This is a genomic window from Neoluteolibacter marinus (genome assembly GCF_014904755.1).
GTDB lineage: Bacteria > Verrucomicrobiota > Verrucomicrobiia > Verrucomicrobiales > Akkermansiaceae > Haloferula > Haloferula marina.
Map to the genome: position 1 here is coordinate 1 of NZ_JACZFQ010000025.1, position 115,343 is coordinate 115,343.

General features: G+C 65.5%; 98 protein-coding genes and 2 pseudogenes (1 of these 100 running past the window's edge). 56 read left to right on the forward strand and 44 right to left on the reverse strand.

The features are described from left to right. A partial coding sequence (locus IG178_RS07035; protein ID WP_193211826.1) for a hypothetical protein occupies positions 1-485 on the reverse strand: 485 nt, incomplete at its 3' end. Between the two features lie 89 nt (positions 486-574). On the opposite strand from IG178_RS07035, the gene IG178_RS07040 reads away from it, so the two are divergent. Then, positions 575-1,255 carry an esterase/lipase family protein gene (locus IG178_RS07040; RefSeq protein WP_193211827.1) on the forward strand — a complete coding sequence of 227 codons (681 nt, stop codon included), beginning with the start codon at positions 575-577 and terminating at the stop codon, positions 1,253-1,255. On the opposite strand, the gene IG178_RS07045 is transcribed toward IG178_RS07040, so the two are convergent. Continuing rightward, positions 1,240-1,848 carry a sulfotransferase family 2 domain-containing protein gene (locus tag IG178_RS07045; RefSeq protein WP_193211828.1) on the reverse strand — a complete coding sequence of 203 codons (609 nt, stop codon included), beginning with the start codon at positions 1,846-1,848 and terminating at the stop codon, positions 1,240-1,242. The genes IG178_RS07040 and IG178_RS07045 overlap by 16 nt on opposite strands. 139 nt (positions 1,849-1,987) lie before the next feature. Between IG178_RS07045 and IG178_RS07050 the strand changes: the two genes are divergently transcribed. Then, the gene (locus IG178_RS07050) at positions 1,988-3,211 is read left to right on the forward strand and encodes a hypothetical protein (RefSeq protein ID WP_226895066.1); all 1,224 of its coding nucleotides are present in this window, start codon (positions 1,988-1,990) and stop codon (positions 3,209-3,211) included. Here the strand turns inward: IG178_RS07050 and IG178_RS07055 are convergent. After that, complete coding sequence (locus IG178_RS07055; protein WP_193211830.1) at positions 3,202-4,176, reverse strand: sulfotransferase; 975 nt, start codon at positions 4,174-4,176, stop codon at positions 3,202-3,204. The genes IG178_RS07050 and IG178_RS07055 overlap by 10 nt on opposite strands. A gap of 358 nt (positions 4,177-4,534) precedes the next feature. On the opposite strand from IG178_RS07055, the gene IG178_RS07060 reads away from it, so the two are divergent. The 4 genes from IG178_RS07060 (at position 4,535) to IG178_RS07075 (ending at position 10,180) form a co-directional block, all read left to right on the forward strand. Continuing rightward, a complete protein-coding gene (locus tag IG178_RS07060) occupies positions 4,535-5,728 on the forward strand; it encodes a hypothetical protein (protein ID WP_193211831.1) in 1,194 nt (397 codons plus the stop codon). 81 nt (positions 5,729-5,809) lie between these two features. Beyond that, complete coding sequence (locus IG178_RS07065) at positions 5,810-7,327, forward strand: MBOAT family O-acyltransferase (protein WP_193211832.1); 1,518 nt, start codon at positions 5,810-5,812, stop codon at positions 7,325-7,327. A 27-nt stretch (positions 7,328-7,354) separates the two neighbouring features. Next, positions 7,355-8,911, forward strand: a complete 1,557-nt coding sequence (locus tag IG178_RS07070; protein WP_193211833.1) for an MBOAT family O-acyltransferase — start codon at positions 7,355-7,357, stop codon at positions 8,909-8,911. A gap of 3 nt (positions 8,912-8,914) precedes the next feature. Beyond that, the gene (locus tag IG178_RS07075; protein ID WP_193211834.1) at positions 8,915-10,180 is read left to right on the forward strand and encodes a hypothetical protein; all 1,266 of its coding nucleotides are present in this window, start codon (positions 8,915-8,917) and stop codon (positions 10,178-10,180) included. Between the two features lie 387 nt (positions 10,181-10,567). On the opposite strand, the gene IG178_RS07080 is transcribed toward IG178_RS07075, so the two are convergent. The 6 genes from IG178_RS07080 to IG178_RS07105 all read right to left on the reverse strand — a co-directional run bounded on the left by IG178_RS07080 (position 10,568) and on the right by IG178_RS07105 (position 17,770). Then, a complete protein-coding gene (locus IG178_RS07080; RefSeq protein WP_193211835.1) occupies positions 10,568-10,888 on the reverse strand; it encodes a cupin domain-containing protein in 321 nt (106 codons plus the stop codon). Between the two features lie 47 nt (positions 10,889-10,935). Further along, positions 10,936-12,600, reverse strand: a complete 1,665-nt coding sequence (gene ggt / locus IG178_RS07085; protein ID WP_193211836.1) for a gamma-glutamyltransferase — start codon at positions 12,598-12,600, stop codon at positions 10,936-10,938. Positions 12,601-12,630: 30 nt separating this feature from the next. After that, positions 12,631-13,230, reverse strand: coding sequence for an HD domain-containing protein (locus tag IG178_RS07090; protein WP_193211837.1), 600 nt, complete (start codon positions 13,228-13,230; stop codon positions 12,631-12,633). Continuing rightward, positions 13,227-14,261 (reverse strand): ROK family protein, encoded by a 1,035-nt coding sequence (locus IG178_RS07095; protein ID WP_193211838.1) that lies wholly within the window; start codon positions 14,259-14,261, stop codon positions 13,227-13,229. The genes IG178_RS07090 and IG178_RS07095 overlap by 4 nt, the downstream gene beginning before the upstream one ends. 89 nt (positions 14,262-14,350) lie before the next feature. After that, positions 14,351-15,799 carry a C39 family peptidase gene (locus IG178_RS07100; RefSeq protein ID WP_226895069.1) on the reverse strand — a complete coding sequence of 483 codons (1,449 nt, stop codon included), beginning with the start codon at positions 15,797-15,799 and terminating at the stop codon, positions 14,351-14,353. Positions 15,800-15,871: 72 nt separating this feature from the next. Next, the gene (locus IG178_RS07105) at positions 15,872-17,770 is read right to left on the reverse strand and encodes an ABC transporter ATP-binding protein (protein ID WP_226895070.1); all 1,899 of its coding nucleotides are present in this window, start codon (positions 17,768-17,770) and stop codon (positions 15,872-15,874) included. 126 nt (positions 17,771-17,896) lie between these two features. On the opposite strand from IG178_RS07105, the gene IG178_RS25415 reads away from it, so the two are divergent. The 4 genes from IG178_RS25415 (at position 17,897) to sucD (ending at position 22,134) form a co-directional block, all read left to right on the forward strand. Beyond that, positions 17,897-18,292, forward strand: a complete 396-nt coding sequence (locus IG178_RS25415; RefSeq protein WP_343225941.1) for a DUF2721 domain-containing protein — start codon at positions 17,897-17,899, stop codon at positions 18,290-18,292. A 175-nt stretch (positions 18,293-18,467) separates the two neighbouring features. After that, the gene (gene xseA / locus IG178_RS07115) at positions 18,468-19,823 is read left to right on the forward strand and encodes an exodeoxyribonuclease VII large subunit (RefSeq protein WP_193211842.1); all 1,356 of its coding nucleotides are present in this window, start codon (positions 18,468-18,470) and stop codon (positions 19,821-19,823) included. Between the two features lie 181 nt (positions 19,824-20,004). After that, a complete protein-coding gene (sucC, locus tag IG178_RS07120; protein WP_193211843.1) occupies positions 20,005-21,186 on the forward strand; it encodes an ADP-forming succinate--CoA ligase subunit beta in 1,182 nt (393 codons plus the stop codon). Positions 21,187-21,237: 51 nt separating this feature from the next. After that, a complete protein-coding gene (gene sucD, locus IG178_RS07125) occupies positions 21,238-22,134 on the forward strand; it encodes a succinate--CoA ligase subunit alpha (RefSeq protein WP_193211844.1) in 897 nt (298 codons plus the stop codon). A 62-nt stretch (positions 22,135-22,196) separates the two neighbouring features. Here sucD and IG178_RS07130 read toward each other — a convergent pair whose 3' ends face one another. Beyond that, on the reverse strand, positions 22,197-22,958 hold the full coding sequence (locus tag IG178_RS07130) for an MBL fold metallo-hydrolase (RefSeq protein WP_193211845.1): 762 nt from the start codon (positions 22,956-22,958) through the stop codon (positions 22,197-22,199). Positions 22,959-23,121: 163 nt separating this feature from the next. On the opposite strand from IG178_RS07130, the gene IG178_RS07135 reads away from it, so the two are divergent. The 7 genes from IG178_RS07135 to IG178_RS07165 all read left to right on the forward strand — a co-directional run bounded on the left by IG178_RS07135 (position 23,122) and on the right by IG178_RS07165 (position 30,621). Beyond that, the gene (locus IG178_RS07135) at positions 23,122-25,626 is read left to right on the forward strand and encodes an AsmA-like C-terminal region-containing protein (RefSeq protein WP_193211846.1); all 2,505 of its coding nucleotides are present in this window, start codon (positions 23,122-23,124) and stop codon (positions 25,624-25,626) included. Positions 25,627-25,744: 118 nt separating this feature from the next. Beyond that, positions 25,745-26,188 carry a DUF883 family protein gene (locus IG178_RS07140; protein ID WP_193211847.1) on the forward strand — a complete coding sequence of 148 codons (444 nt, stop codon included), beginning with the start codon at positions 25,745-25,747 and terminating at the stop codon, positions 26,186-26,188. A 54-nt stretch (positions 26,189-26,242) separates the two neighbouring features. Next, on the forward strand, positions 26,243-26,656 hold the full coding sequence (locus tag IG178_RS07145; protein ID WP_193211848.1) for a phage holin family protein: 414 nt from the start codon (positions 26,243-26,245) through the stop codon (positions 26,654-26,656). A gap of 29 nt (positions 26,657-26,685) precedes the next feature. After that, a complete protein-coding gene (locus IG178_RS07150) occupies positions 26,686-26,979 on the forward strand; it encodes a hypothetical protein (protein ID WP_193211849.1) in 294 nt (97 codons plus the stop codon). Between the two features lie 59 nt (positions 26,980-27,038). Next, positions 27,039-28,121 (forward strand): type IV pilus twitching motility protein PilT, encoded by a 1,083-nt coding sequence (locus IG178_RS07155; RefSeq protein ID WP_193211850.1) that lies wholly within the window; start codon positions 27,039-27,041, stop codon positions 28,119-28,121. A gap of 18 nt (positions 28,122-28,139) precedes the next feature. Then, positions 28,140-29,249, forward strand: a complete 1,110-nt coding sequence (locus IG178_RS07160) for a type IV pilus twitching motility protein PilT (RefSeq protein WP_193211851.1) — start codon at positions 28,140-28,142, stop codon at positions 29,247-29,249. 88 nt (positions 29,250-29,337) lie between these two features. Then, positions 29,338-30,621: a hypothetical protein gene (locus IG178_RS07165; RefSeq protein WP_193211852.1), complete on the forward strand. Its 1,284-nt coding sequence runs from the start codon at positions 29,338-29,340 to the stop codon at positions 30,619-30,621. Here IG178_RS07165 and IG178_RS07170 read toward each other — a convergent pair. The 7 genes from IG178_RS07170 to IG178_RS07200 form a co-directional block, all read right to left on the reverse strand. Continuing rightward, a complete protein-coding gene (locus tag IG178_RS07170; protein ID WP_193211853.1) occupies positions 30,596-31,066 on the reverse strand; it encodes a rhodanese-like domain-containing protein in 471 nt (156 codons plus the stop codon). The two genes, IG178_RS07165 and IG178_RS07170, sit on opposite strands and share 26 nt — an antisense overlap. After that, the gene (locus IG178_RS07175) at positions 31,063-31,764 is read right to left on the reverse strand and encodes a DUF1573 domain-containing protein (protein ID WP_193211854.1); all 702 of its coding nucleotides are present in this window, start codon (positions 31,762-31,764) and stop codon (positions 31,063-31,065) included. Before IG178_RS07175 ends, IG178_RS07170 begins: the two co-directional genes overlap by 4 nt. A gap of 7 nt (positions 31,765-31,771) precedes the next feature. Then, entirely contained in the window at positions 31,772-32,275 is a 504-nt protein-coding gene (locus tag IG178_RS07180; protein ID WP_193211855.1) for a hypothetical protein, read from the reverse strand. Further along, positions 32,272-32,859 (reverse strand): hypothetical protein, encoded by a 588-nt coding sequence (locus tag IG178_RS07185; protein WP_226895081.1) that lies wholly within the window; start codon positions 32,857-32,859, stop codon positions 32,272-32,274. The genes IG178_RS07180 and IG178_RS07185 overlap by 4 nt, the downstream gene beginning before the upstream one ends. Beyond that, a complete protein-coding gene (locus IG178_RS07190; RefSeq protein ID WP_193211857.1) occupies positions 32,840-33,511 on the reverse strand; it encodes a sigma-70 family RNA polymerase sigma factor in 672 nt (223 codons plus the stop codon). The genes IG178_RS07185 and IG178_RS07190 overlap by 20 nt, the downstream gene beginning before the upstream one ends. A gap of 109 nt (positions 33,512-33,620) precedes the next feature. Continuing rightward, on the reverse strand, positions 33,621-34,865 hold the full coding sequence (locus IG178_RS07195; protein WP_193211858.1) for an FAD-dependent oxidoreductase: 1,245 nt from the start codon (positions 34,863-34,865) through the stop codon (positions 33,621-33,623). Further along, the gene (locus IG178_RS07200) at positions 34,862-35,074 is read right to left on the reverse strand and encodes a phosphopantetheine-binding protein (RefSeq protein WP_193211859.1); all 213 of its coding nucleotides are present in this window, start codon (positions 35,072-35,074) and stop codon (positions 34,862-34,864) included. The genes IG178_RS07195 and IG178_RS07200 overlap by 4 nt, the downstream gene beginning before the upstream one ends. Before the next feature lie 240 nt (positions 35,075-35,314). Between IG178_RS07200 and IG178_RS07205 the strand changes: the two genes are divergently transcribed. Beyond that, positions 35,315-35,668 carry a YtxH domain-containing protein gene (locus IG178_RS07205; RefSeq protein ID WP_193211860.1) on the forward strand — a complete coding sequence of 118 codons (354 nt, stop codon included), beginning with the start codon at positions 35,315-35,317 and terminating at the stop codon, positions 35,666-35,668. 57 nt (positions 35,669-35,725) lie between these two features. Here the strand turns inward: IG178_RS07205 and IG178_RS07210 are convergent, their stop codons facing one another. Together IG178_RS07210 and IG178_RS07215 are read right to left on the reverse strand one after the other, a co-directional pair. Next, positions 35,726-36,751, reverse strand: coding sequence for a beta-ketoacyl synthase N-terminal-like domain-containing protein (locus IG178_RS07210; protein ID WP_193211861.1), 1,026 nt, complete (start codon positions 36,749-36,751; stop codon positions 35,726-35,728). Next, complete coding sequence (locus IG178_RS07215; RefSeq protein ID WP_343225942.1) at positions 36,748-37,989, reverse strand: beta-ketoacyl-[acyl-carrier-protein] synthase family protein; 1,242 nt, start codon at positions 37,987-37,989, stop codon at positions 36,748-36,750. The genes IG178_RS07210 and IG178_RS07215 overlap by 4 nt, the downstream gene beginning before the upstream one ends. Positions 37,990-38,065: 76 nt before the next feature. Here IG178_RS07215 and IG178_RS07220 point away from each other — a divergent pair, with 76 nt between their 5' ends. Then, positions 38,066-39,301 (forward strand): AMP-binding protein, encoded by a 1,236-nt coding sequence (locus IG178_RS07220; RefSeq protein WP_193211862.1) that lies wholly within the window; start codon positions 38,066-38,068, stop codon positions 39,299-39,301. After that, a complete protein-coding gene (locus IG178_RS07225) occupies positions 39,298-40,209 on the forward strand; it encodes a hypothetical protein (RefSeq protein ID WP_193211863.1) in 912 nt (303 codons plus the stop codon). Before IG178_RS07220 ends, IG178_RS07225 begins: the two co-directional genes overlap by 4 nt. A gap of 6 nt (positions 40,210-40,215) precedes the next feature. Here the strand turns inward: IG178_RS07225 and IG178_RS07230 are convergent, their stop codons facing one another. Then, on the reverse strand, positions 40,216-40,644 hold the full coding sequence (locus IG178_RS07230) for a 3-hydroxyacyl-ACP dehydratase FabZ family protein (protein WP_193211864.1): 429 nt from the start codon (positions 40,642-40,644) through the stop codon (positions 40,216-40,218). A gap of 141 nt (positions 40,645-40,785) precedes the next feature. Here IG178_RS07230 and IG178_RS07235 point away from each other — a divergent pair, with 141 nt between their 5' ends. The 3 genes from IG178_RS07235 (at position 40,786) to IG178_RS07245 (ending at position 44,141) form a co-directional block, all read left to right on the forward strand. Then, positions 40,786-41,598 (forward strand): lysophospholipid acyltransferase family protein, encoded by an 813-nt coding sequence (locus tag IG178_RS07235; RefSeq protein WP_193211865.1) that lies wholly within the window; start codon positions 40,786-40,788, stop codon positions 41,596-41,598. 103 nt (positions 41,599-41,701) lie between these two features. Then, the gene (carA, locus tag IG178_RS07240; RefSeq protein ID WP_193211866.1) at positions 41,702-42,841 is read left to right on the forward strand and encodes a glutamine-hydrolyzing carbamoyl-phosphate synthase small subunit; all 1,140 of its coding nucleotides are present in this window, start codon (positions 41,702-41,704) and stop codon (positions 42,839-42,841) included. A gap of 31 nt (positions 42,842-42,872) precedes the next feature. Beyond that, positions 42,873-44,141 carry an adenylosuccinate synthase gene (locus IG178_RS07245; protein ID WP_193211867.1) on the forward strand — a complete coding sequence of 423 codons (1,269 nt, stop codon included), beginning with the start codon at positions 42,873-42,875 and terminating at the stop codon, positions 44,139-44,141. Here IG178_RS07245 and IG178_RS07250 read toward each other — a convergent pair. Beyond that, a complete protein-coding gene (locus IG178_RS07250; protein WP_193211868.1) occupies positions 44,138-44,896 on the reverse strand; it encodes an RNA polymerase sigma factor in 759 nt (252 codons plus the stop codon). The genes IG178_RS07245 and IG178_RS07250 overlap by 4 nt on opposite strands. 160 nt (positions 44,897-45,056) lie before the next feature. Between IG178_RS07250 and IG178_RS07255 the strand changes: the two genes are divergently transcribed. The 9 genes and pseudogenes from IG178_RS07255 (at position 45,057) to IG178_RS07290 (ending at position 57,235) form a co-directional block, all read left to right on the forward strand. Next, entirely contained in the window at positions 45,057-48,296 is a 3,240-nt protein-coding gene (locus IG178_RS07255; RefSeq protein WP_193211869.1) for a protein kinase domain-containing protein, read from the forward strand. Positions 48,297-48,382: 86 nt separating this feature from the next. Beyond that, complete coding sequence (locus tag IG178_RS07260) at positions 48,383-48,742, forward strand: hypothetical protein (RefSeq protein WP_193211870.1); 360 nt, start codon at positions 48,383-48,385, stop codon at positions 48,740-48,742. Then, entirely contained in the window at positions 48,739-49,416 is a 678-nt protein-coding gene (locus tag IG178_RS07265; RefSeq protein ID WP_193211871.1) for a CDP-alcohol phosphatidyltransferase family protein, read from the forward strand. Before IG178_RS07260 ends, IG178_RS07265 begins: the two co-directional genes overlap by 4 nt. Further along, positions 49,413-50,333 (forward strand): phosphatidate cytidylyltransferase, encoded by a 921-nt coding sequence (locus tag IG178_RS07270; protein WP_193211872.1) that lies wholly within the window; start codon positions 49,413-49,415, stop codon positions 50,331-50,333. The genes IG178_RS07265 and IG178_RS07270 overlap by 4 nt, the downstream gene beginning before the upstream one ends. Continuing rightward, a pseudogene (locus IG178_RS26360) lies at positions 50,330-50,881 on the forward strand (lysophospholipid acyltransferase family protein); the annotation flags it as partial. The gene IG178_RS07270 and the pseudogene IG178_RS26360, both read left to right, overlap by 4 nt. 314 nt (positions 50,882-51,195) lie before the next feature. Further along, positions 51,196-51,906 carry an undecaprenyl pyrophosphate synthase gene (gene uppS, locus IG178_RS07275; RefSeq protein ID WP_193211873.1) on the forward strand — a complete coding sequence of 237 codons (711 nt, stop codon included), beginning with the start codon at positions 51,196-51,198 and terminating at the stop codon, positions 51,904-51,906. A 284-nt stretch (positions 51,907-52,190) separates the two neighbouring features. Beyond that, positions 52,191-53,084 carry a hypothetical protein gene (locus IG178_RS07280; protein ID WP_193211874.1) on the forward strand — a complete coding sequence of 298 codons (894 nt, stop codon included), beginning with the start codon at positions 52,191-52,193 and terminating at the stop codon, positions 53,082-53,084. A 123-nt stretch (positions 53,085-53,207) separates the two neighbouring features. Beyond that, positions 53,208-54,623: a sigma-54-dependent transcriptional regulator gene (locus tag IG178_RS26005; protein WP_193211875.1), complete on the forward strand. Its 1,416-nt coding sequence runs from the start codon at positions 53,208-53,210 to the stop codon at positions 54,621-54,623. Between the two features lie 41 nt (positions 54,624-54,664). Beyond that, positions 54,665-57,235, forward strand: a complete 2,571-nt coding sequence (locus IG178_RS07290) for a tetratricopeptide repeat protein (protein ID WP_193211876.1) — start codon at positions 54,665-54,667, stop codon at positions 57,233-57,235. On the opposite strand, the gene IG178_RS07295 is transcribed toward IG178_RS07290, so the two are convergent. After that, a complete protein-coding gene (locus tag IG178_RS07295; RefSeq protein WP_193211877.1) occupies positions 57,204-57,638 on the reverse strand; it encodes a TM2 domain-containing protein in 435 nt (144 codons plus the stop codon). The genes IG178_RS07290 and IG178_RS07295 overlap by 32 nt on opposite strands. A gap of 136 nt (positions 57,639-57,774) precedes the next feature. On the opposite strand from IG178_RS07295, the gene IG178_RS07300 reads away from it, so the two are divergent. Beyond that, entirely contained in the window at positions 57,775-58,146 is a 372-nt protein-coding gene (locus tag IG178_RS07300; RefSeq protein ID WP_193211878.1) for a Dabb family protein, read from the forward strand. Between the two features lie 72 nt (positions 58,147-58,218). Further along, on the forward strand, positions 58,219-59,208 hold the full coding sequence (locus tag IG178_RS07305; RefSeq protein WP_193211879.1) for an MBL fold metallo-hydrolase: 990 nt from the start codon (positions 58,219-58,221) through the stop codon (positions 59,206-59,208). Between the two features lie 7 nt (positions 59,209-59,215). On the opposite strand, the gene IG178_RS07310 is transcribed toward IG178_RS07305, so the two are convergent. Beyond that, positions 59,216-61,009 (reverse strand): NPCBM/NEW2 domain-containing protein, encoded by a 1,794-nt coding sequence (locus tag IG178_RS07310; protein ID WP_343225943.1) that lies wholly within the window; start codon positions 61,007-61,009, stop codon positions 59,216-59,218. A gap of 294 nt (positions 61,010-61,303) precedes the next feature. On the opposite strand from IG178_RS07310, the gene rpsB reads away from it, so the two are divergent. The 6 genes from rpsB (at position 61,304) to IG178_RS07340 (ending at position 68,319) form a co-directional block, all read left to right on the forward strand. After that, positions 61,304-61,987 carry a 30S ribosomal protein S2 gene (rpsB, locus tag IG178_RS07315; protein WP_193211881.1) on the forward strand — a complete coding sequence of 228 codons (684 nt, stop codon included), beginning with the start codon at positions 61,304-61,306 and terminating at the stop codon, positions 61,985-61,987. Between the two features lie 80 nt (positions 61,988-62,067). Next, a complete protein-coding gene (gene tsf, locus IG178_RS07320; RefSeq protein WP_193211882.1) occupies positions 62,068-62,934 on the forward strand; it encodes a translation elongation factor Ts in 867 nt (288 codons plus the stop codon). A 150-nt stretch (positions 62,935-63,084) separates the two neighbouring features. Continuing rightward, the gene (locus IG178_RS07325) at positions 63,085-64,590 is read left to right on the forward strand and encodes a hypothetical protein (protein WP_193211883.1); all 1,506 of its coding nucleotides are present in this window, start codon (positions 63,085-63,087) and stop codon (positions 64,588-64,590) included. After that, on the forward strand, positions 64,587-65,903 hold the full coding sequence (locus tag IG178_RS07330; RefSeq protein ID WP_193211884.1) for a hypothetical protein: 1,317 nt from the start codon (positions 64,587-64,589) through the stop codon (positions 65,901-65,903). Before IG178_RS07325 ends, IG178_RS07330 begins: the two co-directional genes overlap by 4 nt. 56 nt (positions 65,904-65,959) lie before the next feature. Next, the gene (locus IG178_RS07335) at positions 65,960-67,141 is read left to right on the forward strand and encodes a TolB-like translocation protein (RefSeq protein ID WP_193211885.1); all 1,182 of its coding nucleotides are present in this window, start codon (positions 65,960-65,962) and stop codon (positions 67,139-67,141) included. A gap of 41 nt (positions 67,142-67,182) precedes the next feature. Then, the gene (locus IG178_RS07340) at positions 67,183-68,319 is read left to right on the forward strand and encodes a serine hydrolase domain-containing protein (RefSeq protein ID WP_193211886.1); all 1,137 of its coding nucleotides are present in this window, start codon (positions 67,183-67,185) and stop codon (positions 68,317-68,319) included. On the opposite strand, the gene IG178_RS07345 is transcribed toward IG178_RS07340, so the two are convergent. Further along, positions 68,320-69,429: an acyltransferase family protein gene (locus IG178_RS07345; protein ID WP_193211887.1), complete on the reverse strand. Its 1,110-nt coding sequence runs from the start codon at positions 69,427-69,429 to the stop codon at positions 68,320-68,322. A gap of 103 nt (positions 69,430-69,532) precedes the next feature. On the opposite strand from IG178_RS07345, the gene IG178_RS07350 reads away from it, so the two are divergent. From IG178_RS07350 to IG178_RS07360, 3 genes are all read left to right on the forward strand, one after another. Continuing rightward, positions 69,533-70,192: a spermidine synthase family protein gene (locus IG178_RS07350; RefSeq protein ID WP_226895087.1), complete on the forward strand. Its 660-nt coding sequence runs from the start codon at positions 69,533-69,535 to the stop codon at positions 70,190-70,192. Positions 70,193-70,261: 69 nt separating this feature from the next. Next, positions 70,262-70,924 carry a zf-TFIIB domain-containing protein gene (locus IG178_RS07355; protein ID WP_193211888.1) on the forward strand — a complete coding sequence of 221 codons (663 nt, stop codon included), beginning with the start codon at positions 70,262-70,264 and terminating at the stop codon, positions 70,922-70,924. Between the two features lie 137 nt (positions 70,925-71,061). Then, positions 71,062-71,832, forward strand: a complete 771-nt coding sequence (locus IG178_RS07360; protein ID WP_193211889.1) for a hypothetical protein — start codon at positions 71,062-71,064, stop codon at positions 71,830-71,832. Between the two features lie 8 nt (positions 71,833-71,840). Here the strand turns inward: IG178_RS07360 and IG178_RS07365 are convergent, their stop codons facing one another. After that, complete coding sequence (locus IG178_RS07365; protein ID WP_193211890.1) at positions 71,841-73,046, reverse strand: hypothetical protein; 1,206 nt, start codon at positions 73,044-73,046, stop codon at positions 71,841-71,843. A 109-nt stretch (positions 73,047-73,155) separates the two neighbouring features. Between IG178_RS07365 and IG178_RS07370 the strand changes: the two genes are divergently transcribed. The 3 genes from IG178_RS07370 (at position 73,156) to IG178_RS07380 (ending at position 76,964) form a co-directional block, all read left to right on the forward strand. After that, on the forward strand, positions 73,156-75,690 hold the full coding sequence (locus tag IG178_RS07370) for a DEAD/DEAH box helicase (protein ID WP_226895089.1): 2,535 nt from the start codon (positions 73,156-73,158) through the stop codon (positions 75,688-75,690). A 223-nt stretch (positions 75,691-75,913) separates the two neighbouring features. Next, complete coding sequence (locus tag IG178_RS07375) at positions 75,914-76,366, forward strand: hypothetical protein (RefSeq protein WP_193211892.1); 453 nt, start codon at positions 75,914-75,916, stop codon at positions 76,364-76,366. A 10-nt stretch (positions 76,367-76,376) separates the two neighbouring features. Then, positions 76,377-76,964, forward strand: coding sequence for a hypothetical protein (locus IG178_RS07380; RefSeq protein WP_193211893.1), 588 nt, complete (start codon positions 76,377-76,379; stop codon positions 76,962-76,964). A gap of 63 nt (positions 76,965-77,027) precedes the next feature. Here IG178_RS07380 and IG178_RS07385 read toward each other — a convergent pair whose 3' ends face one another. After that, complete coding sequence (locus IG178_RS07385) at positions 77,028-84,197, reverse strand: DUF11 domain-containing protein (RefSeq protein ID WP_193211894.1); 7,170 nt, start codon at positions 84,195-84,197, stop codon at positions 77,028-77,030. A gap of 223 nt (positions 84,198-84,420) precedes the next feature. Here IG178_RS07385 and IG178_RS07390 point away from each other — a divergent pair, with 223 nt between their 5' ends. Both IG178_RS07390 and IG178_RS07395 read left to right on the forward strand, forming a co-directional pair. Further along, positions 84,421-86,955, forward strand: a complete 2,535-nt coding sequence (locus tag IG178_RS07390; RefSeq protein ID WP_193211895.1) for a circularly permuted type 2 ATP-grasp protein — start codon at positions 84,421-84,423, stop codon at positions 86,953-86,955. A gap of 19 nt (positions 86,956-86,974) precedes the next feature. Beyond that, positions 86,975-87,847 (forward strand): transglutaminase family protein, encoded by an 873-nt coding sequence (locus IG178_RS07395; RefSeq protein WP_193211896.1) that lies wholly within the window; start codon positions 86,975-86,977, stop codon positions 87,845-87,847. On the opposite strand, the gene IG178_RS07400 is transcribed toward IG178_RS07395, so the two are convergent. Genes IG178_RS07400 through IG178_RS07420 form a run of 5 tightly spaced genes read right to left on the reverse strand, consistent with a single transcriptional unit; the run spans position 87,808 to position 93,465 of the window. Next, complete coding sequence (locus tag IG178_RS07400) at positions 87,808-88,896, reverse strand: right-handed parallel beta-helix repeat-containing protein (protein WP_193211897.1); 1,089 nt, start codon at positions 88,894-88,896, stop codon at positions 87,808-87,810. The two genes, IG178_RS07395 and IG178_RS07400, sit on opposite strands and share 40 nt — an antisense overlap. A 50-nt stretch (positions 88,897-88,946) precedes the next feature. Then, on the reverse strand, positions 88,947-89,756 hold the full coding sequence (gene mazG / locus IG178_RS07405) for a nucleoside triphosphate pyrophosphohydrolase (protein WP_193211898.1): 810 nt from the start codon (positions 89,754-89,756) through the stop codon (positions 88,947-88,949). After that, positions 89,753-90,649 carry a rhomboid family intramembrane serine protease gene (locus IG178_RS07410; RefSeq protein WP_193211899.1) on the reverse strand — a complete coding sequence of 299 codons (897 nt, stop codon included), beginning with the start codon at positions 90,647-90,649 and terminating at the stop codon, positions 89,753-89,755. The genes mazG and IG178_RS07410 overlap by 4 nt, the downstream gene beginning before the upstream one ends. Before the next feature lie 51 nt (positions 90,650-90,700). Further along, complete coding sequence (locus IG178_RS07415) at positions 90,701-92,146, reverse strand: GTPase/DUF3482 domain-containing protein (protein WP_193211900.1); 1,446 nt, start codon at positions 92,144-92,146, stop codon at positions 90,701-90,703. Beyond that, positions 92,131-93,465: a DUF2868 domain-containing protein gene (locus IG178_RS07420; RefSeq protein WP_193211901.1), complete on the reverse strand. Its 1,335-nt coding sequence runs from the start codon at positions 93,463-93,465 to the stop codon at positions 92,131-92,133. The genes IG178_RS07415 and IG178_RS07420 overlap by 16 nt, the downstream gene beginning before the upstream one ends. 131 nt (positions 93,466-93,596) lie before the next feature. Here IG178_RS07420 and IG178_RS07425 point away from each other — a divergent pair, with 131 nt between their 5' ends. The 3 genes and pseudogenes from IG178_RS07425 to metH all read left to right on the forward strand — a co-directional run bounded on the left by IG178_RS07425 (position 93,597) and on the right by metH (position 100,278). Then, positions 93,597-94,640 carry a c-type cytochrome gene (locus tag IG178_RS07425; protein ID WP_193211902.1) on the forward strand — a complete coding sequence of 348 codons (1,044 nt, stop codon included), beginning with the start codon at positions 93,597-93,599 and terminating at the stop codon, positions 94,638-94,640. Positions 94,641-94,654: 14 nt separating this feature from the next. Further along, complete coding sequence (locus IG178_RS07430) at positions 94,655-96,127, forward strand: PQQ-dependent sugar dehydrogenase family protein (protein ID WP_193211903.1); 1,473 nt, start codon at positions 94,655-94,657, stop codon at positions 96,125-96,127. An 80-nt stretch (positions 96,128-96,207) separates the two neighbouring features. Next, positions 96,208-100,278: pseudogene (metH, locus tag IG178_RS07440) on the forward strand (methionine synthase). A 10-nt stretch (positions 100,279-100,288) separates the two neighbouring features. Here metH and IG178_RS07445 read toward each other — a convergent pair. Beyond that, a complete protein-coding gene (locus tag IG178_RS07445) occupies positions 100,289-101,350 on the reverse strand; it encodes a response regulator transcription factor (RefSeq protein ID WP_226895107.1) in 1,062 nt (353 codons plus the stop codon). 217 nt (positions 101,351-101,567) lie between these two features. Between IG178_RS07445 and IG178_RS07450 the strand changes: the two genes are divergently transcribed. After that, positions 101,568-102,131 (forward strand): pseudouridine synthase, encoded by a 564-nt coding sequence (locus IG178_RS07450; protein ID WP_193211906.1) that lies wholly within the window; start codon positions 101,568-101,570, stop codon positions 102,129-102,131. Between the two features lie 6 nt (positions 102,132-102,137). On the opposite strand, the gene IG178_RS07455 is transcribed toward IG178_RS07450, so the two are convergent. From IG178_RS07455 to IG178_RS07465, 3 genes are all read right to left on the reverse strand, one after another. Further along, positions 102,138-102,641 (reverse strand): hypothetical protein, encoded by a 504-nt coding sequence (locus tag IG178_RS07455; protein WP_193211907.1) that lies wholly within the window; start codon positions 102,639-102,641, stop codon positions 102,138-102,140. Between the two features lie 65 nt (positions 102,642-102,706). Then, positions 102,707-103,633, reverse strand: coding sequence for a thioredoxin-disulfide reductase (gene trxB, locus IG178_RS07460; RefSeq protein ID WP_193211908.1), 927 nt, complete (start codon positions 103,631-103,633; stop codon positions 102,707-102,709). Positions 103,634-103,726: 93 nt separating this feature from the next. After that, positions 103,727-104,632 carry a thioredoxin family protein gene (locus IG178_RS07465; RefSeq protein WP_193211909.1) on the reverse strand — a complete coding sequence of 302 codons (906 nt, stop codon included), beginning with the start codon at positions 104,630-104,632 and terminating at the stop codon, positions 103,727-103,729. A 99-nt stretch (positions 104,633-104,731) separates the two neighbouring features. Here IG178_RS07465 and IG178_RS07470 point away from each other — a divergent pair, with 99 nt between their 5' ends. Beyond that, entirely contained in the window at positions 104,732-106,351 is a 1,620-nt protein-coding gene (locus tag IG178_RS07470; protein WP_193211910.1) for a putative Na+/H+ antiporter, read from the forward strand. Positions 106,352-106,357: 6 nt separating this feature from the next. Beyond that, on the forward strand, positions 106,358-106,963 hold the full coding sequence (locus IG178_RS07475; RefSeq protein WP_193211911.1) for a riboflavin synthase: 606 nt from the start codon (positions 106,358-106,360) through the stop codon (positions 106,961-106,963). Here IG178_RS07475 and IG178_RS07480 read toward each other — a convergent pair. The 7 genes from IG178_RS07480 to IG178_RS07510 form a co-directional block, all read right to left on the reverse strand. Continuing rightward, positions 106,941-107,339, reverse strand: a complete 399-nt coding sequence (locus tag IG178_RS07480; RefSeq protein WP_193211912.1) for a DUF2752 domain-containing protein — start codon at positions 107,337-107,339, stop codon at positions 106,941-106,943. The genes IG178_RS07475 and IG178_RS07480 overlap by 23 nt on opposite strands. Beyond that, positions 107,340-107,975 carry a GYF domain-containing protein gene (locus tag IG178_RS07485; RefSeq protein WP_193211913.1) on the reverse strand — a complete coding sequence of 212 codons (636 nt, stop codon included), beginning with the start codon at positions 107,973-107,975 and terminating at the stop codon, positions 107,340-107,342. Positions 107,976-107,985: 10 nt separating this feature from the next. Continuing rightward, positions 107,986-108,480, reverse strand: a complete 495-nt coding sequence (locus tag IG178_RS07490; protein ID WP_193211914.1) for a GYF domain-containing protein — start codon at positions 108,478-108,480, stop codon at positions 107,986-107,988. A gap of 16 nt (positions 108,481-108,496) precedes the next feature. Next, complete coding sequence (gene fabV / locus IG178_RS07495; protein ID WP_193211915.1) at positions 108,497-109,684, reverse strand: enoyl-ACP reductase FabV; 1,188 nt, start codon at positions 109,682-109,684, stop codon at positions 108,497-108,499. A gap of 143 nt (positions 109,685-109,827) precedes the next feature. Then, positions 109,828-110,394, reverse strand: a complete 567-nt coding sequence (locus IG178_RS07500; RefSeq protein ID WP_193211916.1) for a hypothetical protein — start codon at positions 110,392-110,394, stop codon at positions 109,828-109,830. A 108-nt stretch (positions 110,395-110,502) separates the two neighbouring features. Further along, a complete protein-coding gene (locus IG178_RS07505) occupies positions 110,503-111,306 on the reverse strand; it encodes a M90 family metallopeptidase (RefSeq protein WP_226895091.1) in 804 nt (267 codons plus the stop codon). After that, positions 111,303-112,049, reverse strand: coding sequence for a CorA family divalent cation transporter (locus IG178_RS07510; RefSeq protein ID WP_193211918.1), 747 nt, complete (start codon positions 112,047-112,049; stop codon positions 111,303-111,305). Before IG178_RS07510 ends, IG178_RS07505 begins: the two co-directional genes overlap by 4 nt. Positions 112,050-112,186: 137 nt before the next feature. Here IG178_RS07510 and IG178_RS07515 point away from each other — a divergent pair, with 137 nt between their 5' ends. Further along, the gene (locus IG178_RS07515; protein WP_193211919.1) at positions 112,187-112,621 is read left to right on the forward strand and encodes an SRPBCC domain-containing protein; all 435 of its coding nucleotides are present in this window, start codon (positions 112,187-112,189) and stop codon (positions 112,619-112,621) included. An 8-nt stretch (positions 112,622-112,629) separates the two neighbouring features. Here the strand turns inward: IG178_RS07515 and hisA are convergent, their stop codons facing one another. Further along, entirely contained in the window at positions 112,630-113,391 is a 762-nt protein-coding gene (gene hisA / locus IG178_RS07520) for a phosphoribosylformimino-5-aminoimidazole carboxamide ribotide isomerase (RefSeq protein ID WP_193211920.1), read from the reverse strand. Between the two features lie 57 nt (positions 113,392-113,448). Next, positions 113,449-114,792 (reverse strand): MFS transporter, encoded by a 1,344-nt coding sequence (locus IG178_RS07525; RefSeq protein WP_193211921.1) that lies wholly within the window; start codon positions 114,790-114,792, stop codon positions 113,449-113,451. 138 nt (positions 114,793-114,930) lie between these two features. On the opposite strand from IG178_RS07525, the gene IG178_RS07530 reads away from it, so the two are divergent. Then, positions 114,931-115,343 carry the 5' portion of a formylglycine-generating enzyme family protein gene (locus IG178_RS07530; protein WP_226895093.1) on the forward strand. It continues 673 nt past the right edge of the window, so only the first 413 of its 1,086 coding nucleotides appear in the window; its start codon is at positions 114,931-114,933; its stop codon lies off the right edge, out of view.

A 115,343-nucleotide genomic window follows, 5' to 3' on the forward strand; every position in this document is an offset into this window, starting at 1 on the left:
ATCGACACCTGGATCTGCGGGTTGGTCTGGGTGACGTGGACCCCCGTCGCATTGGCGGGCATCGCGCCGAACTGCAGGTCGAGCTTGCGGATCGACTCGGGGAGGTCGGTGTGGATTTCGCCGGTCAGCAAGTCCTGGGTGATCTTCACCGCGAAGCCCTTGCCGTGCAGCACCTTGTAAAACGCCCCTTCATCCGGCTTGCCGCCGGTGGCGCGGGGTGCCGGGGCCTTCGCGGGACGCGCCCCGTTGCTGCGGCCCTGATCCGCCTCCCCCGTCGCCGGGCAGCTGCCGTAGGACGAGAGATACTTGCCGGAAATCCACAGCGGCGATTCGCCGGCCCGCCGGTAGCGCGGGGTATCCGCGAGAGTCCACTTGCACTTCGACTTCTCGATGTCGGCATAGACGGCGGTTTCCGTCGCCTCCAGACCGTTGCGCTGGCGCAGTTCAAGGACCTTGGCGAGTGTTTCCGGCGGGATCGTTTCCATAAAGTGGCGAGACCGTGGACGCGCCCGGTGGAGCCGGCAAGAGAGATCTCATCCTTGCAAGATCGGACCTTCTGGCGTTTCCTCCGGCCATGTTCAAACGACTGCTTGTATCCTTCTTTGCCACCGTCGCCATGGCCAGCGGCTCGCAGGCGCCGAAGATCCCGGCCAAGCGGGTGGTTCTGGTTCACGGCTTGTTCCAGAACAAGTGGCGTTGCTTCGGTTTCTTGAACAAGGACCTCGAGAAGCGCGGCGTCGAATGCCTCATTCCCTCCCTGAAGCCCGCCGACGGCCGCGACGGATTGCCCGGCATGGCGCAACAACTGAAGAAGGCGATCGATGACCGCTTCGGCCCGGACGAGCACGTCGTCCTGATCTCCTTCAGCATGGGCGGCTTGATCAGCCGCCACTACCTTCAGGAGCTGGGCGGGGCGCAGCGCTGCGACGGTTTCTTCACCATCTCGACCCCCCACCACGGCACCCGTGCCGCCCACCTCCTTTACGGCAAAGGCGGCCGCCAGATGGAACCGGAAAGCCCGTGGCTCGGGAAACTGGCGGCATCCGAGGACAAGCTCGGCGACATGCCCATCGTCTCCTACCGCACCCCGGCCGACCTGATCATCCTGCCGTCGGAGAGCTCGATCTGGGACCGCGCCGAAAACATCAGCGTGCCGTCGCCGCTGCACCCGCTGATGACCTTTTCCCCGACCGTCCGCCGCGACATCCTCCGCCGGCTGGAAACACCGGTGGCGATGGCTCAGGGGGCCTTGTAACCGAAGTAGTCGATCTCGTCGGCGAAGGTCCGCGCGATGAAGTCGCTGAGGTCCTTGTCGTAGTATTCCGCCACGTCGCCACGGCTCGAGCGGTTGCGCACCGGCAGCTCGACGGGCGGGATGCCGACGCGTTGGCAGACCGTGTTGAAATCCTCGCCGAGATGCTCGTAGCGGATAATGAAGTCGACGTTCGCGAAGGGCGACTTGTCGCCTTTATTCCCGAGCAGGAAGTAGTCGCGCAGCGGCCGGACTTCCTTTTCGACGAAACTGCGGAATTTCTTCGGCTTCCATTCGGTCTCCCGCCGGTGCGGCGAGAAATAGAACGAAATCGCGCGCTCCCACGGGCTCCTCACGCAGGCGAACTTGAACAAGCCGTCGGCCTGCTCCGCCCCCAGCTCGCGGTAGTAGTCCGCCAGCGTCGAATGCTTCACCAGATCCCGTCCCTCCGAGCGCACCTCGAAGCGCTCCACCCCGTCCTGGCCGCCGCTGGCTACGATGTGATCCTCGGAATAATCGCGCAGGATGTTCTGGATCGAGTTTCCCGCGGTCTTGGGAATGTGGACGAAAAGGAAACCGTGTTTGAGGGAAATCATCGTCGGATCGGACCGGCAGTCTTCTGAATCACCCTCCCCCGGTCAAGGCGCTTCCCGGCGCGCCGGGGGCCGACCGGATTCGCATCTGCCGACATCGGCACTGGATTCGCACCGCCGGGTGCATCATGAAGGCGGCGCGATGAATGGCGGCTCCTCCACCCGGCGATACGTGACGATCCTTTTCCTCGGGATCGCCGCGGCCACCTTGATCGCCGCCGCGGTGAACACCCGCGTCGACCCGTGGCGCGTCACCCGGTCGCCGTGGGCGGACCCGGCGCTCGAGCCCTTCCGCGACATCTCCGGCAGCACCCGCACCGGCAAGGCCGGCCTGGTCCGGGCCCGCGACGACTGGCAGATCGGGATCTTCGGCTCATCGCGAGTGATCAGTTCGATCGATCCGCAGGCCGCCGGCTGGGACGGCAGGAAGGTCGTCAATCTCGGGATGCCCGGCGCTTTCCTCTACGAAAGCATCGCCATGGCCGAGTATTTCATCGCCCACCAGCCGGCCGAGACCGTGCTGTTCGGCATCGACCCCGGCGACCTGACCTCGCCGATCGATACCCGGCCGATGAGCGATTTCATGTCGTCGCCCCTCAACCCGAACGGGGCGCTCGACCGCGAGCTCCGCTACGTGGTCGGCCTGTCGACCTTCGAGGAGTCGATGGAAACGCTCGGTCTCCGGGCAAAGAACCGGCCCGGCGAATACAACCCGCTCGGATTCCGCGACCGGCCGGGCCACGCGACCATGGACCGCGAGCGCCAGCTGAAATTCATCAAGGGCCGCTTCGTCGACGACGCGCGGCTCGCCTCCGACGTCGGCAAGACGGACCGGGTCAATCCGGACAAGGCGGCGCGACTCGAAGACCTGATGTCACTCTGCCGCCGGAAAGGCATCCGCCTGGTCCTCTTCCTCCACCCGAACCACGTGCTCCTCCAGGCCAAGTCCGCGGACGCCGGCCATCCGGAGCCCCCCTTCGGGACCGACCTTCGTGCCCTGGCCGGCATGGTAGCCGCCGCCAACGCCCTGCCATCGGACGGTCCGCCGGTGGCCCTCTGGGACTTCTATTCCTACCACCCGATCAACAGCGAGCGGGTCCGTCCCCTGACCGGCGAGCCCAGCGACCTGATCCACTGGCGCGACCTCGAGCATTTCACCAAGGACGTGGGCGACGGCATGCTGTCGCTGATGATGTCATGGCCGGTGGCCAACCCGGACCTCCGCCACTACGGCGAACAAGTGACCCCGGAAAACGTCGAGGCCCGGATCGAGGCCCTGCGCGTGGGCTACCGCGACTACCTCGCCCGCGAAATGGACGGCGACATCGCCTGGAAGGAGCAGCTGATCCGCGACGCTCAGCGGTAGGCCACGTGGTAGCCGCGCTTCTCCGCATCCCGCCGCAAGCGCCGCTTGCCGCCGAGCGGCCGCAACAGGCGGCGATGGATGATCCGCTGGCCATAAAGCCAATCGCGCAGGCCCTCGACCAGGCCCAGCGGCACCGTTCCATCCTTCATCCGCTGCGGCAGATCGTAGCCCAGCGAGCGGAAGAATTCTGCCCGCTCGCCACTGAAATACTCCTTCACCCAGCGCTCGCGGCACCAGTTTCGCACCGCGCCCTCCCATTCCGAGATGCTGTCGGGAGAGACTTTCTTGTATTTCTTCACCCCGGTCGGATCGCCCAGCTGCCCGTGGTTGCCGGCCTCCAGATCACGGTCCGCCACCTCGGCCAGCCCCTCGATGCCGAGATAGTCGCCCAGGGCGGCGAGTTCCTTGCCCGGATCCGCGGCGAGGTCCTCGTAGCGCACCTGGTGGACCCGCGGCCCGTGCGCCTCGCACAGCGTGCGCAGACGGTCCATGCCGTAGCGCAGGTCGAGATCGAAAGCCTGCGGTGCCCAGCGGCCGTGCCGGTAGGTGGTGTTCATCGAATTCACCACCGCCAGCGGATGACGCCACAACACGATGAATTTCGCGTCGGGAAAGGTCTCGATCAGCTCACGGGCGATCACGCTGTAGCGCGGGGTCTTGTCGATGAAGTACGGCGCCCCGTCCGCCAGCCCGCGGTAGATGGCATTTGCCAGGTCGCGGACCCCGCTGCGGTAACAATCGTCGAATCCCGCCCACGCCTTCCTGAGATCGCGCACCGCGGTCTCGACCAGCTCCTCGTTGTAGCTCGCCGCCCGCAGGATCGGATCCCCTTCCCCGAGCAGCCGGAGCAGGAAGCTCGGCTCGCCGACCGTCTTGCAGACGCCGCTGCCCATCAGCAAGCGCTGGAGCAGCGTCGACCCCGCACGCGGCATCGACAGGAGAAAGATGACTTGGGTCTCCGGCACGACGCCCCGGGGTATGCGCGGAGCCCCCGGTCCACGCAAGGTCAAAGCGTGCCGCCGGGGACCGATGCCGCAGGCTTTGGAGTGCGCCGGCAGAGGGAGCCTGCGACTGGCGACGGCGCTTTCGGGGCGGGTGGATCTGCAGGGTTGATTTAGCCCTTCCCCCCCTATGAATTCCATGCGGGCCGCATGGCGGACGCTTGTCAGCAGCGGACACACCCGGGTGCTACGAAAGCGGTGTCGCCGGTCGCAGGCTCCCTCTGCCACCGCACTCCAAGGATCCCCCGGCACGCGGATGCCCACGTCTCACCCCACCGGATCGGCGTTGACTTGCCGACCCGCCTCCCTAGACCCTCCGCGCATGCGATCCGGCCGCCGCTTCAATCTCCTGGTGCTCGGCGGGGTCGCGCTTGCCTGCCTGGTGACCGCGGCGGTCAACACCACGGTCGACCCCTACCGCGTCACCCCGGCACCGTGGCACAGCCAGGGCCTCGACCCCTACCGCGACCTGTCCGACCAGATCCGCACCGGCAAGGCCGGCTTGATCCGTTCCGGCGACTGGGATGTCGGCCTCTGCGGGTCATCGCGCGTCGACAATGCCTGGAACCCCGAGGCCAAGGGCTGGGGCGACCGCAAGGCGGTCAACCTCGGCGCCAGCGGCGGCTTCATCTTCGAAACCATCGGCATCGCCCGCTATTTCATCGAGCATCAGAATCCGGAACTGGTGGTGATCGGCATCGACCCGGGCGACCTGACCAGCCCCCTCGACACCCGGCCGCTGTCGGACTACTACAGCTCGCCCTTTGGCAAGCAGGACCGCCTGAACCGGGAGATCCGCTACCTGGTCGGCATCTCGACCTTCGAGGCCTCGCTCCAGGTGCTGGCCCGCGAGAAGAAAAACCAGCTGGCCGAATACACTCCCCGGGGCCTGCGCCTGCGCCCGGAGGTCGCACGCTCGCGGTCGCAGATGAAATTCATCCGCGAGCAGCTGACCCGCGAGGCCAAGGACCCGGAAAGCCGGTTGAACCCCGCCAAGACCGCCGCGCTCAAGGATTTCCTCAAGGACTGCGCCGCCCGTTCCTGCCCCGTGGTGATCATTTTCCACCCGGTCCACGCGCTGCTGCACGCGCGCAGCCGGGACCTCGCCGCAACCCCGGTCCAGTTCGAGTCGACCCGCCGTTTCCTGCTCGAGGCAGTGGACGAGGCCAACGCGCTCCATCCATCCCGCGAGTTGTTCCAATACTGGGACTTCTGCAATTTCCACCCGAGCCACTGCGAGCTGCTGCCCGCCGACAAGGAGGGCACGAAGCGGATGAGACACTGGAACGACCTCGGCCATTATGACGTCGAAATGGGCGAGTCGGTGCTCGGCATCGCCCTCGGCTGGCCGCCCGGTCACCCGGAGTGGCAGGACCAGGGAATCCGCATCACCGCCGGCAACCTCGACCGCTACCTCGAGGAAGTCCGCGCAGGCTATCACCGCTACCTCTCCGGCCCCGGTGCCGCCGACGTCGCCTGGAAGGAAACGCTCCGCCTTCCCGGCCCCGCCGATTGACCGCCGCGACCGCCGCGGCGGCCCCTTTCACTCTCGACAAAGCTCTCGCCGACCCGGAAAAACGCCGCCCCGGCCACTGGCATGCTGTTCAATTCGTACACTTACCTGCTGATCTTCCTGCCGCTGGTGGCGCTGGGTTTCCAATGGCTCCGCGGAGCCCGGCTGAGAGTGTCCTTCGGCTGGCTGGTGGTGGCCTCGCTGGTCTACTTCGGAGTCTGGAACCCCGACCCGACCAAGCCGTGGTCGCCGCTCTACCTCGGGCTGATCCTCGGCTCCTGCGGCTTCAACTACCTCGTCGGCTGCCGGCTGTCGGTGCTCAAGCACACCAAGCCGGGCAAGCTGCTGCTCGGCGTCTCGGTCGCGCTGAACCTGGCCTTGCTCGGCTACTTCAAGTACACCGGTTTCTTCGCCGCCACACTCAACAGCCTCACCGGCTGGCCGGCCAGCATCCCCCACATCATCCTGCCGCTGGCGATCTCGTTCTTCACCTTCCAGCAGATCGCCTACCTCGTCGATGCCTTCCGCGGCGAGACCGAGGAGTATCACTTCACCGACTACCTGCTGTTCGTCACCTTCTTCCCGCAGCTCATCGCCGGCCCCATCGTCCACCACAAGGAGATGCTGCCGCAGTTCCAGCGGAAGCATCTCCGCGGCCTGCGCTCGGTCGACCTCTCCGTCGGCCTGACCTGCCTGGCGCTCGGCCTGTTCAAGAAGGTCGTGCTCGCCGACTCGCTCGCCCGCACCGCCAGCCCGATCTTCGACATGGCGGCCGCCGACGGACGCGACCCGACCTCCGTGGAAGCCTGGGCCGCGGCGATCTCCTACACGCTGCAGCTCTACTTCGACTTCTCCGGTTACTCCGACATGGCCGTCGGCTCGGCGCGGATCTTCGGCATCCGCCTGCCGATGAACTTCCACTCGCCCTACAAGTCGGTCTCGATCGTCGACTTCTGGCGCCGCTGGCACATCACGCTTTCGCGCTTCCTGCGCGACTACCTCTACATCCCGCTCGGCGGCAACCGCAAGGGCCCCGCCCGCCGTTACCTCAACCTGATGGTCACCATGCTCCTCGGCGGCCTCTGGCACGGCGCCGGCTGGACCTTCGTCGCCTGGGGCGCGCTGCACGGTGCGCTGCTGTCGTTCAACCACGCCTGGGCGGGCTTCCGCAAAAAGCTCGGCATCCCGGCGCTGCCCAAGCCGCTGGCGATCGGCCTGACCTTCTTCGCCGCGGTGATCGGTTGGGTGCTGTTCCGCGCCGCCGACTTCGCGGCCGCCGGCCGCATCTTCGCCGCGATGTTCGGGCTCGACGGCTGGAGCAGCTGGCCGCCGGCCTCGATGCAGGTGGTCAAGGACACCCGCGCCTTCAAGCCGATCGTCTCCGGCCTGATCGTCGTCTGGCTCCTGCCCAACACCCACCAGTTCCTCAAGCGCTACCTGCCGGTGCTCGGCACCAAGGGATTCGACGACATGGCGCCCGGCCGCCGCCGCTGGTGGCACTGGCGGCCGACCGTGCCGTGGGCGCTCTTCACCCTGGCCCTGCTCTACGGCGTCGGCCGCGAATTCGACAAGATCAGCGAGTTCATCTACTTCCAGTTCTAACGGCCGCGCCGCCGTCACCGCGATCCCATGCTTTTCAACAGCTACACGTTCCTCCTGGTCTTCCTGCCGGTGACCCTGCTGGTGTTCCAGTGGTTGCGCAGCTCGAACCTGCGCCACGCGATGGGCTGGCTGGTGTTCGCCAGTTTCGTCTACTACGGCTGGTGGAACCCGAACCCGGAGAAGCCGTGGACCCCGCTCTACGTCGGCATCATCGCCGGATCCTGCCTGGCCAACTTCTTCTTCGGCCAGTTCCTCGCCCGCCACCGCGGCAAGGCCTCCGGCAAGCTGATGCTGGGCATCGGCGTCGCCGCCAACCTGACGCTGCTCTGCTACTTCAAGTACATCGGCCTGTTCGCGAAAACCTTCGCCGCCCTCACCGGCGGCGACGTCACGATCGCGGCGGTCATCCTGCCGCTCGGCATCTCGTTCTTCACCTTCCAGCAGGTCGCCTATCTGGTCGATGCCTTCCGCGGCGAGACCGAGGAATACCACCTGATGGACTACCTGCTGTTCGTCACCTTCTTCCCGCAGCTCATCGCCGGCCCGATCGTCCACCACAAGGAGATCATGCCCCAGCTGCAGCGCCAGCTGTCCTCGTCGCGGCGCTCGATCGACCTCTCTGCCGGCCTCACCATCCTGATCATGGGCCTGTTCAAGAAGGTCGTGCTCGCGGACAACTTCGCCCCGATCGCGACCCGCCTGTTCGCGCTCGCCTCGCGCGGTGAACGTGACCTCACCATGGCCGAGGCCTGGGTCGCGGCGATCGCCTACGCGCTGCAGATCTACTTCGACTTCTCCGGTTACTCCGACATGGCGGTCGGCGGCGCCCGCCTGTTCGGCATCCGCCTGCCGGTGAACTTCCATTCGCCCTACAAGTCCGCCTCGATCGTCGACTTCTGGCGCCGCTGGCACATCACGCTGTCCCGCTTCCTGCGCGACTACCTCTACATCCCGCTCGGCGGCAACCGCAAGGGCACCGGCCGCCGCTACGCCAACCTTTTCATCACCATGCTGCTCGGCGGCCTGTGGCACGGCGCCGGCTGGACCTTCGTCCTGTGGGGCGCACTCCACGGCTTCTACCTCTCGGTCAACCACGGCTGGCACTGGCTGCGCAAGAAGTTCACCCTGCCCGCCATCCCCCGCCCGGTCGGGGTGGCCCTCACCTTCCTGGTCGTGCTCATCGCCTGGGTCCCCTTCCGCGCCGGCAGCTTCGAGCTCGGCCCCAACGGCTCCACCGGCGCGGCGCTCGATGCCACCCGCTCGATCCTCGGTTCGATGTTCGGGATGAGCGGCACCTACGGTTGGCCCGACCGCAGCGCCATGGAGGTCAAGGACAGCCACGCCATCCGCGTCGTCTGCTGCCTGTTGCTGGTCTGGATCCTGCCGAACACGCAGCAGTTCATGCGCCGCTACCAGCCCGTCCTCGGCCTGCGCGAGGTGTCGCGCCGCTTTTCGTCGCCCGGCCGCCGCCGCTGGTGGCAGTGGCGGCCGATGCCGCTGTGGATGGCCTTCATCATCTTGCTCCTGCTGGGCACCCTCTACCAGTTCGACAAGCTCAGCGAGTTCATCTACTTCCAGTTCTGAGCCATGCCCGCCTTGAATCCCAAGCCCTACCGCCGCTTCAACCGCGTGCTGCTCGGCACCGCCGGCGGGATCGTGCTGCTCTTCATCGCGTTCAACACCTGGGTCAACCCGCTGTGGGTCACCCCGGCCCCTTGGACCAACAAGGATCTCGCCGAGTACCGGCCGATCTACCGCCAGCAGCGCACCGGCAAGGCCGGGCTGGTCCGATCGGTGCCGTGGCAGGTCGGCTTCTTCGGATCGTCGCGCGTCGACATCGCCTACGACCCGATGCTCCCCGGCTGGGGCGACAAGAAGGTCGTCAACCTCGCGGTCAGCGCCGGCACCTTGCCCGAAACCGCCGCCATCGTCCGCTACACCCTCGACCGCTGCCCGCTTGAAACCGCCATCGTCGGGATCGACCTCGGCGACCTCACCGGGGCCAACTCCGGCTACCGCACCACCGGTTTCATGGAGTCACCCTTCAACCCCAAGGGCGACGCCATCGAACGCGAGCTCCGCTACCTCGGTGGCATCTCGACCTTCGAGGCCGCGGTGAACACGCTCCGCAACAAGAGCAAGGGCAAGCTGCCGGAATACACCCCTCAAGGCCACCGCCTGCGCCACCAGGACAAGCCGGACGTCCGCAAGATCATCTACGACGACGCCATTCCGCATGCACTGCGGGCGACCCGCCGCCGCAAGCACGCCGCGCAGGTCCACCAGTACGCCGGCAATGAATGGAAGATGTCGCTGCTCCGGCAAATCCTCGACGACACCAAGAAGCACGGCGTCCGCCTCGTGCTGACGATCCCGCCGAGCCACGCGACCTACATCAGCGTCTACGAGTTCGCCGGCGACCCCGATCCCTTCTTTTCCCTCGACCGCGAGATCATGACCCGTCTGGTCGCCGACTCGAACGCCGCTCACCCGGACGCGCCGCCGGCCGAGATCTGGGACTTCAACGACTACCACCCGCTCAACTGCGAACAGATCCCCCCGCACGGGATCCGCATGCACTGGTGGCTCGACGGCACCCACGCCCGCAAGGCGCTCGGCGATGTCATGCTCGCCCGCATCATGGGCTGGCCCGTCCCGGAAGGCGGCGAAGGCTACGGTTTTCAACTCACCGCCGCCAACGCAGCGCAACGCATCGAGTCGCTGAAGGCGAACTATGTCCAGTTCGGGAAGGAGCACCGCGACATGTACGACTGGATGGTCGAGGGCATCGAGTCCTACCAGTCCACCGGTGATCCCGGCGCCGCCGAGCCCGAAGGCGCCCAGGCGTTCTAACCTTGGAGTGCGGTGGCAAAGCGAGTCTTCGAGCGGCGACACCGCTTTCGAAGCACCTCGATGTCCACCGCTCACCCATCCCTACAGGGTCGCGCCCTCCCACCCAGGGAACCTCATCGCCCCGAAGATGGTCGAGGCCATCGCGGCCTACCAGTCTACCGGCGATCCCGGTGCCGCCGAGCCCGAAGGTGCCCAAGCGCTCTAACCTTGGAGTGCGGTGGCAAAGCGAGTCTTCGAGCGGCGACACCGCTTTCGAAGCACCTCGATGTTCACCGCTCACCCATCCCTACAGGGTCGCGCCCTCCCACCCAGGGAACCTCATCGCCCCGAAAGCGCCGTCGCCGCTCGAAGACTCGCTCTGCCGGCGCACTCCAAAGCCTGCGGCCGTCAGCCGTCGTGATGCAAGGCCAGCCAGACCGCATCATCGCTGACCGACGCAACCCGGTTGCGGCACCCGGCGGGGATTAGCAGGAAATCGCCGGCTGTTAGAGCGAGCATCTCCCCGCCGTCGAACTCCAGCTCGGCGTCCCCCTGCAGCAGCGCGACCCACTCCGGCCGCTCCTGGTCGTACCAGTGACCCCGCGGACTCGCCTGTCCCCGCGAGACGATGCGCTCGAGGTCGAAACCACCACCGCCCAGCAGCGTCTCGAAGGTCTCGCCCGCGCCCCCGGCGTCAGCGAACAGATTGGTCACGGCAGGCAGTTTCATGACCCTATCGTCCCGATCCACACGACCCGGCGCAACGGGGAAAAATCTCACCACGCGGTCGCCTCGCCCCGGATCCGCGGGTCGTGGGCACCGTGAAAGCTTCCGCCGGGTCCCTGCCCGATTGCTTGGCAGGCACCGAAGGCATCCATCACCCGCACGGTGTGACCGCGGCGGCGCAACTCCTTGATCACCTCGTCGCCGAAACCTCTCTCGATCCTGATCTCGTCCGGACGCCACTGGTGATGGAAACGCGGACGCTTGAGCGCCGCTGCCGGTGCGTCGCCGAAATCAATGTGGTCGATTACCGCCAGCAGCGTCTGCGAGATGATCGTCGGCCCGCCCGCGGCACCTGCCGAGAACACCGGCTTGCCTTCCTTCAGCACCAGGGTCGGGCTCATGCTGGAAAGCGGCCGCTTGCCCGGGGCGACGGCGTTCGCCTCGTTGCCGACCAGGCCGAAGAAGTTCGGCACGCCGGGCTGCGCGGAGAAATCATCCATTTCGTTGTTCAGCACTATTCCTGTCCCGGGAACGATGACCTTCGAACCGAAGGTGGTGTTGATCGTGGCGGTGACCGCGATCCAGTTCCCCTCGCCGTCGGCGGCGGTGAAATGAGTCGTGTGCTTGAACACATCGGTCGCCGCGGCGGGAGGCGTGCCGTGCTCCGGCACCTCGATGGCACGATCCATCGGGATCCTCTCCGCCAGCTGCTTCGCATAGCCCCGATCGAGCAAGCCGCGTGGCACCGGGGCGAACTCCGGGTCGCCGAGCCACCAGGCGCGGTCGGCGAACGCCAGCTTCATCGCCCCGCTCACGACGTGGACGAAGTCGGCGGAATCCGCGCCCATCGACCCGACCTCGAAGTTCTCCAGGATGTTGAGGATCTGCGCGACGTGCACGCCGCCCGAGCTCGGCGGCGGGAAGCCCACGATCTCGTGGCCCCGGTACTGCGACCTCACCGGCTCGCGATCCTTCGGCCGGTAGGCGGCAAAATCTTCTCCGGTGAGCAGTCCGCCGTTCTCCTTCATCCATGCAGCCGTCGCGCGGGCAAAGGGACCGCGGTAGAACCAGCCGGTCCCCTCCGCGGCGATCGCACGATAGCTGGCCGCCAGATCCCGCTGCACCAGCCGGTGCCCGACCGGCCACGGCTTGCCCTCCGGATCGAGCAGCACCGCGCGGGACGCCGGCACCTTCGCCAGTTCCCCGCACACGGATTTCAGGCGCTCCACATAGGCCCGGTCGAGTTCGAAGCCCTCCTCCGCGATCTTCGCCGCCGGCTCTAACAAATCCGCCAGATCCAGCTTCCCGAAGCGCCTCAGCGCATCGTCATACGCAGCCAGCGCCCCCGGCACGCCGACCGCCAGCGCACCGGTCTGGCTCAGCGCGGGCACCGCCTTGCCGTCGCGCAGGAACATGTCGCGGCTCGCCGCGGCCGGAGCGGTTTCGCGGCCGTCGATGGCAACGATCTCCCCGCCCGCCGTGCGGATCAGGATGAAGCACCCGCCGCCAATCCCGGAGTTGAAGCCATCGACGACCCCGAGCGTCAGACCGGCGGCCACGGCAGCATCGACGGCATTGCCACCCCGGTCCATCGCCGACTTCGCCGCCGCGGTGGCCAGCGGATGCACGGTCGCGACCACCCCGTGCGTCGCCGCGCCCAACCACTGGATGCAACACCACCCCACAAGACACCGGACCACGGATATAAGACGCATGGCTCCAGCCTAGCCTGCTCTCCGCCGGGTTCAATCCCGCGCCAGCCACCCTTGGGCTTCCGCCTCGGCCAAGAGTCGGCTGAGGATCTTCCCGAGCTCCGGCGAAACCTCGCCAACGATCCCGTTGCGACTTTCAACCTGGTCCAGGGTGACCCCGTATTCGATCCAGCTGCCGCCGCCATTCGCATGGTTCTGGAGAAGCGGCAGCAGGCGGTCCATCGCGTTCGCGAACTTCGCCTCCTGCGTCTGCTTCGCCTCGAACTCTTCCCAGAGCTCGCGGAACTCCCGGCCACGCTCGGCATCCGGCAGACCGAAGATCCGCGTCGCCGCGGCCTCTTCCAAGCCCGCCTTCGCGCTCTGGTCGCCGTAACAGAAAGTGTCCCCGGCATCAATCTCCACGATGTCGTGGAGGATCAGCATTTTCAGCACCCGCAACAGGTCCAGCGCCGGATCCACGGCCGGCACCAGGGTCATCGCCATCAAGGCGAGGCTCCAGCTGTGCTCGGCCGAGTTCTCGCGGCGCGGCAGTCCGACGACCTTGGTCCGCCGCTCGATCCCCTTGAGCTTCTCACACTCGAGGATGAAGCGGAGGGCGGTTTCCAGTCCGGCCGGCGAGGGCGGAGGCTTCATGCCATCTCGGCGACGTGCCGGGCCACCAGCGCGGCGCCGACGGCCTGGGAAAGCTCGCCGAGCGTCGCGGGGACGATGCGCAGCTTTTCCTGCTGGGGCTTCCAGAGATACTTGAGGGCGGTCTCCTTGATGCGGCCGAGGTAGCGCTCGCGGAACTCGAGGGTGGTGGCGTCCGGATCGATCAGGCCGCCGCCGATGACGAAGCATCCCGGATCGACCGCCATCGCCAGTTCGGCCACCAGCAGGCCCATCGCCCGGGCCTGGAGGTCGAAGATTTCCAGGGCGAGCGCGTCGCCTTCCTGGGCGAGCCCGCGCAATTTCATCGCGCGCTGTTTCTTGCCCAGCGACGGGTCTTCCAGCACGTGGCCGGGGTAGCGCGGCAAGGCACGCTCGATCAGGCCGGGAAGACCGGCCAGCGCGGTGTACATTTCGTAACAACCCCAGTCGCGGCCGCAGCCGCAGGTCATGGCATCGACGCCCAACAGGTGCAGCGGTGCGGCGAGGTGACCGACTTCCATGCCGGCCAGGGTGTCGCCGTCCATCGGCAGACCCGCGGCGTCGACATAGGCACCGCCGAGACCGGAACCGGGAGCCAGCATCACCACCCCGCAGGCCTCGCTGCCGCGCGCGCGGTGGGCCTCGGCGACACCGCCGAAATTGCCGTCGTTGCCCAGCGCCAGCGGCAGGCCGCGGCCGCTTTCGTGCTCAAGGGCGACGCGCAGGTCGCGTTCGACGTTCCAGCCGTCGAACTCCGCGGAAAGGTTGGGCGAGGAATCGAGCACGCCGTAGCTGCGGCGCGGCCCGGGAACCGCCAGGCCGACCCCGTCGACCTGATCCCACTTCAAATCATGCAGCGCGAGGAACTCGTTGATCGCACCGACCCAGGCCTTGATGACCGCGCCGGTGCCCCCTTCGGAACTGGTCGGGCGCTGGAGCAGCTCGCTGGGGAAAATCGATCCGTCCGCGCGGACGGCCGCGATCTTCGAGGTGGTGGCTCCGCTATCAATTCCGATGAAGATTTTATCACTCATGAGCTGTGCGGCGGGACGCTAGCGGCCGGCCCGGCGATGAACAAGCCCGCCCGCCGACGAAGTGTGACAACGCCGGCGGAATCCGGGCTTCACGGCATGATCATGAAAAGCCCGCCACCGTGGACCCAGTTGGCCACCTCGAAGGGCACCCAGCGGAGTTCGTAGCGGGAACCCCAGGAGTCGCTCACCGCCAGCTCGTTGGTCTCGGAGTTGTAACCGATGATCATGCAGATGTGGTAGTTGCCGGGACGCGGCTCGCGCTTGGCATAAATCTCCGATTGGGAGGCAATCTTTTCCTTCCACTGGTCCCAGGAGGTCACCTGGGCGCGTTCGGCCGTGTTGGTGTTGGCGATCTCGTTGTAGTCGGGCAAGGAGTACATCGTCCACATCACCGGGGTGCCCTTGTCGATGTAGCGCGCCAGCTTGCCGATGGCCAGCTTGTCGGTCTGGTCCTCGCGCGTCCGCCGTGCCTTCCGGTAAACCTGCGACTTGACCTCCTCGATCAGCAGCGTCGGTGAGGTCCCGCCGCCGGCCGACGATTGGCCGACCATCGCGAGCAGGTACATGTCGGCGTCGATGCCCATGAAGCGCATCGCCCGCTCGAAGGTCGCGGGCACGCAGTAGCCCTTCGGCCCCTGATCGACCATCGGGATGCCGGTGATCAGCACGTCGCCGTTCGCCTCCCGCTTCACGCTGGTTTCCAACCGCGCCTTCAGCGAGGTGTCGTCGACACGGACCGTCTTGCCACCGCTGTCGGCGAGTTCCGCGGGAACAATCGACAAGGTGACGAATTCCTCGTCTTCCATTGCCAGCAGGATGGCGACTTCGTTCCAGTCCCAGCGCTGCACGGTGCGTCGCGACTTCCCTTCGCCGAAACGCTGCTTGGTCGCATCGCCGAGCGCCTCGGTCAGGTTCTTCGAGATGGTGTCGAAGTCGCGCTCCATCGCCTCGGAGAGATCGGCCGGAGCGCCGCCTTCGGACTCGGTGAAGTGCTGCTCGCCGAAGCCTGCGGTCGACCCGAAGTCGCCCTTGTTGGCATAGACCGCCGAAAGCTGGTGGGCCTTGCCGTCGGGGCCGGCATAGAGGGCGATGGAAAACGGCATCGCGCCGAACAAGCGGTAGCTCCCCGGCTTGCCACCGCGGAGGGCGGCGTAGAGACGCCACGAAAGCAAGCCGTCGGCCCGCGACTCGGCAGGCATCTTCAAGGCGGCCGCGACCTCGCCCGCCGGACGTTCGAGGAATGATTTTTCGCTGAACAACTCGTGGCCCGCGACCTCGTTGAGCGCCTTGTAGCGCTGCAGGTCGGCGAAGTACAGCTCGAGCAGGAAGCCACGGTCATTGTCCGAAAGCCGGTCGAGCGGCAGGTCGAAGGTCTTGCCGTCGGAGCGCTTCATCTTCACCGCGTCCGCGGAGACGGACACGATGTCCGCAACGATCTCCCGGCCCTCCTTGTCGACGAGGTTGCGGGGCTTGGCCTGGGCGGCCAGCGTCAACGCGGTCAGTGCAAGCAGGATCCTGCTCATCTTGGGTTGCAACATGTCGGAGACTTATCCGTTCCCCGGGGAAGGTCAAGGGGCCGGAGTTGGGCCGATGTCACCCTTTCTTCACCTTCAGTGCCGCTGTTTCGCCAGCAGGTTGCGGAACAAGTCGTGGCTGGCTTCCAGCTCCTGGAAGGTGCCGTCGCCGACGATCTTGCCGTTCTCGAAGACCAGGATGCGGTCGGCGATGCGGATGGTGCTGAAGCGGTGGGCGACGATGAAGGTGGTGCGCCCCTTCGCCAGGTCCGCGAGCTCTTCCTGGATCCGCGATTCGCTCTCGGAATCGAGCGCCGCCGTCGCCTCGTCGAGGATCAGCACCGGCGCATCCTTGAGGAAGGCGCGGGCGATCGAGATCCGCTGCTTCTGGCCGCCCGAAAGCTGGGCTCCCCGCTCGCCGACCTGGGTGTCGTAGCCCTCGGGCAGGTTCATGATGAAATCGTGCGCGTGCGCCTGGCGCGCCGCCGCGATCACCTCCTCCTCGCTCGCCCCCATCCGGCCGAGCCGGATGTTCTCGCCGATGGTCCCGGCGAACAACACCGCCTCCTGCGGCACGATGGTGATATGGTCGCGCAGATCCTTCAGCCGCAGGTTCTTCAAGTCCACGCCATCGAGGGTGATCGAACCCACCGTCGGATCGTAGAAGCGCGGGATCATGCTGGCGAAGGTCGTCTTGCCGGCCCCGGACGGACCGACCAGGGCGACGATCTGGCCCGCCGGGACATCGATCGTGATCCCGTTCAGTGCGGGGTTGTCGCCGTAGGAGAAGGACACCCCGCGGAAGTTCACCCGCCCCGTCACCGGCGGCAGTGTCACGGGATCCGCCGGATCGGTGACCCCTTCCTCCGCCTTGAGAATCACTTCCAGGCGGTCCAGCGACGCCTCGCCCTGCTTGAGCCGGTTGTGGATCTCCCCGAGCTTCTTCATCGGGTCGTAGCACATGTAGAGCGCCAGCACGAGCGGCAGGAACTGCTCCAGGGTGAAGCCGCGCGAAGCCGCGTAGCCGAGCCCCACCGCCACCACTCCCGCCGAGATGAACTCGATCAGCGGCGGCGACATGTAGCGGTATTTCACCACCTTGAGGTGGAACTTCGTCCAGCGGGCGATGCCGTCGAGGAAGCGGCGGCCCATCATGTCTTCCAGGTTGAAGGCGCGGATCTCGCGCGTGGCGCCGAGGGTCTCGGCCAGCACCGCGGAGTTGTCGCCGGCCTCGCGCTGCATCGCCGCGGCCTTGCGCATCAGCCGCTTGCCCAGCTTGCGGACCGGCAGGACCGCGATCGGGATGCTCAGCAGGCAGATCAGCAGGAAGAACGACTCGCGGCTCTTCCAGCTCTCGACGCCGAGGTAGCAGAGCGCCGCGATCAGGGTCAGCGGCTGCTTGATCAGGTCGTTGGAGATCGTCGTCACCACCCCTTGCAGCAAGTTGGAATCTGTGATCACCCGGCTGATCAAATCGCCGGTCTTGCGCCCGCTGAAGAAACCCAACGGCAGCTTCTGCAACTTGACGAAGACCGACTGCTGGATCTCGCGCAGCACATGCAGGCCCGCGGCGGTGATGAAGTAGGTGTTGAGGAATCCGGCGAGACCACGGATCAAGGCCACCAGCGGGATCAGGGCGCAGGCGGCGATCAGCAGCACCTTCGGCGCCCGCTCCGGCCCCACCCGGTCCGCCACCCACCGGCGGACCTCCGCGGTCGCCTTCTGTTCCTGCGCCTCCGCAGGGAAGGCCTTTTCCAGCATCGCGTCCGCATCTTCCTCGCTCCGCTGTTCCACCAGCACCGATCTCACCTCCTTGACGGCCTCGACCTCCTCGACCTTCGCGTTGCTGCTGAAGATCACCGGGAACACGGTCTTCACCAGCAAGGGCATGCCGAAGCCGCTGGAAATCGCGAACACCAGTCCGGCGGCGATTCCTGCCAGGTAGGTCGACTTCACCTGCACCAGGTAGCCGAAGTAGGGGTAGAAGCGCTTCATGCGTGGGGGCGGAGGTTCCCCTCCCCGCCCCGCGGCGGCAAGCACCGAACGAGCCGCCCGACCGTGCGAAAAGGCTTGCCTTCCCGGCCATTGCCAGTCCCGCCCCCGGCCGCTACACCTCGTCCCGTGACCCTCGAAGTCTCCACCCCGGCCCTGCTGTTCCCGGCGATCAGCCTGCTGTTCCTTTCCTTCACCAACCGCTTCCTCCACCTCGCCGCCCTGATCCGCCAGCTCCACCGCGACTGGCTGGAAAAGCAGGACGACACCCTGATGGCGCAGATTTCCAACCTCCGCAAACGGCTCACCCTGATCCGCTGGATGCAGTTCCTCGGCGCGGTCAGCCTGTTCCTCTGCGTCAGCTCGATGGTCGCCGTCACCGCCGAACTCCAACAGATCGCCGTCCCCAGTTTCGTCGTCGCCCTGCTCTTGATGGCCTCCTCCCTCGCCTGCCTGATGGTCGAAGTCTGGATCTCCGGCGGCGCCCTCCGCATCCTCCTCAAAGCCCTCGAAGACCGGGGATGAAGAGCAGGCAGATGGGAGATGGGAGATGGTGGATTATGGATGGCAGATTTCACGAGCCCCCAGCGATTCTCTCCTCCGCGACCTCCGCGTCTCCGCGACAAAACTCCCCAGACTCCGATCACAGACTCCGCCACTGATCACTTTCCACTGATCACTGATCACTTTCCACTTCACCATGGACCTCTTCGCCCCAAAACCCAGCCCCGCCCCGAAGGCCCTGTCCGTCACCCAGCTGGTGCGGCGGATGAAGAACCTGCTGGAGGTGGAACTCGGCGAACTGTGGGTGGAAGGCGAAGTTTCCAACCTCAAGAAGCAGGCCAGCGGTCACTGGTATTTCTCCCTCAAGGACGCCGGGTCGCAGATCTCCTGCGCGATGTTCAGCGCCCGCCGTCGCCCCGGGGCGGATGCCCTTGAGGACGGCGCGAAGGTCCGCGTCTTCGCCGAGCCCAGCGTCTACGAGGCCCGCGGGCAGCTGCAGATCATCGTCCAGAAGGTCGAGCGCGCCGGCGTCGGCGAACTGCAGGCGCGCTTCGAGGCGCTGAAACGCAAGCTCCAGGCCGAGGGTCTCTTCGACCGCAAGCGCCCTCTGCCCGCCTTTCCCCGCGTGGTCGGCATCATCACCTCCGACACCGGGGCCGCCATCCGCGACATCCTCAACATCCTCGAACGCCGCGCCCCGTGGGTGCAGCCGGTCCTGTTCCCGGTCCGCGTCCAGGGCAAGGGCGCCGAAGTCGAGATCGCCCGCGCCATCGAGCGGATGGGCAACCCGGAACCGCACGACATCCCGCGCTGCGACGTCCTGATCGTCGGCCGCGGCGGCGGCTCGATCGAGGACCTGTGGAACTTCAACGAGGAGATCGTCGCGCGGGCCATCGTCGCCTGCCCCATCCCGGTGATTTCCGCGGTCGGCCACGAGATCGATTTCACCATCGCCGACTTCGTCGCCGACCTGCGGGCCCCGACCCCCAGCGCCGCCGCCGAGCTGGCGGTTCCCGACGGCGAAGAACTGCGCAACCGCCTCGGCCTCCTCGGCCGGCGGCTGTCCCGTCGCATCTCCGACCGCACCGAGCGGCTACACTTGTTGTTAGAGAATCTCCGCCGTGGGGTCCTCTCGCGCGGCGGCGAGCGACTGCTGCGGGAACCGGCCATGCGCATCGACTCGCTGCGCGGCCGGCTTGCCAACGCCACCGTCAATGCCATCCGCGACCGCGAGCAGCGGCTCAAGGAACTCGCCCGCACCCACGCCGCCCGTCATCCGGCCTTGCAAGTCCAGCACCGTCTCGACCACCTCGCCCGCCTGCGCGCCCAGCTCGACCGCGCCGCCGCCCGCCGCATCGCCGACCCGGAAGAACGCCTGAGGCGCCTCGCCTCCCTGCTCCGCACGCTCGGCCCCGAATCCGCCTTCGAGCGCGGCTTCTCCATCGCCATGGACACCACCGGCGCCATCATCCGCTCCACCGCGGACGTGGCGCCGGGCGAGGAGATCCACACCAAGGTCAAGGACGGCGTCATCCGCAGCACCGTCGCCTGACGTCGCAACCGCGGGGTCGAACTACTGGCTGCCAGAGCGGCCGATTGATCGTCGCGCTTTGCCCTCATTGACCGATATGAGCGGGTTTCATCGCCATTACGAACCAGCTTCCGCCTGCTTCCGGCCTTTTCCTTGACCCTCCCCGCCGGTGACCTAGCGTCGCCGCGTTTTTCCGACGGCCATGAACATCCACGAATACCAGGCGAAAGAGCTCTTCGACCGATTCCAAGTCCCTAGCCCGAAGGGCAAGGTTGCCTCCACCCCGGAAGAAGCTTCCGCAGCCGCGGAGGAATTCGCCGGCGCCAAGCTGGTGATCAAGGCCCAGGTCCATGCCGGCGGCCGCGGCAAAGGTCACTTCAAAAACGGCTTCCAGGGCGGCGTGCACCTCATCGAATCGCCCGCCCAGGCCGCGGAATACGCCGGCAAGATGCTCAATGAAACCCTCGTCACGGTGCAGACCGGCGAGGAGGGCAAGCTGGTCCGCAAGGTGATGGTCGCCGAGGCGGTCGACATCACCCACGAATATTACCTCGCGATCCTGATGGACCGCGCCACCTGCCGGCCGGTGATCGTCGCCTCGACCGAAGGCGGCATGAGCATCGAGGACGTCGCCCACGACACGCCGGAGAAGATCATCCGCCAGTTCGTCCACCCGCTGCTCGGCCTCCAGGGCTACGAGATCCGCAAGCTCTCCGCCGCGCTCGGACTTTCCGGCGACATCGCCAAGCAGTTCGGCAAGCTGCTCGCCAACCTTTACAAGCTATTCATCTCGCTCGACTGCTCGATGCTTGAGATCAACCCGCTGGTCACCACCCCCGACGGCCGGGTGCTGGCGCTCGACGCCAAGTTCGGCTTCGACGACAACGCGCTGTTCCGCCACCCGGAGATCGTCGCGATGCGCGACACCAGCGAGGAAGACCCGCGCGAAGTGGCGGCTTCCGAGTTCGACCTCAACTACATCGGCCTCGACGGCAACATCGCTTGCCTCGTCAACGGCGCGGGCCTGGCGATGGCCACGATGGACATCATCAAGCACTACGGCGGCGAGCCGGCGAACTTCCTCGACGTCGGCGGCGGCGCTTCGAAGGAGCAGGTCACCGCGGCCTTCAAGATCATCCTCGGCGACCCGAACGTGAAGGGCATCCTGATCAACATCTTCGGCGGCATCATGGACTGCAACGTGATCGCCGAAGGCGTGATCGCCGCGGCCAAGGAAACCGGCCTGCCGATCCCGCTGGTCGTCCGCCTGGAAGGCAACAACGTCGAGGCCGGCAAGGCCACCCTCGGCGAAAGCGGCCTCAACATCGTGTCCGCCGACACCATGGCGGACGGAGCCCAGAAGATCGTCGCCGCCGTGCAATGATCCGCTTTTCCCACGGATCACTTCTCACCGATCACTTCACACTCTTTTCTTATGGCCATTCTCGTTGACGAAAACACCAAGCTCCTCGTGCAAGGCATCACCGGCAGCTTCGGTGCCCGCCACGCTTCCCTGTCCCTCGCCTACGGCACCAAGCTGGTTGCCGGCGTCACCCCGGGCAAAGGCGGCCACAACTTCGCCGACTTCGTGCCGATCTTCGACACCGTCGGACAAGCCGTCGAGGCCACCGGAGCCACCGCCAGCGCCATCTTCGTGCCGCCGCCGTTCGCGGCCGACGCCATCCTCGAGGCGCTCGACGCCGGGGTCGAACTGATCGTCGCGATCACCGAAGGCATCCCGGTCATGGACATGATGCGGGTGAAGGAAGCGATGAAGGGCTCCAAGTCGCGCCTGATCGGCCCGAACTGCCCCGGCATCGTGACTCCCGGCCACGGCGAGAAGTCCCACGGCGGCTGCCGCATCGGCATCGCCCCGGGCTACATCCACAAGCGCGGCAACGTTGGCGTGGTATCCCGCTCCGGCACCCTCACCTATGAGGCGGTCTGGCAGCTGACCCAGCTCGGCTACGGCCAGAGCACCTGCGTCGGCATCGGCGGCGACCCGATCAACGGCACCAGCCACCTCGACGTCCTGCAGATGTTCAACGAGGACCCGGAAACCGAAGCCATCATCATGATCGGCGAAATCGGCGGCACCGCGGAAGTCGAAGCCGCCCGCTGGGCGAAGGAGAACTGCAAGAAGCCGATCGCCGGCTTCATCGCCGGGGCCACCGCTCCTCCGGGACGCCGCATGGGCCACGCCGGCGCCATCGTCGGCGGCGAGGAGGACACCGCCCAGGCCAAGAAGAAGATCCTCGCCGAGTGCGGGATCGCTGTCGCCGAAACCCCCAGCGACATGGCCACCACCCTGCTCGAGCGCTGGGGCAAGTAAGCGCCCCGTGCCCTGCCACCTTCCGGCCGCGTTCCCGCCTCGGGTTCGCGGCCGTTTTCTTTTCAATCCCACCAGCCGCAGGTCTCGTCCTGGGGGGCGCAGGCGATCTCCCGCAGCGCCGGCACACCCGCCTTCACCGCCTCGATGGCCGTCCGCGGATTGTTGCAATCGCGGCTGAGGTGGCCCAGCACCACCCGCTGCAAGCCGGCCGGCACCAGTTCGGCCACCAGCGCCGTGGTCTGGGCGTTCGACAGGTGCCCGTGGCGGGAGGCGATCCGCTGCTTGGTTGACCACGGCCGCTTCATGTCTGCTTCCAGCAAGCCGTCGTCGTAGTTGGCCTCGACGAACAAGGACTGCACGCCGCGCAGGCGCTCGATGACCAGGTTGGTCACGTGGCCGGTGTCGCTGAGCAAGCCGAGCGAGCGCTCCTCGTGGCGGAACACGAAGCCGACCGGCTCGACCGCATCGTGCGGCACCGCGAACGATTGCACCGAAAGGCCGTCCAGACGGAACGCCGCGCCGGACTCGAAAATTTTCCAGGTCGCGGTATCCACGCCCCCGTCCCTGACCACCCGCGAGGTCGATGGCGTCGAGTAAACCGGCACCGCCAGCGACTTCATCAGCACCCGCAGGCCGCGGACATGGTCGCCGTGCTCGTGGGTCAGCAGCACCGCGCCGAGGCTGGCGGGATCGACCCCGCTGGCCTTCATGCGGACCACCAGCTGCTTGGCGGACAAACCGGCATCGACCAGCACCCGGGTGTCGCCGGCCTCGATCACCGCGGCATTTCCCCCGCTGCCGCTGCCCAGGATGATGAATCGCACGGCGCGAGGGTGGAGTTCCCGCCGCGGATCTTCCAAGCGCCAATTCCGGCAAGTTCGGGTTCGCGGACTGCCATCGGGGGCAATCGGGAAATGGGGCTGAAATGATCCACGCGCCATTTTTGGCACTTGGAAAGCTCCCCTCCCGACGCCAGCTTTTCATCGCGTGAGACACATCCGCATCATCCACAAGCTGAGGACCCTGGCGGCACTGCTGGGCTTCTGCATGGTGATCGCGGCGGGTTGCGGGCTGTGGTGGGCCAACCAGACCGGACTGCCCGACTCGTGGCGCGATGAGATCGAAAAGGCGCTCGCCGCCCAGGGTCTCCATGCCGACATCGCCGGTCTGCGCTACTGGCCGCTGCGCGGGATCGAAGCGGACGAGGTGGTGGTCTACAGCGACGAGTCGCGCCAGCGGGTGGTCGCGCGCGCCAGCGAGGTGCTGGTCGATGTCGATCGGACGAAGCTCGCACGCGGCAATGTCCGGGTCGAGCGCCTCGACCTCAAGAACGGATCCCTCTCTTTACCCGCGGATCCCGACGACCCGCATTCCAAGGTGCTGGAGATCAAGAATGCCAACGGCCGCGTCCTGATGCCCGGCGGACGGCGGCTCGAAATCCGCGGCGCCCGCGGCGAGGTCGAGGGCGTCCGGATGGAGTTCGAGGCACTGATGTTAGGCTATCGTCAGCGGCTCACCGCCAACCAGGTGGAGAACGAGGAAGCCCGCCTCTACCGGCAACGGCTGCTGACGCGGGTGATCGGCCTGCTCGAACCCTGGCAATTCGACCCGGCGTCCCCGCCCGTGATCCGCATCCGGGTGGAAGGCGACCTCGATGATCCGAAGTCGGTGCGGGCCGGGATCCAGCTCAAGAGCGATGGCCTGGAGCGCGGCGGCATTTTCATCAAGCGCCTCGAGGCAACGGGGGAAATGCGCGGCCGGCTGATGATCCTCGAGTCGCTTGAAGTCGAAGACGGCGGCGGCTCGCTGGACGGTCGCCTGGAGTACGATCTGGCCACCCGTTCCGGACACTTCAACGCCCGCTCGAACCTCGCCCTCCCCGCCCTGCTGCGGGAGTTCAAGGCCAGTGCCTTGCTGGACAAGGTGAGCTTCCAGTCACGACCCGAGATCTCGGCCCGTGGCACTTTCGAATGGCCGGAGAACGAGCCGCCCACCTATCACCTCACCGGCCACCTCGACGCCCGTGAGGTGAAGTTCAACGGCCGCACCGCCCAGCGGCTCGAGAGCAATCTCTCGTGGGACGGCACCAACCTGTTCCTCGACGAACTGGAGATCACCCGCCCCGACGGATCGCTGCGCGGCCGCTTGCTCGCCCAACCGGAACAAGTGCGGCTGGAAGTCGCCACCGACCTGCGCATCGGCGTCTGGCGGGGATTCTTCGACAAGCACCCCTTGGGCAAGGTGTTCGCGGATTTCGACGATTGCGACGACACCGAGGTCGATGCCCGCATCAAGGTGCGCTTCAACCCCCGCGACCACCACGACTGGGACGCGTCCGGCAAAGCCCGGGCCACCCACATGAGCTACAAGGGCACCCCGTTCCGCGTGGCGCGGGTGGACATGAACCTGAACCACGACTTCCTTGACTTCACCGGCGGCACGGTCGAGTTCGACTACACCGACTATCCCCTGCGCAAGGCTCACGGGGGCCCGATGACCGGCAAGGCCAAGGTCGACCGCGTGCGCTACGACCGGGAGCCGTCGACCCTCACCCTGGAGGGAATCGAAGGCGACTTCTGGCCGGCACCGGTCCTGCGGATGTTCCTCCCCAGGGTCGCGGACCACCTCGAGGAATATCGCTTCCACACGACCCCGCGGCTCAGCGGGGGCGGGGTGATCGGCCTGTTCGACGGCGCCCCCAAGACCGACTTCAAGGTACACGGCAAGACCCTGGAAAAAGTCTCCTATGAGTTCGCCGGCACCGACTTGCTGCTGTCCGGCTTGGAAACCGACGTTCAGGTGAATCCCCGCTCGACCGAGGTGCGCGACCTCACCTTCGAGGTGTTCGATGGCCCGGTGCGCGGAAAGTTCGATGTGCTTCCCGAAGGTGAGAGACAGCGGATCAAGGGCGAGCTCGACTGGACCCGCCTGAGCTTGCCGGAGATCTCGGTCGCCAGCGGCTTCGACAAGAAGGCGAAGGGCTTCATCACCGGACGCATGGATTTCGACTATCACGGCGAAGGCGCCCAAGGCCTGAATGGCACCGGATTGATCGCCCTGGAGGAGGGCGAACTGTTTTCGGTTCCGATCTTCGGGCCCTTGTCGCCGGTCCTGTCGGCGGTACTGGCGAACCGCAAGGCCGGCTTCCAGCAGGCCAAGGACGCCTTCTGCACTTTCAGCGTGACCGAAGGGGTTCTCAGCACCACCGACTTCCTCACCACCACCCCGTCCCTGGTCTTCACCGGCGATGCCAAGGCGAACCTGAACAAGATGTCATTGAACATGACCATCCGGATGAATGCCCGGGGTCTATTCGGTGTGATTACATTGCCACTGCGACCCTTTTACGGACTCTTCCAATTCCGCGGCACCGGTCCCCTCCGCGAGCCGAAATGGGACAACGTGATGTTCACTTCCCCGCCGAAGGCCGAGGAGGAAATGTTGTTCGCCCCGCCGAAGGCAACCGGAGTTCGCCTGCGGAACAAACCCTGATTTACCGCGATTCAACGGCCCCGGCACCACATCCTTCCTTGCGCCATCCACCCAACGGTGCCAGCTTTTTCCAGCGCGGTCGTTGGATACCGTCGCTTCATTCAAACTTCTTACTGCCATGTCAGACACTTTCGCCACCAACGCCGGTTCGCTCGATCCCAACGCGGGATTCTCTACATCTCCATCGGTTGGCCAAGCCGCCGACGACCTCCGCGCCGCTGCGGAAAACAAGGCGAAATCGATCGCCAACCAAGCCACCGAACAAGCCCGTGCCCTGAAGGACCGCGCGGTCGAGTCCGTCCAGCACGCCCGTGAGGTCGCCAGCGAAAAAGCGCTGGCCTTCAAGGCAGCCGCCACGGAAAAGGCCGGCACTCTCAAGCAAGCCGCTGGAGACAAGGCCAAGGAGATTCGCACGGCTGCCGACGAGCAGTGGCGCGAAACGCGGGTCAAGGCCAAGGAGATGCACATCACCACCGAAGACTACATCCGCCAACATCCGACCCGCTGCGTGGTCGGGGCTTTGGGTCTCGGGTTCATCATCGGCTTGATCGCACGCCGCTGATCGGGAGCGGGGATTGCCTCTCGCGGGCGTAGCGGTCTTTTTCAGGGCCGCTGGATGTCCATTGACCATATGACCGAAGCTCCAGAACCCGCGCCGAAGGGAGAGTCCTCATGGCGGGAATCCGTGCCGGAATTCATCTCGGCCCGGCTCGATTTGTTCGCCTTGGAAGCCAAGGATGCCGGTCAGGTGGCGGCGCGCAAAGGCGTCCTGATCGGCCTCATCGCCGGCTGCGCCGTATTGGCGTGGATTGCCATCGTCGCCGGACTCATCGGCTGGATTTCCGCCGCCCAGGAGAGCGTTCCGTGGTACTTCGTGACCTTGGGCGCCGCATTCCTTCACTTGCTTGTCGCCGGACTCGCCACCCTCGCCGTGCGCCGTCCATCCCCTCCCTCGTTTTCACTGCTGAAAACGGAACTCTCAAAAGACCGCGAATGGCTCGCCCATCTCAACGAGAAGCCGAAATCCTGATCGAGCGCATCCGCGCCTCGCGCCAGGCCTTGGGCTCCGACCTCAACACGCTCCGTCATCGCTTTGACGTTCCCGCCCGGGTCAAGGACTCGATTCTTTCCAAACCCTTGGCATGGTTCGGTGGATCCCTGGGCGCCGGCTTGCTCACCAGCATGCTCGTGCGGCGCCCCCGCAAACGTGAAGAAAAAGTACGGCGCGCATGGTGGAGCCTCGCTTTGAGCGGAGCCATCGCCTTGGCCCGTCCAACCCTACAAACCTGGGCCTTGCGAGCCCTGCAGAGTCGCTTCATTCCGCATGATTCCACGGTGAACCGGCCATCCTGAGACGCATTCGCACTTCCTGCTTTTCAAGCTTCCATCTTCCCGCTCTAACCCAAGTCCTCATGTCCGAGCACCGCGTACTCGATCACGTTGATGAATATCTCAAACTCGGCCGCGAGTATGAATGTTCCGACGTTCACCTTCCGACGGCCTACCCACCTGCATGGCGCCGATTTGGCCAGCTGATGCCCATCTGGGCCGACCATCCGCCCCTCACTGCCGAGGAAACCGAACACCTCGCGAAGTCCTTCCTCGGGGAACGGGAATGGAACCGCCTGCAGGAAAAGGGTGACGTCGACTTCGCCTACTACAACAGCGAAGGCCGTTTCCGAGCCTCGGTGGTCAAGCAACGGCTTGGCTACGACATGGTGTTCCGGATCATCAACACCAACATCCGCAGCATGGAGGACATCAACCTCCCCGTGGAGCACCTGACGCCCCTCACCCGTTACCACAACGGCCTCATCCTGGTGACCGGCGCCGTGGGCTCGGGCAAGTCCACGACCCTTGCCGCCCTGGTGGACTTCATCAACTCCGACCGCGAGGACCACATCCTGACGCTGGAAGACCCGATCGAATACGTCTTCGAATCCAAGGGCTGCCACGTCAACCAGCGCGAGGTTCACACCCATACCGAATCCTTCGCCAAGGCGTTGCGCGGTGCGCTGCGGGAAGACCCCGACGTGATCATGGTCGGGGAAATGCGCGACCTCGAGACCATCTCCCTCGCGCTCACCGCCGCGGAAACCGGTCACTTGGTGCTCGGCACCCTTCACACCGGCAACGCACCGCGGACGCTGGACCGGGTGCTCGACGTGTTCCCCGTCGACCAGCGCGACCAGATCCGGATCATGGTATCGGAGTCCTTGCGCGGCGTCATCTCGCAGCAGCTCGTGCCCCGCGCCGACGGCCAGGGCCGCGAACTGGCGCTCGAGCTCCTCGTCAACACGCCCGCCGTGTCCGCCACCATCCGCGATGGCAAGACCTTCATGCTCCCCGGCATCATGCAGACCGGCAAGAACGTCGGTATGATCACCATGGACGAGTCCCTCCGGAAGCTCTACATCAAGGGCTTGATCACGCAGGAAGAGGCGCTCTTCCGCTGTGAGGACAAGATCCAGATGCGCAATTTCTTCCAATCCTGATTTCCAAGAACGAATTCCATGGCCCGCATCGACGCCTATTTCCAGTACCTCGTTTCCTCCGGGGGCTCGGACCTCCATTTGACCGAAGGCCAGCCGCCGAAGATCCGTGTCCACGGGGCGGTCACCCCGATCCCTGACGAACCCGTTCTCGAAGGCAGTGCGTTCAAGGAAATGCTCGCCGAGATCTGCGACCCGAAGGCCTTTGAGCGCTATCTCGAGACGGGTGACCTGGACTTCGCCTACGCGATGGACGAGGACTCGCGGTTCCGTTGCAACTACCTCAAGCAGAACAACGGTCTCGGCGCGGTGTTCCGGTTGATCCCGACCGAGATCATGTCGCTGGAGTCGCTCGGCGTGCCGGAGGTCGTCAAGCAGTTCGGCCACATCCGTTCCGGCCTCATCCTGGTCACCGGTCCGACCGGTTCGGGCAAGTCGACCACGCTCGCCGCGTTGCTGGATTACATCAACACGAACTTCAACCGGCACATCATCACCATCGAGGAGCCGATCGAGTTCGTTCACCGCAACAAAAAGTCGATCATCACCCAACGCGAGGTCCCGATCCAGACCCCGTCGTTCTCCGACGGCCTGCGCGCGGCACTCCGTGAGGACGCCGACATCGTCCTCGTGGGTGAGATGCGCGACCTCGAAACCATCTCGCTGGCACTCACGGCGGCGGAAACCGGTCTGCTGGTGTTCGGCACCCTGCACACCAACAACGCCCGCAAGACTGTCGACCGTATCATCGACGTCTTCCCGGCCGACCAGCAGTCGCAGGTGCGCACCATGCTTGCCGCCTCGCTGCGGGGGGTTCTCGCACAGCTCCTGTGCAAGCGCTCCGACAAGCCGGGACGGACCGCGGTCCACGAGATCATGTTCGCCACCCCGGCGGTTTCCGCGATCATCCGTGAAGGCGCCACCCAGAAGCTTTATGACGTCATCACCGGCGGCAAGGCGGACGGCATGCAGTTCATGGACGAGTCGATTTGGACCAAGCTCCAGGCCAACATGATCTCCCCCGAGGAGGCGTACATGAAGGCCATCGACAAGACCCGCTTCAAAAAGTTCCTGCCCGAAAAGGTCTCCCACCTCGGCGATGCCTCGGGGGAAAGCCCGCTGGAACACTGAGGTCCACGCCAGGACCGGGAGACAGCGGATCGTTGACGCTCTCTCCCGGGTCCGTTAGCTTCCGGGGGGTCTGGAAACATTCTCCCCGATGGCGACGGAAACCCTCTCCTTTTGTTGTCCGCATTGCAAGGTGCGCCTGACGGTGCCCTCGAGCTTGGCGGGCGTGACGGGCCCTTGTCCCAGCTGCAAAGCGTCGATCACCGCGCCGCTCGTCACCACGATCAAGACCGCGTCGCCACCGCCGAAGTCGTTCGAAGTGCCGGCCCCAGCGCCCGCTCCGGTTCCGGCGGCCGGAACCAAGGCCGCGGGAGGATCCAAGATCCGCCCCGAGCCCAGGAAGCTTCCGGAGCGCCCTCCCACCGAGCCCATCCAGCCGCGGCGGAGCACCGACGACGACCAGCTGCGCCAGTCGATCCCGTTGGCACCGCCGGCAGATGACCCGCGCTCGTCACGGCTGGTTCACGCCTTGCTGCCTGCGAGCTTCTCGGCGCTGGCGGTCACCATCGTCTATCTGTTGCTCTACTTCTTCCTTCCCGACGGACCGCGGCAACGGATCAAGCAGGCCCAGCGTCCGCTGGATCTGTCGGCGGCGAAACCCGCCGCCACAAGCCCTGTATTTCCAGCCTCGCCCGCTCCGGCCGCGCCGCCGGAACCCACCGTGCCCGCAGAGGAAAATGTCGAGTCGGCCGAAACCGCCCTGAGGCCTGCCGACGAGTCACCCGCTTTGGCGGCCAACGCCTTGCTCGAGGCCTTCCTGAAGGCCCCCGACGCGGCCTCCCGGGTCGGGATGGTCGAACCCGCCGCCACGGAGCAAGAACTCGCGGGAACCCTCCTGGCGAGGCCCTTGCCGGAAGTCGCCCAGATCTTCTCGGAGCTGCCCCAGGAAAACCCGATGGAGCAACTGACCGAGTATCCCTATCGCGTTTCCTTCTTCGCCGAGGGCCAGCGGAACATCGACTATGCCGTGGTGGTTCGACAGCGCGGGAACCAGCCGCCAAAGGTGTTCCTCCCCGCTTTCCTCGACCTGGTCGGCGGCCGGCTTGATTCATTTGTCGCCACGCCGAATGATTCCGATCCCGCCAGGTTCCACGTCATCCTCGAAGCGGTCAGCGGGTGCCATGACAAGAGTGTTCCGAATGGCGATCACAAGTTCACCTTCAAGCTGCTTCCCAGTCCCTTCGGCCGCGAGACCGCGCGCTCCTATGTCTCGGTCGGTTCACGCTTCAAGGCGATGGTGGAAGATCCCTCTTCGTCCTTGCGTTGGGGCCTCCGGATTCGCGCGACCGTGACCCTGCAATGGAATCACATGGAGGATCCGGACCACCCGTACCTCGAGCTCCTGGACATCAATGCCCTGAGCTGGAACCCGTGACCATCCCGGCTTGTTTGAGCGCGTCCCAGCCACCGTGCAAGGCCCGGACTTCAGGAATCATCCCCAGCTCGTTGAGGCGCTTCACCACCTCCTTGCTGGTCCCACAGGCCGCCGTGCTGCAATAGACGACCACCCTCTGCGCCGTCGCCAGTTTCTCAAACGAGGCTTCGATCTGCTGGTCGAAAGGGATCTCGCTCACCGTCGTGAGGTGAATGGAACCCGGCACCCCGCCATCCTTCCACTCGCTCTCGCTCCGCGCGTCGATCCAAATGAAACTTCCCTCGGGCCACTCGGCGGTCAAGGTCGCCAGGCAGATCTCGTCGGCCCCGAGCGACGCCGGGTCGCAGGGCACCTCGCGCGATGGTGGCCCGCTGATCTTCCAAGTCGCCAATGCACCGAGGGCCGCCACGGCGAGGATCAGGACCAGCTCGGTGGCTGCCCTCATGGCTTCGCCGACGCTTGGGCCGGCTTCGCCAACGGCTGGCGCACCACCATGAAGATCCGCTGCGACTTGTAGCGCTTCAGCGGGCAATCGGTCTCGATGTGAATCACTCCCATGCCTACCGTGTCGGTGCTGGCCGGGGTCACGACGACTTCATACTTCTTGCCGTCCTCGATCGTCTTCAGCTCCTGTGAAAACCTCGAATCCGCGCCGGAGATCGAAGTGATCCGGATCGGCTCCGTATGTTTCATCGTCAGGGTCACCGTCTTCGGCTCCACCTTGCTGCCCTTCTCCCAGATCAAGGTCTTGGGATCCATTTCCACCAGCTCCGGAATCTTCACCCGGGTGGTCAAGGTGACCGAGGGCATGGTCTCCCGATCACCTTTCATCCACACCATCAGAGACTTGTCGACGGTGCCCGAGAAATTCGACATGTCGAATGAGGCCCGGATCACTCCCGACTCGCCGGGCTGATAGATGAGCTTGCCGCCCTTGATCTTCGCCTCGATGCAGGTGCATGCGGCATCATAGCGGTCGATCACCAGCTCCCCGTCGGTCTCATTCTTGAAATTGAAATCCATGGTGACGACGCGGGCATCGGGCCCGGCCTCGACCACCTTGGTCAACTCGTCAAAGGTCAATTCACCGGCGGCGGAAAGCACCAGGCAGCTGGCAAGCCAGCAGGTCGGGATCAATTTCATGGTGGGACTATGGATTCTTCGGGCGGCCGGGAGCAAGCGCTACCGAGATGATCAGGCGGCCGCCCCGCCACTCCGGTCCCAAGACCAGCAGCGGTTTGTCGGGCTGCATGGCAGCATCGGTCTTGAGGATCTTCTTCCGGCTCAACCACAATTCAACGTCCATCCGCATGACTTCTTTGGAAACTTTGCTCTGGGCCTCGAACCGCACCAGGATTTCGTCGCTCGGTGAGAGCGGCTGCGCCCAGTTTTCATAACTGCGGAATAGCGGCTTCTCCTCCCTGCCGAGCTCAAGGTACTTGTTGAACTTGAGCTTCTCCTCGCTCGCCAGCCGCTCCGACACCTCGTCGCTCACCGGCTTCGCGCGCGGTCCCGCCGCCTCCGGATCGCCATCGGTCCCGTAGTAGACGGTGGTGGTCACCACCCCGATGGTATCCTTCCCCGGATCCGTCTGGGCATTCGCCGGGACCCACGCGGCAAGCGTCAACCCCAGGAGCATCAACCGCCTTTTCATGGTGCGGGAAGGATCAGGCTGGCCGTCGAATCCATCGGTTCCTCGACCGCGGCGGTCTCGGGGATCTCAAAGCTATCGGGAATCGCCGCGACCCCGTCCAACACGATCACCATCGCATCCGCCGGCGCCGAGGCAAAATACGCGGCGTTCACGCCCTTCTCCGGCGTGTAGACGATCGGCATTTGCTCCGCGGGAATGGTCGCCGTCGCGTTGTCTGCCGCGACCGTTGGACCGAAGCGGGTCCCCCCCCAGAAGCACAAGGCCATTCCCGCCACCGCGGTGGCCGGCAGAAACCATTTCCAGAATCCGGAGGAGGGAGTCTCCCCCGGTGAGGCCGGGCCGAGCGCCGCCGCCTCGCGGGCGATCTCCCGTCCGATCCTGGCATTGAAAAACTCGGCGTAGGGCGGGTCTTCCCGTCCGGGCAGGGCCGCCTGCAGCAGCGGCTTTAACTGCCGTGCCTGTTCGCGCCGTTCGAGCCACTCCGGCTGGGAGGCGGCCCATGCTTCCACGGCAGCCGCCGACGAGCCATCGAGTTCGTCCTCCACCCAGAGGGCCAGCAATTCTTCATCGGGCATCGTATTCATCCTTGAGGAGGGATTGGAGTTTTTGTCGGGCGTAAAAAAGTCGGCTCATCACGGTGCCGAGCGAGCATTCCATGACCTCGGCTATCTCCTTATACGCGAGACCCTGGACGTCTTTCAGAATCACCGCCTCGCGATGTTCGGGAGACAGCTTTTCAAGCGCCGCCTCGATTTTGCCCCGCAGCTCGTCCCCTGCCAGCGCCTGGTCGGGGCTGCGCGACTCCGACGGGGTCGCCACCGCCGCCGGGTCGATCCGGTCACGGGTGAACAGCTCGTCGTTGATCTCATCGCCTCCCTCCGGACGGCGCCGGCGGGTGAAATCGTAGACCGTATTGTGGGCGATCCGGTACATCCACGTCGAGAACCGCGCCTTGGCCTCGAAGCGCGGCAAGGCTCGCCATGCCTTGATGAAGGCCTCCTGCGAGAGGTCCCAGGCGTCGGTCTCGTTTTTGACCATATTGCGGATCATGGCATAGATTCTCCCCCGGTGGCGGGTGACCAATTCGTCGTATGCCCGCATGTCGCCTGCTTGCGCACGCAGCACGAGGGCCTGGTCATCGTCCTCCGCGGACGCCTCCGGCACTCCGGAAGCCGCCCTGCCGGATTCGGCTGGTCCCAGCAGAACTTTCGACGCGAGGCGCTGGAAAATATTCATCGGCAATGACCTGACCGCGCCCGCAGGCTCCGGATCCAAGAAAACGGCGCACCGGTCCGCCGGCCCGCCACCCGCGCGACCATGCCCGCGGTACCGCCTACTGGCAACCTCATTCCAAGGGCCCGAACCGGGCTTCCAGGCGTGCAGGAAGCCCCTCGACAGGCTCCCCCCGGGCCGCCAGGACGGCCGCCAGACCCGCCGCCTGGCCGGTCGCGAAACAGGTCCCCATCACCCGCACCGACGCCTGCGCGTCGTGATCGCAGGAAATACAGCGTCCGGCCGTGAAAATGCCCTCCGGTGCCACCGGCTGCAGGCACCCCAGCGGGATTCCGGCGGCCCTGTCACCGTCCGGGTAGCGCAATTTCGGCCCGCGGTTGGTTTCCCGGAACTCCAGCGGCCAGGCCGCCAAGGCGATGTCGTCGGCGTGCCGGACCCCGCCCAGAACCTCGTCGCCGGTGAGCCGATAGCGACCTTGCCAGCGCCGGCTCTCCCTCACCCCCGCCCGCACCGGCCAATGGGAGATGTAAGCGCCGCCCCAACCACCGGCCTCGCCCTTGAGGAAATCCACCGCCGCGCCGGCGACCGAGCGGCCGACTTCCTCCAATCGCGACAAACAAGCCCCGTCGAGCGGGTCGTAGTCCCCTTCCTCCGCGCCGGACAGGTCGATCGTCCCGAACAACTCCCCCGCCCGGCCGCTGGCGCGAAAATGCAAGCCGAGCGCCGCCTGCGACAGGACACCCCGCCGGATGCCGTCGACGATCCTGCCGGCCAGCGCCAGCCCTTGCTCGCCTTCGATAACACCCTGGACGCCAAACACGTAAGCGGGACGCTGCAACTTCGCGGGCTCCGCCTGATAGCTAGCCCCGTCCAGCAGACCCGCCAGGACCGCATCGCCGCTGGCATCGACCACCGTCTTCCCTTCCAGCCGCCGGATTTGACCGCGACAGGCGTAGTCGACGGCCCACAGCCCGCCCTCACGCCCGGCCTTGAACGCCTCGGCATGGTAGATCACCTCGATCCCGCTCTCGCGCAGGAGTTCGTCGGCGATCCTCACAAAATCCACCGGGTGCTGTCGCAAGACCCAGACGCGGCCCATTTTCACCGGTCCGCCATCGCCCGTCGATGCCAGCATCCGCCCAGCCATCTCCGCCGGGAATCCCGGGTTCGCCATCACCGGCGGTCCCTCCCCCATCCGGTAGAGCCCGCAGAACGTGTGCACCAGCGACGCCGTGCCCATCCCGCCGGCATATCCGTGGCGCTCCAGCAAGGTCACCTGCGCCCCCTCGCGCGCCGCGGTCACCGCCGCCGCCAGCCCCGCGCTCCCGGCACCCAGCACGATGACATCTCGACTCATGGCACCTTGCTCGCGATCAATCGGGCCAACGCCGCCGGAGTCTCCAGGTTTTCCCGCCCCGCATCGGCAGGCCCGATCACCGCGCCGAACCGTTCCTCCGCCACCACGATCAACTGCATCACCGCCATCGAGTCCATCCCGGCGTCGAAGAGGTTCCCGTCCGCGGGAAAATCCACCGCCAGTTCCGCGATGCCCTCGTCACGCAGCATCTCCACAACATTCTCCGCCGTCGGCACCTGATTCATTCCGCCGCCACGGGAACAGAGCCCGGCCCGACCGGCAAGTCTCCGCAAACAAGGAGGCATCATCATGCAAGATGCATCCACCCGGGGCGCCCCCTCAGGCAAATCCCACCCTGACCCCTTCATAACCCGTTGAAAATGCGTCGGCCCACCATCTGCAATGAGAGATCACAAGCCGCTCCGGCCTGAACAACCAATCCGACCTCCATGAAAATTCCATTCATCATGTCCACCATCGCCACCGCCGTTTACGCCTTTTTCCTGACCTCCTGCGATTCGGAGCAAGAAAATCGCCGTCAGGATGCTCTCGAGCAAAAGGCCGACCAGCTTGAGGACCAGGCCGACATGACCCGCAAGCAGGCGGAAAAAGCTGCCGACGCCACCGAGGATGCCGCCGACCGCATCCGTGACGAGGCCGCCGGCGCTTCCGATGCCGCCAAGGAAACGGCCGAAGCCCGGGCGGATGCTGCGGAAGACAATGCCGACGCCCTGCGGAAGGCCGCCGAGGAGAAAGCGGACGCCTTGGAGGATGCCGCCGATGCGGAACGTGACGCGAAATAGATCACCTTTCCAACTGCCACCCACCGACCCTGACGGCGCCAAGCCGTCGGGGTTGTTTTATTTTTGTCCGATCCAACAACCGGCCGCCTGCTCGTTCCCGCCCAACGCAGTCACCAGAGCCCGGTCCGCCTCTTTCCGGCCCAAAAGCGCCACCGCCGCCACAAGCTGCAGGGCCGAAGTGGCACCATACGATTCGCCCAGTAGCTTCTTCACCGATATCCGTCGCCCCTGCCAGCTGGCGAAGGCCCTGTTCTCCGGATCATCATAGCGGGGCACCCCGGTCCTCGAATCGGCAAGCAAGGTCCGGCCATCGTCGCTGGCGCCGCTCGCCGCGGACAACTCCTCCAACGCCGCCGCGCGATCCCCTCCCGGCACAAGCGCCACCGGATCGGGGACCGACAACAGGAGCGGGCCCTCGGCCCCGGGTTCGAGATAAATGGCACCCGCCCCTTCCGACGGCACGTAGTGATCGGAGTATAGTTGCAGCGCCTCGGCGCTGAGCCAGTCGATCTCTTCCGGCGCCACGACCAGCACACCGTCGCAGTCGCCGCGCTGCAGCCATTCGGCCGCGAGCTCCAAGGCGGTGAAAACTTCCGCCCCGTCGCCCAGCAGGGTGTCGTTCGGGGCGGTCGAGGCAAACATCGCCGACAGGTGGCTGGACGGCGCGTTGAAGACCGTCTCCGGAAACAGGATCGGGCTCGCCACCGAAGGGTCCGACACCACCTCCCCGAAGAAGCGGTTCGAGTAATTCACGCAGCCGTTCATCAGCGAGCAGATCACCCCGAGCCGGAAATCCCCGGTCGCGATCCGCTCGATGCGCTCCGGACCGAGCGCCTCGATCGCAGCGGCCGCGGCGAACTTTGAAATCGGGCTAACCCGGCGCAAGCGCGGGTTCCTCGGCAAGCCGGACGGTGCCCCCGGAACACGCAGCACCGGCGTCACCACCGGAGGCCCGTCCCGGCGCTCGCGCGAGAGCTCCGACAACGGCGGCCGGACACCCGCATCGAGCATTTCCATCAAGGCCGGCACCCCCCAGCCCGCGGGACTGACGGCACCCGTGCCAGCGATCGCGATCGGCTTCATGCTTGGTCCTCCTTCCGGAAAATGAGCGTGGCATTGGCACCGCCGAAGCCGAACGAGTTGGTCAGCGCGACCTTCACCCGGGCGTCACGGGGCTGTTGCACCAGGTCGAACTCCACCACCGGGTCGACCTCGCGGACACTGAGGCTGGCAGGCAGGAACTGGTCGCGGAGCGCCAGCAGGCACAGGACCGATTCCACCGAACCCGCACCGCCGAGCAGATGACCGATCGATGACTTGGTCGAGGAAACGCGGATCTTCGCCGTGGCGGCCCCGGCCCAGCGCGAAATCGCGCGGGCTTCCGCGACATCATTGAGCGGCGTCCCGGTGCCGTGGGAGTTGATGTAGTCGACCTGCTCCGGCTCCAGGCCCGCCTGTCGGGTCGCGCGCGTCATCGTGCCGAGCGCGGCGTCTCCTTCCGGGTGGGGTTGGGTCAGGTGATGGATGTCGGTCGCGGCGGCGTAGGCGAGGAGACTGCCGAAGCTGTCCGCGTTCCTGGCCCGGGCGGCGTCGAGCGACTCGACCACTACGAAGCCCGCACCCTCGCCAATCGCAAGACCATCGCGCGCGGCGTCGAAGGGACGTGGAATCCCACTGGGAGAAAGTGCCTGCAGCGAATCGAAGCCCGCGAACACCAGTTGGCTGAGCGCGTCGTAGCCGCCGGCCAGGACCCGCTCTGCCTTGCCTTCTGAGACCATCTGGTAGGCGTGGCCAATCGCATTCGCGCCGGAGGCACAGGCATTGGAAATGATCCGCAAGGGCCCGCGGACTCCCAGCGCCCGCATCATCGCGGTCATCTGGTACTGGGCCTGGTAGGTCTCGACGCGCAGGAACTGGCCGCGCCGGGACGTTCCCTCGACGGCCTGCAGGTAGTATTTTTCACCGACCGGCATCGCGATCGCCGAGGTGCCCACAATCACCGGCATCTCACCGCCGGAGAGCCCCGCGGTTTCGAGCGCCTCGCGGGCGGAGATGAGCGCCATGCGGGTGCCACGGTCCATCCGCGCCCATTCCTTGCGGGGCACGTAGGGCAGGCTGTCCGGCAATTCGGCCTGACCGGCCGTGCCGACGCGCTGGCGGGAGACATCGAACAAATCGACCGGCCGGAAGGCCGTGCGGCCGGCGCGGAAGCCGGCGGCGTTCGCATCGAGGCCGCAGCCCATCGAGGTCAGGATCCCCGCGCCGCTGATGACGACGGGACGGGGTTGGGAGGAGAATTCGTGGTCGGCGTGAAAGGCCACGGGAAAAGAATTTCGAAAGTTCGGGCTCGTCGGGCGCGGCCCCGCGCAGCTAGGCAACAGCCGTCGAGCTTGTCAAATGCTGCTTCCCCGATGGACCGAAACCTGTGAGCGATTCCGCGACCGCACCGCGATCATCGACGGCCACGACGTGTGGACTTTCGGTGACCTCGCCGACCGCCTGGACGCCCTGCCGGTGGCCTCGCGACCGGTGATCGCGAGCGGCTGCGTGGCGGAGATCGCCACCGCGGTGCTGCGTGGCTGGCGCGACGGCCAGCCGGTCCTGCCGGTCGAGAAAAGCACCGCCGAACCCGCGTTGCCGGCCGAATTCCCCGAGGGAACCGTCCACCTCAAGCTGACGCCCGGAATCTGCGGGACCCCGCGAGCCGTGTTCTTTTCCGCCGGGCAGATCGCCGCCGACGCCGATCGCCTGGTCGCCGCGATGGGCCTGCGGCCCGAAGTCCCGAACCTGGCCGCGATTTCGGTGACGCACTCGTATGGATTCTCCAGCGTCATCCTTCCCTTGCTGCTCCACGGGGTGCCGGTGCATGCCGTCGAGGTGCCCTTCCCCAAGGTGATGGCCGACGCGATGGCCATGCACGACTCGGTCGTGCTGCCGGCCGTGCCGTCCATGTGGAAGGCTTGGCTGCGATCGGGCATCCTCCGCGCCGACAAAATCGCCCTCGCGGTCTCCGCCGGGGCACCGCTGTCCCTTGAGCTGGAGCAAGCAGTCTTCGAGCGCTGCGGGCTGAAACTGCACAACTTCTACGGCGCCAGCGAATGCGGCGGCATTTCCTACGACTCCAGCAGCCAACCGCGCAGCGATGCTTCCGACCTTGGAACACCGCTCGACGGGGTCACGGTGGCAGTGGATGCGTCCGGCCGATTCCTGGTCCAAAGCACCTCCGTGGCGCTCGGTTACGAATCGTCCCGCGAAACCGAGCGCCTCGGCAACGGCGAGTTCCTGACCCAGGACTACGGCAGGATCGAGAACGGCCGGCTGTTCCTCGAAAGCAGCGGCGCGGAATCGATCAACGTCGCCGGCCGCAAGATCGGTCCCGCGCGCATCGAGGCCGCGCTGATGGCCACTGGACTGGTTGAAAAGGCGCGGGTCTTCGGCGTGCCGAGCCACGACCCCGAACGGGTCGAGGAAATCACCGCCATGGTGGAGCTGAAGTCGGCATCCCTCGAGTCCCTGCGCCAAGCCGCCACCGCCGCCCTCGCCGGCTGGGAGATGCCTCGTCACTGGATTGCCGATGCGGACGGCTCCTGCTGGTCGCAGTCCCGGGCCGAGCTCAAGAAGCGCTGGTCATGACCATCTCCCGGAGAAGCTGGATCCATCTGGCGTTTGCCACCCTTTGCGGCTGCAAAGGCCGCAAGACGGCAGGTCCTACCCGAACCCCTCCCAACGACGCGGCCCCTCGACTTCTGGCGGGTCCTTTTGAAATCGACCTGCCGCCCGGGTGGAGAGCCTCCGCCTCAATCGAGAAGGTCCCGGCGCATGCGCTCTACACCCCCGATCAATTCAAGTGGCTTCAGCAGGCCGAGGCGGAGGGGGATCCTTCGCCCCCTCTGCTCAAACCACACTTCGGCGTCCGCCCCCAGCACTGGGCGATTCGCCTGCCAGCGGCGATACCGCCGGGATTCACGCTCTCACAAATGGACGCCGGGGATAATCCCACCGCCCCCCAGATTCTCATCCACAAGGCCAGAGAATGGGCCTCGATCTTCCGGGACGGCACCGAAGGGCTCCGAGACTCCACTGCAGTCATCCAGTCCATGCGGCAAAAACTCGATGCGACCATCCGGGGAGAAGGAGTGGATCCATGCCCGGCGGTGATGGACGGTTCCCTCACCTTCGATTGCCTGAAAAAGCGCCTCGACTTCGAAGGTGGCTACGGAATTCGAATGATCGCCCAACGGACCATCGAACCGCAAATGATCCGGAAGGGGCAGCTCCACTACCTGTTTGTGGGCATTTCGGACGATAACACCTGTCAGGTCCTCGCCACATTCCCGGTTACCCTCCCGGGATTGCCGGGAGAAGATTCATTGGAGCACCTTGGACAACGCTTCGAGCCGTACCACGAATTCGTTCAAGACTACGACTCGTATCAAGGCGACGCGATCACCTGGCTTGAGCAACATGCCACTGAGATTGATCCGAGTTTGGACAAGCTCGACAAGATGTTGGAAAACCTCGTGGTGCGCCAGTGGGAGTGAAGCCGATCAAGAAGCGTCTTCCTGCCCGCTGAGCATGATCTTCGCGGTCGCCAGCGGGCGGTCGCCGGTGCTGACTTCGCCCGAAACCTGGATCATCCCGCCGAGCCGGCCTTCCACCTCGGCCCGCAGGGTCAGTGTTTCACCCGGTTTGGCGGCGCCGAGGATCTTCGCACCGCGCACCCCGGTGAGCAGCAGATTCCGCAACGGCGGGATGGCGGAATCACTCTGTGCGACCACCCCGCCAAGCTGCGCGATCGCCTCGATCAGGATCACCCCTGGCATCAGCGGATTGCCGGGAAAGTGCCCGGCCAGGAAGGCCTCGTCGCCCCGCACCCGGTAACTCGCGGTGGCGGATTTTCCGGGATCGAGTCGGTCGATGGCATCCACGAATCGGAACTCCTGACCGTGGGGCAGCGCGGCGAGCGGATCTTGCATGGCGCCGATCCATCCCGCCCGGATCGCCCCTGACAAGCCCGCATCCACCGGCTGGTGCCGGAATTTTCAATCGACCGCCCCTGCCGCGGCCGGGTAGATTATGACGCCTGTTGATCCATGCCCTCCTTGGAAAGCCAGACGTTGAGTCAATCCGAAGCCCCCCCCACACCGATCCACCGCTGGTGGCGTTGGCCCTGGGACGCCGTGGCGACCGCAGGCGCCTTCATCTACTGGGGCGTCGCCGGCCTGCTGATCACGGTGATTTCGATCCCGCTGATCTTTGTCCTGCCCTGCCAGGTCGCGAGAAAGCTCGGCCGCGGCATGCTCCACCGGGCGTTCCGGATTTTCTGCGGCTACCTGCGGGTCACCCGCCTGGTGCAGGCGGACCTCAGCTCGCTCGACCAGCTGAAAGACCAGCAAGGCCCCGTGATCATCGCGCCGAACCACACCTCCCTGTGGGACGCGGTCTTTGTCATTTCCAAGCTCCCGCAGCCGATCTGCATCATGAAGGAGTCGATCCTCTGCAACCCCTTCCTCGGCGGCGGGGCGCGGCTGGCGGGCTACATCCCGAATGGATCCTCGGCCCGGATGGTGAAGGCCGCCGCCGCCGCGCTTCAGAACGGCGGCCAACTGCTGCTGTTCCCCGAGGGCACCCGCACCCGCCGCGACGCCCGCTGGATCAATCCCCTCCGCGGCGGCTGCGCGCTGATCGCCCGCTGCGCCGGCGTTCCGGTCCGCCCGGTGTTCATACGCAGCAATACCCGCTTCCTTGAAAAAGGCTGGCCGCTGTGGAAAAAGCCCGAGTTCCCGATCCGCCTCAGCATCGAGCTCGGCGATCCCGTGATGGCCGGAGAAAACGAGACCGCCCACGAGTTCACCAAACGCCTCGAGGCGATCTACATCGAGAATCTCTCCCGCGCCCACAAGCTGCGCCGCCAGATCGAGGAAAATTGAGGGGGCCCGACCCCCGGATTCCGCTTGTGACCCGCCCCGCCCGTCCCCTACGGTCCCGCCGCGCCGCGCGGGGCAGCCTTTCCTTCGCGGCCGATCCGTGCCCATGAAAGCCATTCTCGCCCTGGAAGACGGCCGCCTTTTCGAAGGCCGCGCCTACGGAGCATCCGGAACCACCACCGGGGAAATCTGCTTCAACACTTCGATGACCGGTTACCAGGAGGTGATCACCGATCCCTCCTACCGTGGCCAGATCGTTGCGATGACCTACCCGCAGATCGGCAACTACGGGATCAACCCGGAAGACGCCGAATCGTCGGCCCCGCACATCCGCGGCCTGGTCATCGGCGAGCTGTCCCCTGTCGCCTCGAACTGGCGCTCCCGCCAGACCCTCGCCGACTACTTTTCCGAACACGGCGTGCTCGGCATCGAGCACATCGACACCCGCGCCCTGACCAAGCACCTGCGCTCGCGCGGGGCGATGCGCGCCTGCCTGACCACCGAACTCGACAGCGCCGGTGCCATTGAGGCAGCGAAAGCGTCGCCGTCGATGGAAGGCATGGACTACGTCCAGGAAGTCTCGACCGACAAGGACTACGCCTGGGAGGCCGACTCGCGCCGCTTCACGCTGCCCAACGCCTCGGCCGGCCAGCTGGAAACCTACCTCGAACTGCCGCCGCTCAAGCACCGCATTGTCGCCTATGACTTCGGCATCAAGTGGAACATCCTCCGCCGCCTCCGCCAGGCCGGCTTCGAGGTCGATGTGGTGAATTCCCGCACCTCTGCCGAAGCCGTGCTGGCGAAAAACCCCGACGGCATCTTTCTCTCCAACGGCCCCGGCGATCCGGCGGCGCTCGGCTACATCCACGAGGAAATCAAGAAGCTGCTCGGCAAGAAGCCGGTGTTCGGCATCTGCCTGGGCAACCAGATCCTCAGCCACGCCTTCGGTGGCAAGACCTACAAGCTCAAGTTCGGCCACCGCGGCGGCAACCAGCCGGTCAAGGACCTGCGCAGCGGCAAGATCTCGATCACCTCTCAGAACCACGGTTTCGCGGTCGATGCCGATTCCCTGCCATCCAACGTGGAAGTGACCCACATCAACCTCAACGACGACACCGTCGAGGGAATCCGCCACAAGGAGATGCCGGTCTTCTCCGTGCAGTATCACCCCGAAGCAGCTCCCGGCCCGCACGACGCGACCTACTTCTTCGACGAGTTCGCCGCGCTGATCGACGCCACCAAGTGAGTCTCTCCTCCTGATCACGGTTCACTTCTTCATGAACACCATCGTCACCGGTCTCCAGTGGGGAGACGAAGGCAAGGGCAAGATCGTCGACTACCTCACCGAATCCGCCGACGTCGTCGTCCGCGGCCAGGGAGGCAACAACGCCGGCCACACGGTCATCGCGCGCGGCACCAAGTACGTCCTCCACCTGCTGCCCTCCGGCATTCTCTGGGATGGCAAGACCAACATCATCGGCAACGGCGTGGTCGTCGACCCGGTGGGCCTGGTCGCGGAAATCGAGCGCGTCGAGGGCCAGGGTGTCTCGATCACCCCGGAAAAGCTGCTGATTTCCGACCGCGCGCACGTCGTGCTGCCGCTGCACAAGGAGCTCGATGCCGCCCGCGAGGCCGCCCTCGGCGACCGCAAGATCGGCACCACCAAGCGCGGCATCGGCCCGGCCTACGCCGACAAGATCAACCGCTGCGGCCTGCGCGTCGCCGACCTGCTCGACGAGACCTATTTCCGCGAGATGGTCGGCCACCGCACCGCCGATGCCAACGAGGTGCTGGCCAAGTTCGGCCTGCCGACCTTCGACGCCACCGAACAGGCCGACGAGGTGCTCGCCGCCTTCGCCCGGCTGCGGCCGCACGTCTCCAACACCATCCCGGTCCTCCACCAAGCCTGGAAGGACGGCAAGACGATCCTTTTCGAAGGCGCCCAGGGCACCCTGCTCGACATCGACTTCGGCACCTACCCCTTCGTCACCTCGTCGAACACCACTTCCGGCGGCTCTTGCACCGGCACCGGCCTGCCGCCGACCGCGATCGACCAGGTGATCGGCGTCTGTAAGGCCTACACCACCCGCGTCGGCTCCGGACCCTTCCCGAGCGCCGACGAAGGCCTCTCGCAGTATCTCCACGACCTCGGCCGCGAATTCGGCGCCACCACCGGCCGCGCCCGCGGCTGCGGATGGCTCGATGCCGTCCTTCTGCGCCACGGCTGCATGGTCAACGGCACCACCGGCCTGGCCGTCACCAACGTCGACGGCCTCGACAACTACGAGACCCTCCGTATTTGCACCGGCTACGAGATCGACGGCACCGTCCACGAGCTCCCGCCGGCCGACCGCCACGCCTGGGACCGAGCCAAGGCCGTCTACGAGGAGCTTCCCGGCTGGCAGCAGGACACCACGGCCTGCACCTCCTACGAGCAGCTCCCGGAAAAGGCCAAGGCCTACCTCGATCGCCTCAGCGACCTCTGCGGCACACCGGTGAAATTCGTCGGCGTCGGTCCCGACCGCGTCCAGACGCTGGTCGTCTAAGCGAGACTGGCGAACATCGACCGCAGGTAGCGCAGCTCTTCATCGGCATCCTCGCCTTCGGCCAGGGTGTCGGAGATGCAGCTGCGGACGCAGTCCCGGAAGCGCTGGCGCAGCCGGTGCACCGCCACCTTCAAGGCTCCCTCCGACATCCCCAGCGAGGCCGCGAGCTCCGCATTCGCCGGGGACGCCTGCTGGACCTGCAGCATCGGCTTCAAGGCACGAAAGAGCCCGGCCTTTCCTGCTCCCGCGTAATCGGCCTCGAGCGCCTTCATCGAGGCATCGATCAAGTCCTGCGCCCACTGCCGGTCAAAGACCGCTTCCGGTGCCGATAGGCAATCCGGCATCGCCTGCAGGTGTTCCTCGAGCTCGCTGACATCGATCGGGATCGGCTGCCAGTCGCCACCCCGCTTCCGGGTCGCCCGCTTGGCCGCTTCGTCGGCCAGGAAGCGCTTCAGGACCACGCAGAGGAAAGATCGCAAGCGCCCCTTCTCAGGACCGTCGACCGCCCGCAGGTAGTGCCCGTCGAGCAGCTGGTAAAAGAACTCCTGGGTCAGGTCCTCGGCGTCATCCGGCCGGATGCCACGGCTGCGGATGAACAGGTAGACCGAACGCCAGTAGGTCCGGCACAAGTCCTCGAGCGCCGCCGGCCCTTCGCCCGCCTGCGAATCCTTGGCCGCCATCACCATGCTCCAGCGGGTTCTTGGAAAAAGGCCCCGGCTGGTGCCGCCGGAATTGCTGCGATCGAGGGGATCCACGATCCGATCAGTAGCCGCGGAGCGCACGGGTGGGGAGAACAATATCCCACTCGCCATCAATCTGTTGCCCATGATCGACTGGCTGCTTGCATTTTGCCCTGCGGAGGAGCCAACTGGCAGAGCGATGAGTGGGTTGCGGACATGCCAGCATTGCGGAGCGGTGCTCCAATCCACGCCAAACGACGGATTCTGCCCGGCCTGCCTGCTCGACCAGGTGCTGGAGACCAGCGGCGAGTCCCCCGCCCCGGGCGACTTTGTTCCCGAACAAGCCGGCGATCGGGTCGGCCGCTACACGCTGCTCGAGCAGATCGGCGAAGGAGGTTTTGGCGTGGTCTTCCGCGCCCGCCAGAACGAGCCGGTGCGCCGGGAAGTCGCCCTGAAGGTGATCAAGCCGGGCATGGACTCGCGGGAACTGATCGCCCGATTCGAGGTCGAACGCCAGGCGCTCGCCCTCATGGACCACCCGCACATCGCAAAAGTGCTCGACGCCGGCACCACGCCGCTCGGCCGTCCCTACTTCGTGATGGAGCTCGTCGACGGCATCCCAGTGACCGACTACTGCAATCGCGAGAAGCTGCCGATCCCCGATCGGCTCAAAAACTTCGCGGAGGTCTGCGACGCGGTGCAGCACGCCCACCAGAAGGGCATCATCCACCGCGACCTCAAGCCGAGCAACATCCTGATCTCCACCGGGGAAAACCAGCGGCCCTTCGCGAAGGTCATCGATTTCGGCGTCGCCAAGGCCATCTGTACCGAGGTGGCCAACGAGACCTTCTTCACCCGCTTCGGCCGGCTGATCGGCACGCCCCAATACATGAGCCCCGAGCAGGCCGAGATCCACGCCACGGACATCGACACCCGCAGCGACATCTACGCCCTGGGCGCGGTGCTCTATGAAATCCTCACCGGGGTTCCCCCGCTCGACGGCAAGACCCTCTCCTCGGCGGGTTACGACAAGATGCGGAAGATGATCCGCGAGCAGGTGCCGCTGCGGCCGTCCGCCCGCCTCCGTGCCAGCGAACCGGAAGTCCTGCAGGAAGTCGCCGAAGCCCGCGGCACCGACGGGCCGAAGCTGCTCAAGCAGCTCCACGGCGATCTCAACTGGATCGTGATGAAGGCGCTCGAGAAGGACCGCAACCGCCGCTACGACACCGCCCACAGCCTGGCGATGGACATGCGCCGCCACCTGCAGGGGCTGCCGGTGAGCGCGGGACCGCCCGGCGCGGGCTACCGGGTCGGCAAGTTCGTCAGCCGCAACCGCACCGCGGTCACCGGCGCCGCGCTGGTGATGATGACCCTGATCGTCGGGATCGTCGTCGCGACCCTCCTCTACTTCAATGCGCTCGAGGCCGAGAAGGCATCGAAACGCGAGCACCGCGCGTCCTTGCTCCGCGAGGCCACCGCGGACCGCTGGAGCGGGGACTCGGGCGGGCGGGCGAAGTCGCTGCAGGCCTTGGTCGAAGCCGCCAAGATCGAGATCGGCCGGGACCTGCGCGACGAGGCGATCGCCTGCCTCGCCTGGATCGATGTCCGGGAGGTGAACTCGCTCTCGGTGGAAAACATCATTTCCCCGCAAGCGACCTATGACCCGGAGCACCGCTGGTGCGCCGTAGCCACCAAAGAGGGCGATATCCGGATCCTGTCGCTGCCTGACGGCACTCCCGTCGCCACCTTGCCCGGAGCCGGCGAACCGCTGGCACTGAGCAGGCAGGGAAACCGGCTCGTCGCCTGCCGGAGATCGGAGGGCGAAGCCTCCCTGAACATCTGGGACTGGAAAACCGGCCGTCTTGCCGCGGCAGCCGGAGCCATGGTCCAGGACTGCTTTGAGGTGCTCGACGATGGCTCCGGCATCGCGGTGGGGCGGCCGGGAGGCGGGGTTGAGATCCTCGATTGGACTGGCTCCGTTCTGAATCGTTTCGAGCTCCCGGGCATCGCGACGGCGGTCAGCTATTCGCCCACGCAGAAAGTGCTGGCCGCGAACCTCCGGAAACGCAGCGACCACCGCGGAGACATTGCGGGATTGCTCCTCGTCGGACCCGACTCCGCCGAACCCGTGCAGGTGAACGAAGGGACCTCCGCCACCGCCCTCGACTGGGATCCGAGCGGTCGCTTCCTTGCGGTCGGGGAGGACAACGGCTCGGTCTGGGTGTTCGACCGCTCGACCGCTTCTCAGGCATTCCGGACCACCGGCCACCACGACGACAGCAAGGTCACGCGGGTCGAGTGGAGCCGCGACGGCAGCATGTTCGCGACCGGCTGCCTGGGCAGCGAGATCCGGCTGTGGGACGGGCGGCAGGGCACGATGTTCTGCAAGCACAAGGCCTGGGCCGGCCGCTTCTGTTTCTCCCCGGACGGCAGCTTCCTCGGCCCCATCGTGCGCCTCGACAAGATCAAGACCCTCGAGGTGCTGCAGTCGAAGGTCTGCCACCGCAGCGGCGGCCACCGGCGGACCGACGGAATCAATGCCGCGGCTTGGAGCACCAAGGCCGTGGTCCTGGCCACCGCCGCCACCGACGGCGTGCGGCTGTGGAACCGGGAAGCCCGCGAGCTGGCCTATCTGGACGGGCTGCGCGATCCCCGCGGCCTGGCCTTCTCCGACGACCGGCTCTACATCGCGGATGCCGATGGCATCGTCACCCGGGAATTCACCATGACTTCCCCCACCACGATCGCACTCGGCCCCGCGATCGCCTTCAGCGACATCAAGGACTGCCAGTCGATCGCCCTCGCCGCGAATCACGGTCTGCTGGCCGTGGCGAGCCGCTCGGGCATGTGGCTGGTTGATCTCAAGACCGGTGACGGGCGGCGACTTGAAGGCCCGGAGGGCGCTTCCGTGGTATCGATCACTCCTACCCAGGACTGGCTGGCGGCGGCACCCTCGCGCCCCGCTTCGGGAGCCTTCATCTGGAATCTCCCGGCCGGCGATCTGGTTGAAAAGCTGCCCACTGAAGGTCCCGCCAACCTCGCCTTCTCCACCGTCGAGCCAAGCCTGGTGACCGGGGATTCGAAGGCCTATCGCTTCTGGCGATTGCAGGGGAACTCATGGGCCGAGGACACCGGTCTCGTCATCCACAACGAGATGGCGGACCTCCCGGGCCGGGTGCTTTTCAGCCCGCGCGCCACGGCCCTCACCATCTCCTACGAACGCTCGCTGCTGCGCGTCCTCGATCCCCACGACCTCAGCATCCTGACCGAGCCGAGCTTCGACGAACAGTGGCCGCTTGCGATCAGCCCGGACGGCATGCTGATGGTGAACGAGGGCCGCGCCGGACGGCTCTTCCTGTGGGACCTCGCCGAGATCCGGCGGGAGCTCGCGCGGATGGGCATCGACTGGACGCACCTGCGCCCTTTTCCCCACCTGTCGATTCCGGTGATCACCTCCGCCACGGTCGCGGAGTAGGGGCGGCGAACTTTTTTTCACGCCGCCTGTAACCTCGCGGTACCGTTCCGGATCTCTCTCATGGGTGGACGACCACCCTTGGCCCCATGAAAGAGACCACTCCCCTGCTTTCGATCCTGCTGATCCTCGCGGCCTCCGTCTGCGGCGCGCTCGGCGCCTTCCTTTACAAGACCGCGGCCCAGTTCGCGGGACCGTCGGTGGCCTCGATCGCTGCCAGCCCGCGCCTCTGGGGCGGCGTGATCTGCTACGTGCTGGTCATGACGCTCTTCGTCGCCGCCTTCCGCAACGGCGGCGCGCTCACCGTCCTCTACCCCACCTACGCCAGCACCTTCATCATCGGCGCGGTGATCAGCCGACTCGCCTACGGCACCCCCATCAACCTGGTGAACCTCGCCGGCATGACCCTCTTGGTCGCCGGGATGTACCTCATGTCCTTCACGAAATGAACACGATCGCTCCACGACTCCCCTCCCAAGCCCGCCGTCCCCTCCGCGTCCGCGAGATCCGGGGATGGCGGGCAATCGCCCGATCCCTGGTCCACATCGGGGTAACCCCGAACCACATCTCGATGCTCGGGTTGGCCGCCGGGATTGCCGCGGGCGCCCTGCTTGCCGCCACCTCACTGGAGGCATCGAGGATTCTGTTAGGTGCCTCGCTCGCCCTCATGTTGCTGCGCGGTTTCTGCAACATCCTCGACGGTGTGATGGCCATCGAAGCCGGCGCCGCGACCCGCACAGGGCCGCTTTACAATGAAGTCCCGGACCGCATTTCCGACGTCGCCTTGATGCTCGGGGCCGGCTACGCAACCGGCGGGAGCCCCGGTCTCGGCTGGGCCGCCGCCACCGTGGCGCTCTTCACCGCTTACGTCCGTGTCCAGGTCGAACTCGCCGGGGCCAGCGCCGACTACCGGGGCCTCTTCGGCAAGCCGGGCCGCATGATCGTGCTGGCCGCCAGCATGATCTGGCTGATCGCGGTGCCCGCGGCCTGGCATTTCCAGATCGCGGGCCTGGGACCCATCGGCCTCGCCACTACCCTCATCGTAGTTGGAAGCCTTGGCACCTCCATGACCCGCCTGCAGCGCGCCGCGCGCGAACTGAGCTTCACCACCCCCGAGCCATGAACCTTGACCCCGCCGCCATCTGGACCGCGCTCGGCGTCACCGCCCTGCTCGCCGTCGCCACTCTCTGCGTCGCAATCCTCGACCGGCTTGGGAAGATCACCCGCCAGTCGCGGAAGGAGCTCTATCAGCGGATCCGCACCTGGGCCATTCTGGCCCCTCTCCTGATCCTTCCCTTCGTGCTCGGGCCCCTGGCGATCAAGGCAGGCTCGGGCATCCTCGGCCTGCTCTGCTTCCGCGAGTTCAGCCGGGCCACCGGGCTGTTCCGGGAACGAGCCATCAGCATCACCAGCTCGCTTTCGATCATCCTGCTGACCCTGGTCAGCCTGAGCGGCTGGCCGCAACTCTGGATGGCCGCCCCGCCGCTCCTCTCCCTTGCCATCGTTATCGCCGGGGTCTTCCAGGACCGGCCCGAGGGCTATCTCCAGCGCGTCTCGCTGGGGGTCCTCGGCTTCTTCCTGTTCGGCATCTGCTTCGCCCATCTCGGGCTACTCGCCGATCGCCTGCCCGATGGCCGGATCTTCCTTTGGCTGCTGCTCTGCGTCGCCCTCAACGATGTGGCCGCCTACCTAACAGGCCGGCTGTGGGGACGACGCAAATTGTGCCCGAACACCAGCCCGAACAAGACCGTCGCCGGCGCCGTGGGTGGCGTGCTCTGCACCAGCCTGCTGTCGGTGGCCGCGGGAAAGGCACTGGCACTTCCCATCCCGTCGATCCCGCTGCTGCTGCTCGCCGGCGCCATTTGCAGCGCCGCCGGCACGATCGGCGACCTGGTGATCTCCTCGGTCAAGCGCGACCTCCACATCAAGGACATGTCGGCGGCCCTGCCCGGTCACGGCGGCATCCTCGACCGCTTCGACAGCCTCGTGCCGGCCGCGCCCTGCACCTTCTACTTCCTCCTAGCCTTCGTTCTCGCATGACTCCCTGGCACTACCTCACCGCCGCCGACCTCGGGCTGCCCTTCTCCCGCCGCAACCTGAGCCTCGACTGCGAGCGCGGCCCGGCCCGCTGCCTCATCCAACAGGCGGCGTGGTCGTTGATCCGGGGCTATCTCGGTCTCGCCCACCCGCTTCGGATCACCGGACTCGAACATCTTCCCCGCCGCGGGCCCTTTATCCTGGTCTCGAACCACTGCTCCCACCTCGACACTTTGATCCTCGGGGCAGCCCTGCCGCCCCACCTGACCGCCGCGATCTCGCCGCTGGCAGCAGGCGACCACTTTTTCAACACCTCCCCCCGCGCGGCCTTCTCCTCCATCGTCCTCAACGCCCTGCCGATCTGGCGTTCGTCTTGCGGTTCCAAGACCCTGGCCGCCCTGAGGGCGAGGCTTACCCGGCCGGCGGATCATCCGGAGCAGCCACCCGTTTTCATTCTCTTTCCCGAAGGCACCCGCAGCCGCTCCGGCGAAATCGCCCGCTTCAAGGCCGGGATCGGCAGCCTGGTGGCGGGCACCCGCATCCCCGTCGTCCCGGCAGCCATCCACGGGGCCTTTGAAGCCTGGCCTGCCGGCACGCACCTCCCCCATCCCGGCCCGGCCAGTTTGAGGATCGGTGCTCCCCTCATCTTCAAGGACCAAGCCAACGATCCCCACGGCTGGCGAACCATCGCCGCCGAGCTCGAACGGGCGGTCCGCGGGCTGCACCAGCGGGGGCCGGTCCCGGGTGAAGGCCGGGCTTTTGCCTGTCACCGTCACGAAAAACTTCAATTGCTCATTGAAAATTCACCCCCTCTTCCTCCTACGTCTGTGCGGCAGCCGCCACCCTCCTCTCCATGCCAGCCCGCATGTCCGATTCCAGCAGCATCCCCCGCCACATCGCCATCATCATGGACGGCAATGGACGTTGGGCCAAAGAACGCGGCCTGCCGCGTCGGGCCGGTCACCGCGCCGGCGCGGAGTCGGTCCGCGAATGCGTCGAGGCCTGCAAGGAACTCGGTGTCGAGTATCTGACCCTCTACGCCTTTTCCTCCGAGAACTGGAACCGCCCCGCCGCCGAGGTCACCGCCCTGATGGCCCTGCTCGAGCGCTTCCTCGAGGAAAAGGCCGACGAGCTGATGAAGCAGGACGTCAAGCTGCAGGCGATCGGCCACCTCGACCGCCTGCCCGACCGTACCCGCGCCAAGCTCAATGCCGCGATCGAACGCACCGCACAAAACGGCTCGCTGACCCTGGTGCTCGCCCTGTCCTACGGCTCGCGCGAAGAGCTGGTTGAAGCCGCCCGCTCGCTGGCCACCGACGCCGCCGCCGGCAAGATCGACCCCGCCGACATTGATGGCGACCTTTTCGCCTCGCGCCTCTACACCGCCGGCATCCCGGACCCCGACCTGCTGATCCGCACCTCGGGAGAACTGCGGGTGTCGAATTTCCTGCTGTGGCAGATCAGCTACGCCGAGATCGTCATCTTCAAGAAGTTCTGGCCCGACTTCCACCAGGCCGACCTCTTCGAGGCCGCGAAGGAATACGCCCGCCGCCACCGCCGCTTCGGCGCGCTCTGAACCGATGACCGCGCCGCAGGCGCCCTCGGACTGCTGCGATGATTCGCAGCTCGTCGGATGGAGGGTCCGGCTTGAATCAGATTACGGCGGGAAGAAAGCCCGAAGCATCGCTTCAATCCCGCGAAGCAGCGCACCGCGTACTGAACTTCAAAGCTGCGAATGATCGCAGCAGTCCAAGGGCCTCCGGCTTTTGCGGGACGAGAGCCTTGAGGTGATGCGGGGCCACATTCCTGCTCGCCAGACCGGCTCTGTTTCCCCCAGGCTATCGCCAACTCGACCGCGCCATGAATTCCACGCCCGTTCGTCGCTGGAATTTCGGCCAAATCGCCGTGCGTTGGCGGCATGCTTTCCGGATTGTTCCACTCCTTGGGTTTTTGGCTGGAATCACGCTCGGATGGGAAGTCAGTGATCGAGCGAAAGTTGCCACGGGAATCATTCACCTACGATATCCATCGGAGCCCACCGCCGCCGACCTATCAATTATCGCTTCAACGGCCCGATCCGATGAAGTCCTGAGCGCAACTATCCGCGACCTCAAGGCAGAAAAGAACTGGGATCCCGATACCCGGGAGGACCTCGAACGCCTCTCTTGCTTGATCGGAATCAAGGAGCTCCACAACGACGCTTCGATCGAGATCAAGGTGAGAAGCATTGAAACTGCCGACAACGTGGCGCTCTGCAAGGCCCTGATGGCAAACCTTCGTGATCAGGAGAAACAACGGCATCTGGATCGGCTCGCCGGGATCCATACTGAGCTCAGCGCAAAGATCGAAGAACTGAAAGTTGAACTCGATCGGAACAAGAAAGAATGGTCCGCCAGCAGGCGGGACGGCCTGGAGTCGTCAGGATTGATCCACCCTCTGCACTACTTCGGGCTACCCTTAGCTGTCCTGAAGCATCGGGAACTCACCGTATTGATCCAAAATGAGATAAGCGCTGCGGAAATTGCCCTGCTCTCGTCGAAAATGCGGATCCAAGTCGGAGGACTTGATGGTCCCCTTTACATCCTCAAATACCCCGGACCTGCTCCAGATGGCCGATGGCAGCCCCTCAGCATGCCCGTTCTCCTTTCTGGAGCAGGGCTTCTCGTCGGATTCCTCCTGTCGCCCGCCGTCGCCTACCTGCTCGAAGCCGCATTCCCCCGACCCACCGCGGAACCCCGAAACCTGCCGACCTGACCGCGGCGGTGCATTCGCCCCGCACATGGATCCCCCGCGGGCTGCGCGAATCCACGAATGGCCCTGACTCATCCGCGCCTTGCGCTCGCGGGCCTCAGCCGTCACGTTCCCCCGCAGCAACCCATGCCCGACGCCCCGCCGGAACAGACGATCCTCATCGTAGACCAGGACCACGACTTTTTGGAGTGGGCCACCAAGCACTTGTCGGCGAACGGCCTGCGCATCCTCCGTTGCGACCACGCCGACAAGGCGGTGAAGGTGGTGGAGAAGACCCAGGTCGACCTGGTGATCTCCGACATCCAGCTCCAGCCCTTCGACGGGATCGAGCTGCTATCGCGGATCCGCCAGACTTCGCCGAACACCCTGGTGATCCTGACCACCGGCTTCCCGAGCACCGGCCAGGTGATCGAGGCGACCCAGCGCGGGGCCCACGACGTGATGCGCAAGGAAGCGCTCCCCTTCGAGCTCCGCCCGGTGGTGGAGAGCGCCCTGCAAATGGTCGAGGACCGCCGCTCCGCCGACCAGCCGGACGCCGAAATGCCGACCCTCGACGGGCGGGTGAAGATCATCGGCGTCTCCCGCGCCCTCCAGGACGTTTTCAAGATTGTCGGCCGCGTCGCCCGCTCGGACGCGCCTGTTTTGGTGACCGGAGAAAGCGGCACCGGCAAGGAGCTCGTCGCCAAGGCGATCCACGAGTATTCACCGCGCCGCCAGCAGGAGCTGATCACGATTAACTGCGGCGCCATTCCGGAAAACCTGCTCGAAAGCGAGCTGTTCGGCCATGAGAAGGGCTCTTTCACCGGCGCCATCGCGCGCCGCGCGGGACGCTTCGAGCAAGGCGACGGCGGTACCCTCTTCCTCGACGAGATCGGCGACATGCCGCTTTCGGTGCAGGTGAAGCTGCTCCGCGTCCTGCAGGACGGCACCTTTTCCAGGGTCGGCTCGAACGAAACCCTCAGCTCCGACGTACGCATCGTTACCGCGACCAACAAGACCCTGTCGACCGAGGTCGCCGCGGGTCGATTCCGCGAGGACCTCTACTACCGGCTGAACGTCGTCGAGATCCGCCTGCCCCCGCTCCGCGAGCGGGCCGAGGACATCCCGCTGCTCGCCGAGTTCTTCCTCCAGCGGATCACCCGCAAGAACGGCATGGCGCGCATCCGGCTTTCCGCCGAAGGCATCACCGCCCTCCAGCAACACCGCTGGCCCGGCAACGTCCGCGAGCTGGAAAACACCATCGCCCGGGCCTGCGCGCTCGCCTCGTCGACCGTCCTTTTGCCGGCCGACATCCCGCTCGCCGCGGCACCCGGATCCGAGAAGGGAGCGATTCGCCAGGCGGTCGAACGGCTTCTCGACTCCGCCCCCGCCGGCGAGAACGCGATCGGCTGGATCGCCCGCGAAATGGCCACTTGCGCCCTGGACCGCCAGTCGGGGGACCTCAAGGAGGCCGGTGCGTCGCTGGGAATCCATCCCAACGAATTGCGGAAGCTGCTCGCCAAGGACTTGTCGTCGATCCTCGCGACTTCCGACAGCGTCTGATGCCGCTGGTCAACGCGGATTGATCGTCCTAGGTTCCGTCCATGCTCCGCCGCACCCTGATCGCCCTGCCACTGGCGACGATGTTTGCCGCCGCGGCCGGACCGGATCCCGGGAAACTACCGGTTTTCAGGGAAGGCCTCGAGGCGCTGTCGATGCGCTTGTGGGAAGTCGCCGAGGCACGCTTCGAAGCGGCGTTGATCACGCCCGACCTCGATCCGGAAGCCCGCCAGCTGGTGCTGCTGCGCTTGGCCGAAGCCCGGATCCGGGCTGGCGACGCCGAGGGTGCCCTGAAGACCCTGTCGGAGCCCGTCCTCACCGGAAACGCCGAACTTCCTTTCTGGAAAGCCCAGGCATTGATCGTCGAGGGCGATTTCACCGCGGCGCTCGCCCTTCTGGATGAAAACTCCACCGCCCCCGGCGCCCCTCATTTCCGGGAATCCCGCTTCACCCGTGCGTCGCTGCTGCTGGCGCTCGGCGACCAGGCCGGGGCGCTTGAAGCCCTGACCCCGCTCACCAAGGACAAGGAAGCCGCGACCGTCTTCCGTGCCCGGCTGGAGACCGCCGCGATCCTGCTCGACCAGGGCAAGGCCGAGGAAGCGCTGACCTCGATCCCGCCGCCGAATGCCAAGATGACGCCGCGCAACTCGATGCGGGCCGAGCTCCTGCGCGGGCGGGCGCAACTCGAAAAAGGCGAACACCAGGCGGCCGAGGCCATCTTCTCAAAACTCCTCGAACAGGAAGGCCCGGAAGCGCGGATCTTCCAGAACGACGCCGCCGTGGGCCTTGCCAAAGCCCAACTGGCCGGGGGCAACCGCGTCGCGGCGATCGACGGACTGATCGCATTCATCGAGAAGCAGCGTGACTCCCCGCGCCTCGGCCAGGCACTGCCGCTGCTGCTTGAGTGCCTGCCGGAGAAGCCGGCGCCCGATGACATCATTCTCAGCCGGCTCGACGAATGGGCGCCGAATTCCCTGCCGAAGTCACCCGTTGGCATCGCCATCGGCAACGGCAGCAGCGCCGTCTGGCCGACAGCCCCGCCCGCCGCGGACGAACTCGGCACCCAGGCAATCTACCACCTCGCCCTCGGCCTCAGGCGCGAGGGATCCCCGGAATCAAAATCCAAGGCGCGGCGCTTGCTCGTCCAACTGCGGCTCGACTACCCAACCCATCCGCTCGCCGAACGGTCGCTGCTCGAACTCAGCCGCTGGGACCTGGCCGACGGCCGCAAGACCGAGGCGGCCACCGCCCTCGCCACCCTCGACGAGCAAGCGACCTCACCGGTGCTCCGCGCCGAGGCGTCGCTGTCCGCCGCCGCCACCGCCTTCGGTGCCGGGGACTTCACGCTGGCCGCCGGGGAACTCTCCAAGGCGGCAAATCTTCTCGACGGCGAGGCGCGCCGCGACGTCACCATCAACGAAGCCGCGGCACGCCTGGCGGCGGGCGACCTCGCCGCGTTCGATGCGTTGGCCGGGCACTCGAAGGACCGCGACGCGATGGCCGCCGACCTCGAACTGGAGCGGGCCCTCTACCTGACCTCCAAAAGGGATCCTGCCGCGACGCCCGCGCTTGACCGCTTCATCCTCGACCACCCTTCCCATCCCCGGGTGCCCGAGGCCCGGCTTGCCGCGGCGATCTCGGCCCTGCAGTCATCGCCCGCCGATCCGGCCTTCGCCAAGGCCCAGCTCGACAGCCTGACCGCGGAAGAAACCGCGACTTTGCCGTCCGCTGCCCTCACCTTGGCACGGATCCGTCTCGCCGGAACCGAACACCTTTGGGAAGAAGCCGCGGTCCTCGCCGAGAACTACCTGGCGGCCAACCCGGACGACCCGCGGGCCCCCGAAATCACCTACGAACTCGGCTTGGCCCGCTACCAGAACGGCGACTACAACGACGCCCGGATCAAACTCGAGGAACTGGCCACCACGCATCCGCAGAGCACCCTGGCGTCACCCGCCCTGTTGCTGGCGGCCCGCTCGGCGGCCCTCGTGGCCACGGCTCAAGCCAAGCAGGAAAGTGCCGTCCTCTACGACCGCCTGATCGAGGCGAAGGACCCGCTGGCCGATGTCGCCCGCCTTGAGAAAGCCCGGGTGCTCGGGGCGGCCGAGGCCGCCGCGGTGCTGCTCCCGTGGTTCGAGGGTATGAAAAAGGATCACCCGCAGCGCATCATCGCCGGCCTGGACCTCTGTGTGGCGCTCTACAACAGTGCCGGTTCCGACAAGGCCCCGCTCGAGCGGGCGCTGGGGATCTATGTCGATCTCTTGGCGGGGCTTCCCGAGAATTCAGCCTGGCGTTTCGAGATCCAATACAACCGCGGCCTGGTGCTCGAGCGCTTGCCCGACCCGAAAGTTCCGTCGAAAACCCGCGAAGCGGAAGCGCTCGATGTCTACTTCTCGGTTCTCGAGGAAGCCGCCCGGCAGGCGCCGGCCGACTGGACCTGGGTCCACCGCTGCGGCGTGCGGGCCCGCACCCTGCTCGAAAACGCCAAGCGCTGGGAAGCCGCGATTGCCGTCGCCGAGCGCCACGCCCAGCTGGACCGCGACAGCGAGCTGTCAAAGGAAGCCGCCGGCCGCGCCGCTGCACTCAAACTGGAGAATTTCGTCTGGGACAAGTGAGCTCGAGTCCGCTCTCCACATTGCACGCGTCGACCTGCTCGTTCAGGGTGCAGAAGTCGTAGAGCCAGCCGATGCCGACGAGCCCCCCTGTCAGCAACCAGAGCAACCCCGTGCCGATCTTTCCCATGTAAAAGCGGTGGATGCCCAGCGGTCCCAGGAAGGTCTGCAGCAGCCAGGCCACCGAATAGTCGACCGGGCCCTCGGCATATTTCCGCCCCGCCGACCGCTCCATGCCGGGAATCAGGAAAACGTCGACCAACCAACCGACGAGGAACAACCCGCCGGTGAAAAACCAGATCGCGCCGCTGATCGGCCGACCGAAGTAAAAGCGATGCGCCCCGGTGAACCCAAAGATCCAAAGGAGGTAGCCGATGGTTTTGCTGTGTGTCTTTGATCGCTCCATGCCGTGGTGACGAAACACCCGGATCCGCGGCCGGGCCATGGGAATTCGTGGTGGAATTTGCACCCGGAGGGAGATCGGCCGGACGATGCACGCCATGGGATTTGACAGCCCGGGGCCCGGAGCGAACGATCGGGTCATGTTCAAAACCATCCTGATCACCGCCATGTCCGCCGCGCTCGCCAGCTCCGCCCTTGCCGAAAACGAATTCCGCCACGTCGTCCTGTTCAAGTTCAAGCCGGAGGCCACGGCCGAACAGGTGAAGGAAATTGAAAAGGCCTTCGCCGAACTGCCGTCGAAGATCGACACCATCACCGGCTACGAATGGGGCCCCAGCGAAAGCGTGGAAAAGCTGAACGACGGCTTCACCCACTGCTTCCTCGTCACCTTCAAGGACAAGGCCGGGCTTGAAGCCTACCTGCCCCACGAGGCGCACAAGGCCTTTGGCGCGAAGCTCAAGCCGATCCTCGAAAAGGCACTCGTCTTCGATTACACCGCCAAGAAGGACTGAGGTCCGCGGAGGCTGACACGCTTGCGCGGTTCCACTGATGGAATCCGGTTCATTCCATCGTAGCTTGCCCCCATGAATCCTTCCGACCTCTCGCGCCGCGGCTTCGTCGGCACTGCCCTCGCCGGCATGGCCGCCCTCTCGGCAAGCGCCCGGGCTCAAGCCGCCGACGCCCCGAAGCCGTTCCGCGATCCCTTCGTTTATCGCTTCAAGATCGGCGACCTCGAGGCATTCTCGATCAGCGACTGCGACCTCAATCTCGGCGAAGGACTCGGGCTGATGTGGCCGGAGGAGGAGCGTCCGAGGATGAAGGCGGAAATGGACCGCCACGGCGAGACCCCGGGACCGATTGCCCTCTACGTCAATATTCTCGTCGTCCGCTCGGGCGATGACGTCGCGGTTTTCGACGCCGGCTTCGGCCGCGGCAACAATCCGAAGATGGGCTGGCTGCAGGAAGGACTCGCGGCCATCGGCATTTCCCCCGACCAGGTCACCGCCGGCTTCATCAGCCATGCGCACGCTGACCACCTCAACGGCTTCGTCGATGGCGACAAGCCCGCCTTTCCGAACGCGAAGATTTACCTGCTCGAGGAAGAGCTCGCCTTCTGGCGGTCGCCGGAACCGGATTTCTCCAAATCAAAGCGCGACAAGAACGCGATCCCCGGGATGATCCGCGAGGTCCGCCGCCACTTCGACACCCTGCAGGACAACCTGCGGCCGGTGAAGGACGGCACCGAAGCGCTCGGCGGCGTGGTTCGTATCGAGGCTGCTCCCGGCCATACCGACGGCCACGCCTGCTTCCGCATCCGCTCGGGCAAGGAGGAGTTGCTGCACATCGTCGATCTCGCGCACCATCACCTGCTGATGTTCGCGGACCCCAACTGGACGATCGCCTTCGACCACGATCCCGTCACTGCCGTGGTCACCCGCAAGCGCTACTGGACCGAGGCGGTGGAGAAGCGCACCCGCTGCTACGCCTTCCACCTCCCTTGGCCCGGCATCGGGCACATCGTGGCGGAAGGCAGCGGCTACCGCTGGTGCGCGGAACGTTGGCGCTGGGTTTGACGCCGCCTCAGCGCCGGAGCTGGGGGTCGAACCAACACCCCCAGTCGGAACTGATGCCGTCGCCGGCGTCTTCCACCCGCAGTTCCAGGGACTGCACCCCGCTGACGTCGACCTTGAAGGGTCGCAAGGAGCCGGGCTCGGTCTTCGGAGAGCGCCACAGCTCCTTGCCGTCGGCCAGCACCACGAACACGCAGGATCCGCCGCGCCGTACGTCCGGGAATCCGGCGTGGCCTGAAAGCGATTGCCACTTGCCGCCGAGGTCCCAGACGTGGCTCGACCGGGCATGGGCGTAGAGCCCGCGCGGAAACAATTTCGACTCGCAGATGAACAGCATGCCCTCCGGCAGGCGGTTCGGTGTGAATCGCCCGTAGCCAACCCGCGACGACTTCATCGCGGCGTCCGGCAAATGGCAGAGCTCGCCTTCCGCCTGCGCCGGGGCCGGACCGGCTTGAAAGCGGGCCGATTCCGCCAGCACCCTCGCCGTCTCCAGCACCACGGGATCCGCCCCTCCCGACTCGATCTTCGAGAGCGCCGCCCCGACCTCATCGGCCGATCCGTCCAGCGCGTTGATCAGGGGCACCAGTTCGAGCTGCGCCTGGACCGCGGAGAGATCGACGTGACCGTTCTTTGCCACCTTGTAGGGGTAAATGATCCGGCTGGTCGCGGAGGCGAAGGAATTCGCCGCGCCGTTCGCCTGGCAGACCACCAGGCGCAGCACTCCGGCCTTTCCGGCCGCCAACGCGTTCGCCTCCAGGGTGAAGCGGCCTTCCCCGTCGGGGATCGCCGTGCAGGTGGTTGCGTCGTAGTCGCCGCCACCTTCCGGATCCATGTAACCGATCACCGCGTAGGCCGGCGGATTGGCGGTCACCCGGCCCGACAAGGTGAAGCTCTGCCCCAGGTTGTGGATCTTCACCTCGTCGACCACTGCGTTCGCAGGCAGATCGATCCCCTTGCCGGAACCGCAGAAAATCGGGTGGGACGCCAGCCGCAGTCCATGGGCCAAGGTGAGGAACGATCCCTTGCCCTCCCCCCGGAGATCCTCGCCGTAGCTGCGATTCCCGCTGCCCATGAGGGCCGTGCCAAAGGCCTCCTGCTCGTCCGGCCGCTGCTTGTTGTGGGGCAGGCTCAGGGCATGGCCGAGCTCATGGCAGACTCCGCCGATGAAAATCGAATTGTAGCGGCCGATCGAAATGTCGCCGTACTGACCGTCCTTCACCCGCGGCTCCTTCGCCGCCAGCGAGTCCAGGTCGAGGATCGGCGAGTCGACCTGCCAGGCCGTCCCCTGACGGTTCGAGCCGCTGGCGTAGTAGGGGCTGTTCTGGGAGATCGTCCGCTTGGCGGGGTCCCAGTTCGACATGTTGCAGAAGATCACGATCGTCTCCCGTTCAGGGTCGATCCCCGCCGCCCGCAGGGTCGTCAGGCATTCGTTGCGGATCTCGCCGCCGGATTGGACCTCATAGTGGGAGTACGGTTGGCGGCCCTTCACCAGGTGCACCTTCATTTTCCCGTCGTCGCCGTAATCCAGCCGGATGGTCCGGGGCCCGAATCCGAGACGTCGCATCTCCTTCGAGTAGAAATCCCGGATGTTCTCCAGGATCGCGCCCAGACGCTCGGCGTAGCGCGGCGACGGCTCGCGGTCGGACGGTGTCCAATAGACGATGTGCAGCTTCTTCTGAACCGCTTCCGGGTCCTTTGCCTGCCACGCGTCGAGGATCGCCCTCGCCTGGGGAACTTTGGTGGAAATCTCATCGGCAGGGGCCGCCCGAAGCGCTCCCGCCAGGCCGACGAGCAGAGCAAACACACAAAACGTCATTTTCACGCTCACAAAACGCGCTTTACCGCCTCCTTCGTTCAAGATTTTTCGATCCGGCGATTCCATCCTACCTGCGCGGCCCGCACCTCCCCCGCCGCCAGCCCGCAGGATCCCGGACGGCAGGGAAATCCCCCTGCTTTTCCCTTGCCAAGCGTCCTGCTCCCCCCTATTCCGCCACCCCCTTCACGCGCCGCCGCACAGCATCGGAAGACCGGAGGGGATCCCAAGCGGTGGGTCTTCCAGAATCGCCCGTCCTGAATCAAGGCGGGACAAACACATCCCATGATCAACGAACTCATCAGCGAAATGGTGGACGCCGGCGTCCACTACGGTCACCAGACCAAGAAGTGGAACCCGAAAATGAAGTCCTTCCTCATGAAGGACAAGGGTGGCATCTACATCATCGACCTCGAACAGACCGTCAAGCGTCTCGACAAGGCCGCTGATTTCCTCGCCGACCTCGCCGGCAAGGGCAAGAAGATCCTCTTCGTCGGCTGCAAGCGCCAGGCCCAGGACGCCATCCGCGAAGCCGCGGAAGCCACTGGCCAATACTACGTCAATCACCGCTGGCTCGGCGGCATGCTCACCAACATGAGCACCGTCAAGAAGTCGATCGAACGCCTGCGCTGGCTCGAGTCCATCGAGAAGCAGCCGGAGTTCAAGTCGATGTCCAAGAAGGAACTCTCCGCTCTCGGCCGCGAACGCGAAAAGCTGCTGCGCAACCTGCGCGGCATCCGTGGCCTCGAAGGCAAGCCGGACGCCATCGTCATCGTCGACTCCGCCCGTGAGTCGATCGCCGTGGCCGAAGCCCGCCGCCTCGAGATCCCGATCGTCGCCATCGTCGACACCAACGCCGACCCGTCGGTGGTGGAATACCCGATCCCGGGCAACGACGACGCCGTCCGCTCGATCCGCATCCTCCTTCAGAACCTGGTCGACGCCATCGTCGTCGCCAAGAAGGGCTGATTCGTCACCTTTCCCCGGCTGCGGTTCCTTTCCGGGTGCCGCAGCCTCTTTTTTCCCAACCTGCCAACTTTATCCAAGCAATGATCACCGCATCCCTCGTCAAGGAACTCCGCGAAAAGACCAACGTCGGCATGATGGAGTGCAAGAAGGCCCTCCAGGAAACCGACGGCGACCTCCAGGCCGCCATCACCTACCTGCGTGAGCGCGGCATCGCCAAGGCCGCCGGCAAGGCCGACCGCGAGGCATCCGAAGGCATCATCGCCGCCCGCCTTTCCGCCGACGGCAAGACCGGCATCCTCGCCGAAGTGAACTGCGAGACCGACTTCGTCTCCCGCAACGACGGCTTCGTCGCCTTCGTCGACCAGATCGCCGATGCCCTCGCCGCTTCCAACGCCAAGAACCTCGAGGAAGCCCTCGCCGTGAAGATCGGCGACCTTTCCGCCGAAGACTTCATCAAGGCCAAGGTCCTTGAGCTCGGTGAAAACATCCGCCTGCGCAAGTTCGAGCGCTTCGACCTCGCCGACAACGGCGCCATCGCCCAGTACATCCACATGGGCGGCAAGGTCGGCGTGCTCCTCGAAGTCAGCGCCGGCAACGGCGAGACCGCGGCCAAGGAAGAATTCCGCGACCTCGTCAAGGACGTCACCCTGCACATCGCCGCCGCCGCGCCGAAGGGCCTTTCCCGCGACGATATCTCCGCCGAGACCATCGAAGCCGAAAAGGACATCTTCCGCGTCCAGCTCGCCAACGAAGGCAAGCCGGCCGAGATGATCGAAAAGATCATCATGGGCAAGATCGGCAAGTTCTTCTCCGAAAGCTGCCTCCTCGAGCAGGCCTTCGTGAAGGATCCCGACACCACGATCAAGAAGCTGGTCGAAGCCAAGGGCAAGGAAGTCGGTGACACCCTCGAGATCCGCCGCTTCGTCCGCTTCGGACTCGGCGAATAAGATTCCCGCTGACAACCGGATTCACCCGGATCCTCCCCCTTTACCCACGCCCGCTGCCGGTTCTCCGGCCGCGGGCGTTTTTTTGTCCCCCACACGGCATGCCGGGTCATTCCCTTGCCAACTCCCCGCCGTTCCAATTATGTCACGAACATGAAACCCTCTCCCCGGCTCTTCATCTCGCTGATGACCCACGGCCTGGCGATTGCCGCTGGATGGGCAATCTATCAGGAGATGGGTCCGGGGGAGAAATCGGGCGCCGCCGCGGTCTCCGCACCGGCAAGCAAGCATCGGGATCGATCGTCCAAGGGCGCGATCTCAGCAGAGCGGATCCTCGCAACGGCCATGGAGTCGCCCCCCCTGGGATCCGGGGCCAATGATGATGCCGCCACGCGCTCGGACCTGCTCCGCATGGATCCGGAAGTCTTGGGACGGATTGATACCATTGCGGTTCCCGCCGATTTCGCCGAAGCGCTGGACGGACTTCTGGCCACGGCGGAAAACCCGGGGAAATCACAAAGCACGAGCATCACCGACTCGACCGCCCTCGGTTACCTCTGGATGTCAAAGGACCCACGGGCATTCTTTGCGTGGCTGGATGCCTCGACGCCCGAAAAGCGGGGTTTTGGCTCCTTCATCGCGCGCCTCGCTTTTGCCGAGACCTATCGACGCGAGGGGGCGGACGTGGTGATCCCGATGATCGAGATGACGAAAACCCGGAGCTACGAACTGGTGTCCCATCTTGCCACGCTCATGGGAACCGCAGCCGATGCCACCGGGGTGTTGAAATTGAAAGGGACCATTTCCGGGTCAAGCTGGAGATTCTTTGTCGAACGCATGGGAAGTGACTGGCCTCCCGGAAACCTAGAGGAATTGGCCGATCTCGCCGTGGCATGTGGTGAACCAAAGCTCCTGATCGCCTACCGCCAGGGGGAGGCCGACCAGGGCGCTTTCCTGGCAGAGATCCTTGGAGATGAGTCTTTGCCGGAAGAATTCCGCCAGAAACTAAAGGAGAGTCCGTCCGCACTTCAGAGCATCTGGAGCGATCCGCGGGTGCCGCTTGATACAAGGCTCAAGATCGGGGCAGGAGCAGCGGAGCTGGTCCGCAACGACGTCAATCACCTGCTCGCCGATGAACGGGACTGGGGCAATGCCTTCCGCAACGGCCAGGTCACCGCGCAGGAGGTCCTCGACCACGTGTATGCCGGCACTCCCGAGCTCGCGCAGCAGGAGCCGGATGCCATCCGCGAGCTGGTCTTCCGCGAGCTGGCCGAGGAAAACCCGGCGGAGGCCATGTCACTCCTCGCGGATCTCCCTGAGGCCGGGCGCAACGACCTCGTGCTCCACACCTCGCGCTCCCATTTCAACGACGTCGAGCCGCACAAATTCCTCGAAATGCTCCAGCAGGTTCCTTCCGACACGCCCGAACTGTGGGAAGGCCGCCTGGATGCCTGGAACCGGCGCGGTTTCACCAACCATGAGCGGCTGCGAGACGGCTACGTCGAATGGGTCCGGCACTTGCCGCCGGGAATCGACCGCGAAATGGGTCTCTATTCCCTCGCCCGGGCCGTCGATGGCGGCAATCCGGAGCTCGCCGCCTCCCTGCGCAGCGAGGTCACCGATACCGAACTCCGGAAACGCATCTCCCTCCACCGATGAAACCCGCCCTGAAAATCGCCACCCATCTGGGTGCCGCCGCCGTCGGGGTCGCCCTCGCTGCCACGGTCCTGCCGCACCTTTCCCCTTCCGGAATCTCTGGCCAATCCTCCGGAGACGCCCAGGCACACTCACCCGCGGAGGCCGCGGACGGGATGCGAGGCAAGAAGTCCGGGGGCCAACGCGGCGAAAGCCGCTCCGCGGTGTTCCGCGCCGCCTGGGCAGCCCTCGCCAAGGAACCTCTCGGCCCGCAAGCCCGATTCAAGGCCCAGCAGAAACTCCTGGCCGAATGGGCCCAGGTCGATCTGTCGGGAGCCATCGACGCGTATCTCGGCGAAGCATGGGACGGCAACGACTGGCAGTACAATCACCGCTCGCTGGGGCAGGCCTTCCTCACGGCCTTCAGTGAACAACCGCTCGAAGCGTGGAAGGTCCTGCAGAGCAACAAGATGGCCCTCCACCTTCTCGGCGACGCCTGGATCGCCGGCGTCGTCCGGACGGAACCCGGCCTTGTGGCATCAATGCTCGGGGAAATCCCGGCCCAGTTTCATGCCCAGGCGGTCGCCTATCTCACTTCCGGATTCCCGGTGACCCCGGAGGGAACCCATGAGGAGATGATCGCCAAGATGGCCGCCAGCGGCACGCCGCGACAATTGGAAGGCTGGATGAGCATGATGTATCAGAACCGGCCCGCCACCGGCGATCCCGCCCTCCTTCACGAAGAATGGAACGCCCTGCCCGCCGGCGGAGAGCGTACCCGCGGCATGGCCGCCTGGGCCAGCGCGCTGCGCGAAGCCGATCCGGAGGCCTTTGCCGCCGAGTGGGAAAAGCTCGCCCCGGAAGACCGCGGCCAGGCTTCGCGGCTGCTGCTCGCCCAGGTGAACAACAAGTCCCCCGCCCTGCTCGACGTGATCGACCACGCGATCGAGGCGGAGCAGTGGCAGGCCCTCTCCGCCGGCGTCGCCGACAAGCTGCGGGGCTTCCAGACCGACCGCAAGGCGCTCTCCGAATGGGCGCTGGAGCTTCCGGCCCGCGAGGAAGTGCGGGGCATTTTCAACCTCTCGATCTCCGAACGGCTTCTGGAAGATCCCGTGTCCGGCCGCGCATGGCTGGAGCAGCTCCCCCCGGGCGACTGGCACCGCGAGTGCGGCTTCATCGAGATGATGCTCGGTTCCCTGTGGGTTAAGAACGACAGGGCGGCGGCCCAGCGGGCGATTGACGGCATCACCGACCAACGCGCCCGCGAGGAAGCGATCAAGGCACGCTATGACTGGCAGTTGATCACCAGCCAGCCGGACGTGATCCGGGTCGACTGACCCGGCTTTTCCGCGTTTCTTGGATCGCCCGGCGTGTTAGAGCATGGCTGCACCCCATGAATGACCGCATCGCATTGATCGCCGACGGCCGCCTCCTGTTGACCGGAACCGACGGTGTCCCCCGGCGCCACGAGTGCGAGTTCGCCGCGGACATCGAACGCCGCGAGCAGCGTTCGGCCGAGAAAAACTCGTGGTTGCGCGGCGAAGAGGATGCCGGCGCGGGGATGTTCAACCGGTCCAGCCTGTGGGGCAGCCGCGGCAATGCAGGCCCGTCCTCGCGTCCGCGGATTGTCGCGGTTGCCGGCGGCGAATCGCCGGGTTCGATGGTCTACGCGCTCTGGACCGGCATCGTCGGTGCGGTGCTCGAATACGACTTCTCCGAAAGCTACGAGCGCCGGGTCTTTCACCGCGAACGCTTCCACGTCTCCGAGTTCGACCGCCATCCGCGCGACGGGCGCATTGCCTGCCGCTTCGGCGACGACGGCGTCTCGAACCTGGCGGTGCTGGATCCCGATGGCCGCAACGCCCGCCCGGTCACCGAGGGAGACTCGATCGATGCCGCCCCCTCCTGGGCCCATGGGTCGGACGAAGTGCTTCTCTATCACTCCGCCGGCCTTTCGCGCGACCCGAAGGGCTACATCCGCGGGCTCGGGCCCTACGGCATCCACCGGCTCGACCTCAAGAGCGGCGATTTGGAAACCATCGCGGAAAGCCCGGCCCATGACCTGCTCGCTCCGCGCCACGACACGGCGGGCAACCTCTACTATATCCGTCGTGATTACGAGGGCCCGGAGGGCGTCCGTCCCTCGGCCTGGCAGACCTTGAAGGACACGGTGCTGTTCCCCTTCCGGATGATCCGGGCCCTGGTCGATTTCTTCCAGATCTTCTCCCAGATCGTCAGCAAGAAGCCCCTCACCACTGCGGGCGGACCGAAGGCGAATGGCCCGGAGCCCGTGCGGATGTGGATCCACGGCCGGATGATCGACGTCCAGAAAGCCAGCCAGACCGGGGCTCCCGACGGCGCCCTCGCCCCGGCCGACTGGGTGCTGGTGAAACGCGCCCCGGACGGCAGCGAGGAGACGCTGGCGAAGCACGTCCTTTGCTACGACCTGTCCACCGACGGCAGGGTCGCCTGGAGCGACGGCAAGAACCTGCACCTCATCGAGGCCGACGGCCGCAAGCGGAAGCTTTGTTCGGAGCCGTTGATCGATGCCGTGAAATGGCTCGGCGAAGCGTGAGCCGGCTTGCCTGGCCGCCGCGCCGGGCTAGCCTGCGGGCGATGAAACCCGCGCTCCTTCTCAGCTGCCTGACCGCCGCCACCCTTGCCGCCGAACCCCCGACGATCCCCGCGGTCGAGACGGCGATGAAGGAAGCCATCGGGGCCAAGGAGATCGCCGGATCGGTGACTCTCGTCGCCAACAAGGAAAAGACGCTTCATCTGGCCGCCAATGGGCTGGCCGACATCGGGGACACGACCCCGATGAAGGAGGATGCGATGTTCTGGATCGCCTCGATGACCAAGCCGGTCACCGGCACCGTGGTGATGATGATGCAGGAGGCCGGGAAGCTTTCCGTGGACGACCCGGTGTCGAAGTTCATTCCCGAGTTCAAGGGCCTCAAGGACGCCGCCGGCCACCCGGTGGAGGTGACCATCAAGCAATGCCTCACCCACAGTGCCGGCTTGAGCGAGGTGTCGGCCGAAGAATCCGGCGATGTCAAAACCCTCGCGGAACTGATGCCGATGATCGCCGCCAAGCCGGTGCAGTTCGCGCCCGGCAGCAAGTGGCAGTATTGCCAGACCGGCATCAACACCGCCGCACGGGTGGTCGAGGTCGTCTCCGGCGAATCGTTACCCGACTTCCTCGACAAGCACCTGTTCCAGCCGCTCGGCATGACCGACACGACGTTCTACCCGACCCCGGACCAGGTGAAGCGGATCGCCACCTCCTATGCCCGCACCGGCACCGGCGATCTGGAGAAGGCGGGACTCCTGTTCCTCGGCAACAAGCCGATCAGCAGCCGTGACCGCTATCCGCGGGCGAACGGCGGCCTCTTCTCGACCGCGGGCGACTACGTGAAATTCGCCCGGATGATCCTCAATGGCGGCGAGCTCGACGGACGGCGTTACCTGAAAGAAGCGTCGGTGAAACAGATGACCGGCGTGCAGAGCGGCGACCTGGTGACCGGCTTCACGCCTGGCAACGGCTGGGGCCTCGGGTGGTGCGTGGTCCGCGAACCCCAAGGAGTCAGCGCGGCGCTCTCACCGGGATCCTTCGGCCATGGCGGAGCCTACGGCACGCAGGTGTGGATCGATCCCGTCAAGGAGCGGATCTACCTGCTGATGGTCCAGCGCTCGAACTTCCCCAACTCCGACGCCTCGGATGTCCGCAAGGCCTTCCAGGAGGCGGCGCGCTGATCACACCCGCAGGAACGCCTTTTTCCGCCAAAGGAACCAGAGCAGCAGCCACTCGACCAGCAGCACCCCGGCGGCGATCACGACGTCTTCCCAGGCCCCGCTGAGCCGGGCAAGGCCACCGAAGAAAAACGTGGAGATCTCCGGGAAGGAAACGATTGCCGCGGCAAGATAGATCGTGAGCGGGTTCATGCCCACCACCTGCAGGGGAAAACTCCAATCGGGCCGATCGCGGAAATCGATCAGCACGTGGAAGATGACGAACAGCCACAGGCAGATGCCCCCGGCGAGGAGATTGAAGGTCGTGGTCCAGGCCGACTTGATCGGCGGGTAGCCCGCCTTCCAGCAAAGCCAGCCGGCAACGATCAGGACGCCGCCGATGATCAACAGCCGGCTCGCCACGCTCAGCGACGGCTGGCCCCAGCCGCGCACGTAGTTGCCGGTCAGGATCCCGCCCAAGGTCAGGGCGGAGGCGGAAACAATGCACAACAATCCCTCCGGATCGAACACCACCCCGTGGAGCCGGCCGGGCAGCAGGCAGCGGTCGAGCCACGCGTTGACGATTCCCTCCTCGGTCAGGACTCCGGCCCCGTGGCCGGGCACCGGCACCAGCAACTGCAGGACGGCGATTCCCAACAAGGTGCCCGCGCACCAGGCGGCGCGGGCTTTCCATGACCGCAGGCAGATGAACACGCTGGCCGCGATCCCGTAGGCGAGACCGATCTGGCCGAGCACGCTGGCGTAGCGCTGGGTGGCGAACTCGAACGCAAGGCCGCCATTGTAGATGATTCCCAGCAGAACCAAGATCAGCGCCCGCTTCCAGACACCCGCCAGCAGCGCCATCCTGGTCGCTCCGCGCTCGAGTTTCTTGCCGACCGCATAGGGAACCGACATCCCGGAAAGGAACATGAACAGCGGGAAGATCAGGTCGTAGGCCCGCAGGCCGACCCAGTCCACGTGATGGAGCTGGACCGCCCACGCTTCGAGCCATCCGATGTCGGTCACTTCGGCGATCGCCCGGAACAGGCCGGCGAGTCCGATGATCCACAGCATGTCGAATCCGCGCAGGGCATCGAGCGAGCGCAAACGGGGAGCGGAGGCTTCAGCGTTCATGGCCGCCAGCAGGCTCGCGGGACCGGCCGCGAAATCAAGCACCACCTCGCGCCGGCCGCCTTTGGGTCGACAGTTCCCTGTTCACCGGCGATACCGGCGGCGGATGAAAGTCACCACCACGCTCGCTTCCTGCCACACGCCCGACGGCGCCCTGATGGTCCTGCAGGAGCACGACGGCCAGTATTTCCTGAAGATCGGCGGGGTGCAGCTCATGAGCACGACCGCCTCCGCTTCCGAGCAAACCATGGCCGAGCTCGCTTGCGCCGCCATGCCCGCGCGGCCGCGGATCCTCATCGGCGGGCTGGGTTTCGGCTTCACCCTGAAGCGAGTGCTCGAGCTCTGCCCGCCCGACGCCGTCGTCGAGGTGGCGGAACTGCTGCAGGAAGTCATCGACTGGAACCGCGAGCACCTCGCCTCCGTCAACGGCACCCTGCTCGACGATCCGCGCGTCACGGTGCATCTTCGCGACGTCCATGACCTGCTCGGCAGCGGCCGCTATCACGCCATCCTGCTCGACGTCGACAACAGCCCCGACCCGCTGGTGCAAAGGGGCAATGCCCGGCTCTACGACCGCGGCGGGATATCACGGGTCAAGTCGGCCCTCCACCCGGGCGGCCGCGTCGTCTATTGGTCCGCCAACCGTGACCGCGCATTCGCCCGATCCCTCGAGCGCAGCTTCAAGAAGGTCGAGTGCGTCGGCGCCAAGGCCTACCCCCAGGCAAAGAAATTCACCCACACCCTGTTCGTCGCCGACCGCGATTGAGGGCGCGGTATTCACCCGCAGCCGACTCAAACATCGCGCCGTCCGAGGAATCGCGTTAGACCATCCGCCATGAAGTGCACCAGCTGCAGCGGTCGCCTCGAGGGCACCATGACCTTCTGTCCCTTTTGCGGCGTCCGGCAGGACGTCAATCTCCGGCAAATCCATTTCCGCGATCTCGGTGCCGACCATTCCCTGCCCTGCCCGCAGTGCGAAACTCCCCTTGGCGTGATCGAATTCGACACGGACCCCCCCGTCCGAATCGAGCGTTGCCAAACCTGCTACGGGACCTTTTTCAATCCGGGTGAGCTCGAGGCGCTGCTCGACGCACAGACCAATCCGCTGGTCTGGCTCGACCCCGTGCAGCTCAAGCAGATCGCCACCGATTACGGCCACAACCACGAGGTGATCTACCGCAAGTGCCCGATGTGCGCGGAGCGGATGAGCCACCTCAACTTCGGCGGCCAGAGCGGGGTCATCCTCGACCGCTGCGGCACCCACGGCGTGTGGCTGGAAGGCAGCGAGCTGCGCCGCCTCACCGAATGGTGGCGGGCCGGAGGAAAACTCATCTATCAACAGAACGAGGCCGAACGGGCGAAGCGCCTTGTCACATCGCCGCACGAGGACCGCAAGGGGCCGCCCTTGGTCACCACCGAGAGCGGTAGGGACGGCACGCTCGACGGGATCGACATCCTCACCATCGTCGGCTCCTTGCTGTCGTGGATTGCGGATTGATCGCGGCGCGGATCCTTGATGTCTTCCAGTTGATGGAAGAACCCGGCACGCGACATCCCCTGTCTCCCTGGCGGTTGATCTTTATCGCGAGCTGCGGATGGATCTTCGGGACCTTCGTTGCCTGGGCCGTTCTGTCCATGATCCCGATCAAATACCTCGGCCGCGCCAAGGTGGAAGCCATCGAACATCGCTCCCACGCCAAGACGATCACCCCGCTCCGCGCCGCCTTCACCGTGCGGGAACTCGACCTCGAGAAACGCCGAGGAATCAGCTTCCAGGAAGCCTGCGGGATTGTCGCCAAGGCCGTGAAGCTGAGGTCCGGGGATGACGGCGTGACCATCGATGTCCTCCACGACGACCCGAAAGAGGCACAGATAATCGCGACTTCCATTGCCGTCGGTCTCGACTCGCCGCAGCGGGAAAAGGAAATGGCAGCCAAGGGCATCGCCATGGCGCCATACTCCGACGCGGAACTCCAGGACATCTATTCCCTGCAGACCCTTGAAAACATGCTCCAGGAGGAGGCGGTCCGGGCCGGCTACGTCGATTTTCTCGCAGCCATCGACCAAGCGTCCCGTGGCGATGAAAGGGCGACCGCCTTGGTCTCCGGAGAAGATTTCTCCCGCCGGTGGACGATGTTCAGGGATCTCGCCCCCAAGATTGGCTACTACAATCCTCCCGGCGAGCCGCTCCGCGCTCCCAACCGCCACATCTGGGTGGCGGATATCGCCCTCACCCCCGCGAGCCCCAAGACCCAACTCTGGATGCGCGGTGCCCAGCTGCTGGGCTTGGCACTCGCCGGTTTGTTGATCTTCGTGCAGGACCGCCGCAATTCCCCCTATCTCCGCCCCGCCCCGCCGGCCCCGCGCCCCAAGCTGCCGGAGGGAGAATACGACGACCCCTGGTAACGCGGGCATCACTTGCGCGGCACCGACACGTAGCCGAACACCGGCCCGGACCGCTTGATCGCCTTGAGGGCTTCGACCAGGGGCAAGACCTGCTTTTGCAGGCCATCGTGAAGCACCAAGGCGGGCCCGGTCTCGCCAGCCGCCGCCGCGTAGCCGATGACCACCCGCGGTTGGCTGCCGTCGAACCACACCGGGAGCAAGTCCCTGGAACCAATCTGGTAGCTGTTGACCGCCAGCTTTGAAATCTGCGCCAAGCCCTTCAGGTCCGCCGCCGGCAACTCCTTGTCGATCACGCTCACCAAGGTCGTGCCTCCCTTGGTTTCCTTTTCAAGAACCGCGAAATCGATCGCCGGATACGCCTTTGCCAGGGCATCCATCCCTCCGGGGGCCGGATCTCCCTTCGGCTTGAGGCTCTCCGCGACCGCCTTCAACTGCCCCGCCGCCAATCGCAGCTCGAGGGCCTCCGGCAATTGCCCGAGCGACAGGGGCTTCATCGATGGCACCCCGTTTCGCTCCAACGTCACGCGGTGGTAGCTGGAGAAATACCGCTTTTTGTTCCGCGTTCCCTTCTTCGACTCCGTCAGCATCCGCGACGCGAGACCCGGCAAGCCCAGGGTCCGGATCGAACCGGTGGTGGGATCGTGCACCAGATAGCGTCCGTCGCGGTGCGCCACGAGCAGGACATTGTGGGGCATGCCGAGCTCCCCGTAGACCCGCAACGAGATGAACTCACCGCGATTCAGGGCATCCTCGAAGACCCCCGTGATCATCTTGCCCGCCCGGGTGATCAGTTCCTTGTTGGCCGCATCCGGGTAGTAAACCGTTGTGCCGCGCGCCTTCATCCCGAACAGCTCGTAAAAGATCTGCTTGTCGAAGGCGCGGTGCAGCAGGAAGTCGCCCCGCCTCAGCCCGTAGACGCTGGTGATGAACGCCCGCGATTCCGGCGACCGGTCGGCCACGTGGATCCCGCTGACGTAGGTGAGAGCCGGCACATTGGCAAAGAAGGCACAGCCAACCCCAAACTGCCGGGCCCCGGGCAGGGCCGTCGCCTCGCGGAAATGCCGTTCCCGCTCGGCGTCCTCCATCACCCCGGGTGCCGCGAGATGGGCCGGAGCCGTCGCCGGGAGCAGTCCCATCCCGACCAGCAGGATCCATTTTCCGATCCACCGGCGGCCTCCCGGGCCGAACGGATACCAAGCAGGGTTCTTCGCCATTCAGCCACCCATTCAGCCGCATTCCGCAGGATCCCGCAAGCACTCCTCGACCAGCGCCTCCAATAAACCCTCGCCCCTGCATGCCCGCCCGGCCACGATGCGCCCGCCCATGCCGCTCGACCCCGCCAAGCTCGCCGATCCTTCGTCCTCCGATGAAATCCTGAGCGCGTTCCTCGACCACCTCGTCGAGACCGGGGTCGAACCCTACGATCACCAGGAGCAGGCGATCCTCGAACTCTTCGCCGGCAACAACGTCATTCTCAACACCCCGACCGGCTCCGGAAAATCGCTGGTGGCCATGGCCCTCCAGTTCAAGTCGGTCTGCCAGAAGCGCCGGTCCTACTACACCGTGCCGATCAAGGCGCTGGCCAACGAGAAGTTCCTCTCGTTGTGCAAGTTCTTCGGCCCGGAAAACGTTGGCATGATCACCGGCGACGCCACCGTCAACCCCGGTGCCCCGGTCATCTGCTGCACCGCCGAAATCCTCGCCAACCTCGCCCTGCGAGAGGGCGACCGCGCCGCAGTCGACGACGTGATCATGGACGAGTTCCACTATTACTCGGACGCGTCGCGCGGCTTCGCCTGGCAGGTCCCGCTGCTCACCCTACCGCAGGCGCGCTTCCTGCTGATGTCCGCCACCCTCGGCGAGACCGCCTTCTTCGAAAAGACCCTCACCGACCTGACCGGCGCGCCGACCGTGCTGGTGAAGTCCGAGCAGCGGCCGGTGCCGCTTGATTTCGACTACAGCGAAACCCCGTTGCAGGAGAAGATCACCGAACTGGTCGAGCAGGACCGCGCGCCGATTTACCTGGTCCATTTCACCCAGCGCGCCTGTGCGGAAACGTCGCAGAACCTGATGAGCGCGAACTTCTGCTCGAAGGAGGAGAAGAAGGAGATTGCGGAGATGCTTCACGGCGCCAACTTCCGCAGCCCTTATGGCAAGGAGGTCTCGAAGCTGCTGCGGCACGGGATCGGCATCCACCACGCGGGGCTGCTGCCGAAGTACCGCATCCTCGTCGAGAAGCTCACCCAGAAGGGCCTGCTCAAGGTCATCTGCGGCACCGACACCCTCGGTGTCGGCGTCAACGTGCCAATCCGCACCGTGGTCTTCACCCGCCTGTTCAAGTACGACGGCAGCGGTACCAAGACCCTCGCGGTGCGCGACTTCAAGCAAATCGCCGGCCGTGCCGGACGCCGCGGCTTCGACACCCGCGGCACGGTGGTCGCCCAGGCACCGGAGCATGTGATCGAGAACCTGCGGCTCGAGAAGAAGGCCGCGGCCTCCGGCAAGAAGAGCTTCGTCAAACGCAAGCCGCCCGAAAAGGGCTTCGTCAACTGGGACGAGAACAGCTACCGCCGCCTGATCGACGGCGCGCCGGAGAAGCTTGTCTCCAGCCTCCAGGTCCAGCACTCGATGCTCCTCAACGTCCTCGGCCGCGAACACGAGGACGGCTGTGCCGCGCTGCGGAAGCTCATCGCCGACAGCCACGAGCCTCCCGCGAAAAAGAAGGCGCTGAAGCGCCGCGCCTTCCAGCTGTTCCGCGGTCTGGTCGAGGGCGACATCCTGCGCATCATCCCGCCCGCCGAACGCAAGGGACCGGTCAAGGTGCGGCTCAACATCGAGTTGCAGGAGGACTTCTCGATGAACCAGGCGCTGGGACTTTACCTGCTGGACACCCTGCCGCTGCTCGACCGCGAGGCGCCGGACTACGCTCTCAATGTAATCTCCCTGGTCGAGGCCATCCTCGAGAACCCGGAGGCCATCCTCCGCAAGCAGGTCGACCTGCTGAAGGGCGAGCTGATCGCACGGCTGAAGAACGAGGGCGTCGAGTACGAGGAGCGGATGGAGCGGCTCGAGGAAGTCGAGTGGCCGAAGCCCGGCAAGGACTTCATCTACGATACCTACAACCGCTTCGTCGCCGAGCGACCGTGGATGAAAGAGGCGAACGTCCGTCCGAAGTCGATCGCCCGCGAGATGTTCGAGAACTGGCAGTCGTTCGAGGACTACGTGAAGACCTACGGCCTCGAACGCAGCGAGGCGGTGCTGCTACGACACCTATCGGAGGTTTACAAGGTTCTCTCCCAGACCGTCCCGCCGATGGCCAAGACCGAGGAACTGGTCGAGGCCGAGGAATACCTGGAGGACATCCTGCGCAACGTCGACTCCAGCCTGCTGGACGAGTGGGAGAAGCTCCGCAACCCGGACTACGTCCCCGAGTCCGAGAAGCCGGCCGCCGAGCGCAAGTCCGTCGCTTTCACCCGCAACCGCCCCGCCTTCACCCGCGCCCTGCGGAATGCGGTCTTCTCGCTGGTGAAGGCCTTTGCCGAGGAGAACACGGCGGCCATCCTCGACCAGGTCGAACCGAACGATTCCGCGGGCGAGGCATGGACGGCCCAACGGATCGAGGAGCTTCTCGACGGCTACTTCGCGGAGCACGAGCGCATCCGCCTCGACCCCGAGGCCCGCGCCGCCAAGCACAGCCGGATCACCGACGACGACCCGCGCCGCTGGACCTACGAGCAGATCCTGGTCGACCCGGAGGAACTGAACGACTGGAGCCTTCAACTCGTCGTCGATCTCGATCGCAGCGATGAGGAGTCCAGGCCGGTGCTGGTCCTGCAATGCATGGGGTCGATAGTTTAAAGCCAAGCTGAGCTGACAACTTTAATCATGGAGAGACCCCTCATTCCTCCACTGAACTATTCATTGTAGCGTCGAGAGTCACCCATTCTGAGCTCGAGGAAACCATTCACAGTCGATCCTCGACACATTCGAACCGCTCCAACTAGGCTCTTCACTACCATCTAAGCACCTCGCCAACTCAGGAATCAACGAGCGAAGTGTCAATCCACCTGCGCCCCAAGAAATGAAGGCCGTTACATTTGCAGCAGTTTCAATGCTGATTCTATCAGATGCGTCGTACACCGCTGACGACCTCGCGATTCCCGATCATCGGAGGAGCAAAGAATACAGCGTCGTGTCAATTGACGGCAGATTTGCCGCTTACATAGGAAGCACTCCGATAATCCTGACTGCCAAGCTTCGGGACAAGAAGCCGAAAACGTATATCGAAGCGATTGAAGCCTTCGGCCCCGCATTCATTTTCCGGGACTCTTCATCAGGCGTATGGGAGTGGCATTTCGATGACGGCATGGTCTACGGCGTCGCACCGAAATGGCATGGCGAGCTGACGTCACCGATTTCGCTGAAGCTCCAAAAGAGCGGCTTGATGGTTATCCGCTCCCAGGGATCGAAAGCCGTTCAAGGCGACAGTCGACAAGACGCCACTCGACCCGACACGGCACAGCCTCCTAAATAGCCACACGAAGATGCTCGCGAACGTCGCCCTGCCATCCTTTCTACCCCATAGTGCGGCGACCGCCATCGGGCTGCTGGTCATTGGCCTCATCGAAGGCTTCTTCCTGACGCGCGCCCTCAAGCAGCCGTTCGCCGATAGTTACCTCCTGGCGCTCCGGGCCAACTGGAATTCCACCATCATCGGCATCCCGGTGGCTTGGGTCCTGTGGATCGGCGGACTGATACCGGTCAGCTGGCTCGCCGCGAGAGCCGGCATTGAAGTCCACCCGCTGGTGACAAGCTCCACGATCCAATCGGCAATGTGGGGCGGCTTGATACCCACGGAATGGACCGGGGTTGGTCATGCCATCGGATCCCTCGTCCTGCTGGTGCCTTTCTGCCTCGGCTCGATCTGGATCGAGCGCCGCACCTTGTGCCGACACCTCCCGGAAGCCGACCGGAGCGCCATCCGCCGGGCGGTGATCCAAGGCAACCTCGCATCGTACGCCATCTTCCTTGTACTCGGCCTGCTCACGCTCGATGAAGCGATGAAGGAGTATCCCGCGGCAAAACAACGATTCGAGGAACGGCAACAACGGCTCAGGCACAAGCAGCCCTGACTGAAACTCCCGCGAGGTCTGGGGTCGGAGAATCCCGCTGCGGTCGCCTGGCGCCGAGGCATTTCAGGGGGGAGGCTCCGCCCATTCGAGGCGAATGAATCCCTTGCCCCGCGACGGCTTCGTGATCTCCGCCTCGATCAACTCCACCCTCACGCCGTCCCTTTCGACCACCCCGGTCACCCGCTCGCTCACGCTGCCGGGCGCTTCCCACCGGCTGAGGTCGTCGCTGATGCCATAGCGATAGGGACGGGTGTAGAATCCAGCCAGCCGCGGGAAGCGGATCCGCAGGGTATCCTCGTAAGGCAACGGCGAATCCATGCGAAGCGGCGATTGTCCCGGTTGGTCGGGCGAGGTTCCGAAGAGTTGCTCGAACACGTCGGTGGTGCCATCGCCGTCACGGTCCGACGAAGGATCCGGGGACCACGGTCCGGCGGCAAGTGAGGTGTCCGTCACGGGTGCGCGGGACGGGTACGGTTCAGCGCTCCAGCGGACAAGCATGATGCCGCCGGGCGGGTCTTCGAATTGATCCGTGGCCAGCTTCCCGAGCATGGCAAACCCGTCCGTGCCCCATCGGATCAGCTTGCGGGCGTCGTGGAACCCCAGCCCGCTGATCGAAGGACCGAGGCCGAGATCGGCAAGGGTTTCAGTCGAGAATGCCCGGATCCCTCCGGATCCCCCGAAATACGCGCGCCGGGTGGAGGCATCGATCCACGGCAAGGAAAGATAGGGTGAGGGCAGACCGGGGAAGACACCGAGCTGGGTCATGTCATCGCCATCTGCCAACCTACCACTGGAGCTCACCACGAGATCGCCGTCGGCGCGGATGTCACGGGCCAGGTAATCGCCGCCGAACGCCGCAGGACCTGACAGGAGAGAAACCCCGAGGTCATCGACCACGACCTTGCGCAATCCCCTCGCATAAGACGAAGGGTTGAAAAGGTAGAACACCGCGGGATCTGACGACGCTTCGATCCGCGCCCCCGTCCCATCGCGGGAAACCACCACCGACCGCGGCTCGACTCCATCGTAAACCACGAGACCCGACGACGGCCAGGACAGCTCGTCGTTCCGGGCCACGAGCAGGCTGGTTCCGTCACCTTCCAGCACCACCATGTCGCCCGCCCTGAACTGCCGCCGAGGACCATCTTCGCCAAGCGGAATCACCAGGTCCCGGACCTTGCCATCGAGATCGTAACGGTGGATCTCCGGCCGGTTGGTCAGGGCGGCGTAGAGATACCGGCCATTCTTCGAAATCGCCAGGGTGCCCGGATTGCCGGTGACAGCCATCGGACCGGAAACTATGCCGGTGTGGGGATCGACCGAAAGCAAGGAGCCGTCCCCGGCAGCCGACGAAGAACTGATCCAGATGACGCCGCGCGTGGAATCTTCGATCAAGTCGTTGGCCTGTTGTCGGAGTAGACGAGCCGAATCCGTGGCGGGAACCAATCCAGCAGTCACCGAAACCGAGGCGGTGTTGTTCGCCAGATCAGGATCCACGTGCGCGGAAGTCACTCCGACCTGCGCCGACAAGGCACCCGCCGACAAAGGAGTCGCCTCGACGATCAAGACCTTTGCCGCTCCTGCAGGCAATGCCTCGAGCGAGATCCGGACCCGTTGCCCGTTGATCTCGTGGCTGCCATTCTCCGCATGGAGCGCCGTGACCGACTGATGGGGCGACAGGATCGCCCCGATGACAAGGTCTTCCGCGGGGTTGACACCCTGGTTCGTGACCTCAATCGAGTAGCTCAACGGCTCTCCCACCGTCGGCGACACCGGATAGGCCTGAACGGTCACGGCGAGATCCGCCTCGGGGCCCGATGGCACCAGCTGGCTGCTACGGACGAAATACACCGAGCCGTCCGCCCGGAACGCCATCTGCCGCCCTCCGACCCGGATGAAGTCATCGGCTTGCCCGAGATTCTCCGGCAAAGGGAAATCGAGAACCTTGCTGCGGATTCTTGCATCGTGGGCACTGATACGGCTCCCCGGCGAACTACCGCCAATAGTACCGAGCTCGAGGAAAAACACCCGGTTCAGGTCGAAAGCAGGCACGACAAGACCCGTCGCATCGAAATGATCCTTCCCCTCCGCAACAAGCCCATCGACCACCTCCCCGCGGTTCCCGATCACCAGGTCGCCGGCAGACCAGATGTCGATAGGAAAGTTCGAGAACAGCGAGGCGGTTGAGTCCAAAATACTCACCCCGCTTTCGTCCACCCGAAGACGGCTGAAATGCGCCCAGGTTGTCCCACTATTAACCCCGTAGAAGTGCTCGGAGTCGGACGACGGAACGATCCGGCTGGCAATCGTCTGGTTGGGCCCGCTTTCGGAGGGCCGCCTGACGTCGTCATCGAACACCACCAAGCCACCGTAACCGACGCTGTCGTTGTATTGCTTCAACGAGACGAGGATGCTTCGGCCATCCCCCTCAAGGACTTCGATGTCCCCGGCATACAGGCCGCTCCCGAGCGGGATGAGCAAATCCGGCGACTTCACCGCCAGATCGATGCGCTGGATCGCGTTGCGATCGAGCAACTCCGCGTAGAGGTAGGCGCCGTTCTTCGCGATCGAAAGCTCACCGGGCATGTTTCGCAGCGGGATCTTGTCGATGATCCTGCCGCTCTCCGGATCGAGCGATACGATCAATCGCTCTGCGCCGGGACCCGCAAAGGGAACGCTGGCCCATACCAGCCCGCGCTCCGGATCATCCGCCAGGCCGGCGGTCGCGAGGTCGATCCGGTTCAGAGCATCGCCCTCCGTTTCAAAGCCGACCGGCACCACGGCCATGGCGGCATTGCCGGAAGCCGAGGTGTCGACCGCCGAGGAAATGGCAGTGGCCGAACAAATCGCGCTTCCGGCGAACTCGGCGCGTGCGGCCACGGTCATGACCACCGAATCACCCGGCTGCAGCTTCCCGGGTAGAAATGAAACCCAGCCGTCGGACTCGATATGCGGAACCCCTCCGGCACTCTCAAGCGCCTGTGCACCGGAAATGCCGACTGATACCAGGCAATCCGTTGCGGTGGCCGGACCGGAATTCTCCAACGTGATCCGGTAAACGATTTCATCCCCCACCGACACCGAGGCCGGTGTTGCCTCGACGGACACCGTAAGATCAGCCGCGGGCCCCGAAGGCACCAGCTGGGGATCGGAAAAGATCGCAACCGCGCTGTCGGTCCTGAACGCCAGTCCGTTCGCACCCCAGCGGATGAAACTCCGCGGATAGGTATAACCATGCGGCAGCGATACCGAGAACTGGTGCGTGAAGTTCTCCGAATCCCAAACGGAAATGGCATCGAAGCCTGTCTGGGAAGTCGTCGCATAATCAACGAAGTAGACGCGCCCCGTGGGGGCATCCGGAACCAGCGGGCCGCTGTTCCCGAAGGCACCGAGCCCTTGGAAATGCCTGCCGTCGACAACACTGCCGCCGGTGCCGAAAATCTTGTCTCCCGCGGATTTGATCTCACCGCCAAAACCGCCGACGAGATAGCGCCGCACCTCCACCTCTTTCACCCCGGTGGCATCCACTTCCAGATGGCGGAAGCCAAACTCGGTGCTGGCGTTGTCGTAACCGAAGAACAGGGCAGGATCAGCGGATGATTCGATGAGATTTGAACCGATGTGTCCCTGGGTCACGTTCGGTCGCATCGCCTCGTCGTCGTAGACCGCGACACCCTTGTGGTCCGGCCGAATGGACGGATCATAGCGGGCAACCATCAGTGTCCGGCCATCCCCCTTGATGACCTCCATGTCGCCGGCAAAAAGTCGTGCTGCTTCCGGACCGCTGCCCATCGGGATCGACCGGTCCACCCTTTGCGAGGGAAGGTGGATGCGCTTCACCTCCGGCTGGTCCAGAAGGGCGACATAGAGATAATCCCCGTTCTCCGAAATCGCCAGTTTCGCCGGTTCGGCGTTCAAGGGGATCGGTTCTCCCACCCGGCCCGTGAGCGGATCGACCGGCACCACGGCTTTCCCCAACCCCACCCCCACACTGCCCCGAAGCCCAAGCCAGATCGAACCGCGCGTCGGATCGTGCAACAGATCGGAAACCGGCAATTCGAGGTGATTGAAGGAATAGGCCCCTTGGTCGAATCCGATCATCCACATCGCGCGATCGCCGTTGTCGCCGGGCGTCTGCTCGCGGCTGGCGGCAAACACCCTCGCCGAACATCCGGCCAATGCGGGGGAAGATCCCGTCACGGTGAGAACGATACTCCTCGACGATCCCGGAGCCAGGTCGCCGGGTGAGAAAACCAGGGATGCGCCGGATTGCTCGACGGGAATTCCCGCTGCATCGATCTCCTCGATCTCGCACCCCATGAGCTCCACGTTCAAACGGCTATCCGGCGCAACCGCCGGACCGGGATTGGCGACCTCCACGGCAATAGAGAATCGCTCTCCAACGCCGACCGGATCGGCCGGGGCATCGATGTTCACCCTGAGATCGACGGCTTGCACGGAGGGCAGCGAGCGGGACCCGTTGAACAGGGTGATCCCCTTGTCGCTGCGGAAGGCGAGTCCGGTCCCGCCCCAGCGGATGAAGCTGCCCGGCTTGTCGTGGGATTCGGGGAAAGCGAGTTGAAAGAGAACTTCTGAACTATGTGGATCACAAGCGGCCAAGCGATCGAACCGATGGTCCGAGGGAGAATCCGCTTGCACGAGATAATACACGCGCCCGGCCGCGAGATCCGGCCGGACCGGACCGGCCAGGGGAAAGCCCTGCAACCGGCGGGGCAAATGCCCGTCCACCCGGCGGCCGTTCGTGTGGAAAACCAGCGATCCGTCGGTCACGATATCGCTCTCGATGCTCCAACTGCCGTCGATAACCGAATTTGCAAACAAACCCTGGTAGCGCTCCACGAAGCGGATGCCATTCCCCGTCAGCTCCAGCCATTCAAATCCGAATTCCGAGCTATCGGGATCATACGAGAAAAACCGGTTGGGGTCATCCGAAGGCTCGATCAGGATGGTTCTTCCACTCGACATCTCAATTTGCTCCGGCAATCCAACCCCCCGCTCGAATACCCGCGCCCCGCCTGCTGCCGTCGTGTGGGCCGCACGAAGCGTGACGATCAGGAGATCCGGGTTTCCCGCCGCCGTGCACATGTCACGGGTGATGATCAGGTTCCCGAAGAAATCCCGTCCCAACTCGAAGGTTCTCACCACTGACCATGTGGCGAGGTCGATCTGGGCAATCGTGCCGTTATCTTGCAGCGCGACGTAGAGGAATTCACCACCGCCGGTGATCGCAAGTTTGCGCGGATCATTCGCCAGGACCAGCGATCCGGTGACGGCTCCGCTTGCCGGATCGATCGCGAGGATCGTGTTTGAATATTCCGGCTGCTGCTTCGGGATCGCCGCATAAATCACGCCCCGCCCCGGGTCGTATGCCAGATCGGCCGCCTTCCACGGCAAGGTCCGGACGGCATCCATGGTCCTCGACACTTCCACTCCGGTGGAGTGCTTCACCACCAGTTCGACGGGAGTTCCCGCGCCGGATGGAGGCGTGATCTCGCCTTGCCAGACCCCGTCTTGCAAGGTCACCAGGGAGGGTGACCCGGAAAGGATCGACCCGTCACTGAACACCATCGCCAGCGGAAGCGATCCGCCCACGGTCTGGAGCGGTTCGCCGTCGGCGTCGAGAGCTTGGATCGACACCGGGAACGGCTGCCCCGGCACCATCATGTCCCCCAGGACATCGATCCGGAATGACGACGGTTCGTCATCCAACAGACGGAGAGAACTTTCAGCTGCCGCGTATCCGGCCGCGGTCGCCCGGACCATATCATGGTGCACCGGCCCCGCCACGCTGTCATCCGCGGCGCGGACGACGAACTCCGCCGTGTAGGGCGGCCCCGGAATCACCAGGGTCGCCGGTTCCACGGAAAGGAAGGGACCCGCATCCAAGGTCACGGTCACCGGCCCCGCGCTTGCGGCACCCAGACGGACGCTTCCAGCAACGGTGGAGCCTTCGGTGATCGACTCCGGAAGCGTCAGGCGCAACTCCGCGGCGTCATCGTCGACCGCCACCAGCGAGCCCGTCGCTCCGCCGCCCGGATAAGCGGCCGCGACCTGCACCACGACGTCCCCGTCAATCTCCCAATCATCGGCGGCAGCCACCGGGAAGGCGGCTTCCATCTCGCCAAAGGGCAGATCGAGCGAAGCCGGCAGCACGATCTCTGCGGAATCCGCTTCCAGCGTCACGGTCAATGCACTGTCCGGCGGACGGTTGAACAACAGACGGCCCTCTTTCGTCGCGCCACCTTCCCCCACGGAACCGGGCAACTCCATGGCCAGCTCCAAAGGCGTGACGTCCCCGACCCTGACCGCCTTGCTGCCGACAATTCCCCGCGAAACCGATGCATGGATCACGGTCTTCCGGTGCGGGTCCAGCACCCCGTCGTCCGCCGCCGACACCTCGAACCCGACTTCCGCGGCCCCCGGGGGAAATGTCACCGTCGAGGGCATGACCAGCACTCCCGCCGGTGACTGGCTGAGCGAAATCACGGTCGCCTGCTTGGTCACCAGCCGACGGGTCAAGCGAACTGCCACCGGGCCATCCCCTTCCAGCACCACGGGCGGAACCTCCACCTTCACCCGGTCGTCCCAGGTTCCCTCAAGGCTCACCTGATCGATCGCCAGCCCATCCGTCCCCGCAACACCGTCGCCGCACCAGGAGAAACGGATGCGGAATTTCTTGCCGAAGCCCCCCAACCGGGCGGCGGCCTCGTCCAGCGAAAGGTAGTAGCGCCGGGCCGTTGGTCCGACATCGGCGAATGACATGATGCTGATCCAGTGCTTGCCGTCATTGCTCACCGATACCCCGTCAAAATGGCGCAGGTCCTTCCCGAAGATCCCCTCCGGCGGGGCATCCGGTTGATTGCCCAGGCTCTTGACTGCAAAGCCGAGGGTCACCCCGTAGTAGTTCGAGAGCGGCCATTGAAGCGTGGCTTCCGCCACCGAGGCCACCCCCTGTTGCTTCGAGTCCAGAACAAGATGATGATCAAAGCTGTATGGCTGGAATTCGGTGCTGATGCGCGCCTGCCCTTTCGCAACTTTCCCGACCCTCCATCCCTTCCCGAGGGACTTGCCTCCGAACTCCGTCGAGTAGATTGCCCGGGCCGGGGCGGACATCGCCAGCACCACGGCCAGCAACAGAAGAAACGGCCTGCTGACCGGAAGCCCGACCGTCGCGGCAACAAGCGTTCGCAGAAAGTATTTCGCTGATATCATGAAGGTGTCTGTCGCCGAACCCGCGATGCAAGGGATCGAGACAGCGCCCGTTCCATCATTCAAGAGCATTCACCCGACAACAACCCTACAACTCCCCGCAGCAGCTCCGCCGGATTCATGGTCGCCGGCGAATTTACCCGGGTGATCCCCTCATCCATGGGCCTTCGGGCCACCGCCATCGCCACCATTGCCAAACCGGGCCGTTCCGGTCATACCCGGAGCCATGTCGGCCGCGACCACCCCGAGGAATCCCTTGCCACCGCACTATCCGCGCGGGGTCTGGGACGAAATGGTCGGTGCCGACGGCCGGGTGAACCCGTCGTGGGCCCACGTCGCTTCGTGGCTCGACGGACTGACGCCCGAGCGGGCGGCCGCGACCACCGCCGAGATCCACCGGCTGCTGCGGGAGAACGGCGTGACCTACAGCGTCCACGGCGCGCCCGGCGGCGAACACCGGACCTGGCAACTCGATGCCCTGCCGTGGGTGGTTTCCGAGCAGGACTGGAAGACCATCGAGGCGGGATTGATCCAGCGCGCCGAGCTGATGGACCACGTCCTCAGCGACTTGCACGGCGACCAGAAGCTCATTTCCGGCGGCTGGCTGCCGCCCGAGCTGATCCACGCCCACCGCGGCTACCTGCGGCCTTGCCACGGCATGAGCCTGCCGTCGAAGCGCCAGCTCATCCTCTACGCGGCCGACCTCGCCCGCGGGCCCGACGGCCGGATGTGGGTGGTCAACGACCGCACCCAGGCACCGTCCGGGAGCGGTTACGTGGTGGAAAACCGCGGCGTGATGACGCGCGCGATGCCGCGCCTGTTCCACCGCACCGGGGTGCGCCGGATCGCGGGATTCTTCCGCACCCTGCGGGAAACGCTCGAGTCCTTCCCCGCCCGTGCCGGCGCGCGCGAGCCGCGGGTGGTCATCCTCACCCCTGGTCCCCAGAACGAAACCTATTTCGAGCACGCGTTCCTCGCCTCCTATCTCGGCTACGCCCTGGTCCAGGGCGATGACCTGACGGTGCGCGACGGCTGCGTCTGGCTGCGCTCGCTCGGCGGCCTGGAACCGGTCGACGTCATCGTCCGCCGGGTCGACGCCTGGTTCTGCGATCCGCTGGAGCTGAAGCAGGACTCACAGCTCGGGGTGCCCGGCCTGCTGGAAGCCATGCGCGCCGGCAACGTCGCGGTGGTCAACCACCCCGGCAGCGGCGTGTTGGAGAACCCCGGCCTGATGTCGTTCCTTCCGGGAATCGCCCGCCACCTCCGCGGCGAGGAATTGATCCTGCCCGCCGCGGCCACCTGGTGGTGCGGCGAGAAGAAGGCCCGGGACCTGGTGCTGTCCAAGCTGAATACCCTGGTGGTGAAGTCGATCCACCGCGCGCCGACCTTCGGCACGGTGTTCGGCGGCAGCTTGGACGCCGCCGGGATCGCCGCCCTGCGCGAGCGCATCCTCGCCAGCCCGGAGTCCTTCGTCGGCCAGGAGCAGGTCAGCTTCTCGACCCAGCCTTGCCTGAACAACGGCGACATCGAAGCCCGCCGCGGCGTGCTGCGCGGCTTCGTCACCGCCACCCCCGACGGCCGCTACATGGTGATGCCCGGGGGCCTCACCCGGATCGCCGGCTCGCAGGACGCACTGGTGGTTTCCAGCCAACTCGGCGGCACCTCCAAGGACACGTGGGTCCAGGGCACCGAACAGGAACCTTTCGTCAGCCTCTGGAGCGAATCGGAGCAATTGCAGACCGAGCTCGATGCGCGCAACGTGCCGAGCCGTTCCGGCGAGAATCTCTTCTGGACCGGTCGCTACGCCGAGCGCGCGGAAGGATCCGCGCGCTTGCTCCGGCGGGCCGTCCTCAGCTTCGTCGAGGCATTCGGCGACGACGAGGACCAGCTCAGCCGCCACCGCGAGATCCTGATGAGCGGACTGGTCGGGATCACCAATGCCGCGCCGATCCACCCCGAGGAACGATTCTCGGCGGTCAGCGACGAGGAAGAAGTCATCTCGCTCCTTTCCGACGCCCGCCGGCCGGGTTCGCTCGCCGCCAACCTGCGGTCGTTCCGGAACGCCGCCTACGCGGTCCGCGATCTGTGGTCGCCCGACTCGTGGCGGGTCATCGAGGCCGTGATCCGGGAGTGGGTCGAGGAAGACCTGCCGTCGTGCAACGAGCTCGACGACTACACGGACCCGCTGAACCGCCTGATCCTGCACCTCACCGCCCTGCTCGGCCTGAACCTGGAGAGCATGACCCGCGACGCCGGCTGGCGCCTGCTCGACTCCGGTCGGCGGATCGAGCGCGCCCAGTTCCTGCTCGCCGTCATCCGCAATTTTCTCGTCGAAGGCCGGCCCAGCTCCGAAGAGCACCTGGTCATGGAAACCGTGCTCGCCGCATCCGACAGCCTGGTGACCTACCGCAAGCGCTACCGCACCCACCCGCGGATCGAGCTGGTCCTCGAGCTCCTGCTGCTGGAGCCCAACAACGCCCGTTCCCTGCTCTATCAGATCCAGCGGCTGACCGGGAACATCGAGGGGCTCCCCCGCCAGGACCAGGGAGCGAGGCTCACCCCGGAACAACGCATCCTGGTCGAAACCGGCAGCCGCTTGCGGCTCGCCGATGTCTCCCTGCTCGCCGCCACCACCAACGGGAAGCGCCAGCGGCTGGATGTGTTCGTCAACCAGATGAGCAAGTCGCTGGGCGAACTCTCGGAGGCCCTGACCCTGACCTATTTCCGCCACGCCGAACGACCGCACTTCCTGCGCGGTTGACCCCCACTTCCGACGTTCCATGCGCTACCGCATCCGCCACCGGACCACCTACCGCTACGATGTGCCGGCCAACCTGTGCCACAACGAGGCACGGCTGCGGCCGCTCGATCTCCCGGGGCAGCGGTGTCTGAGCTGGAAGCTCGTCATCGACCCCGAACCGGAGTTCCACCGCACCCGGCTCGACTCCTTCGGCAACCACATCGACTACTTCTCGATCCAACGGCCGCACCCCGCGCTGGTGATCGCCGCGGAGAGCGAGGTCGAGGTGCTGTCGTCCGGCCAGTTCTCCTTCGAAGCCGGCGGGCCGTGGGAGCAGGTCCGGGAAAACCTGCTCGCCTCGAAGGACCCGGCCGCCCTCGATGCCCGCGCTTTCGCCCTGCCGTCGCCGCTCATCCCCGTGCTGCCGGCGCTCGCCGATTTCGCCCGCGAGGACTTCACCCCCGGGCGCTGCATCCTCGAGGCCACCTCGGCCCTGAATTCGAGGATCTTCCGCGACTTCAAGTTCGACCCCGATTTCACCACCGTGGCGACCCCCGTGGTCGAGGTGCTGGAGAACCGCCGCGGCGTTTGCCAGGACTTCGCCCAGCTGATGATCGCCGCGCTGCGCTCGATCGGCCTGCCGGCCCGCTACGTTTCCGGCTACCTCGAAACACTGCCGCCCCCCGGCAAGCCGAAGCTCGTCGGTGCCGACGCTTCCCACGCCTGGGTCTCGGTCTTCGTCCCCGGCGAAGGCTGGCTGGACTTCGACCCGACCAACAACATCCGCCCCGGCGAACGCCACATCACCGTCGCGACCGGCCGTGACTACCGCGATGTTTCCCCCTTGCGCGGCATCACCGTCGGCGGTGCCAGTCACTCGCTGAAGGTGTCGGTGGACGTGTCACCGCTCTGAGCCGGTTGCGGCGGCCGGCCGTAGGTCCCGTCCTTTTCCTCGACGGGCAACACCGGCGCCGACCGGTCCGGCTGGTCCGCCGCGAACCAGCGGTTGCCTTCGAAGCGGCTGGTCTCCGGCGAGGTCCCGGGACCGATGTTGATCTCAGACTTCACCTTCGCCCGCTCGAAGAGGAAGGAGTTGTCCTTCACGACAATGTTCCGGCACGGTGCGAATCCCGGCTCCCGGGTCTCCTGGAGCATCCGGAAAATCCACTTTTCGGGTCCCCTCACCGTGTTGCCCGTGAACTCCGCCCCGTCCACCCCGGTGAAGGCGCAGGCACAGGTGCCGCCCTCGATGACGTTGCCACGGATGACGATACGGCGTGCCTCGTACTTCGCTCCCGGCGGCCGGAAGAAATCGAGCCCGGTCGAACCGCCGGCCTGGATCGGCCGCTCGCCGGCATCCTTGAAGCGGCACTTCTCGATGGTGACGTCCTCGCAACCGCCCTTGAACTGCGGACCGGTGTGCTGGGAAAAGCCGGGCTTGCCCGAGATCGAGCAGCCGGTGATGAGGACCTTGTGACAGCCAACCAGGTCGATCGCCTGGCCGCCCCAGCCCTGGATCTTGCAGCTGCGGATGATCAGCCCGTCGAGGCCGGAGCACTTGATGGCGTCGAAATTCCCGACCGGACCCGTGTCCTCCACCACCACGCCTTCGATTGTTACCCCGGTCACCGGCTGTTCGCGCCTGCCGCCGTCGTCGAGGTTAATGCCGTTCCCGCTCTGGCCGCGGCAGCGCAGGTTGCGCAGCGTCAGTCCGGGACACTTCGAGAAATGCCAGGCCTCCTTGCCACCGGTGAACTCCGGCGGCTGGTCCGGATCGCTCGCTTCAACCGTGAGGTTTTCGATGCCCGTCACGAAGTGACCGCCGCCATACTCCCCTGGCCCGATCTTCAAGACGTCGCCCGACGCGATCCCGCGCAACGCCGCAGCGAGGCCCGGTCGATCGCTTACCTTCACCTCCGCCGCCCGGAGCGGGTTGCCGGCGAGGAGAATTCCGACGAACAAGGTGCACCGCATCCTGAAGAGACGCGGTCGCGACCGTCAATCTTGCTCGCTCAGACCAAGTTCCGCTTTGCCGCCTCCCACGCGTCGTCCATCTGGCTCGCGGTCGCCTGCTCCAGGGAAATCCCGGCTTCCTTCAAACGCCGCTCCATCTCGTCGAAGCGCCGCTCGAACTTGTCGTTGGCCGCCGCCATCATGACTTCGGGATCCAGACTCCGGAACCGGGCGAGGTTGACCACGGAAAACAGCAAATCGCCCAGCTCCTCGTCGACCGCCTTCAGATCCTGGGCATCGACGGCCGCCTCGACTTCCTGCACCTCCTCGCGGATCTTGGCGAGCACCCCGGACTGGGTCGGCCAGTCGAAGCCGACCTTGGCGGCCTTCTTTTGCAGCTTGTTCGCCCTCAGCAGGGCCGGCAGTCCCTTGCCCGTTCCGTGAAGATAGGGCCGGTCCTCCGTGCCCTTCTCCCCGCGCTTGATCTCGTCCCATTGGCGCAACACCGCGTCGCTCGAATCGGCCGACGCCCTGGCGAACACGTGCGGGTGACGCCGCACCAGCTTGTCGGAAATCCCGCGCGCCACCTCGTCGAGATCGAACCGCCCCGTCTCCTGCGCCAGTTCGCTGTGAAAAACCACCTGCAGCAACAGGTCTCCCAGCTCCTCCTTCAGATGACCGACATCACCGCTCTGGATCGCATCGACGGTTTCGTATGCCTCCTCGATCAAGTTCGACACCAGGCTCTCGTGGGTCTGCTCCGCGTCCCAGGGACAGCCTCCGGGCGCTCGCAACCGGTGCATGATGGCGCGCAGGCGCTCCAGCTGCCGTCCCGGCTCGGGACAATCGATCATCTCGGCGTCATTCATTTTTCGTCGAAGGCCTTGGCTGCCCGCTGGAGGGTTTCACGTTCTTCATCGGACAGGCTCTGCAGCCCGTCGTGGGCGATCTTGTCGAGGATCCGGTCCACCTCGCTGTCCCCTGCCACATCGACCTCGGTCCGCGGGCGGAGCTTCGGCGCGCCACGACGTTTGAACTCGGCGGGTCGGATGATCTTCCTTTCCCTGTTGCTGCCGAGCAGCTGCGGGTGCTTGGACAGGAAGTAGCCGAGGATCGCGCCGCCCAGGTGACCGGCTTCACCGCCGCTGTTCTCGAACCAGCTCCCTCCTAACAGGATGTCGCCGAGGATCACCGCCACCGCGATGCCGATCACCGCGATGCAGAGCGTCCGCATCGTCATGGAGATCGGCGGGATCAAGAGGCGCACCATTGTTTTCGGTGCCATCACCGCGACGCAGACCAGCATCCCGTAGATGCCCGCCGATGCGCCGACCAGGGGGTTCTGGATCGCCGGATAATCCCCGCGGTGGGGAAGGATTCCGGTGACGGTCAGCAAGGTGAAGAACAAGGCACCGGCGACGCCGCAGGCCAGATAGAAGGCGGTGAACTTCCGGCTGCCCCACCAGCGCTCCACAAAGGGACCGAACACATAGATGCCGACACAATTCAGGATCACGTGCCCGGGGCTGCCATGCAGGAACTGGAAGGTGATCAATTCCCAGATCCTCCCTTGCATGAGGCCGGACTCGATCGTGAACGCACCCCAGTTGGTGATGGTGTACTTCAGGAACAGCATGTCCACGAAGTAGATCACCAGGTTGGAGATCAGCAGGAACTTGGTCACCGGCGGGACCGTCTGACGATCCATCTGCGTGTAGCGACGCTCCTCGTCGCGAAAGTAGTCTCGGTCCGCCGTTCCCATGTGCCGGAGGGTTAGCACGCGCTCCGCCCCTCCGCAAGGCCGCCGGACCGCTTAGCGTTGCTCGACTTCCCGCAGTGACTCCACCAGCTCCGCGAACACCTCCGGCTCCTTGCCGCGATCAGGCGAGCCCTTGAGGCAACTGCTGAACCACTTCTGGAACAGGGTCCGGCGCGCCGACGGGAAATCCCGGACATGGCGGTCCTCCATCCCCACCTCGAGCACCGCTCGGTCGCGCCGGCCGTGGGCGCGGTCGAGGATGCCGGCATGGCGGATCAACATCGAGTCCAAGAGCACCCATGGGAAATTCGGGCTTTCCGGCGGCCCCGCGACCATCGCCTGGCCGTCACCCCGGACGCGGCCGAGTCCGCCGACGATCCGCAACTCCGGCAGCGAGCCGCCTTTGAAAAAGGCCGCCGTCCCTCCGCCGATCGCCCCGATCACGGTGCCGGCACCCAGGCTGTGGACGCCAACCCCGAGGTCGAAGACGGCGCCCGCCGCACCGCCGGCCACTGCACCCGCCGCGGTGAGCTGCATCCGGCTCAGCCCCCACTTCTGCCAGGTCTCTGCCATCGCCAGGTTGAGGCCGGCATGATGGGCCGGGTCGATGTCCGGCTCGATCAGGTGATGCCGGTAGATCACCAGCAGCCGCTTCAAGCAGCGCTTCTCCAGGTCGACCAGCTTCTTGAAGTAGCGCGCGGCCAGATCCGACTGCTTGCGCTCGATCCGCGCCGGCACCCCGCGATCACGGAGATCGACCGGTTCGCTGACCCGCAAGATCAGGGACTTCTCGAGGAAATCCAGGATCGCTTCGGCGGCTTCCTCGCGGCGGCCGTCCATCTCGCGGGCCATCGCCTCGATCACCCGCTCGATCTGCCCCGCATGGCTCTCCTCGATCTGCAGCAAGGCCTCCAACAGCCGCTTGCGTTCGTCGAAGCGGGCCTCGTGGGCGTCGAAAGTCCGCACCAGGTTGAAGGCGGTGCCGAGGCGGTCGCGCCACTCCTTTTCCAATCCGGCATCGGCCTCCGACTGCGGGTTGAGCAAGGCCAGCCGCGGCCGGCCGGTCCAGCGCAGGATCTCGATCTCCGCCAAGAAGGAATCGCGCAGGGGCTTGCAGGGGTCCACCACGTAGATCACCCCCGCCCCTTCGACCAGCGGTTCTAACAAGCGAGCCTCGTCCGGGAAGCGCTCGCGGGATTCGCGGGTGAACCGGGCGATCTCGGCAGGCCCCGGCACCCCGCTGCCCGCGAGCCGCTGGATCTCCCGCATTGCCTCGACCGGCTGTTGGAAACCCGGGGTATCGAGGAAGCGCAGCAGTTCCTCGTCGTCGTAGCGCACCGGCAGCACCTGCACGCCCGTGGTCTCGCCCGGCGTCCCGCTGATCCGCAGCAACTCGTCGTCGTCGATCTCCAGCAGGGTCGCCAGGGTGGCGGTCTTGCCGGCATTGACCCGTCCCACAACCGCAAAGGCCGGGATGTCACCACTCAGCCAGTTGCCCATGTCCGGTCCTCCTCGTGAATGCTGAGGTCCACGTCGTGTCCCTTTTGCGAGTCGATGAATGTTTCCCAAGCCGCGCGCTCGGCGGCGTTCACCGTCTTCGCCCGCCCTTGCTGATCGAAATCCGCCACGTGGAGAACGATGCGCCGGCCGCCGGCCGCGTCGAGCACTCGTTTGAGCGTCTCTTCCATCCGCCGCGGCGCGAGCGACCAGCCCTCGGCCAGCAGAATCACCCCCGCCGGCGCCTTCTCCAGCGCGGCCTTCGCTGCCGCCTCGCGTCCGGCATCGAGCACGTTGAGCGTTTCCCACGACACCGGGTTCATCCGCAGGTGATGCAGGAAATACGGCCGCAGCGCCTCCCGGTCCGGGGAGATCCCGCCGAGATCGATCACCAGCGCCCCGTCGGCGGGTCCCTGTGGTTCGCCGCCGCGGCGCACCCCGGTCAACACCCGCCACAACCGGCGGTGCCCCGGCGACTGGAACTCGGGTGACTTCAGCGTCCGCCGCTCTTGGAACCGCGCAAACCCGGCCAGCAGCAAACGCGGCAAGATGCCCCAGATCGCCAGGGTCAGGATAAGGAACATCACCCAGCCTTGGCCACCCCCGTCCCAATCGCTCCCGCGTCGGGTGGACCCGACGTCGGGAAGGAACTGCGGAAAGCGCCAGGACCACGGGAAGGACAACACCCTCACCAGCCCGTCCAGGCTGCGCTCCATCGCCAGTTGCGTCGTCGACTCCCAGAAGAACCCGACCTTGCGGAAGAACACCATCGCCCACAACCCGACCACCGCCCCGACATGGAAATCCGCCGCGGCGCCCTGGGTTTTGGCCGCGATCCGCCAGCCCAGCGCCTTCACCAGCTCCGGATTCCCTTCGATCCGCGCCAGCACCTGCCGGCCCTTCTCGCCCGAAAGCCGGGTCGCCAGCCTCTTCAAGAACGCGCCGGCAAGCCCCGCCTTGTCGGGCCGGAACAGCCATGCGGTCACGCCCACCACCAGGACCAGCCAGGGAATGAACAGGCAGGCCGTCAGGAACACCACCACGTGCACTCCTTCCAGATGCCGGTCCAGGCAACCCCAGGCCGCCCCCAGGCCGCCCAACAGGGCGACCCACGCCAGGATGCGTCCCGCCCAGTTCAGCGCCGACACCCACGACTTGCCCGGCCCCGCTTCCTGCCCTTTCGCCAGCCACGCCTTGAAAACCCCGCTCCTGGTCCCGGAACCGGACAGGTCATCCGGCCGCGATTCGCCATCCCAAGCCGCCAGCGCGACTTCGAAGTCGATCAGCTCATCCAATTTCCATCGCTCTCCGGAGCCGCGCATCCCTGCCCCACCGTCATCCATCCGGTCCGGGCGGCCAAGGGAGAAATCCGTCCGGACCCGGCTTCCCCGATTGGGTAGGTGCCAATCACGACAGGAAATGACAGCCTGCCACGTCTTCTCTGCACGACTTCATGAGGAAAACCCTGATCCTTCTCACCCTCGGCCTGCAGCTCGACGCCGCGGAGCCGCCCCTGACCTTCAACAACCAGCCGATGGGAACGCTCGACCGCCCGCTGGTCCTGCGCACCTACGTCCCCGACCCCGGCATCGACGACGCCGTCTTTCCCCAGCACGACCGTGGACGCCCGGTCGCGAAGTACAACCCGGGGATCGGCCAAGACGTAAAGGGCGAGATCCAGCCGGTCGCCGGGATCGCCGGTGCCATCGCGGTCAATTTCGGACCGGCGCTTTCCTACGTTTTCGACACCACCGAATGCCGCCTGCTCTACGCCTGGCAGGGCGGATTCCTCGACATGACCCCCTACTGGGGCGAACCGGACAAGGGCTCGCGCATTTCCTTCGACTACATCCCGCGGCTCTCCGGGACCTTGTTCTGGCAGGCTTCCGGCAAGCACCCGGTCGAAATCGGGGGCAAGAGCATCACCGACCTCGGCCCGCGCGTTTTCACCGGCTATCACCTGGAGAAAGGCGTCCCCGTCTTCGAATACCGGGTCGGCGAGCAACACTTCACTTTCACCCTGAAACCGTCGGACCAACCGCTGTCGTTTGCCGCCACCCTCACCGGAGGTGAAAACACCGCGCTCGCCTACCACGGGATCGACGGAGCCGCCGGCAAGGGGTCGGTTACCTTCACCGTGACCGGCAGCCAGCTTGGGAAGTTCCAGGGCTACAAGCGCGTCAACAACATCGCCAAGGCGAGCGCCGAGGTCGGAGAGAAGCTCTTCAACCAATACGGCTGTGCGGCCTGCCATAGCACCGACGGCTCCGCCAGCCACGGTCCCTCGCTGGGCGGCCTCGCCGGGCACCCGGTCGAGATCGAGGGCCTCGCCACCGCGGTAACCGCCGACCGCGCCTATCTCCTCGAATCGATCAAGGCGCCCAATGCCAAGATCGTCAAAGGCTACCCGCCGAACTACATGCCGCCGTTCGGGCTGCCGGATGTCGAATACGACTCGCTGGTCCTCTACATCGAAACCCTTGGCAGCCCCGAGTAACCGACCCTTTGTCCATGAAGACCACTTTCCTACTCTTCGGCGCCCTCGCGACGCCGCTTTTTGCCGGGGTCAAGTTCGCCGACTGCTACAAGATCGAGGACATCAAGCTCCCCGCCGGTTCCCCCGCCGAAGTCGGCGCGATCGATTTCGCCGACGACGGCACCCTCTTCGTGGTGCTGCGCCGCGGCGACGTGTTCCGGGCCAAGCCCGCCGCCGACCCGGCCGGGTTCGACTGGCATCTCTTCGCCACCGGCTTCCACAACGGCTGCGGCATCGACGTGCTCTCGCCGACAAAGATCCGCGTCACCCAGATGGCCGAGATGACCGAGGCCGAGGACAGCGACGGCGATGGCACCGCCGACCGCTACACCCGCTTCGCCTCCGGCTGGGGGCTCAGCGGCAACTACCACGAAACCAACTCGCTCACCCGCGACGGTGCAGGCGGCTACTTCCTCGCCGTCGGCACCGCCTCGCACGCCGGCCCGACCTTCTTCCATACCCTCGGCACCTTCTCCGACGCCGGCCGCCGCGGACGCAACTACTCGTCGGTCAAGTGGAAGGGCTGGGTCCTGCACGCCGACAAGGACGGCAACGTCACCCCCTGGGCATCCGGTTTCCGCATGCACAACGGCATCTACCGCGACCCGCAGGGCGAACTCTGGTGCGGCGACAACCAGGGCGACTGGAAGGCCGCGACCCCGCTCTACCATGTCGAGAAGGGGAAGTTCTACGGCCATCCCAGTAGTTTGGTGTGGGACCCCGCCTTCACCAAGAGCAAGGACCCCCTCGCCTACTACCGCGAACACCTCGACGAGTACAACCGGGACCGGACGCCCGCCGCGGTCGAGATCCCGCACATGGAAATGAACCGCTCCGCCGGGGAGCCGATGGAATTCCCCGCCGGCAACCACTTCGCCGGCCAGATGCTGCTGCCCGACAACAACGGCGAGCGGCTCACCCGCATCATGCTCGAGAAGGTCGGTGACACCTGGCAAGGTGCCTGCACCCATTTCATCGACGGCCGCGGCCTGCGCTCCGGCAACCACCGCGCCCGCTTCACCGCAGACGGGAAGCAGCTCTACATCGGCCAGACCGTCCGCGGCTGGGGCATCCCCGCCGAAGGACTGCAGCGCATCACCTTCCTCGGCCCCACCCCCTTCGACATCGACCGCGTGACGATCACCCCGGGCGGCTTCAAGGTCAGCTACACCGACGGCATCCCCGCCGAAATGAAGGACCCCAAGCGCTGGAAGGTTTCCTCCTTCACCTACCAGCCGCGCTGGACCTACGGCAGCGACCCCGAGGACAAGAAGGACCACGCCGTCACCGTCGCTGCAGCCGGTGACAAGTCCGTCACCCTCCAGGTCGAGGGCCTCGCCGCCGGCCGCGTCTACCGGATTGAAACCCGGAAGTGCGACTCGACCGGCGGATCACCGCTCCAGAACAACATCGCCTTCTACACTGCCAACGCCCTGCCGAAGCCGTGACCCGGCAAAAGACCCATCATCGTATCCTGATACGACGATTTGACGCTTGCGATCGCCTCCGCCGGCCCTAGCCTCCGGGCATGCCGCGACCCGATCCCACCGCTGAACTCCAGCAAGCCCTCCGCCAGCGCATTCTCGTGCTCGACGGCGCGATGGGCACCACCATCCGCACTTACGGATTGGCGGAAAAGGACGCCCGCGGCCCGCGCTTCGCCGGCTCGAAAAAGGACCTGCTGAACAACGGCGACATCCTTTCGATCACCCGCCCCGACGTCATTGGCGACATCCACAAGCGCTTCTACGAAGCGGGCTCCGACATCTGCGAAACCAACACCTTTTCCGCCACGTCGATCGCCCAGAGCGAGTTCTTCGTCGATGACCCGCGCGAGCACGGCGGCATCAAGGATCCCGAGTTCTTCCAGAAGATCATCGACAGCGCCGAGCTCCGCGACCTGGCATGGGAACTCAATGTCGAGTCCTCGAAGCTGTGCCGCACTTGGGCGGACAACGTCGGCAGCGACACCGGCATCAAGCGCTACGTCGCCGGCGCGATCGGACCGCTCACCGTGTCGCTCAGCAACTCTCCCGACGCCAACGATGCCGGCTTCCGCACCGTGACCTTCGATCAGGTCAAGGAAGACTACAGCCGCCAGGTCCGTGCGCTGATCGAAGGAGGCTGCGACATCCTGATGGTCGAAACCATTTTCGACGCGCTCAATGCCAAGGCCGCCCTGGTGGCGATCCAGGAGGTCTTCGAGGCCGACCGGGTCAAGCTGCCGATCATCGTCAGCGCGGCCGTTGGCCGGGGCGGTGAAACCATGATCTCCGCGCAGAAGGTCGAGGCTCTGTGGAACGCCGTCGCCCACGTCGATCCGCTCGCGGTCGGGCTGAACTGCTCGCTCGGTCCCGACCTGATGAAGCCGCACCTCGAGGAGCTCGCCAAGGTCGCGGCCAGCCACATTTCCTGCTACCCGAACGCCGGCCTGCCGAACCCCCTCGCCCCGACCGGCTTCGACCTCGAGCCGCCGCACATGAACGCCTTCATGAAGGAATTCGCCAGCGACGGGCTCCTGAACCTCGCCGGCGGCTGCTGCGGCAACACGCCCGACCACATCGCCGCGATCGCTGAAGCCGTGAAAGGAGTCGCACCGCGGGAAGTTCCGATCGTGGAAAATTGAACGAACCGCGGAGACTCGGAGGTCGCGGAGGCTAGCGCAGAGCCAAAGGGACCGACGTCATCGTGCTGTTTCATCCCAATCCTTTTTCTTTTCCTTCATCTGCTCTCCCCTCGCCGCCTGGTTTTCTCTTCCGGTAAATTTACACAGCCCCTCCGCGCTTCTCTCCGCGACATCCGAACCTCCGCGGTTCGTTCCTTACTTCATCCCATGTCCACCATTCCCCGCGTCCTCCGCCTGTCCGGCTCCGAAGCCTACAACCACACGCCGGACAAGAACTTCCTGATGATCGGCGAGCGCACCAACGTCGCCGGCTCCCCGCGTTTCGCGAAGCTGGTGCGGGAGGGCAAACTCGACGAGGCGCTCGAGGTCGCCCGCCAACAGGTCGAAAGCGGGGCCAACGTCATCGACATCTGCTTCGACGACGGCCTGATCGACGGCAAGGCGATGATGGCCCGCTTCCTCCAGCTGGTGCAGAGCGAGCCCGAGATCGCCAAGGTCCCGATCATGGTCGACTCCTCGAAGTGGGAGATCATCGAGGAAGGCCTCAAGTATCTCCAGGGCAAGGGCATCGTGAACTCGATCTCGCTCAAGGAAGGCGAGGAAGCCTTCATCGAGCGGGCCCGCCACATCCGCCGCTACGGCGCGGCAGCGGTCGTGATGGCCTTCGACGAGAACGGCCAGGCCGCCACCTACGACGAGAAGATCCGCATCTGCGAGCGCGCCTACCGGGTGCTGGTGGACAAGGTCGGCTTTCCTCCCGAGGACATCATCTTCGATCCGAACATCCTCACCGTCGCCACCGGCATCGAGGAACACGACAACTACGCCCTCGACTTCATCAACGCCACGCGCTGGATCAAGACCCACCTCCCCCACGCCAAGGTCTCCGGCGGGGTCTCCAACATTTCCTTCTCCTTCCGCGGCAACAACGTCGTGCGCGAGGCGATGCACTCGGCCTTCCTCTACCACGCCACCATGGCGGGCATGGACATGGGCATCGTCAACGCCGGCATGCTCGAGGTCTACGACGAGATCCCGAAGGACCTGCTGGACCATGTCGAGGACGTGCTGCTCAACCGCAGGCCCGACGCCACCGAGCGGCTGCTCGACTTCGCCGAACAGTTCAAGGGACAGGACGGCAAGAAGCTCGAGGAGGACCTGAGCTGGCGCGCGGAGTCCGTCGAGAAGCGGCTCGAGCACTCGCTGCTCAAGGGCATCGACAAGTTCATCGACGAGGACACCGAGGAAGCCCGCCTCAAGTACGGCCGCCCGCTCAAGGTCATCGAAGGACCGCTGATGGATGGCATGGGCGTCGTCGGCGACCTCTTCGGCGCCGGCAAGATGTTCCTCCCGCAGGTCGTCAAGAGCGCCCGGGTGATGAAGAAATCCGTCGCCTGGCTCACCCCCTTCATGGAGGAGGAGAAGGCCGAATACCTCGCCGCCGACATCGAGGAAATCCTCGCCGAAAAGCCGGGCCTGACCCGCGATGAAGCCATCGAGATCGCCGGCCGCCGCCGGTCGGCCGGCCGCTTCCTGATCGCCACGGTGAAGGGCGACGTTCACGACATCGGCAAGAACATCGTCGGCGTGGTGCTCGCCTGCAACGGCTTCGAAGTCACCGACATGGGCGTCATGGTCTCGTGCGACAAGATCCTTGCCAAGGCCCGCGAGATCGGCGCCGACGTGATCGGCCTCTCCGGCCTGATCACCCCGTCGCTCGACGAAATGATCCATGTCGCCAAGGAGATGGAAAAGGCGGGTTTCACCGTGCCCTTGCTGATCGGCGGAGCGACCACCTCCGCGACCCACACCGCGGTCAAGATCGCCGGGTACTATTCCGGCCCGGTTGTCCACGTGCTCGATGCCTCGCGGTCGGTTCCCGTCACCACCGCCCTGCTGTCGCCGGACCAGAGGGAGAAGTTCATCGCCGAGAACGACGAGAAGCACCGCAAGGCCCGCGAAGCCTTCACCGGGGGACCGAAGAAGGAAACCATCGGCATCGCCGAAGCGCGCGCGCTGGGCCGGCAGACCGACTGGACCGGCTACACCCCGCCGGTGCCCGAATTCACCGGCACCCGCGCGATCCCCAACCAGTCGCTGCGCGAGCTGGTCGACTACATCGACTGGACGCCCTTCTTCCACGCCTGGGAGCTGCGCGGGGTCTGGGACCGCGAGACCGGAGTGCTCAAGACCCGCAACGAGGAAGGCGCCAAGGAAGCGGCCAAGCTGCATGCCGACGCCGTCAACCTGTTGGAAAAGATCATCGCCGAGAAGCGCTTCACCGCCCGCGGCATCTACGGATTCTTCCCGGCCAATGCCGACGGCGATGACATCGTCGTTTGGGAGAACGAGGACCGGACCCGGGAACGCACCCGCTTCCACACCCTGCGCCAACAGATCAAGAAGGAGTCCGGCAAGCCGAACGAGGCGCTGTCCGACTACATTGCGCCGCGCGGTGCGGGGAAAGATTACATCGGCGGCTTCGTGGTCGGCATCCACGGCGCCGACGAATGGGCGGCGGAGCTGGAGCAAGCCCACGACCCGTACAACTCGATCATGGCCAAGGCGATCGCCGACCGCCTTGCGGAAGCCTTCGCCGAACTCCTGCATCACCGCGCACGCGTCGCCTGGGGTTACGAGCGGCCGAACGAGTTCGGCGCCAACGAACTGATCAAGGAACTTTACCGTGGCATCCGCCCCGCCCCCGGCTACCCCGCCCAGCCGGACCACACCGAGAAGCCGATCCTCTTCGATCTACTACAAGCATCCGAGGCAAGCGGCGTGACCCTGACCGAAAGCTGCGCCATGCATCCGGGAGCGGCCGTCAGCGGCCTCTATTTCAGCCACCCTGAAAGCCACTACTTCGCAATCTCGGAGATCCAGAAGGACCAGCTCGAGGACTACGCCCGCCGCAAGGGAATCAGCACCGGCGAAGCCGAGAGGTGGCTGGGACCATGGCTCGGCTACGCCTGAACGGCGCGACTCACACCCCGCGCTTGAGGTCGAGGTAGCGGCGCATCGCCGCGATCCGGTTCTCGACCCCGAGCCGCTGGAACACCGCCTCGAGGTGCTTCTCCACCGTGCGCGGGCTGATGCCGAGGATGATCGCCGCCTCGGCGCTGGTTTTCCCCTCTGCGATCCAATCCATGATCTCGCGCTGGCGTTTGGTCAGGATGGCCATGGCCTCCTCGCTGCCGCCCTCTCCATCCACCGCGAACATCAGGATCACCTCGCCGCTCAACTTCGGAAAGGCATGGACCGTCATCTGACCGCCGCCGAGATCGAGACGGATGTCCTTCCAAACACCGGCCACCGGATTCTCCCAGGCGTCGTCCAGTTCGTCGTCGAGTTCGGCAACCCGCTTCGGAGTGAGCTGGCGGACCGCCTCGTCGGGCTCCCACCAATTCTCGGCCAGTCGGACCGCGGCGTGATTCAACGGGCAAAGCTCCGACTTGAGGTTCAAGATGAAAATCGCCAGCGCCGACTCCGCGCTGTTGGCAAACACCCGCTGCCGCACCGCGAGTTCAAGGCCGTGGGCCTCCATCCGGTCTAACACGCCTCGCGCGGTCAGCAGGATTGCATCGAAGCGCTCGCGCGCCTGATAACCGAACGTCCCGGCAGACATGTAGCAATTCAGGAAGGCCGTCCGTCGCTTGCCGTTGACCATCAGTCCGAAAAGAACGTCATTCGCCGCCTGGTCACCGAACACGCCGCGCGCGAATTCGCTGTTCTTGTAATCCTCCGGCGAGACGTGGTCGCTCATCGCAAAACCGAGGTCGCCGGGGTTCGCGAAGTCGACCTTCTGCGTCACCGGACTCTTGGGCAGCAAGCGGTTCAGCACGTCGATCCGTTCCGAAAGCAAGCGGGCACGCGGGCCGTGGTTCGTCACCGCGATCGCCCCGCGCATCGGAGAGTAGGTCAAAACCACCGCTTCATCCGCCCCGATCAAGTGCGGCAGCTTTGCCACGAGCAGGTCGACGAGGTCATCGAAACCCGACGCCCGGTAAATGGCGCGGGCCAAGTCGAAATAAGGCTTTCCAAGCATCACGGAGGGAGTGGGAACAGGTGCTGAGCATACGTATAGACCCGTAAGTATCAACACGCATTGTTGGCCGACCCGGTTCGTGGCATTACATTCACAAGTTTGCGGCAGGAATCCCGGCCGGGAAGCCACGCAAACAAAGATTTCCCTGGGGGGGGAAAAGATGGCCCCGTCGGTCCTTGTGGTCGGCGGGGCCATTCAATTCAATCCCCGCGGTCCCATGCTGATCGCCTTCCACAAGCCCTACGGCGTGCTCAGCCAGTTCACCCCGGATCATCCCGGTCAGCAGACCCTCGCCGCCTTCGGCTTCCCCAAGGAGGTGTTCCCGATCGGCAGACTCGACCAGGACTCGGAGGGCCTTCTTCTGCTCGGCAACGAACCCCGTCAGGTGGCCCGCCTGCTGGAACCAAACCGCGGCCATCCCCGCACCTATCACGCCCAGGTCGAAGGCCTGCCCGCGGACGATTCGCTGGCGCAGCTGGTGCGCGGCGGCATCCCGCTGAAGGGCCACCGCACGCTGCCATGCCTGGCGCACCGGCTCGACCCTCAACCCGACTATCCGCCCCGCGATCCCCCGGTGCGGTTCCGCAAGTCCGTCCCCGACTGTTGGATCGAGCTGACCCTCACGGAAGGCAAGAACCGGCAAGTCCGACGCATGACCGCGGCCGTGGGTCACCCCACCCTGCGCCTCATCCGCGTGGCCATTGGCAAGCTTCCACTCGACGGCTTGTCGCCCGGCACCTGGCGGGAACTCACGCGGGAAGACCGCGCGCTTCTCGGCTGAGGGGCTTCAAGGAAGGAACTCGACCCGCAGGCGCAGCGGGCGCCGGCCATCCGGAACTTCCATGTCCAGAGGGATCTGGACGCTCACCTCGGTGCATCCGTCATCCAGTCGGCGGCGCGAAATTTCACCGGCTCCGCGCCAGGCCCCGCGGCCATTCTTGCGGGCGATCTCCACCCGGCTGCCGGAATCCGTCACGACCTCGACCACATAGGAGACATCGCGGGGAATTTCCGGCGGGAGGACGAACACCATCACCGGTTCGGGCGGATCACCGATGAAGGCGAGCGAGGGCAGCTTTTCCCATGCCCCCGCGTCGTTCATCGGCGCGAGATCGAAGGCATAAGCCATCAGATTGGTGATCCCATCCGTGTCGAGATCAGCATCCGGATCGGCGAAAACCCCCAACAGGCCGTTGGCTTCCGCCCAGTCGAAGTATCCATCCTGCGCCGTCACAACAGCTTGACCTGCAAGCAGCAGGCCAATCGCGACAGCATAGGATTTCAACGACATGGGGCGGCAAGATAACTTCCACACCAATCCAGTCCAGCTCCGAATCCGGGGCCGTCGACCGGTCCTTATTCGTGTTCAGCGAGATATCGCTCCGCCTCGAGGGCGGCGGCACATCCCTGGCCCGCGGCCGTGACAGCCTGGCGGTAGTAATGGTCCGCCACATCACCCGCGGCGAAAAGACCCTCGGTCTTTGTCGAGGTGCGGCCGGGATTTTGCAGGATGTAGCCGTTCTCGTCCTTGTCGACGAGATCACCGAGGAAGGCGCTGTTGGGCACGTGTCCGATCGCGACGAACACGCACTTGAGTTCGAGTTCCTTTTCTCCCCCGTCCTGGAGGTTCTTCAAGGTCACGGCCCGGACTTCGCCGGCTTCGTCGGTGAGGTACTCGGTCACGGTCGAATTCCAGACCGGCTCGATCTTCGGGTTCTCCAGCGCCCGCTCCGCCATGATCTTCGACGCACGCAATTCGTCGCGGCGGTGGATCAGGTACACCTTGCTCGCGAAGCGGGTCAGGAAGGTTGCTTCCTCGCAGGCACTGTCGCCGCCACCGATCACCGCCACCGGCACGTCGCGGTAAAACGCCCCGTCGCAGGTCGCGCAGGAGGTCAGGCCACGGCCGATCAGGTCCTTCTCGTTTGGCAGCCCCAGGTGCTTCGGAGCGGCACCGGTCGCGATGATCACGGTCCGGGCTTCGTGTTCACCCGCCGAGGTCTTCACGAGAAAGGAACCGTCGTCCCGCTTCTCGACCGCCTCGACGTTCGCATACTCGATGCGGGCGCCGAATTTCTCCGCCTGCTTCTGCATGTTCATCATCAGCTCCGGTCCCATCACGCCTTCAGGGAAACCCGGGAAGTTCTCGACCTCGGTGGTCGTCGTGAGCTGACCGCCCGGCTGGGTGCCGGTGAGCATCAGCGGCTCGAGATTGGCGCGGGCGGTGTAGATGGCGGAGGTATATCCGGCACAGCCGGTGCCGATGATGATGACGTTTTCCATGATTTGTACAGAGAGTGGGGGCGCGGGAGTATTCCGGCCGATCCACGGTCGCGTCAACCGCTGGCGAGCGGAAGTTCCGCATTCAACCGCGGTTCACTGGATACCCCGCAGCTCCTTCTGCTGCTGGATCCACACCCGGTCGCCGGCCGAGACGTTCTTCTCCTTGGTCCTCGCGCGCTGGCCGTCCGGCTCCACCAGGATCATGTCGCCGTCCTTGTAGGCCGCCAGCTTGGCGAAAATCGTCCGCCCCTTGCCATCCGACCAGTCGCGGTAGCCCTTCCGCTTCAGCGATTCCTTCCAGGCCTTCTGGCGTTCCTTGGCGAGCATCACCCCCTGTTTGACCTGGCCGAAGATGAAGTCCTCCTTGCCCTTGCGATAGCCTTTGTAGCGACCGATCACCTCACCGGAGGGGGCCAGCACCATCAATGTCGGATAGCCCCGGGCATTGTACTTCTTTTTCAAGTTGCGGACGTAGATCTTCTTGCGCGCATCGTCGTCGATGTCCTTGCCCTTCACCGACTGGTCGACGATCAGCCGCACGGTGTTCTCCGAAGCCCACACGTCGAAGTCACTGGTCGTCAGCAGGCCCGCGCTCAGGCTCTTGCAGGCGGCGCTGCGATTGCTGTCGGTGAACCAGATCAGCACCGGTTTGCCCGACTGCTTCGACTCGCGCAGTGCCTCGTTTTCACTCTCCCGCCACGGGCCCCGCTGCGGAGCCACCGCCATCAAACCCTGCAGTTCGGGGATTTCGGCGTCCGGATCATCCGGATCGGTCCAAACCAGTTCGTCGGGATTGTAATTCGCCAAGGCCGCCGCCTGCACGTTGCCCCCGGGAGCCACGGCGGCACCGCCCTCGTCGCGCCCCGCCCGCAGTTCCGGCGGGATCCCGGTCGGCCCGAACGGGCTGTTCTCCAGCCCGCCCTGTTCCGCCTTGTCCCCGGCACAGCTCGAGAAAAGCCCGGTGGCCAACAGCATCGGGATCCATCGTTCACTTCGCATGGCGCCACGCTAGGAGGAACGGCCCACGGATGCAATCCGCTCGGTTTGCCTTGCGATGCCGACCTCCTCGGACAAACTCCTGCCGCCCGCAGCATCGCCATGAAATTCGTCCCGCTGATCGTATCCCTCCTGTTCCTGTTTTTCCTGCCGGATTCCGCCCCGGCGGCCGACGCCCACGCGCTCAAGTCCCCCGAGTTCGTCGAGAAAATGGCCGAGTTCCCCCAGCAGGAAGCCGCCGCCGGGCTGACCGGCATCGGCGAAAAGCTCTCGTTCCGCGCCAAGGAGCAGCCCTTCTTGCTGGTTGCCACGATCATTTTCGTGCTGGCCATCCTGCACACCTTCTTCGCGATCCCGATCACCAAGCTGTCGCACAAGGTCCAGCACGACCATGACGCGCGCATCCGCCGGGAAAACGCCGCCCGCGGCGAGTCGACCTACGCCGGCGACATGGTCTCCTTCAAGGCCACCATGCTCCACTTCCTCGGCGAGGTGGAGGCCATCTTCGGCATCTGGGTGGTCGCCCTCGTCAGCGCCATGTTCGCCTTTTACGACCTCGAGACGGTCAAGGGCTACATGATGAACGTGAATTTCACGGAGCCCCTCTTCGTCGTGGTGATCATGGCGCTCGCCTCGACCCGACCGGTGCTGCGCTTCGCCGAGTCCTGCCTCGGCTTCTTCGCCCGTTTCGGCAAGGAAACCCCCGCCGCCTGGTGGCTCTCGATCCTGATCATCGGCCCCCTGCTCGGTTCCTTCATCACCGAACCCGGCGCGATGACGATCTCCGCCATGCTGCTGGCGAAGAAGTTCTACAAGCTGAAGCCGTCGCCGATGTTCGCCTATGGCACCCTCGGCCTGCTCTTCGTGAACATCTCGGTGGGCGGCGTGCTGACGAACTTCGCCGCGCCCCCGGTCCTGATGGTCGCCGCGAAGTGGGGCCTCACCACCCCGGAAATGCTGATGCACTTCGGAGACAAGGCGGTCATCGGCATCCTCGTTTCGACGACCCTTTACTACCTCTTTTTCCGCAAGGAGCTCGCCCAGCTGTGCAACCGTGCCGGCGATCATGACGGCGACGGCGTCGGCGACGTGAAGAACCAGGAACGCCCGGTGCCCGTGTGGGTCACCCTCACCCACCTCGGTTTCATGGCGTGGACGGTCCTGTTCTCGCACTACCCGCCGATGTTCATCCTCGGTTTCCTGTTCTTCCTCGCCTTTTCCCAAGGCACCGCCCATCACCAGCACGACATCAACCTGCGCGGCCCGGTGCTGGTCGGCTTCTTCCTCGCCGGCCTGGTCATCCACGGCGGACTGCAAGGCTGGTGGCTTGCCCCGATCATCACCAGCCTTTCGGAAATCCCGCTGTTCCTCGGCTCGACGATTCTCACCTCTTTCAATGACAACGCGGCGATCACCTTCCTCGCCAGCCAGGTGCCGAACCTGGAGGCGCACTTGAAATACGCCGTGCTCGCCGGCGCCGTCACCGGCGGTGGCCTGACCGTCATCGCCAACGCCCCGAACCCGGCCGGCCAGGCCCTGCTCAGCCGCTTCTTCGGCGAAGGCGTTTCACCGGGCAAACTCGCGGCGGGCGCCCTGATTCCCACGATCATCGTCGCCTGCTGCATGCTGCTGTTCCCGGACAATGGCATCGACAAGATCTTCGAACTCGAGGCGGAAACCGCCGCCGAGGCTCCGGCCGCCCATCCCGGCGAAGCCCACTGAAGCGCCATGTTCACGGGACTCGTCGAAGCCACCGGCCGCGTACGTTCGCTGGCCCCGCTCGGGGAACAGGCGCGGCTCTCGCTCGAGATCCCTTTTGCCGCGGAACTGCAGATGGGCGAGTCCGTTGCCGTCAACGGCTGCTGCCTCACCGTCGCGGAAATCGATCCCGCCGGCGCAGCGTTCGATCTTCTCGCCCAAACCCTCGCCGTCACCTCGCTGGGTGACCTGGCCGCCGGATCGACCGTTAATCTCGAGCGCGCCCTGCGCGCCGGCGACCGCTTCGGCGGTCACTTCGTCCAGGGACATGTCGATGCCACCGGCAAGGTCGTCGACTTGGAACCGCGCGGTCAGGACCACGTCCTGGACATCAGCCTGCCGCCGGAAATCGAGCGCCTCTGCATCGACAAGGGTTCGCTCTGCGTCGACGGCATCTCGCTCACCATTGCCGAACTTTCACCGGGCGCAGCGCGGTTCTGGATCACCCCGCACACCTACCGCGCCACCCACCTGCCCGGCCTGAAAGCCGCGGCGCGGGTGAATCTCGAGGCCGACCTCCTCGCCAAGCACGTGGCCAAGCTGATGGACGGCTTTAGTGCGGCGCGAGGAGCGTAAGCGGCCACCACGGCAAGTTCCGTAACAACCCGAAGGCGATCACAAAGCCTGCCAGGAACCAGGCGAGCTTCGCGGGGAAGACTACCAGCCGCCCGCCGCGCCACTCCCGCCAGACGGCCCGTCCCAACACCACCGCCAGCGCCAGCGCGATCAATGTCACCGCGGCGTTCATCGCGAAGGCACCGGCCAGGTCCCCGTCGAGCAAGCAGATCGCGCAACGCGTCCCGCCGCATCCCGGGCAGTGGAGCCCGGTCATCTCATGGAACGTGCAGGCGGGCATGACCGACGGCCAGGCCGGCCATGCGAAGCGCAGCACGATGAATCCGACCGCCCCGACCAGGGCCAGCCAGGTCCAGGGACGTCGGATTCGCGTCATTTACGGCTGCTGCTGCTTCCGCGCCTCTTCCATCTTGTCGCGGAACTCCTGGCGCTGCTCTTCGGGGATGAACTTGATGATCTTCTCCTCCATTTCCTCGGGGCTCAGCGTGCTCATCCAGATACTCAGACCGCCGATGACGACCGCCGCGATCAACCCCAGGGCACCCGTGATCATCCCGGCCCGCGCCATTCCCTGACCGCCAAACTGCTGGGGCGCCGCCTTGATTTTCCCGGAAGCCACGACGGCCAGCACGATGGCCACCAGCGCCAGCGGCGCACTGACAAACCAAACGCAACATCCCACCAGCGAAAGAATCCCGCAGATCATCGAGCCGAGGGCCAAGCCCTGCGACGGCGGCTGGCCCGGATAAGCCGCTGCCGGCACCGGCGAAGCCGGGGCGGCCGGTGAAACGTAGGGCGACTGGGCCGGACGCTCGTCGGCTGACTCCGCGGTTTCCGCCACCGCAGGAGCGATCTTCAACTGCTCGATCTCGCTGATCGGCAACCAGTCCGCCATGCCCTCGCACCATGCGAGGTCGGTGGGCAAGAGTTCGCCCCTCGAAATGCGGCCCTTCATGTCCTCCATCGGGACAGGGCCCTGCTGACTTCCGTTCTTCGCGTAATACCAGTTCATGACGTCCGTTTCAGGGACTCTGATGCACCGACTGCAGGTAGACAATCAAGATAATGGTGATCATCGACGCCAGCACCAGCAGACCCAGGTATCCGGTGACCAAGCCCGCGATCGCCATCCCCCGGCCCGCCATCGGCACGGCGGAACTCTTGATCTGGCTCAGCGCCAGATGACCGCAGATCACCGCCGGGATTCCGATGATCCCGCCATACATGCAGAAGGTGACCATCGACAGGATCCCGCACACCAGGCTGGCCACGGCCAAGCCGCTGCTGGGGATCCCCGCCGGCGGATAATAGCCGGGAACTGCCGACGAAGGGGCGGCATAGGGGGAAAGCTGCCCGCTGAGCTCCGGGACGGATTGGATCGGCCGCCAATCGACCATTCCTTCCCGCCATACCAGGGTCCGGGCCCCCACCCCGCCCGACAGGATCATGGCGCGCAGCTCGTCCTCATCCACCGGACCATGCTGGCCGGCCTCCGATCCGTAGTACCACTGCTCCATGATCGGAAACGGGGAATCAGCCGATGCTTGGCACCGGACGCACCGGATCGGTCTCGGCCGCGTAATCGACGCCGTCCAGGCCGAACCCGAACAAGCGGTAGAACTCCTTCTGGTAGCCGGCGAAGTCCGACAACTCGTCGATCGTCTCCGTGGTCACCTTGTCCCAGATCCCGTCGATCTCGGCCTGCACCTCCGGGCGCATCTCCCAGTCGTCGATCCGGATCCGGCCCTTCTCGTCGAGCTTGGGTCCGCCGTCCGCGAGGTAGTGCTCGGTGAACAGGCGGTGGATCTGCTCGATGCAACCCTCGTGCAGACCCTTCGCCTTCATGATCTTGTAGAGGATCGAAATGTAGAGCGGCACGACCGGGATCGCCGAACTGGCCTGGGTCACCAGCGCCTTGTTCACCGACACCACCGCGGTGCCGTCGCCGAACTCGGCGTTCAGGTCCTTGGCGGTCTGCTCGAGGTGCAGCTTGGCCCGGCCGATGGTGCCGTCGGTGTAGATCGCCCAGGTCAGCTCCGGCCCGATGTAGGAATAAGCCACCGTCTTGAAGCCGTCCGCGAGCACGCCGGCCGCCTGCATGGCATCGATCCACAGCTTCCAATCCTCGCCGCCCATCACCTTGACGGTCTGGGCGATCTCGTCCCCGGTCGCGGGCTCGATGGTGACCGTTTCGATCTCCTTCTTGTCGGTGTTGAGGTTCTTGTTGGTGTAGGTTTCACCGGTCGGCTTGAGCACCGACTTGAAAACTTCCCCGGTTTCGGGATCGGTCCGCCGCGGCGAAGCCAGGCTGTAGATCACCATGTCGACCTGGCCGAGATCCGCCTTGATGGTCTCGATCACCTGCGACTTCATCTCGTTGGAGAAGGCGTCGCCGTTGAAGCTCTTCGCGTAGAGGCCTTCCTTCTTCGCCGCTTCCTCGAAGGCCGCGGAATTGTACCAACCCGCCGAGCCGGTTTTCTTCTCCGCACCTTCCTTTTCAAAGAACACGCCGATCGTCGAGGCCCCGCCGCCGAAAGCCGGCACGATCCGCGAGGCCAGGCCGTAGCCGGTCGACGATCCCACCACCAGCACCCGCTTCGGGGCGTTCTCCAGCGCGGGCTTCGACTTCACGTAGTCGATCTGTTCCTGAACGTGGGCGGCGCATCCTTCCGGATGGGCGGTCGTGCAAATGAATCCTCGGATTTTCGGCGAAATGATCATGTCGGCCCCGGATTTCTGACCGCTTTCGCGAAGTAGCGCAACTTTTCAAGTTGCGACCCCTGGCAGCCCGTCTCCCCATGAGAATCGCCCGCCACCTTTAGCGCAGCCCAAAGGAATCACCGGAGAAATGTGTTCACGAGAAATCAGTCCCCCGACTTCGGCACCTTGCTCTCGAACAAGCGCATCCCGAACGCCCGCCCGGCAGCGCAGATCGCGCCGCTCAACACCGGCAGTTTCTTCCCCTTCTCGATGCCAATCGTGGCGCTTCCCCCATTCCCATACTCAAGCACGAACATCTGACCGGTGAATCCCCCGGGCTGCGGCCGTTCGTCGGTGCTGACCCATAGCGAGCCGCCTTTCATCTTCGGGCTGAAGCCTTTGATGCGCATTTCCATCCACCCTTCCCACTCTTCCCTTTCACTGGCATCCAGGCATTCCCCGACCTCCGCTGAAATCGACTTCAGCACCTTGGGATCGTTCACCACGTAGCTGGTGACCCCGGATGCGCTTCTGGGACAGACGAACGCGATTTCTTCCGCCTTCGCGAATGCGTCGACCCACTCTTTCCACATCGCCCTTTCCTCTTTGCCATCCCCTGCCCCCTCAGGCAAATCGAGGAGCCCCAATCCGGCATCATCCGTCAATTCGTCACCGGCGACGACGGGGAGACAGGTCAAGCCGGCCAACAAGGCCACGAACAAAGCTCTCATCCTCCAGATGCATAACTCCCCCGAATCCCGGCCGGCAAGTTACCTTTGATCCGGATCTCGCAAGGTGAAGCCACCGTCCAAGTGATTTACCTGCGGTCACTCCCGGAATCAGCCCCACTGCGCCGGATCCATCCCGTAGAACTTCACCAGTTCCGCGAACACCTCCGGCTCCTCCCGCTTCAGCCCCTTCGCGCGCTCGAAGAAGGTCTCCGTCGCCACCGCGAAAAACTCCGCCGGATTGGTGGCACCATAGTCGTCCAGCACGCTGCGTTTGCCCGCTCCCACCCGCTCGCAAAACGCCTCGTACGCCGGTTGGAATGCCGCCGACCAGCGCCCGTAGTCCTCCACCTCCTCGAACTCCGGCACCCCGTCCGCCGAGCCGTCTTCCTGGTCCAGCTGGTGGGCGAATTCATGCAGCACCACGTTCAGGCCATCCTCCGGATTCAGGTCGCCCTGCTTCACGCTCTGCCACGCCAGCACCACGCTGCCGGTTCCCCATGACTCCCCCAGCCGGACGTCCTCGCCGCCGCGCTCGCCCTTTGCCGTGTAGGCGTCGGGATACACCAGGATGCTACGAAGCTTCTCGTAGTAATCCTGCGGCCGCCTCGAGATCAGCAGGCATGCCGGTGCCGCGATCGCCAGGCGCATTTCCTCCGTCACCACTCCCAGGCCACCGCAGGGCTCGAAGGACTTCTCCGCCAGGAACACCTGCATCCAGCCCTCCGTCTCCATCCGGATTTCCTCCGGGATATCGCCCCATAGCGGGAACATCTCCTCGACCACCGCGCGCTGGCGCGGATCCAGGCGCAGCGACCTCAGCGCGCGGCGCTTCCGTGCCACCCGGCCCGCATGATGCCAGGCAATGAGCGCCGCCAAGGCGATGCCGCCCAGGAGAATCCACAAGCCGGTCATGAATCCGCCCCGGTCTTGTGGCTCACCAGCCACACCAGCCCGCCGCCCACAATCAGCCCGCCCACGAAAATCACCCAGAACCACCCGTCGACGAAACCCGGCAGCCGCACGTTCATCCCGAACAGGCCCGCCAGCGCCACCAGTGGCAGGAAGAACCCCGCCAGCAGGTTCAGCCGGAAGGCGATCTTGTTCAGCCGCTCCGTCGATTCCTGCTGCTCCTCGCTGCGTTCCGCCATCCAGTAATCCATGTTCAGCTTCGCATCGTGCGAGAGCTGCTCCGCCGCCCGCTCGATTTCCCGCGCCCGGTCGCGGATCGACCTCAGCTCGCGGTTGTCCTCGTCCTGCGCCAGCGCCTGCTCGATCGCCATCGCCTGGTTCCGCGCCGCCCGCGCCAGCGGCCCCGTTGCCCGGGCCAGCGAGAACACCTCCTCCGCCGTCTCCGAGGTCTCGACCTCCAGCTCGTGGCCGTCAATGACCTTCGAGTAGCGGTCCTGCAGCTCGGACAAGCGCTTCAACCCACGCCCTCCCGAGTAGTCCGTCCACACCTCGTCCATCCGGCGCCAGAAGATCAACGCCTCCCGCTCCGGGATCCCCGGCTTCGGCACCTCGTGGACCACCAACAGCAACTCATCGCGGCCGACCACGCAGCGCTGGTTGCCCGGCCGGTTGCTCAGCTGGTCCAGCAACTCCTCTTCCAGATCAAATCCGGCAGGCAGGTAGGGAAAATCCGCGCACTTCGACATCTCCCCGCCATTTCAGGGCCGATTCCCCGAATCTCAACCCTCAAATCGCACGCCCCCGGAGCCGCCCGGTTGACCTCGCCTCCGCCACCCGTTAGGGAATTACAACCGGTCACCGGTTCCGTCCCCCTCACAAGAACATGTCCACCTTTCGTCATTCGCGGGAAATCCCGTCCAGCCCCGCGGCCGTCTTCGAGGCCTTCAGCGACCCCGGGCGCCTCGCCCGCTGGTGGGGGCCGGACGGCTTCACCAACACCTTCGAGACTTTCGAATTCCGCCCCGGCGGCCGCTGGCTGTTCACCATGCACGGCCCCGACGGCACCAATTACCCGAACGTGTCCGAGTTCCTCGAAATCGTTCCTCCGTCGTTGTTGCGCATCAAACACGACTGCCTGCCCTTCTTCGAGATCACGATCACCCTCGAAGCGGTGCCGGCCGGCACCCTGCTCACCTGGGTCGGCGTTTTTGAGAACGCGGCGTTCGCGGAACAGCACCGGGAATTCTTGGAATCCGCGAACGAACAGAACCTGAACCGGCTCGCCGGCGTGGTCCTCGGGACTTCTGCGGACGCCTGACCACGCCGCTAGCGCCCATTCCAAGCGACAAGTTCCGCGTAGGTCACGCCCTTGCCGCCGAAGATGTCGAGGGCCGAGCCCACGGTGACATCCACCTTGCCGACGGAAAGCTCCGCGACCTTTTCCACGTCCGCCATCGACGCGGCACCGCCGGCATAGGTCATGGGACGGCCGGCCCAGCCGCCGAGCATCGTCACCAGTTCGCCGTCGATCCCGCCGCACAGGCCTTCCACGTCCGCGGCGTGGATCAGGAATTCGCCGCACCACGGCGCCAAGCGGTCCAGCGTCGCGGGAGTCACCTCCAGGTCCGTCAGCGTTTGCCACCGGTCCATCGCCACCGTCCAGCCGCTGGCGGTGCGGCGGCATGAAAGGTCGACCACCAGCCGCTCCGCGCCGATCGCGTCCACCAGCTCCTTCAAGCGCGCTTCGGAAAAGCGCCCGTCCTCGAAAAGCCAGGACGTCACGATCACATGCGAGGCCCCGGCCGCGAGCCACTCACCGGCGTTGCCCGCATGGATCCCGCCGCCGATCTGCAAGCCTCCCGGCCAGGCCGACAATGCCTCCTTGGCCGCATCCTCGTTGCCCGGCCCCAGCTTGATCACGTGGCCGCCGGTCAGGCCGTCGCCGCGGAACATCCCCGCGAACTCCCCGGCCCCGGCACTGGCCACGAAATTCTCCCTCGGCCCGGGTCCGTCGTCGCGCAGCGTGCCGCCGACGATCTGCTTCACCTTGCCCTGATGGAGGTCGATGCACGGGCGGAACTTCGTCATGCGCGGAGCGTCCGCGCTTCGCCCCGCGAGTCAAGCCCGCTCCGGACACCCCGCCGCTCACCCGTCCTCCTGGACCGCGCCGGTCATCGCCGCCGCGTGGCCGCGTTTCTCGTTGATGAACAGCGTCAACAGCAGCGCCACCCCGAGGAATCCTCCTAACAGGACCAGCGACGGCGGCGTCCCCATCGTGTCCTTCACCCACGCGAACGGAAAGGTCATCACCGCCGCCACCTTGAACATCAGCCCCCAGATCCCGAACATTTCCGCCGCCTTCTCCGGCGGGGCCAGGTAGCTGACGAAGGCCCGGTTCGCCGAGCCCAGCGACCCGAGCCCGAAACCTAACAGGTTCCCGATCAACCACAGCGGCCAGGTCGGGTAGGCCGACCCGTCGCCCGCCGCGGCATGGCTTTCGTAAAGGTGCGCGTATCCCGCGAAACCGATCGCCGATCCCATCCACACCACCAGCAGGGCCGCCGTCATCCGCCGGTGGCCGACCCGGTCCTGGAACAGCATCGGCACGAAAGTCCCGACGATCCCCGACACCGTGATCACCGCCATGAAGATCACCAGCTTCTCCTGGTTGAAGCCGTATTCCCCCGCCAGCTTGCTCGCGAACGACACCACCACCGTCATCCCGGTTCCGCAGAAGAACGACGCGAACATCAACATCGCCAGATCGCGGTAACCCTTCAGGTGACCCAGCGTCTCACCCAACCGGACGAATCCGGAGGTGAGCAGGTTCTTCCCCGGATGGACCTCCCGCACCACCGCCGGCTCGCGCAAGCCGAGGAGGGTCGGGATCGTGAACAGGAAAAACCACAGTCCCGCCCCGACGAAGAACGGCCGCCACTGCTCCGGCGTCTCCAGGTGGAACACCGTCATGCACACCGCCGTCGCCCCCAGCAACAGCAGCGCCGCGAAGTACGCCAGCCCCCACGAGAATCCGCTCACCCGGCCCACCTCGTCGTGCCGTGCCAGGGTCGGCAGGAAGGCCGCCAGGAAATTCTCGCCGATCGCAAACGCGAAGTTCGCCGGGATGTAGAGCAACAGCGCCAGCCAGATCTGCCCCGGCTGCACCAGCGCCAGCCCGCAGGTGAAAAGGCTGCACATCAGCCCCGTCGCGATCAGCCCGCGCTTCTTCCACGCCCGCTCGTCCGCCGCCGCACCGGCCAGCGGCGACAGCAGGGCGGCGAGCACCATGCTGGAACCATAGGCGATCGACCACCAGCGGTCGTCGGTGCCGGTGTCCCGCACCACCACCGCGCTGAAGAAGATCGAGAACAACAAGGTGTTGACGATCAGCGTGAACGACTGGTTCGCGACGTCGAAAGAGATCCAGCTCCACAGCTGCTCCTGCTTCGGCAAGCCCTGCAGCGGATAGAAGCGGCGGAAGTTGATCATGGCGCCAAGTTTGCGATGCCATGCTGGCCGGATTCCCCGGCAATGCAACCCGCCGTCCGCCGAAACACCCCGCCCGCCTCCAGAAACTTCGTGCCCGCGGGCAACGAAACCGCCAGCCTGCGCGTAGCCACGGACTTCATGAAGCGACTCCTCTTGATCCTCGCCCTGCTGCCCTCCTGCAAGAAGGAGCAAGCCGCCACCGCGCCCGCCTCATCGCTTCCCCCGCAGGTCGCCGGCCTCGAGCGGCGGGACGGCATGGTCCTCCTTCCCGGCGGCCCCTTCACCATGGGCCACGACGGCACCTTCCAGACCCCTTTCGGCCCCAAGGAATTCCCCGAGGAAAGCCCCGCCCACAAGGTCACCGTGAACCCGTTCTGGATCGACGAGACCGAAGTCACCAACGCGCAGTTCGCCGCTTTCATCGAGGCGACGGACTACGTCACCTTCGCCGAGCGCGAGGTCAATGCCGCCGATTTCCCCGCCGAGGCCCGCGACAGCCTGCCGGCGGAAAAGTTCACCAACGGCGGCATCGTCTTCCGCGAGGACGCCGC

Coding starts and splice junctions, on each gene's coding strand:
- IG178_RS07040 (WP_193211827.1), top strand. CDS start 575: ATGTTCAAACGACTGCTTGTATCCTTCTTTGCCACCGTCGCCATGGCC.
- IG178_RS07045 (WP_193211828.1), bottom strand. CDS start 1,848: ATGATTTCCCTCAAACACGGTTTCCTTTTCGTCCACATTCCCAAGACC.
- IG178_RS07050 (WP_226895066.1), top strand. CDS start 1,988: ATGAATGGCGGCTCCTCCACCCGGCGATACGTGACGATCCTTTTCCTC.
- IG178_RS07060 (WP_193211831.1), top strand. CDS start 4,535: ATGCGATCCGGCCGCCGCTTCAATCTCCTGGTGCTCGGCGGGGTCGCG.
- IG178_RS07065 (WP_193211832.1), top strand. CDS start 5,810: ATGCTGTTCAATTCGTACACTTACCTGCTGATCTTCCTGCCGCTGGTG.
- IG178_RS07070 (WP_193211833.1), top strand. CDS start 7,355: ATGCTTTTCAACAGCTACACGTTCCTCCTGGTCTTCCTGCCGGTGACC.
- IG178_RS07075 (WP_193211834.1), top strand. CDS start 8,915: ATGCCCGCCTTGAATCCCAAGCCCTACCGCCGCTTCAACCGCGTGCTG.
- IG178_RS07080 (WP_193211835.1), bottom strand. CDS start 10,888: ATGAAACTGCCTGCCGTGACCAATCTGTTCGCTGACGCCGGGGGCGCG.
- ggt (WP_193211836.1), bottom strand. CDS start 12,600: ATGCGTCTTATATCCGTGGTCCGGTGTCTTGTGGGGTGGTGTTGCATC.
- IG178_RS07090 (WP_193211837.1), bottom strand. CDS start 13,230: ATGAAGCCTCCGCCCTCGCCGGCCGGACTGGAAACCGCCCTCCGCTTC.
- IG178_RS07095 (WP_193211838.1), bottom strand. CDS start 14,261: ATGAGTGATAAAATCTTCATCGGAATTGATAGCGGAGCCACCACCTCG.
- IG178_RS07100 (WP_226895069.1), bottom strand. CDS start 15,799: ATGTTGCAACCCAAGATGAGCAGGATCCTGCTTGCACTGACCGCGTTG.
- IG178_RS07105 (WP_226895070.1), bottom strand. CDS start 17,770: ATGAAGCGCTTCTACCCCTACTTCGGCTACCTGGTGCAGGTGAAGTCG.
- xseA (WP_193211842.1), top strand. CDS start 18,468: ATGGACCTCTTCGCCCCAAAACCCAGCCCCGCCCCGAAGGCCCTGTCC.
- sucC (WP_193211843.1), top strand. CDS start 20,005: ATGAACATCCACGAATACCAGGCGAAAGAGCTCTTCGACCGATTCCAA.
- sucD (WP_193211844.1), top strand. CDS start 21,238: ATGGCCATTCTCGTTGACGAAAACACCAAGCTCCTCGTGCAAGGCATC.
- IG178_RS07140 (WP_193211847.1), top strand. CDS start 25,745: ATGTCAGACACTTTCGCCACCAACGCCGGTTCGCTCGATCCCAACGCG.
- IG178_RS07145 (WP_193211848.1), top strand. CDS start 26,243: ATGTCCATTGACCATATGACCGAAGCTCCAGAACCCGCGCCGAAGGGA.
- IG178_RS07155 (WP_193211850.1), top strand. CDS start 27,039: ATGTCCGAGCACCGCGTACTCGATCACGTTGATGAATATCTCAAACTC.
- IG178_RS07160 (WP_193211851.1), top strand. CDS start 28,140: ATGGCCCGCATCGACGCCTATTTCCAGTACCTCGTTTCCTCCGGGGGC.
- IG178_RS07165 (WP_193211852.1), top strand. CDS start 29,338: ATGGCGACGGAAACCCTCTCCTTTTGTTGTCCGCATTGCAAGGTGCGC.
- IG178_RS07170 (WP_193211853.1), bottom strand. CDS start 31,066: ATGAGGGCAGCCACCGAGCTGGTCCTGATCCTCGCCGTGGCGGCCCTC.
- IG178_RS07175 (WP_193211854.1), bottom strand. CDS start 31,764: ATGAAATTGATCCCGACCTGCTGGCTTGCCAGCTGCCTGGTGCTTTCC.
- IG178_RS07180 (WP_193211855.1), bottom strand. CDS start 32,275: ATGAAAAGGCGGTTGATGCTCCTGGGGTTGACGCTTGCCGCGTGGGTC.
- IG178_RS07185 (WP_226895081.1), bottom strand. CDS start 32,859: ATGAATACGATGCCCGATGAAGAATTGCTGGCCCTCTGGGTGGAGGAC.
- IG178_RS07190 (WP_193211857.1), bottom strand. CDS start 33,511: ATGAATATTTTCCAGCGCCTCGCGTCGAAAGTTCTGCTGGGACCAGCC.
- IG178_RS07195 (WP_193211858.1), bottom strand. CDS start 34,865: ATGAGTCGAGATGTCATCGTGCTGGGTGCCGGGAGCGCGGGGCTGGCG.
- IG178_RS07200 (WP_193211859.1), bottom strand. CDS start 35,074: ATGCTGCGTGACGAGGGCATCGCGGAACTGGCGGTGGATTTTCCCGCG.
- IG178_RS07205 (WP_193211860.1), top strand. CDS start 35,315: ATGAAAATTCCATTCATCATGTCCACCATCGCCACCGCCGTTTACGCC.
- IG178_RS07210 (WP_193211861.1), bottom strand. CDS start 36,751: ATGAAGCCGATCGCGATCGCTGGCACGGGTGCCGTCAGTCCCGCGGGC.
- IG178_RS07220 (WP_193211862.1), top strand. CDS start 38,066: ATGCTGCTTCCCCGATGGACCGAAACCTGTGAGCGATTCCGCGACCGC.
- IG178_RS07225 (WP_193211863.1), top strand. CDS start 39,298: ATGACCATCTCCCGGAGAAGCTGGATCCATCTGGCGTTTGCCACCCTT.
- IG178_RS07230 (WP_193211864.1), bottom strand. CDS start 40,644: ATGCAAGATCCGCTCGCCGCGCTGCCCCACGGTCAGGAGTTCCGATTC.
- carA (WP_193211866.1), top strand. CDS start 41,702: ATGAAAGCCATTCTCGCCCTGGAAGACGGCCGCCTTTTCGAAGGCCGC.
- IG178_RS07245 (WP_193211867.1), top strand. CDS start 42,873: ATGAACACCATCGTCACCGGTCTCCAGTGGGGAGACGAAGGCAAGGGC.
- IG178_RS07260 (WP_193211870.1), top strand. CDS start 48,383: ATGAAAGAGACCACTCCCCTGCTTTCGATCCTGCTGATCCTCGCGGCC.
- IG178_RS07265 (WP_193211871.1), top strand. CDS start 48,739: ATGAACACGATCGCTCCACGACTCCCCTCCCAAGCCCGCCGTCCCCTC.
- IG178_RS07270 (WP_193211872.1), top strand. CDS start 49,413: ATGAACCTTGACCCCGCCGCCATCTGGACCGCGCTCGGCGTCACCGCC.
- uppS (WP_193211873.1), top strand. CDS start 51,196: ATGTCCGATTCCAGCAGCATCCCCCGCCACATCGCCATCATCATGGAC.
- IG178_RS07280 (WP_193211874.1), top strand. CDS start 52,191: ATGAATTCCACGCCCGTTCGTCGCTGGAATTTCGGCCAAATCGCCGTG.
- IG178_RS26005 (WP_193211875.1), top strand. CDS start 53,208: ATGCCCGACGCCCCGCCGGAACAGACGATCCTCATCGTAGACCAGGAC.
- IG178_RS07290 (WP_193211876.1), top strand. CDS start 54,665: ATGCTCCGCCGCACCCTGATCGCCCTGCCACTGGCGACGATGTTTGCC.
- IG178_RS07295 (WP_193211877.1), bottom strand. CDS start 57,638: ATGGAGCGATCAAAGACACACAGCAAAACCATCGGCTACCTCCTTTGG.
- IG178_RS07300 (WP_193211878.1), top strand. CDS start 57,775: ATGTTCAAAACCATCCTGATCACCGCCATGTCCGCCGCGCTCGCCAGC.
- IG178_RS07305 (WP_193211879.1), top strand. CDS start 58,219: ATGAATCCTTCCGACCTCTCGCGCCGCGGCTTCGTCGGCACTGCCCTC.
- rpsB (WP_193211881.1), top strand. CDS start 61,304: ATGATCAACGAACTCATCAGCGAAATGGTGGACGCCGGCGTCCACTAC.
- tsf (WP_193211882.1), top strand. CDS start 62,068: ATGATCACCGCATCCCTCGTCAAGGAACTCCGCGAAAAGACCAACGTC.
- IG178_RS07325 (WP_193211883.1), top strand. CDS start 63,085: ATGAAACCCTCTCCCCGGCTCTTCATCTCGCTGATGACCCACGGCCTG.
- IG178_RS07330 (WP_193211884.1), top strand. CDS start 64,587: ATGAAACCCGCCCTGAAAATCGCCACCCATCTGGGTGCCGCCGCCGTC.
- IG178_RS07335 (WP_193211885.1), top strand. CDS start 65,960: ATGAATGACCGCATCGCATTGATCGCCGACGGCCGCCTCCTGTTGACC.
- IG178_RS07340 (WP_193211886.1), top strand. CDS start 67,183: ATGAAACCCGCGCTCCTTCTCAGCTGCCTGACCGCCGCCACCCTTGCC.
- IG178_RS07345 (WP_193211887.1), bottom strand. CDS start 69,429: ATGAACGCTGAAGCCTCCGCTCCCCGTTTGCGCTCGCTCGATGCCCTG.
- IG178_RS07350 (WP_226895087.1), top strand. CDS start 69,533: ATGAAAGTCACCACCACGCTCGCTTCCTGCCACACGCCCGACGGCGCC.
- IG178_RS07355 (WP_193211888.1), top strand. CDS start 70,262: ATGAAGTGCACCAGCTGCAGCGGTCGCCTCGAGGGCACCATGACCTTC.
- IG178_RS07360 (WP_193211889.1), top strand. CDS start 71,062: ATGATCCCGATCAAATACCTCGGCCGCGCCAAGGTGGAAGCCATCGAA.
- IG178_RS07365 (WP_193211890.1), bottom strand. CDS start 73,046: ATGGCGAAGAACCCTGCTTGGTATCCGTTCGGCCCGGGAGGCCGCCGG.
- IG178_RS07370 (WP_226895089.1), top strand. CDS start 73,156: ATGCCGCTCGACCCCGCCAAGCTCGCCGATCCTTCGTCCTCCGATGAA.
- IG178_RS07375 (WP_193211892.1), top strand. CDS start 75,914: ATGAAGGCCGTTACATTTGCAGCAGTTTCAATGCTGATTCTATCAGAT.
- IG178_RS07380 (WP_193211893.1), top strand. CDS start 76,377: ATGCTCGCGAACGTCGCCCTGCCATCCTTTCTACCCCATAGTGCGGCG.
- IG178_RS07385 (WP_193211894.1), bottom strand. CDS start 84,197: ATGATATCAGCGAAATACTTTCTGCGAACGCTTGTTGCCGCGACGGTC.
- IG178_RS07390 (WP_193211895.1), top strand. CDS start 84,421: ATGTCGGCCGCGACCACCCCGAGGAATCCCTTGCCACCGCACTATCCG.
- IG178_RS07395 (WP_193211896.1), top strand. CDS start 86,975: ATGCGCTACCGCATCCGCCACCGGACCACCTACCGCTACGATGTGCCG.
- mazG (WP_193211898.1), bottom strand. CDS start 89,756: ATGAATGACGCCGAGATGATCGATTGTCCCGAGCCGGGACGGCAGCTG.
- IG178_RS07410 (WP_193211899.1), bottom strand. CDS start 90,649: ATGGGAACGGCGGACCGAGACTACTTTCGCGACGAGGAGCGTCGCTAC.
- IG178_RS07415 (WP_193211900.1), bottom strand. CDS start 92,146: ATGGGCAACTGGCTGAGTGGTGACATCCCGGCCTTTGCGGTTGTGGGA.
- IG178_RS07420 (WP_193211901.1), bottom strand. CDS start 93,465: ATGCGCGGCTCCGGAGAGCGATGGAAATTGGATGAGCTGATCGACTTC.
- IG178_RS07425 (WP_193211902.1), top strand. CDS start 93,597: ATGAGGAAAACCCTGATCCTTCTCACCCTCGGCCTGCAGCTCGACGCC.
- IG178_RS07430 (WP_193211903.1), top strand. CDS start 94,655: ATGAAGACCACTTTCCTACTCTTCGGCGCCCTCGCGACGCCGCTTTTT.
- IG178_RS07445 (WP_226895107.1), bottom strand. CDS start 101,350: ATGCTTGGAAAGCCTTATTTCGACTTGGCCCGCGCCATTTACCGGGCG.
- IG178_RS07450 (WP_193211906.1), top strand. CDS start 101,568: ATGCTGATCGCCTTCCACAAGCCCTACGGCGTGCTCAGCCAGTTCACC.
- IG178_RS07455 (WP_193211907.1), bottom strand. CDS start 102,641: ATGTCGTTGAAATCCTATGCTGTCGCGATTGGCCTGCTGCTTGCAGGT.
- trxB (WP_193211908.1), bottom strand. CDS start 103,633: ATGGAAAACGTCATCATCATCGGCACCGGCTGTGCCGGATATACCTCC.
- IG178_RS07465 (WP_193211909.1), bottom strand. CDS start 104,632: ATGCGAAGTGAACGATGGATCCCGATGCTGTTGGCCACCGGGCTTTTC.
- IG178_RS07470 (WP_193211910.1), top strand. CDS start 104,732: ATGAAATTCGTCCCGCTGATCGTATCCCTCCTGTTCCTGTTTTTCCTG.
- IG178_RS07475 (WP_193211911.1), top strand. CDS start 106,358: ATGTTCACGGGACTCGTCGAAGCCACCGGCCGCGTACGTTCGCTGGCC.
- IG178_RS07480 (WP_193211912.1), bottom strand. CDS start 107,339: ATGACGCGAATCCGACGTCCCTGGACCTGGCTGGCCCTGGTCGGGGCG.
- IG178_RS07485 (WP_193211913.1), bottom strand. CDS start 107,975: ATGAACTGGTATTACGCGAAGAACGGAAGTCAGCAGGGCCCTGTCCCG.
- IG178_RS07490 (WP_193211914.1), bottom strand. CDS start 108,480: ATGGAGCAGTGGTACTACGGATCGGAGGCCGGCCAGCATGGTCCGGTG.
- fabV (WP_193211915.1), bottom strand. CDS start 109,684: ATGATCATTTCGCCGAAAATCCGAGGATTCATTTGCACGACCGCCCAT.
- IG178_RS07500 (WP_193211916.1), bottom strand. CDS start 110,394: ATGAGAGCTTTGTTCGTGGCCTTGTTGGCCGGCTTGACCTGTCTCCCC.
- IG178_RS07505 (WP_226895091.1), bottom strand. CDS start 111,306: ATGACCGGCTTGTGGATTCTCCTGGGCGGCATCGCCTTGGCGGCGCTC.
- IG178_RS07510 (WP_193211918.1), bottom strand. CDS start 112,049: ATGTCGAAGTGCGCGGATTTTCCCTACCTGCCTGCCGGATTTGATCTG.
- IG178_RS07515 (WP_193211919.1), top strand. CDS start 112,187: ATGTCCACCTTTCGTCATTCGCGGGAAATCCCGTCCAGCCCCGCGGCC.
- hisA (WP_193211920.1), bottom strand. CDS start 113,391: ATGACGAAGTTCCGCCCGTGCATCGACCTCCATCAGGGCAAGGTGAAG.
- IG178_RS07525 (WP_193211921.1), bottom strand. CDS start 114,792: ATGATCAACTTCCGCCGCTTCTATCCGCTGCAGGGCTTGCCGAAGCAG.